Origin of the sequence: Caminicella sporogenes DSM 14501 (assembly GCF_900142285.1) — a bacterium.
GTDB classification, from domain to species: Bacteria; Bacillota; Clostridia; order Peptostreptococcales; family Caminicellaceae; genus Caminicella; species Caminicella sporogenes.
The window spans coordinates 1-115,343 of record NZ_FRAJ01000007.1; the positions used below are offsets into that span (position 1 = coordinate 1).

104 protein-coding genes and 5 tRNA genes (1 of these 109 running past the window's edge) are annotated in these 115,343 nt (G+C 28.4%); 91 read left to right on the plus strand and 18 right to left on the minus strand.

Annotated features, from left to right (window positions below; genetic code table 11):
• From BUA90_RS04795 to BUA90_RS04950, 31 genes are all read left to right on the plus strand, one after another.
• Nucleotides 1-284 (plus strand): integrase core domain-containing protein (locus tag BUA90_RS04795; RefSeq protein WP_143146268.1); only part of this gene is annotated, 284 nt, incomplete at its 5' end.
• A 250-nt stretch (nucleotides 285-534) separates the two neighbouring features.
• Nucleotides 535-2,628, plus strand: coding sequence for an N-acetylmuramoyl-L-alanine amidase family protein (locus BUA90_RS04800; protein ID WP_072966265.1), 2,094 nt, complete (start codon nucleotides 535-537; stop codon nucleotides 2,626-2,628).
• A 148-nt stretch (nucleotides 2,629-2,776) separates the two neighbouring features.
• Nucleotides 2,777-3,295: a DUF2179 domain-containing protein gene (locus tag BUA90_RS04805; protein WP_072966266.1), complete on the plus strand. Its 519-nt coding sequence runs from the start codon at nucleotides 2,777-2,779 to the stop codon at nucleotides 3,293-3,295.
• Between the two features lie 67 nt (nucleotides 3,296-3,362).
• Nucleotides 3,363-4,379, plus strand: a complete 1,017-nt coding sequence (locus tag BUA90_RS04810) for a GerMN domain-containing protein (RefSeq protein ID WP_072966267.1) — start codon at nucleotides 3,363-3,365, stop codon at nucleotides 4,377-4,379.
• A gap of 321 nt (nucleotides 4,380-4,700) precedes the next feature.
• Nucleotides 4,701-5,966, plus strand: coding sequence for a DUF401 family protein (locus BUA90_RS04815; RefSeq protein WP_072966268.1), 1,266 nt, complete (start codon nucleotides 4,701-4,703; stop codon nucleotides 5,964-5,966).
• 207 nt (nucleotides 5,967-6,173) lie between these two features.
• Nucleotides 6,174-6,899 (plus strand): ribonuclease PH, encoded by a 726-nt coding sequence (gene rph / locus BUA90_RS04820; RefSeq protein WP_072966269.1) that lies wholly within the window; start codon nucleotides 6,174-6,176, stop codon nucleotides 6,897-6,899.
• Between the two features lie 13 nt (nucleotides 6,900-6,912).
• Nucleotides 6,913-7,521 (plus strand): XTP/dITP diphosphatase, encoded by a 609-nt coding sequence (locus tag BUA90_RS04825; RefSeq protein WP_072966270.1) that lies wholly within the window; start codon nucleotides 6,913-6,915, stop codon nucleotides 7,519-7,521.
• Nucleotides 7,518-7,994: a metallophosphoesterase gene (locus BUA90_RS04830; RefSeq protein WP_072966271.1), complete on the plus strand. Its 477-nt coding sequence runs from the start codon at nucleotides 7,518-7,520 to the stop codon at nucleotides 7,992-7,994. The genes BUA90_RS04825 and BUA90_RS04830 overlap by 4 nt, the downstream gene beginning before the upstream one ends.
• Nucleotides 7,995-8,783: 789 nt before the next feature.
• Nucleotides 8,784-8,860: transfer RNA gene (locus BUA90_RS04840), tRNA-Pro, on the plus strand.
• Nucleotides 8,861-8,864: 4 nt separating this feature from the next.
• A tRNA-Gly gene (locus tag BUA90_RS04845) sits at nucleotides 8,865-8,938 on the plus strand.
• 86 nt (nucleotides 8,939-9,024) lie between these two features.
• Nucleotides 9,025-9,100 (plus strand) — tRNA-His (locus BUA90_RS04850).
• Between the two features lie 54 nt (nucleotides 9,101-9,154).
• Nucleotides 9,155-9,238, plus strand: a tRNA-Leu gene (locus BUA90_RS04855).
• 473 nt (nucleotides 9,239-9,711) lie between these two features.
• On the plus strand, nucleotides 9,712-11,244 hold the full coding sequence (locus BUA90_RS04860; RefSeq protein WP_072966273.1) for a glutathione ABC transporter substrate-binding protein: 1,533 nt from the start codon (nucleotides 9,712-9,714) through the stop codon (nucleotides 11,242-11,244).
• Between the two features lie 123 nt (nucleotides 11,245-11,367).
• Complete coding sequence (gene nikB / locus BUA90_RS04865; RefSeq protein ID WP_072966274.1) at nucleotides 11,368-12,297, plus strand: nickel ABC transporter permease; 930 nt, start codon at nucleotides 11,368-11,370, stop codon at nucleotides 12,295-12,297.
• Between the two features lie 25 nt (nucleotides 12,298-12,322).
• A complete protein-coding gene (locus BUA90_RS04870) occupies nucleotides 12,323-13,228 on the plus strand; it encodes an ABC transporter permease (RefSeq protein WP_072966275.1) in 906 nt (301 codons plus the stop codon).
• Between the two features lie 20 nt (nucleotides 13,229-13,248).
• Complete coding sequence (locus BUA90_RS04875) at nucleotides 13,249-14,238, plus strand: ABC transporter ATP-binding protein (protein ID WP_072966276.1); 990 nt, start codon at nucleotides 13,249-13,251, stop codon at nucleotides 14,236-14,238.
• Nucleotides 14,238-15,203, plus strand: coding sequence for an ABC transporter ATP-binding protein (locus BUA90_RS04880; protein WP_072966277.1), 966 nt, complete (start codon nucleotides 14,238-14,240; stop codon nucleotides 15,201-15,203). The genes BUA90_RS04875 and BUA90_RS04880 overlap by 1 nt, the downstream gene beginning before the upstream one ends.
• Before the next feature lie 167 nt (nucleotides 15,204-15,370).
• A tRNA-Arg gene (locus tag BUA90_RS04885) sits at nucleotides 15,371-15,446 on the plus strand.
• A gap of 275 nt (nucleotides 15,447-15,721) precedes the next feature.
• On the plus strand, nucleotides 15,722-16,195 hold the full coding sequence (locus BUA90_RS04890) for a spore coat protein (RefSeq protein WP_072966278.1): 474 nt from the start codon (nucleotides 15,722-15,724) through the stop codon (nucleotides 16,193-16,195).
• Between the two features lie 372 nt (nucleotides 16,196-16,567).
• Nucleotides 16,568-17,410, plus strand: coding sequence for a fumarate hydratase (locus tag BUA90_RS04895; RefSeq protein WP_072966279.1), 843 nt, complete (start codon nucleotides 16,568-16,570; stop codon nucleotides 17,408-17,410).
• Nucleotides 17,411-17,480: 70 nt separating this feature from the next.
• Nucleotides 17,481-18,029, plus strand: a complete 549-nt coding sequence (locus BUA90_RS04900) for a Fe-S-containing hydro-lyase (RefSeq protein WP_334292690.1) — start codon at nucleotides 17,481-17,483, stop codon at nucleotides 18,027-18,029.
• A gap of 12 nt (nucleotides 18,030-18,041) precedes the next feature.
• Nucleotides 18,042-19,217 (plus strand): NAD(P)-dependent malic enzyme, encoded by a 1,176-nt coding sequence (locus tag BUA90_RS04905; RefSeq protein ID WP_094756739.1) that lies wholly within the window; start codon nucleotides 18,042-18,044, stop codon nucleotides 19,215-19,217.
• Nucleotides 19,218-19,409: 192 nt separating this feature from the next.
• Nucleotides 19,410-21,353, plus strand: a complete 1,944-nt coding sequence (locus BUA90_RS04910; protein WP_072966281.1) for a transporter substrate-binding domain-containing protein — start codon at nucleotides 19,410-19,412, stop codon at nucleotides 21,351-21,353.
• 30 nt (nucleotides 21,354-21,383) lie between these two features.
• On the plus strand, nucleotides 21,384-22,748 hold the full coding sequence (locus BUA90_RS04915; RefSeq protein WP_072966282.1) for a sigma-54-dependent transcriptional regulator: 1,365 nt from the start codon (nucleotides 21,384-21,386) through the stop codon (nucleotides 22,746-22,748).
• Nucleotides 22,749-22,968: 220 nt separating this feature from the next.
• Nucleotides 22,969-23,988 carry a TAXI family TRAP transporter solute-binding subunit gene (locus BUA90_RS04920; protein ID WP_072966283.1) on the plus strand — a complete coding sequence of 340 codons (1,020 nt, stop codon included), beginning with the start codon at nucleotides 22,969-22,971 and terminating at the stop codon, nucleotides 23,986-23,988.
• A gap of 62 nt (nucleotides 23,989-24,050) precedes the next feature.
• The gene (locus BUA90_RS04925) at nucleotides 24,051-25,976 is read left to right on the plus strand and encodes a TRAP transporter permease (RefSeq protein WP_200793489.1); all 1,926 of its coding nucleotides are present in this window, start codon (nucleotides 24,051-24,053) and stop codon (nucleotides 25,974-25,976) included.
• Between the two features lie 171 nt (nucleotides 25,977-26,147).
• Nucleotides 26,148-28,151, plus strand: coding sequence for a sigma-54 interaction domain-containing protein (locus BUA90_RS04930; protein ID WP_072966284.1), 2,004 nt, complete (start codon nucleotides 26,148-26,150; stop codon nucleotides 28,149-28,151).
• A 238-nt stretch (nucleotides 28,152-28,389) separates the two neighbouring features.
• Nucleotides 28,390-29,823: a Na+/H+ antiporter NhaC gene (gene nhaC, locus BUA90_RS04935; protein WP_072966285.1), complete on the plus strand. Its 1,434-nt coding sequence runs from the start codon at nucleotides 28,390-28,392 to the stop codon at nucleotides 29,821-29,823.
• Nucleotides 29,824-29,840: 17 nt separating this feature from the next.
• Nucleotides 29,841-30,983 (plus strand): beta-aspartyl-peptidase, encoded by a 1,143-nt coding sequence (gene iadA / locus BUA90_RS04940; protein WP_072966286.1) that lies wholly within the window; start codon nucleotides 29,841-29,843, stop codon nucleotides 30,981-30,983.
• A 56-nt stretch (nucleotides 30,984-31,039) separates the two neighbouring features.
• Nucleotides 31,040-31,117 (plus strand): hypothetical protein, encoded by a 78-nt coding sequence (locus BUA90_RS12820; protein WP_072966446.1) that lies wholly within the window; start codon nucleotides 31,040-31,042, stop codon nucleotides 31,115-31,117.
• A complete protein-coding gene (locus tag BUA90_RS04950; RefSeq protein ID WP_072966287.1) occupies nucleotides 31,114-31,371 on the plus strand; it encodes a hypothetical protein in 258 nt (85 codons plus the stop codon). Before BUA90_RS12820 ends, BUA90_RS04950 begins: the two co-directional genes overlap by 4 nt.
• 95 nt (nucleotides 31,372-31,466) lie before the next feature.
• Here BUA90_RS04950 and BUA90_RS04955 read toward each other — a convergent pair whose 3' ends face one another.
• Genes BUA90_RS04955 through yedE form a run of 3 tightly spaced genes read right to left on the minus strand, consistent with a single transcriptional unit; the run spans nucleotide 31,467 to nucleotide 33,017 of the window.
• On the minus strand, nucleotides 31,467-31,715 hold the full coding sequence (locus BUA90_RS04955; protein WP_072966288.1) for a putative Se/S carrier protein: 249 nt from the start codon (nucleotides 31,713-31,715) through the stop codon (nucleotides 31,467-31,469).
• Nucleotides 31,716-31,729: 14 nt separating this feature from the next.
• Nucleotides 31,730-31,936, minus strand: a complete 207-nt coding sequence (locus tag BUA90_RS04960; protein ID WP_072966289.1) for a sulfurtransferase TusA family protein — start codon at nucleotides 31,934-31,936, stop codon at nucleotides 31,730-31,732.
• Nucleotides 31,929-33,017: a YedE family putative selenium transporter gene (yedE, locus tag BUA90_RS04965; protein WP_072966290.1), complete on the minus strand. Its 1,089-nt coding sequence runs from the start codon at nucleotides 33,015-33,017 to the stop codon at nucleotides 31,929-31,931. The genes BUA90_RS04960 and yedE overlap by 8 nt, the downstream gene beginning before the upstream one ends.
• Before the next feature lie 228 nt (nucleotides 33,018-33,245).
• Here yedE and BUA90_RS04970 point away from each other — a divergent pair, with 228 nt between their 5' ends.
• Both BUA90_RS04970 and BUA90_RS04975 read left to right on the plus strand, forming a co-directional pair.
• On the plus strand, nucleotides 33,246-34,394 hold the full coding sequence (locus BUA90_RS04970) for an aminotransferase class V-fold PLP-dependent enzyme (protein WP_072966291.1): 1,149 nt from the start codon (nucleotides 33,246-33,248) through the stop codon (nucleotides 34,392-34,394).
• A 94-nt stretch (nucleotides 34,395-34,488) separates the two neighbouring features.
• On the plus strand, nucleotides 34,489-35,190 hold the full coding sequence (locus BUA90_RS04975; protein ID WP_072966292.1) for a hypothetical protein: 702 nt from the start codon (nucleotides 34,489-34,491) through the stop codon (nucleotides 35,188-35,190).
• Nucleotides 35,191-35,266: 76 nt separating this feature from the next.
• Here the strand turns inward: BUA90_RS04975 and BUA90_RS04980 are convergent, their stop codons facing one another.
• Nucleotides 35,267-35,971: an arginase gene (locus BUA90_RS04980; RefSeq protein WP_072966293.1), complete on the minus strand. Its 705-nt coding sequence runs from the start codon at nucleotides 35,969-35,971 to the stop codon at nucleotides 35,267-35,269.
• Nucleotides 35,972-36,340: 369 nt separating this feature from the next.
• Between BUA90_RS04980 and BUA90_RS04985 the strand changes: the two genes are divergently transcribed.
• Together BUA90_RS04985 and BUA90_RS04990 are read left to right on the plus strand one after the other, a co-directional pair.
• Complete coding sequence (locus BUA90_RS04985) at nucleotides 36,341-39,778, plus strand: pyruvate carboxylase (protein WP_094756740.1); 3,438 nt, start codon at nucleotides 36,341-36,343, stop codon at nucleotides 39,776-39,778.
• Between the two features lie 145 nt (nucleotides 39,779-39,923).
• Complete coding sequence (locus tag BUA90_RS04990; protein ID WP_072966295.1) at nucleotides 39,924-42,026, plus strand: ATP-dependent helicase; 2,103 nt, start codon at nucleotides 39,924-39,926, stop codon at nucleotides 42,024-42,026.
• Between the two features lie 22 nt (nucleotides 42,027-42,048).
• Here BUA90_RS04990 and BUA90_RS04995 read toward each other — a convergent pair whose 3' ends face one another.
• A complete protein-coding gene (locus tag BUA90_RS04995) occupies nucleotides 42,049-43,191 on the minus strand; it encodes an HD-GYP domain-containing protein (protein WP_072966296.1) in 1,143 nt (380 codons plus the stop codon).
• Nucleotides 43,192-43,400: 209 nt separating this feature from the next.
• Between BUA90_RS04995 and BUA90_RS05000 the strand changes: the two genes are divergently transcribed.
• From BUA90_RS05000 to bioA, 11 genes are all read left to right on the plus strand, one after another.
• Nucleotides 43,401-43,676: a hypothetical protein gene (locus tag BUA90_RS05000; protein WP_072966297.1), complete on the plus strand. Its 276-nt coding sequence runs from the start codon at nucleotides 43,401-43,403 to the stop codon at nucleotides 43,674-43,676.
• Between the two features lie 502 nt (nucleotides 43,677-44,178).
• Nucleotides 44,179-44,751, plus strand: coding sequence for an HD domain-containing protein (locus BUA90_RS05010; RefSeq protein ID WP_094756741.1), 573 nt, complete (start codon nucleotides 44,179-44,181; stop codon nucleotides 44,749-44,751).
• 27 nt (nucleotides 44,752-44,778) lie between these two features.
• On the plus strand, nucleotides 44,779-45,408 hold the full coding sequence (locus BUA90_RS05015) for a regulatory protein RecX (protein WP_072966299.1): 630 nt from the start codon (nucleotides 44,779-44,781) through the stop codon (nucleotides 45,406-45,408).
• A 40-nt stretch (nucleotides 45,409-45,448) separates the two neighbouring features.
• Nucleotides 45,449-45,817 (plus strand): hypothetical protein, encoded by a 369-nt coding sequence (locus tag BUA90_RS05020; RefSeq protein ID WP_072966300.1) that lies wholly within the window; start codon nucleotides 45,449-45,451, stop codon nucleotides 45,815-45,817.
• 222 nt (nucleotides 45,818-46,039) lie between these two features.
• Nucleotides 46,040-47,326 carry a trigger factor gene (tig, locus tag BUA90_RS05025; protein ID WP_072966301.1) on the plus strand — a complete coding sequence of 429 codons (1,287 nt, stop codon included), beginning with the start codon at nucleotides 46,040-46,042 and terminating at the stop codon, nucleotides 47,324-47,326.
• A gap of 23 nt (nucleotides 47,327-47,349) precedes the next feature.
• The gene (gene clpP, locus BUA90_RS05030) at nucleotides 47,350-47,934 is read left to right on the plus strand and encodes an ATP-dependent Clp endopeptidase proteolytic subunit ClpP (RefSeq protein ID WP_072966302.1); all 585 of its coding nucleotides are present in this window, start codon (nucleotides 47,350-47,352) and stop codon (nucleotides 47,932-47,934) included.
• Between the two features lie 16 nt (nucleotides 47,935-47,950).
• Complete coding sequence (gene clpX / locus BUA90_RS05035; RefSeq protein WP_072966303.1) at nucleotides 47,951-49,228, plus strand: ATP-dependent Clp protease ATP-binding subunit ClpX; 1,278 nt, start codon at nucleotides 47,951-47,953, stop codon at nucleotides 49,226-49,228.
• A 180-nt stretch (nucleotides 49,229-49,408) separates the two neighbouring features.
• Nucleotides 49,409-51,754 carry an endopeptidase La gene (gene lon / locus BUA90_RS05040; protein ID WP_072966304.1) on the plus strand — a complete coding sequence of 782 codons (2,346 nt, stop codon included), beginning with the start codon at nucleotides 49,409-49,411 and terminating at the stop codon, nucleotides 51,752-51,754.
• Nucleotides 51,744-52,370 carry a ribosome biogenesis GTP-binding protein YihA/YsxC gene (gene yihA / locus BUA90_RS05045; RefSeq protein ID WP_072966305.1) on the plus strand — a complete coding sequence of 209 codons (627 nt, stop codon included), beginning with the start codon at nucleotides 51,744-51,746 and terminating at the stop codon, nucleotides 52,368-52,370. Before lon ends, yihA begins: the two co-directional genes overlap by 11 nt.
• Before the next feature lie 191 nt (nucleotides 52,371-52,561).
• Nucleotides 52,562-53,272, plus strand: coding sequence for a dethiobiotin synthase (gene bioD / locus BUA90_RS05050; protein ID WP_072966306.1), 711 nt, complete (start codon nucleotides 52,562-52,564; stop codon nucleotides 53,270-53,272).
• Between the two features lie 37 nt (nucleotides 53,273-53,309).
• On the plus strand, nucleotides 53,310-54,662 hold the full coding sequence (bioA, locus tag BUA90_RS05055) for an adenosylmethionine--8-amino-7-oxononanoate transaminase (RefSeq protein WP_330390665.1): 1,353 nt from the start codon (nucleotides 53,310-53,312) through the stop codon (nucleotides 54,660-54,662).
• Between the two features lie 75 nt (nucleotides 54,663-54,737).
• Here the strand turns inward: bioA and BUA90_RS05060 are convergent, their stop codons facing one another.
• Together BUA90_RS05060 and rd are read right to left on the minus strand one after the other, a co-directional pair.
• Complete coding sequence (locus BUA90_RS05060) at nucleotides 54,738-55,622, minus strand: DMT family transporter (RefSeq protein WP_072966307.1); 885 nt, start codon at nucleotides 55,620-55,622, stop codon at nucleotides 54,738-54,740.
• Between the two features lie 122 nt (nucleotides 55,623-55,744).
• Nucleotides 55,745-55,906, minus strand: a complete 162-nt coding sequence (gene rd / locus BUA90_RS05065; protein WP_072966308.1) for a rubredoxin — start codon at nucleotides 55,904-55,906, stop codon at nucleotides 55,745-55,747.
• Nucleotides 55,907-56,093: 187 nt separating this feature from the next.
• On the opposite strand from rd, the gene BUA90_RS05070 reads away from it, so the two are divergent.
• The 5 genes from BUA90_RS05070 (at nucleotide 56,094) to BUA90_RS05090 (ending at nucleotide 61,439) form a co-directional block, all read left to right on the plus strand.
• Entirely contained in the window at nucleotides 56,094-57,209 is a 1,116-nt protein-coding gene (locus tag BUA90_RS05070) for an aminopeptidase (protein WP_072966309.1), read from the plus strand.
• Between the two features lie 140 nt (nucleotides 57,210-57,349).
• Nucleotides 57,350-57,901: a chromate transporter gene (locus tag BUA90_RS05075; RefSeq protein WP_072966310.1), complete on the plus strand. Its 552-nt coding sequence runs from the start codon at nucleotides 57,350-57,352 to the stop codon at nucleotides 57,899-57,901.
• Nucleotides 57,885-58,406 carry a chromate transporter gene (locus BUA90_RS05080; protein WP_072966311.1) on the plus strand — a complete coding sequence of 174 codons (522 nt, stop codon included), beginning with the start codon at nucleotides 57,885-57,887 and terminating at the stop codon, nucleotides 58,404-58,406. The genes BUA90_RS05075 and BUA90_RS05080 overlap by 17 nt, the downstream gene beginning before the upstream one ends.
• Nucleotides 58,407-58,535: 129 nt before the next feature.
• Complete coding sequence (locus tag BUA90_RS05085) at nucleotides 58,536-60,206, plus strand: glycosyl hydrolase family 18 protein (protein WP_072966313.1); 1,671 nt, start codon at nucleotides 58,536-58,538, stop codon at nucleotides 60,204-60,206.
• A 156-nt stretch (nucleotides 60,207-60,362) separates the two neighbouring features.
• Complete coding sequence (locus BUA90_RS05090) at nucleotides 60,363-61,439, plus strand: NAD(P)H-dependent flavin oxidoreductase (protein WP_072966316.1); 1,077 nt, start codon at nucleotides 60,363-60,365, stop codon at nucleotides 61,437-61,439.
• 187 nt (nucleotides 61,440-61,626) lie between these two features.
• Here the strand turns inward: BUA90_RS05090 and BUA90_RS05095 are convergent, their stop codons facing one another.
• Nucleotides 61,627-63,435: a heme NO-binding domain-containing protein gene (locus BUA90_RS05095; protein WP_072966319.1), complete on the minus strand. Its 1,809-nt coding sequence runs from the start codon at nucleotides 63,433-63,435 to the stop codon at nucleotides 61,627-61,629.
• Between the two features lie 342 nt (nucleotides 63,436-63,777).
• Here BUA90_RS05095 and BUA90_RS05100 point away from each other — a divergent pair, with 342 nt between their 5' ends.
• The 13 genes from BUA90_RS05100 (at nucleotide 63,778) to panD (ending at nucleotide 78,084) form a co-directional block, all read left to right on the plus strand.
• Nucleotides 63,778-65,448, plus strand: a complete 1,671-nt coding sequence (locus tag BUA90_RS05100; protein ID WP_072966322.1) for a formate--tetrahydrofolate ligase — start codon at nucleotides 63,778-63,780, stop codon at nucleotides 65,446-65,448.
• 312 nt (nucleotides 65,449-65,760) lie between these two features.
• On the plus strand, nucleotides 65,761-66,675 hold the full coding sequence (murQ, locus tag BUA90_RS05105; protein WP_242945048.1) for an N-acetylmuramic acid 6-phosphate etherase: 915 nt from the start codon (nucleotides 65,761-65,763) through the stop codon (nucleotides 66,673-66,675).
• An 83-nt stretch (nucleotides 66,676-66,758) separates the two neighbouring features.
• On the plus strand, nucleotides 66,759-67,490 hold the full coding sequence (locus tag BUA90_RS05110; protein ID WP_072966325.1) for a GntR family transcriptional regulator: 732 nt from the start codon (nucleotides 66,759-66,761) through the stop codon (nucleotides 67,488-67,490).
• Between the two features lie 56 nt (nucleotides 67,491-67,546).
• The gene (nagE, locus tag BUA90_RS05115; protein WP_094756742.1) at nucleotides 67,547-68,938 is read left to right on the plus strand and encodes an N-acetylglucosamine-specific PTS transporter subunit IIBC; all 1,392 of its coding nucleotides are present in this window, start codon (nucleotides 67,547-67,549) and stop codon (nucleotides 68,936-68,938) included.
• Between the two features lie 66 nt (nucleotides 68,939-69,004).
• A complete protein-coding gene (gene nagA / locus BUA90_RS05120) occupies nucleotides 69,005-70,159 on the plus strand; it encodes an N-acetylglucosamine-6-phosphate deacetylase (RefSeq protein WP_072966327.1) in 1,155 nt (384 codons plus the stop codon).
• 18 nt (nucleotides 70,160-70,177) lie between these two features.
• Entirely contained in the window at nucleotides 70,178-70,903 is a 726-nt protein-coding gene (gene nagB, locus BUA90_RS05125; protein WP_072966329.1) for a glucosamine-6-phosphate deaminase, read from the plus strand.
• A gap of 158 nt (nucleotides 70,904-71,061) precedes the next feature.
• Nucleotides 71,062-72,375: an ATP-binding protein gene (locus BUA90_RS05130; protein WP_072966330.1), complete on the plus strand. Its 1,314-nt coding sequence runs from the start codon at nucleotides 71,062-71,064 to the stop codon at nucleotides 72,373-72,375.
• On the plus strand, nucleotides 72,372-73,262 hold the full coding sequence (locus BUA90_RS05135; protein ID WP_072966332.1) for a response regulator: 891 nt from the start codon (nucleotides 72,372-72,374) through the stop codon (nucleotides 73,260-73,262). The genes BUA90_RS05130 and BUA90_RS05135 overlap by 4 nt, the downstream gene beginning before the upstream one ends.
• Before the next feature lie 131 nt (nucleotides 73,263-73,393).
• Nucleotides 73,394-74,662 carry a dicarboxylate/amino acid:cation symporter gene (locus tag BUA90_RS05140; RefSeq protein ID WP_072966335.1) on the plus strand — a complete coding sequence of 423 codons (1,269 nt, stop codon included), beginning with the start codon at nucleotides 73,394-73,396 and terminating at the stop codon, nucleotides 74,660-74,662.
• 452 nt (nucleotides 74,663-75,114) lie between these two features.
• Nucleotides 75,115-75,981: a Rossmann-like and DUF2520 domain-containing protein gene (locus BUA90_RS05145; RefSeq protein WP_159429999.1), complete on the plus strand. Its 867-nt coding sequence runs from the start codon at nucleotides 75,115-75,117 to the stop codon at nucleotides 75,979-75,981.
• Nucleotides 75,982-75,984: 3 nt separating this feature from the next.
• Nucleotides 75,985-76,821: a 3-methyl-2-oxobutanoate hydroxymethyltransferase gene (gene panB, locus BUA90_RS05150; RefSeq protein ID WP_072966337.1), complete on the plus strand. Its 837-nt coding sequence runs from the start codon at nucleotides 75,985-75,987 to the stop codon at nucleotides 76,819-76,821.
• Nucleotides 76,822-76,848: 27 nt separating this feature from the next.
• Nucleotides 76,849-77,700, plus strand: a complete 852-nt coding sequence (panC, locus tag BUA90_RS05155; RefSeq protein ID WP_072966339.1) for a pantoate--beta-alanine ligase — start codon at nucleotides 76,849-76,851, stop codon at nucleotides 77,698-77,700.
• A complete protein-coding gene (gene panD / locus BUA90_RS05160; RefSeq protein WP_072966340.1) occupies nucleotides 77,701-78,084 on the plus strand; it encodes an aspartate 1-decarboxylase in 384 nt (127 codons plus the stop codon). It abuts the gene before it with no gap.
• A 51-nt stretch (nucleotides 78,085-78,135) separates the two neighbouring features.
• Here panD and feoB read toward each other — a convergent pair whose 3' ends face one another.
• The 3 genes from feoB to BUA90_RS05175 all read right to left on the minus strand — a co-directional run bounded on the left by feoB (nucleotide 78,136) and on the right by BUA90_RS05175 (nucleotide 81,548).
• Entirely contained in the window at nucleotides 78,136-79,995 is a 1,860-nt protein-coding gene (feoB, locus tag BUA90_RS05165; protein WP_072966341.1) for a ferrous iron transport protein B, read from the minus strand.
• 26 nt (nucleotides 79,996-80,021) lie between these two features.
• Nucleotides 80,022-80,240, minus strand: a complete 219-nt coding sequence (locus BUA90_RS05170) for a FeoA family protein (protein WP_072966342.1) — start codon at nucleotides 80,238-80,240, stop codon at nucleotides 80,022-80,024.
• 582 nt (nucleotides 80,241-80,822) lie between these two features.
• A complete protein-coding gene (locus BUA90_RS05175) occupies nucleotides 80,823-81,548 on the minus strand; it encodes an HAD family hydrolase (protein ID WP_094756744.1) in 726 nt (241 codons plus the stop codon).
• A gap of 234 nt (nucleotides 81,549-81,782) precedes the next feature.
• Between BUA90_RS05175 and BUA90_RS05180 the strand changes: the two genes are divergently transcribed.
• Nucleotides 81,783-82,145 (plus strand): hypothetical protein, encoded by a 363-nt coding sequence (locus BUA90_RS05180; protein ID WP_072966344.1) that lies wholly within the window; start codon nucleotides 81,783-81,785, stop codon nucleotides 82,143-82,145.
• A gap of 99 nt (nucleotides 82,146-82,244) precedes the next feature.
• Here the strand turns inward: BUA90_RS05180 and BUA90_RS05185 are convergent, their stop codons facing one another.
• Nucleotides 82,245-82,865 carry an NUDIX hydrolase gene (locus tag BUA90_RS05185; RefSeq protein ID WP_072966345.1) on the minus strand — a complete coding sequence of 207 codons (621 nt, stop codon included), beginning with the start codon at nucleotides 82,863-82,865 and terminating at the stop codon, nucleotides 82,245-82,247.
• Between the two features lie 116 nt (nucleotides 82,866-82,981).
• On the opposite strand from BUA90_RS05185, the gene BUA90_RS05190 reads away from it, so the two are divergent.
• From BUA90_RS05190 to BUA90_RS05200, 3 genes are all read left to right on the plus strand, one after another.
• Complete coding sequence (locus tag BUA90_RS05190; protein ID WP_072966346.1) at nucleotides 82,982-83,224, plus strand: hypothetical protein; 243 nt, start codon at nucleotides 82,982-82,984, stop codon at nucleotides 83,222-83,224.
• Between the two features lie 210 nt (nucleotides 83,225-83,434).
• Nucleotides 83,435-83,983: a Holliday junction resolvase RecU gene (locus BUA90_RS05195; protein ID WP_072966347.1), complete on the plus strand. Its 549-nt coding sequence runs from the start codon at nucleotides 83,435-83,437 to the stop codon at nucleotides 83,981-83,983.
• A 69-nt stretch (nucleotides 83,984-84,052) separates the two neighbouring features.
• Entirely contained in the window at nucleotides 84,053-84,469 is a 417-nt protein-coding gene (locus tag BUA90_RS05200; protein WP_072966456.1) for an EamA family transporter, read from the plus strand.
• A 59-nt stretch (nucleotides 84,470-84,528) separates the two neighbouring features.
• Here the strand turns inward: BUA90_RS05200 and BUA90_RS05205 are convergent, their stop codons facing one another.
• On the minus strand, nucleotides 84,529-85,590 hold the full coding sequence (locus BUA90_RS05205) for an FAD:protein FMN transferase (RefSeq protein WP_072966348.1): 1,062 nt from the start codon (nucleotides 85,588-85,590) through the stop codon (nucleotides 84,529-84,531).
• A 153-nt stretch (nucleotides 85,591-85,743) separates the two neighbouring features.
• Here BUA90_RS05205 and BUA90_RS05210 point away from each other — a divergent pair, with 153 nt between their 5' ends.
• Nucleotides 85,744-86,127, plus strand: a complete 384-nt coding sequence (locus BUA90_RS05210) for a NusG domain II-containing protein (RefSeq protein ID WP_072966349.1) — start codon at nucleotides 85,744-85,746, stop codon at nucleotides 86,125-86,127.
• 125 nt (nucleotides 86,128-86,252) lie between these two features.
• On the opposite strand, the gene BUA90_RS05215 is transcribed toward BUA90_RS05210, so the two are convergent.
• Nucleotides 86,253-87,092, minus strand: coding sequence for a TIM barrel protein (locus tag BUA90_RS05215; protein ID WP_072966350.1), 840 nt, complete (start codon nucleotides 87,090-87,092; stop codon nucleotides 86,253-86,255).
• Nucleotides 87,093-87,428: 336 nt separating this feature from the next.
• Between BUA90_RS05215 and BUA90_RS05220 the strand changes: the two genes are divergently transcribed.
• The 14 genes from BUA90_RS05220 to BUA90_RS05285 all read left to right on the plus strand — a co-directional run bounded on the left by BUA90_RS05220 (nucleotide 87,429) and on the right by BUA90_RS05285 (nucleotide 99,566).
• Nucleotides 87,429-88,016: an anthranilate synthase component II gene (locus BUA90_RS05220; RefSeq protein WP_072966352.1), complete on the plus strand. Its 588-nt coding sequence runs from the start codon at nucleotides 87,429-87,431 to the stop codon at nucleotides 88,014-88,016.
• A gap of 7 nt (nucleotides 88,017-88,023) precedes the next feature.
• Nucleotides 88,024-89,394, plus strand: coding sequence for an aminodeoxychorismate synthase component I (gene pabB / locus BUA90_RS05225; protein WP_072966354.1), 1,371 nt, complete (start codon nucleotides 88,024-88,026; stop codon nucleotides 89,392-89,394).
• A gap of 12 nt (nucleotides 89,395-89,406) precedes the next feature.
• Nucleotides 89,407-90,216, plus strand: a complete 810-nt coding sequence (locus tag BUA90_RS05230; RefSeq protein WP_094756745.1) for an aminotransferase class IV — start codon at nucleotides 89,407-89,409, stop codon at nucleotides 90,214-90,216.
• Nucleotides 90,217-90,221: 5 nt separating this feature from the next.
• Nucleotides 90,222-90,938, plus strand: coding sequence for a hypothetical protein (locus tag BUA90_RS05235; protein ID WP_072966356.1), 717 nt, complete (start codon nucleotides 90,222-90,224; stop codon nucleotides 90,936-90,938).
• A 25-nt stretch (nucleotides 90,939-90,963) separates the two neighbouring features.
• Nucleotides 90,964-91,530, plus strand: coding sequence for a GTP cyclohydrolase I FolE (gene folE, locus BUA90_RS05240; RefSeq protein WP_072966357.1), 567 nt, complete (start codon nucleotides 90,964-90,966; stop codon nucleotides 91,528-91,530).
• A 100-nt stretch (nucleotides 91,531-91,630) separates the two neighbouring features.
• Nucleotides 91,631-92,395 (plus strand): dihydropteroate synthase, encoded by a 765-nt coding sequence (folP, locus tag BUA90_RS05245; RefSeq protein ID WP_072966459.1) that lies wholly within the window; start codon nucleotides 91,631-91,633, stop codon nucleotides 92,393-92,395.
• A gap of 3 nt (nucleotides 92,396-92,398) precedes the next feature.
• Nucleotides 92,399-92,764 carry a dihydroneopterin aldolase gene (gene folB / locus BUA90_RS05250; RefSeq protein ID WP_072966359.1) on the plus strand — a complete coding sequence of 122 codons (366 nt, stop codon included), beginning with the start codon at nucleotides 92,399-92,401 and terminating at the stop codon, nucleotides 92,762-92,764.
• Nucleotides 92,757-93,242, plus strand: coding sequence for a 2-amino-4-hydroxy-6-hydroxymethyldihydropteridine diphosphokinase (folK, locus tag BUA90_RS05255; protein ID WP_072966361.1), 486 nt, complete (start codon nucleotides 92,757-92,759; stop codon nucleotides 93,240-93,242). Before folB ends, folK begins: the two co-directional genes overlap by 8 nt.
• A complete protein-coding gene (aroF, locus tag BUA90_RS05260; protein ID WP_072966363.1) occupies nucleotides 93,232-94,023 on the plus strand; it encodes a 3-deoxy-7-phosphoheptulonate synthase in 792 nt (263 codons plus the stop codon). Before folK ends, aroF begins: the two co-directional genes overlap by 11 nt.
• A 247-nt stretch (nucleotides 94,024-94,270) precedes the next feature.
• Entirely contained in the window at nucleotides 94,271-94,975 is a 705-nt protein-coding gene (locus tag BUA90_RS05265) for a response regulator transcription factor (RefSeq protein ID WP_072966365.1), read from the plus strand.
• A gap of 115 nt (nucleotides 94,976-95,090) precedes the next feature.
• Nucleotides 95,091-95,924, plus strand: coding sequence for a YihY/virulence factor BrkB family protein (locus BUA90_RS05270; RefSeq protein ID WP_072966366.1), 834 nt, complete (start codon nucleotides 95,091-95,093; stop codon nucleotides 95,922-95,924).
• 129 nt (nucleotides 95,925-96,053) lie between these two features.
• Entirely contained in the window at nucleotides 96,054-97,406 is a 1,353-nt protein-coding gene (locus tag BUA90_RS05275) for a VCBS repeat-containing protein (RefSeq protein ID WP_072966368.1), read from the plus strand.
• Between the two features lie 74 nt (nucleotides 97,407-97,480).
• Nucleotides 97,481-98,185: a response regulator transcription factor gene (locus BUA90_RS05280; protein WP_072966370.1), complete on the plus strand. Its 705-nt coding sequence runs from the start codon at nucleotides 97,481-97,483 to the stop codon at nucleotides 98,183-98,185.
• On the plus strand, nucleotides 98,163-99,566 hold the full coding sequence (locus tag BUA90_RS05285) for a sensor histidine kinase (RefSeq protein WP_200793490.1): 1,404 nt from the start codon (nucleotides 98,163-98,165) through the stop codon (nucleotides 99,564-99,566). Before BUA90_RS05280 ends, BUA90_RS05285 begins: the two co-directional genes overlap by 23 nt.
• Before the next feature lie 59 nt (nucleotides 99,567-99,625).
• Here BUA90_RS05285 and BUA90_RS05290 read toward each other — a convergent pair whose 3' ends face one another.
• From BUA90_RS05290 to BUA90_RS05300, 3 genes are all read right to left on the minus strand, one after another.
• Entirely contained in the window at nucleotides 99,626-100,267 is a 642-nt protein-coding gene (locus BUA90_RS05290) for a lactate utilization protein (protein WP_072966371.1), read from the minus strand.
• Between the two features lie 46 nt (nucleotides 100,268-100,313).
• Nucleotides 100,314-102,020, minus strand: a complete 1,707-nt coding sequence (locus tag BUA90_RS05295; RefSeq protein WP_072966373.1) for an ABC-ATPase domain-containing protein — start codon at nucleotides 102,018-102,020, stop codon at nucleotides 100,314-100,316.
• A gap of 139 nt (nucleotides 102,021-102,159) precedes the next feature.
• Nucleotides 102,160-102,549: a hypothetical protein gene (locus BUA90_RS05300; protein ID WP_072966375.1), complete on the minus strand. Its 390-nt coding sequence runs from the start codon at nucleotides 102,547-102,549 to the stop codon at nucleotides 102,160-102,162.
• 154 nt (nucleotides 102,550-102,703) lie between these two features.
• On the opposite strand from BUA90_RS05300, the gene BUA90_RS05305 reads away from it, so the two are divergent.
• The 6 genes from BUA90_RS05305 to BUA90_RS05330 all read left to right on the plus strand — a co-directional run bounded on the left by BUA90_RS05305 (nucleotide 102,704) and on the right by BUA90_RS05330 (nucleotide 113,686).
• Entirely contained in the window at nucleotides 102,704-103,939 is a 1,236-nt protein-coding gene (locus tag BUA90_RS05305; protein WP_072966377.1) for a sensor histidine kinase, read from the plus strand.
• 5 nt (nucleotides 103,940-103,944) lie between these two features.
• Nucleotides 103,945-104,826: a response regulator gene (locus tag BUA90_RS05310; protein WP_072966378.1), complete on the plus strand. Its 882-nt coding sequence runs from the start codon at nucleotides 103,945-103,947 to the stop codon at nucleotides 104,824-104,826.
• Between the two features lie 184 nt (nucleotides 104,827-105,010).
• A complete protein-coding gene (gene gltS, locus BUA90_RS05315) occupies nucleotides 105,011-106,210 on the plus strand; it encodes a sodium/glutamate symporter (protein WP_072966380.1) in 1,200 nt (399 codons plus the stop codon).
• A 189-nt stretch (nucleotides 106,211-106,399) separates the two neighbouring features.
• On the plus strand, nucleotides 106,400-111,304 hold the full coding sequence (locus BUA90_RS05320) for a nicotinate-nicotinamide nucleotide adenylyltransferase (RefSeq protein ID WP_072966382.1): 4,905 nt from the start codon (nucleotides 106,400-106,402) through the stop codon (nucleotides 111,302-111,304).
• A gap of 91 nt (nucleotides 111,305-111,395) precedes the next feature.
• A complete protein-coding gene (locus BUA90_RS05325; protein WP_330390672.1) occupies nucleotides 111,396-112,640 on the plus strand; it encodes a Rossmann-fold NAD(P)-binding domain-containing protein in 1,245 nt (414 codons plus the stop codon).
• Nucleotides 112,640-113,686 (plus strand): flavodoxin family protein, encoded by a 1,047-nt coding sequence (locus BUA90_RS05330; protein WP_330390674.1) that lies wholly within the window; start codon nucleotides 112,640-112,642, stop codon nucleotides 113,684-113,686. Before BUA90_RS05325 ends, BUA90_RS05330 begins: the two co-directional genes overlap by 1 nt.
• A 4-nt stretch (nucleotides 113,687-113,690) precedes the next feature.
• Here BUA90_RS05330 and BUA90_RS05335 read toward each other — a convergent pair whose 3' ends face one another.
• Nucleotides 113,691-114,338, minus strand: a complete 648-nt coding sequence (locus BUA90_RS05335; RefSeq protein WP_072966386.1) for a hypothetical protein — start codon at nucleotides 114,336-114,338, stop codon at nucleotides 113,691-113,693.
• Between the two features lie 188 nt (nucleotides 114,339-114,526).
• Between BUA90_RS05335 and BUA90_RS05340 the strand changes: the two genes are divergently transcribed.
• Together BUA90_RS05340 and BUA90_RS05345 are read left to right on the plus strand one after the other, a co-directional pair.
• Nucleotides 114,527-114,877: a DUF2680 domain-containing protein gene (locus tag BUA90_RS05340; RefSeq protein ID WP_072966389.1), complete on the plus strand. Its 351-nt coding sequence runs from the start codon at nucleotides 114,527-114,529 to the stop codon at nucleotides 114,875-114,877.
• 198 nt (nucleotides 114,878-115,075) lie between these two features.
• Nucleotides 115,076-115,343, plus strand: partial view of a 5'-methylthioadenosine/S-adenosylhomocysteine nucleosidase family protein gene (locus tag BUA90_RS05345; RefSeq protein WP_072966390.1) — the 5' portion only. The gene runs 560 nt beyond the window's last position; only the first 268 of its 828 coding nucleotides appear in the window; it begins with the start codon at nucleotides 115,076-115,078; the stop codon falls past the right edge of the window.

The following is a 115,343-nucleotide window of genomic DNA, read 5'->3' on the forward strand; positions in this document are numbered from 1 at the left end:
TATTCAAATATACTTGTGAAAAACTTAATATGCATCATGAGCAAATTCCTGTTAAGACACCAAATAAGAATGCTCATATTGAATCTTTTCATAACCTGCTTCAGAATGAATGCTTAAAATATTTTAGTTTTACAAGTTTCAAAGAAGCTTATAAAGAAGTTGTGAAATATATTGATTACTATAATAATACAAGAATTCATTCAGCTATTGGTTATATGACACCTATGGAATTTTATAGAGAAAACTCAAGCAATATTAAGAAAAAGTTAGTTGTTAGAGTTTAATTGTCCAAATTTAAGGGGTCAAACCGAAAATTAAGAATTAGAGTTAGAATAAAAAAAGACTTTAAAAGAAAGGCATTAAACTGAGAGCTGACAGCTGAGAACCGAGAGCTAATCTGTTACTTATAACCTGTTATATTAAATCTTAATTACAAAAGTTCTTCTTGAGTTGACCTGATGTTACATTAAATGATATAAATTAAATTAGAAAATATGTATTTTGTTGAAAAACAGCATTTTAGGGGGGCAGAAGATGAGAAGGTATTTGTCTTTATTTTTAATATTTTTTATTTTTTTTGGAATGACATGTGATGTATCTGCACTTAAAAAATATGAAAGAGAAACTGTACATATTATTGATGGTTCTAATGGCAGAGAATATGATGTGAAAGTTGTAAATATTTTAATGGGTGGAAATGATGTTATATCAGATGTCCCTGGAATGCTGTTTAATGACAGAACATTAGTTCCTGTAAGGTTTATAAGTGAAAATTTAGGAGCTAAGGTTACATGGAATCAAGATAGAAAAGAAGCTGTTATAAAAACAAATGAAAAGGAAATAATTCTTAAAATAGATAGTCCTATTGTTTTAGTAAATGGAGAAAAATATACTTTGCCATCTGGCGTTCCAGCAAAGCTTCTTGGTTATGAGGGAAATTATAGGACAATGGTTCCTTTAAGGTTTGTTTCAGAACAGCTTGGTATGGAAGTTGGTTGGATAGGAGAAACGATGACAGCCACTATTGATAAACCGCTACAATACATAAAAGATATTTATTATGATGGTTCTACAAAGTTTCCTGAAATAGTAATAAAAACTACAGGAGAAGTAGAAACTTCATCATTTTTCTTAGAGGGAAGTGAAGTTGGTGGAGAAGATAGATTAGTAGTAGATATTCCAAATACTATATTGGATATAGGAGATAAATCTAAAGTTGATTTAAATGGATTACTACATATAGATATTTATGAAAAAGATATAAAAGCAGTAAGAGCTTCTCAGTTTGAAGTAAATCCATATAAAACTAGAATTGTTGTAGATGTGAGTGTTAAAAAAGGATATAAGATAGTATATGATAAAGAAAAAAAAGAAGTTAGAATTAAATTTATAAACTTAGTAAACGATATAAAAATTGATAAGATATACAATGTAGATACAGTTATTATAAAAACAGAAGAAGAACCTGCTTATAATATAATGTTTTTAGATGGAAAAATTGTAGTAGACGTTTTAAATTCTCTACTTAATTATAAAGGTAAGCCAATAGAAGTTAATAAAGGTGGTATAAAAGGTGTAAGATTTTCACAATTTAAACCAGATCAAAACTATGAACCAGATGATAAGATTTCGAGGATTGTAGTAGATTTGGAGAAGAATGTAAGAGCAGAAGATGTATATATTGAACATATAAAAAATGATATATATGTATATGTAGCAGGTAAGCCGTTAGATGGATTTGACTATTATAAGGAAAATGTAAATACTGCTAAATTAGTTATAAATACTGATGGAGAGACTGAGTATACTGCAAAGTATATTAAAGCTGATAAAGAAGTAGTATTAAAAATAGAAAAGACTAAAATAAACTTGGATAGCATGAAACTTGATATAGAAGATAAAATTGTTAAAAATATCAGAATTGATAGTGATAGAAGTGAAGAATACTATTATATATATATTGAACTTGCTGATGGAACAGTATTTGTAGATAATTCATCTAGCAAATTGACGGATAAAATAATATTGAGCTTTATAAATAAAAGTCTTACTGTATCAAAATTTAAAGATAAATTAGTTGTTATTGACCCGGGACATGGGGGCAAAGACCCTGGAGCAATGAGTCCTAATTTAAGAATAAAGGAAAAAGACGTAGTTTTAGATGTTTCTTTAAAACTTAAGAAATTGTTAGAAACAGAAGGATTTAAAGTTTATATGACAAGGCAAGATGATAATTACATTGGTTTGTATGATAGAGCAACTATAGCAAATGAACTTGGTGCAGATGTTTTTGTAAGTATTCATGCAAATGCTCATTCAAAACGAAGTATTGAAGGAGTTCAAGTTCTATATTATCCATATGATGAACATAGAGATAATAAGACATTTGCAAAAATAATGAGGGATTCACTTGTAAAAGGTTTAGGAGCACTTGATAGAGGAATTATACAAAGACCAAAATTAGTTGTTCCTAGAGAAACAAAGATGCCTGCAGTATTAGTTGAGTTAGGTTTTTTAACAAATCCGAAGGAAGAAAAATTATTGAGTACAAGTGAATATAGAATGAAGTGTGCTAAGGCAACTTTTAATGGTATAGTTAAATATTTTGAAAAAGTGTTAATGAAATAAGCTGAGCAGGTGCTCAGCTTATTTCACTTTTTATAAGATAAAAAAACGTAAAATTTTTGTAAATAGTATACACTTTTGGGTAATAAGAATATATAATGAGTGAGTAAATAAAAAATTTAAAGAAGTTATGGTTTAGGAGGAATTATAAATGATTCTTAACTATTTTTTTATTTTTTCTGCGAGAGTATTAGATATGACTTCGTCAACTTTGAGAATGCTTATGTTAGTTAGAGGTAAAAGACTTTATGCTGCAATACTTGGTTTTTTTGAGGTGATTATATATGTAACTGCACTTGGTAAAGTTGTAAATGGTTTATCTGATTATAGGAATTTACTGTCTTATGCATTGGGGTTTGCATGTGGGAATTTTGTAGGAAGCTACATTGAAGAAAAAATTGCAATAGGGCAAATAACAGCTCAGATAATTTGTTCTAATAAGAATGGTAATTATTTAGCAAGATTGTTAAGAACTAATGGTTTTGGAGTGACAGCTGTTGAAGGTGAGGGAAAAGAAGGTAAAAGATATGTTTTAAATGTTATGCTGGATAGAAAGAATATTAAAAAATTATATGATATAGTTGATGAAATGGAAGAAAAACCATTTGTTACAGTTTTTGATATAAAGAGTATGCGTGGAGGATATTTTACTAAGACGAAAAGGAAATAAAATAGACATAGTATAAAGATACCCCTAATATAAATAAAATATATAGTTAAAATAGGGGGGCTAAGATATGAGACGTAAAGGTGCTTTGGCATTAATATTAACTATTTGTCTACTATTTAGTGTTGCAGTATGGAAAGGTGCATATATTATAAAAGAATTTTTAAGTCATGAAAAGTCAGCATCAAATATTATTGAAAGTTCAGAGGAAGATAGTAATTTAAGAAATACTGTTTTATATTATAAAGATGATAAAGGATATTTAGTTCCTGTTATGAGAAAAATACCTTGGCCAGAAGGAAGAGGTATAGCAAGAGCAGCTTTAAGAGCTCTTATAGATAATCCAGCTAATAGAAGTGATATAGAAAGTTTGGGATTAACTCCTATTTTGCCTGCTAATACAGAAATACGAGGAATTAGTATACATGATGGAATATGTAAAGTTGATTTTACTAGAGATTTTCTTAATTATAACGATGCAAAAGAAGAGGCTTGTATAGTAAAAGGTATAGTATATACTTTGACAGAATTTCCAACGATTAGTAAAGTTAAAATAATGATTGACGGTAAAGAGGTAAATAGTCTTACATATGGATTAAAAATTGATAAACCTCTTGCAAGAAAAGATATTAATTATATTGGAAGTGGAAGAAATAAAAATAAAGTAATAGTTTATTATCAAGGAACAGTTAATGGTTTGGAAAGTTATTTTATTCCTGTTACTAAAGAAATTGATGTTGCTGATAATGAATCAGTAACAGCTATTAGAGTTTTAGAGTCTTTAATAGAAGGACCTCCAGAAGATTCAGGATTATTTACAGTAATACCTAAAAATATTCAGGTTAGAAATGTAGATGTTGTAGATGGAGTTGCTTATGTTGATTTTTCAAAAGAAATTAAAGATATAAAAGATAGTAAACTGGCAAGTGATATAGTAAAAACAATAGCACTTACTTTAAAAGAGTATTATAAAAAAGATGTAGCTTTAGAAAAAGTTAGTATATTGGCTGAAGGAGAAGAAATAAATTTTGGAGATATAAGTAAAGAAGAACCAGCGTCTATACCAACATTTGCTAATGAATATTAAATCCAGGTCATCCTGGGTTTTATTTTTTTTATTTTAAATTAAAAAAACAACTGTAAAATAAAAATATTATGTTATAATACAAGCAAATGATTTGATTTTTTGTCGATTATTATGGTATAATGTCAAAAAATTTTTACAAGAAATTAAAATATGTGAAATAAAGTAATATTAGTCAGGTTATAAGTTAGGTTATGAATTAAGAGTTAGAAGCTAAGAGTTGAAAAATTTTTAAAGATTTCAAAGGATTGATTTAAGGACTTAGAGTTTATACTTTGGAATTATAAAATACATTAAAGATGTATTTGTTTTTGAGGTGGTTGAATGCTTTTATTTACTTTAATATTATCTTTAACTTTGGTTATATATTTGGCAAATAAAAAGGTTAATATTGGATTATCCTTAGTATTAGGAGCATTTTTAATAGGGATTTTAAATGGATTAAAAATTTTATCTATTATTAATGTGTTTTTGAAAGCTGTTTTAGACCCAATTACAATTGAATTAGCTGTATCTATAATATTGATATGTATATTAGGACAGCTTATGGAAGAATTTAAAATACTTGATAGAATGGTTTTTTCTTTAGAAAAAGTATTAATGAGTGCTAAAGCAACTATTTTAGTAGTTCCAGCGATAATGGGGACTATGCTTGTAACGGGAGGAGCTTTGCTTTCAGCACCGATTGTAGATAGTTTAGGCAAGAGATTAAATCTTTCACCAGAAAAAAAAGCATCAATAAATTTAATATTTAGACATGCTTTGTATTTTATTTATCCATTTTCACCTACAATTATTTTAGCTGCAAAGGTAGGAAATTTAAATCTTTGGGATTTTATTAAATTACAATTTCCACTATCAATACTTATGTATATTATAGGTTATTTTATTTATCTTCATGGAGTTGAGGAGCCTGTAAGAGATAATATTACTTTTACAGAATACTTAAAAAATATTAAAGACTTACTTATATATTTATCCCCTATATATATAGGTATAGTTGCTTCTTTAGCATATAATATTCCATTTTATTTGTCGCTAATAATGGGAATAATAGTATGTATATTGATTAATTATTTATCTTGTAAAGGAATATTAAGAGGAATTGAAAAAACAGTTTTAAGTAATGAAAATAAAAAGTCAAATTTATTAAAAATTATGATAAAGGGAATAAAACCTTCAATGGTATATGCAGTTTTGGGAATTATGTGTTTTAAAGGTATAATACAAGAAATAAATGAAATCAATATTTTGCTCAATCAATATATTAATAAAGGTGTGCCTTTAGAAGTTATAATAGTATTATTTGGAGTAGTTGCGTCTTTTGCAACAGCTTCTACACAAACTGCTATTGCACTTTTATATCCAATAATACTGCCGTTAGCAGAAACTGAACATATAAAATTATTATATGCTATGATGATTTATACAACTGGATTTATGGCTTATTTTATTTCTCCACTGCATTTATGTCAAGTTTTAACACTTGAATATTATAAAGTTGGAACTAAAGAGCTTTATAGAAATTATAAGTTTCTACTTCCTGCTGTGTATTTGACGATGTTAATAATTTATTACGTGTATAAATAAATTAAAAATTAAGAATTAAAAAAGTTTTAAAGGAATGACATTAAGCTGAGAGCTGGCAGCTGAGAACTGATAACAGTTGATAACTGAGAGTTAATCTATGACCTGTAACCTAAAAAGAATTAACCTAAAGACCTACAGCTTCTAACTTAAAACTTAAGATTTTATGTTATAATACTAATTAGTAGTACTTAGGAAAGGAAGATATTAATGGAAAGATTTGATGGAAGAAGAGTAGACGAATTGAGACCGGTTAAGATTACAAAAGATTATTTAATTCATCCAGAGGGTTCAGTATTGATAGAGATGGGAAATACAAAAGTAATTTGTACAGCTTCGATAGAAGATAGAGTTCCACCATTTTTAAAGGGTACGGGAACGGGATGGATAACAGCTGAGTATTCAATGCTTCCAAGAGCAACTGCAGTAAGAAAGATTAGGGAAGCTGCAAGAGGAAAATTAGAAGGAAGAACTCAGGAAATTAACAGGTTGATAGGCAGAGCACTTCGCTCTGTAGTAGATTTAGATAAATTAGGAGAAAAAACTATATGGATTGATTGTGATGTTATACAAGCCGATGGAGGAACTAGAACGGCTTCTATTACAGGAGCTTTTATTGCTTTAGTAGATGCACTTAAGAAAATGGTAAATGAAGGACTTATAGAAAGTTTACCAGTTAAGAGGTATGTTGCAGCAATTAGTGTGGGAATAATAGATAATACACCTGTATTAGATTTATGTTATGAAGAAGATTCAAAAGCTAAGGTAGACATGAATATAGTGATGAGCGATAATGGAGAATTTATTGAAATACAAGGGACAGGAGAAGAATCACCTTTTAGCAGAGAAGAACTCAACACTCTTTTAGCATATGGAGAAAAGGGAATAAAAAAGCTTATTAATTTGCAAAAAGAAGTATTAGGAATAGAATTATAGGGGTGAAATATTTATGGTAAAAATCGTACTAGCTTCAAAGAATAAACACAAACTTCAAGAAATTAAAGAAATTCTTAAAGAATTGAATATTGAACTTGTTTCTATGGATGATGTTGGACTTGAAAGTTTAGAAATAATTGAAGATGGAAATACATTTGAAGAGAATTCTATGAAAAAAGCAGTAACTGTTATGGAAAAAACGAACTTAATAGCTTTGGCAGATGATTCGGGATTAGAAGTTGACTATTTAGATGGCAGACCGGGAGTTTATTCTTCTCGTTTTGCTGGAGAAAATGCAACTGATGATGAAAATAATAAAAAACTTCTTGAAAGTCTTAAAGATGTAGATTTTAATAAAAGAACAGCAAGATTTGTTTCAGTAATTTCAGTAGTAAGACCTGATGGAAAAAAACTCGTTGTAAGAGGAGAATGTGAAGGTATAATAGGATTTGAAAAAAAGGGAACGAATGGATTTGGATATGACCCATTATTTATAGTTCCAGAGTACAATAAGACTTTTGCACAGTTAGGACCAGAAATAAAAAACAAGATTAGTCATAGAGCAAAAGCACTTGAAAAACTTAGAAGAGAATTAAATAGTTTTTTAGGTGATGTAATATGAAAATAGGTATTATTAGTGATACACATGGGGATTATAAGAGCATATATCGTGCAATTGAAGATATGGGAAGTGTAGACTTTATTATTCATGCAGGAGATACATATGAGGATGCAATGATGATTAAGGAAAAATTTGGGCTTAAGGTAATTGCAGTAAGAGGAAATACAGATTATAAGAAAGATTTTCCAAGTGAAATGTTTTTTACAATTAAAAATAAAAAAATATTTTTGACTCATGGACATAAATACGATGTAAAATATAATTTGACTCGATTGTATTATAAAGCACAAGAACTTGGAGCTGATATAGTTATTTTTGGACATAGTCATATTCCGCAGTATATATGGGAGTCGGGTATTTTATTTATTAATCCTGGAAGTGTTTCAAGACCTAGGATGGGAAATAAGGCTACTTATGGATTATTAGAACTAAAAAAAGATGATATAGATGTGCAATTAATAACTCTCATATAATAAGTTGCGTTCATAAAGATAAAATAAGAAAGGGGCTGTCGCATTAGCAATTAAAAATTGCTAATGCGACAGCCCCATTTTGCATTTTTACATTTATTCTTCATTTAAATATTTTATACTAAGAAAATTCAATGAAAGCAATATTGTTAGTATAGTAGCTATATGTTTCAATATGAAATTAAATCTAGGAAAAAATAAATATATAAACAATATCATTGCATAAAAAATAACCATTGTTTTATGAACAAACTCTTGACCAATAAATCTTTTAAGAGCATTGTTTATAACAATATCTAATTTTAAGTAAAAAATAATTATAGCAGCTATTGTGTTTACAGTTATTGTACAGTATACATAAGATAAGTTAATTAAGCTTGAATTATCATTAATTTTCATTGAGCCTATTATTAATAAAAAAAATATAGATATTAGGTGTGATTTACTTAATATATTAAAAAACTTATTTTTTTCTATGTTACTCATACTGTAAAAACGAGGAATGAAGAAAAAATATAAAAATATAAGTAAGTATAAATATTTACTTGGATTATTTAAAAAAAGGCTCATATAAAAGCCACATCCTTTCTTTATGAGTATTTAGTGATAGGGTTGAGCTCCCCATATTATTAACTTGTGTTAAAAATTAGTCTATATCAATTATACCATAATATCATTTCATATATATTAACAAATAGATGATATTCTTTTATAAATTAAATAATCGCAAAAATATAAATAAATTATTGACAAAGATAATTTTATACTGTATAATTACTTACGTAAGTTGTTCGGGGTGTAGCGCAGTTTGGTAGCGCATCTGGTTTGGGACCAGAGGGTCGCGGGTTCAAATCCTGCCACCCCGACCATTAAGCGGGTGTAGCTCAGTGGTAGAGCCCCGGCCTTCCAAGCCGGTTGCGAGGGTTCGATTCCCTTCACCCGCTCCATTTTATTTTTGTATGTGATAAATTTAATATATATTGTAAGTCGTGTGTTAATAGATAGTTTTGTACACACGCTATTACTTTTTGTGGCGGCTGTCGTCAAGTGGTTAAGACACAGGATTGTGGCTCCTGCATGCGTGGGTTCGAATCCCATCAGCCGCCCCAATAAAATTACCAATAAAATTATAAGTTTTTTAATTTGATAAAGATTTATCATATGCGGGTGTGGCGGAATTGGCAGACGCGCTAGACTTAGGATCTAGTGCCTTGTGCGTGGGGGTTCAAGTCCCTCCACCCGCACCATGTGAAAACAGCACTCAAAGAATAGTATTACTTTGGGTGTTGTTTTTGTTTTTTAGCATTTTTAAGATTAGGAATTATAAAAAATCCTAGAGATTTGACTCTTAAAATTGGAATTTGTAATAAGTAATTTATATTAAATATTACAATTTAGACATTTGTATTAAAAAATGTTAAGAAACGTTGAAATTAAGTTGTTTCAAGCAGTTATAGAATTATTAAAAAATAGAAATATAAATTTTATTGAAATTGTTTTTAAAATCATTTAGCATATATGTATATCGATTATATTTGATGAATGAGGCTTTAGTAGATGGTGAATTGTTTGAAAATTCATGTCATTTAAAACAATTCAATAAATTACTAAAGTCTTACAAAAGGTACTTATAAGTTTTGATATTGCAATTTTAATACTGATTGCAATATTATTGGGGCCCCTTAAAAACTTATTACGACAATCAAGGGAGGAAAACATGATGTTTAAAAACAAAAAGTTTTTAATGATACTTTCTGCAGTTATGATTTTTGCAGTAGCACTGACAGGCTGCGGACAAAAAGCTGCAAATGAAGGAAAGGTTGAAAAGGATACATTAGTAGTTGCACAAGGTGCTGATGCAAAATCTCTTGACCCACATGCAACTAATGACCAACCATCTTCTAGAGTTATGAAGCAAATTTACGATACGCTTGTTAAAGCTACTGTTGATATGGAATTAGTTCCAGGACTTGCTGAAAGCTGGAAGCAATTAGATGAAACTACTTGGCAATTTAATATAAGAAAAGGTGTTAAGTTCCATAATGGTGAAGAATTAAAGGCTAGTGATGTTAAATTTACTTTAGAGAGAATGTTGAAATCTCAAAAAGTTGCACATATAGTAGAGGCAATTGATAGTGTAGAGGTTAAAGATGATTACACAGTTATAATTAAAACTAAAGAACCATTTGGTCCACTTTTAGCACATCTTTCACATACTGCAGCTTCAATATTAAATGAAAAAGCTGTAAAAGAAGCTGGAGATAATTATGGACAACATCCAATAGGAACTGGTCCATATAAATTTGTAAGCTGGGAAGCTGGAGATAGAATAACACTTGAAAGATTTGATGATTATTATCAAGGACCAGCTAAGATTAAAAATGTAGTATTTAGAAATATTACTGAAGGGACTAATAGAACAATTGGACTTGAAACTGGTGAAGTTGATATAGCTTATGATATTGAACCAATTGATAAAGATAGAGTTGCTAATCATGAAAAGTTACAATTAATTGAAGGACCATCACTTTCATATGCATATATTGGTATGAACATGAAAAAAGCACCTTTCGATAATCCAAAGGTGAGAAAAGCTATAAATTATGCAATAAATGTTGATGATATAATCACAGCTGTATTAAATGGAGCTGGACAAAAAGCTAATTCGCCAATAGGACCAAGAGTATTTGGATATAATGGGGAAATCAAACCATATGATTATAATCCAGAATTAGCAAAGAAATTGTTAAAAGAAGCAGGATATGAAAATGGATTTGATACTACTATTTGGACTAATGATAATCCTATTAGAATGCAAATAGCACAAATAGTTCAGGCTCAATTAAAAGAAGTTGGAATAAATGTAACTATTGAACCACTTGAGTGGGGTAGCTATTTAGAGAGAACTGCTAAAGGTGAACACGATATGTTTATCCTTGGTTGGACAACAGTTACAGCAGATGCTGATTACGGTTTATATGCTTTATATCACAGTTCACAGCATGGTGGAGCTGGTAACAGAACATTCTATACAAATGAAGAAGTAGACAAGCTTTTAGAAAAAGGTAGAACTTCAATAGATCCAAAGGTAAGAGAAGAAGCTTATAAAAAAGCTCAAGAAATCATAGTAAATGATGCTCCAGATGTAATGCTTTATTATGGAACTCAAAATGCAGGTATTCAAAAATCTGTAAAAGGATTTAAACTACATCCAGCAGGACATCACAGTATATATGGAGTATACTTTGAGTAAAAAGTAAATAAAAAAGTAGGACCTTGAAAGGTCCTACTTTTACTTTGGAATAAAAAATTTACAAAAAATTAAAAAGAACGACATAATCTTAATAATTTTTATAAATGTGAAGGGAGGATTATAATGCATAAGTATATATTAAAAAGATTATTGCTACTTATTCCAGTACTTTTAGGGGTTACATTTATAGTGTTTTCAATTATGTCATTTACACCAGGTGACCCAGCTCAGTTGATTTTAGGTGAGAATGCTCCAGCTGAAGCGGTACAGCAGCTTAGAGCAGAAATGGGACTTGATGATCCATTTTTAGTTCAGTATTTTAGATTTTTGGGAAATGCAATAAAAGGTGATTTTGGACGTTCTTATACAACAAAGAGAGAAGTTTTTGCTGAAATATTTGCTAGATTTCCGAATACTTTAGTTTTAGCAGTAGTAGGAGTTGCAATTGCAATTGCTATAGGTATTCCTGTAGGAATTATATCGGCTACTAAACAGTATTCATTAATTGATAGTATCAGTATGGTAGCAGCACTTTTAGGAGTATCCATGCCGAACTTTTGGCTTGGACTTATGCTCATATTAGTATTTTCAGTTTCTTTGGGAATTTTACCATCTGGCGGATATGATGGATTTACAAGTATAATACTACCTGCTATAACTCTTGGAACAGGTGCAGCAGCAATTATTACTCGTATGACTCGTTCATCGATGTTAGAAGTTATTAGACAGGATTATATAAGAACTGCAAGAGCTAAAGGTGTTGCAGAAAAGAAAGTTGTAAATAAACATGCACTAAAAAATGCATTAATACCTGTTATAACAGTTGTAGGATTACAGTTTGGTTATTTACTAGGTGGTGCAGTATTAACTGAAACAGTATTTTCATGGCCGGGAGTAGGAAGACTTTTAGTTGAAGCTATAAGACAAAAAGATACACCTACAGTTTTAGCATCAGTTGTATTCTTGGCTACAACTTTTAGTATTGTTAACTTGATGGTTGATATATTATATGCATATGTGGATCCAAGAATTAAATCGCAATACAGCAAGTAGAATTAACTGAAAGGGAGGTATAAATATGGCTTCAAATGTAGTGCTAAAAAAAGAGTCAGTAAGTCACAAGAAAAAAAATAAAAAGAGAAGTCAGTGGGCTGAAGTTTGGAGAAGATTGAAAAAGAATAAAATGGCTATGTTGGGATTAGCTATACTTACTGTATTAGTTTTATTAGCAATTTTTGCAGATTTTATAGCAAATTATGATGAAGTAGTTGTAAAAATAGATTTAGCTAATAAATTAAAAGGACCAAGTGCAGAGCATTGGCTTGGAACAGATGAATTTGGAAGAGATATATTTGCAAGAATGGTACATGGAGCAAGAGTCTCACTTTATGTCGGAATAATTGCTGTTGGTATTTCTATAATTATAGGAGGAACTTTAGGAGCAATAGCAGGTTATTATGGTGGAAAATTAGATAATGTAATAATGAGAGCAATGGATATATTTTTAGCAATTCCAAGTATATTATTGGCTATTGCAATAGTTTCAGCATTAGGACCATCTCTATTTAACTTAATGCTAGCAATTGGCGTATCTTCGGTTCCTTCATATGCAAGAATAGTTAGAGCTTCAGTTTTATCTATAAGAGATCAAGAATTTATAGAAGCGGCTAAAGCAATAGGGGCTAGTGATGCGAGAATAATTTTAAAACATATAATACCTAATGCATTAGCACCTGTTATAGTTCAAGGGACTTTAGGTGTTGCAGGAGCAATTCTTTCTACAGCAGGACTTAGTTTTATCGGACTTGGTATTCAACCACCAGCACCGGAATGGGGTTCAATGCTAGCTGGAGGTAGACAGTATTTAAGATATGCATGGCATGTAACGACTTTCCCGGGACTTGCAATTATGATTACAATTCTTGCACTTAACCTAGTAGGTGACGGTTTAAGAGATGCACTAGATCCAAGATTAAAGCAATAATCTAGAAGGGAGTGTAGATGATGGCAAAAGAGCTGCTAAATATAAATAATTTAACTATACATTATATAACTGATGATGGAACAGTTAAAGCTGTTAACGGTATAGATATTAAGCTTAATGAAGGAGAGACGTTAGGATTAGTTGGAGAAACAGGAGCAGGTAAGACTACTACTGCGTTGGGTATTATGAGATTGGTACCTAATCCTCCGGGTAAAATTATAAATGGGTCAATTGAATTTGAAGGGAGAAATTTATTAGATATTTCTGAAGAAGAAATGAGAATGATTAGGGGAAATAAAATATCTATGATATTCCAAGACCCTATGACTTCATTAAACCCTGTTATGACTGTAGGGGAACAGATAGCTGAAGTTATTGAAATACATCAAAATGTGTCAAAACAAGAAGCTATGAAAAAAGCAGAGGAAATGCTTGAACTTGTTGGTATTCCAGCGACAAGGGTAAATGATTATCCGCATCAGTTTTCAGGAGGCATGAAACAGAGAGTTATAATAGCTATAGCACTTGCTTGTAATCCAAAGCTTTTAATAGCTGATGAACCTACAACAGCTCTTGATGTTACAATACAAGCACAAGTACTTGATTTAATGAATAATTTGAAGGAAGAATTTAAGACAGCGATGATTTTAATTACTCATGATTTAGGTGTGGTTGCAGAAGTATGTGATAAAGTTGCTATTATGTATGCTGGTGAAATAGTAGAAACTGCATCACTTGAGCAGTTATTTGAAAATCCAAGACATCCTTATACTGTAGGTTTATTTGGTTCAATACCAAATTTAGAAGAAGAAGTTGACAGATTGAAGCCTATTAAAGGTTTGATGCCAGACCCAACAAACCTTCCAAAAGGATGTAAATTCCATCCAAGATGTCCGTACGCTAAGGATATTTGCAGTAAACAAGAACCTAAAATTACTGAAATAGAAAATGGACATAAGGTTAAGTGCTTAATTTATGAAGGTCTTGTTGATGCGGAGGTGAAAAGATAATGGCAGATAAAATACTTGAAGTTAGAAATCTTAAAAAGTACTTTAAAACACCTAAAGGAATGTTACATGCCGTTGATGATGTAACTTTTTCAATAGAAAGAGGTAAAACTCTTGGTGTAGTTGGTGAATCAGGTTGTGGTAAATCAACTACTGGTAGAGCGATTTTAAGACTTCATGAACCAACTGATGGGGAAATAATATTTGAAGGTAAAAATATAAGAATGTTCAATAAACAGCAGTTAAGAGAACTTAGAAAAGAGATGCAGATAATATTTCAAGACCCATTTGCTTCACTTAATCCAAGAATGACAGTCAGTGAAATAATAGCTGAGCCTTTAATAATTCACAAATTAGTTAAGAATAAAGCTGAACTTAATAAGAGAGTTTCAGAGCTTATGGATACAGTTGGATTAGCAGAGAGACTTGTAAATGCTTATCCGCATGAGCTTGATGGTGGTAGAAGACAGAGAATTGGTATAGCAAGGGCTTTATCATTAAATCCTAAGTTTATAGTATGTGATGAGCCAGTATCTGCTCTTGATGTTTCTATTCAAGCACAGGTATTAAACCTTATGCAAGACCTTCAAGAAGAATTTGGACTTACTTATATGTTTATTACTCACGATTTATCAGTTGTTAAACATTTCTCTGATGAGATAGCAGTTATGTATCTTGGACAAATGGTTGAAAAAGCACCTGCTAAAGAACTTTTTAAAAATCCTATTCATCCTTATACGAAGGCACTTTTATCAGCTATTCCAGTTCCAAGTATACATCGCAAAAAAGAAAGAATAGTTTTAAAAGGAGAGATTAGTTCTCCAATAAATCCAGAACCGGGATGTAGATTTGCTAAAAGATGTCCTTATGCTGACAGCTGTAAAATGGCTACTTCTAAACAGCCTGAATTAAAAGATATAGGAAATGAACATTTTGTTGCATGTCATATGGTAGACAAGCTAAAATAATATTTTCATATAAATGTGTAGACCTCTCTCTATATTTATATAGCTCTAAAGGTTATACTGCCTTTAGAGTTATTTTTTACAAATAGCTGTGAGTTTTACAGAGTATACTGTACTTGATTAATATACATCTATATGCTAATATTAATAAAGTAATATAAGAAATAAATGCACCCATAGCTCAATGGATAGAGTGCCAGACTTCGAATCTGGGCGTTGGGGGTTCGAGTCCCTCTGGGTGCACCAATTATATCTGTTAAAATACCAGCTATTAAAATTTTAGCTGGTATTTTTTATTAATAAGTAATAATGAATAATTAATAAGTATTTAAGTTAATTTTATAGGATTTTAAAGATTTATTATCTATTTATGAAATTTATAATTAATAAAAATATTAAAAATATATTTGTTATTAAAATAATATTTTGAAGTATAAAATTTGAAAAGTTACGATAATAGTAGTAGAAAATATGAATAACAATTTATTTGATTGTAAAGAATAATTCAAGGAGGTGGTTTAATGCAAATTAGTCAAAAAGAAAGAATGCTTTTAGAAGAACAGAGAAATCAAGAAGAAATATGTGTTAAAAAATATCAAAATTATGCAAATCAAGCACAAGACCCGCAATTAAAACAGTTATTTAATAAAATTGCAACTGAAGAACAGCATCATTATGATATTATTAATCAAATACTTAATGGGCAACAACCTAATTTAAGTCATGCACAGATAAATCAGCAAGTTATGTTTCAACAAGCTCAGGTACAGCAAATGAATTCAGAAAATGTTATGAGCAATCAAAAAGACAAAGTTTTATGTAACGATTTGCTATCTACTGAAAAATATGTATCAGGAACATATGATACTGTAATATTCGAATGTGTAAATCCAACTATTAGACAAGCACTTCAACATATACAGCAAGATGAACAACAGCATGGAAAAGAACTTTTTGATTATATGAATAGCCATGGAATGTATAATGTTAAATAAATTTCTAGCAATTGATTTGATTTTATAGTTAAGTTTTTAAAATATCATCCTATAGATAGATTAAAGTAAATCTTTCTATAGGATATTTTATTGTTAATGTTTTTTATTCAAAATAGGTAAAAAGAGTGTGTTTAAAAATAAATTTATAGTAAATAGTTTTAAAAATAATCTTAGAGATTGAAAAGTGTCTGAATATTTTATATAATTAAAATGCAAGGGTTGTGAAAGATATAATGCCTTGTTTCTAAGTGAGTGATTTATCCATTACTTATTTCTTAGAAACATTTCGGCATGGGGATGTGCACTTTGCAAAGGTGTATGCTTACCTATGTCGATTTATTTTTGAAAAAAATAAATTGGACGGTGTGAAAAGTGAGAGAAATACATGTATTTAAAATAAGAGATGTTGTCAAAGAAATGTGTATGAGTTCAAATTATAATTTGGGTGTTGATGTAATTAATGCTTTAAAAAAAGCTAAAGAATTGGAAGAATCACCTGTAGGTAAAGACATATTAGAAAATCTAATAAAAAATGCAGAAATAGCTAAAAATGATAAAGTGCCTATGTGTCAAGATACTGGAATGGCTGTTATTTTTGTTGAAATAGGTCAAGATGTCAAATTAATAGGTGGTAATATAACAGATGCCATAAATGAAGGAGTAAGGCAGGGGTATAAGGAAGGTTATTTAAGAAAATCTGTTGTTAAAGACCCTTTGATAAGAAAGAATACAGGGGATAATACTCCAGCGATAATTTATTATGATATTGTAGCTGGAGATAGGGTGAAGATTACTGTAGCACCTAAAGGGTTTGGTAGTGAAAATATGAGCAGAACAAAAATGCTTAAACCTTCTGATGGAATAAAAGGTGTTGAAGATTTTGTAATTAAAACTGTATCTGAAGCAGGACCTAATCCTTGTCCTCCAATAGTAGTAGGTGTAGGTATAGGAGGGACTTTGGATAAGGCTGCTTATATGGCAAAGAAAGCTCTGCTTAGACCAGTTGGAGAACATAATAAATTAGAACATATAAGAAAAATGGAAGAAAATTTATTGAAAAAAATAAATGATTTAGGAATTGGACCTCAAGGATTAGGAGGAAGGACGACTGCTTTAGCTGTAAATATTGAAGTGTTTGCTACTCATATAGCAGGATTGCCAGTTGCAGTAAATATTAACTGTCATGCTTCAAGGCATGAAGAAAGGATTATTTGAAAAGAATTTTAATTCAAAAAAGATTTTGATTTATTAGAGGAAAGGAAGATAATTTCAAATGTCTGATAAAATAAAAAGGATTACTACTCCTTTGACAAAAGAAAAAGTAGAAAGTTTAAAAGCCGGAGATACTGTTTATCTCAGTGGAATAATATATACAGGTAGAGATGCAGCACATCAAAGACTTGTAGATGCAATAGAAAATGGAAATAGACTTCCTTTTGATTTAAAGGATCAAGTGATATATTATGTAGGACCTGCTCCAGCTAGACCCGGAAAAGTGATAGGTTCAGCTGGTCCTACTACCAGCTATAGAATGGACGATTTGACAGTACCGTTACTTAATTTAGGACTTAGTGGGATGATTGGAAAAGGCAGCAGAAGCAAAAAAGTTATAGATGGAATGATAAAAAATAAAGCAGTTTACTTTGCAGCTATTGGGGGAGCAGGAGCTTTAATAGCTGATTGTATTAAAGAAAGTGAGATTATAGCATATGAAGATTTAGGACCGGAGGCTATAAGAAGACTTAAAGTAGAAAATTTTCCGGTTGTAGTAGTAATAGATAGTAAAGGAAATAATTTATATGAAACTGAAAGAAAAAAATATGAAAGAAAGTAAAGGTGATAGTTAATGATTGATTATAATAAACTGGCTTTAGAGTTACATAAAGAGAAAAAAGGAAAAATATCGGTAGTGAGCAAAGTAAAGGTTGAAAATAAAGAACAATTGTCAACTGCATATACTCCAGGGGTTGCAGAACCATGTAGAGTAATTAGTAAAGATAAAAATGCAGTATATGATTATACTTCAAAATCAAATTTGGTAGCAGTTGTAAGTGATGGTACAGCAGTCCTTGGATTAGGTGATATAGGAGCTACTGCATCAATACCTGTCATGGAAGGTAAAGCTGTACTCTTTAAAAGCTTTGCAGATATAGATGCTTTTCCAATTTGTCTTGATACAAGGGATGTAGATGAAATAGTAAGAACAGTAAAACTTTTGGAACCTGTATTTGGAGGTATAAATCTTGAGGATATAGCATCTCCAAGATGTTTTGAAATAGAAGAAAAACTTAAGAAAATATTAGATATACCTGTATTTCATGATGACCAGCATGGTACAGCTATTGTTGTAGCAGCAGGACTTATAAATTCATTAAAACTTACTAATAAGAAAATAGAAGAAATAGAGATAGTTGTTAATGGAGCAGGAGCTGCTGGGATAGCAATAACAAAGCTTTTATTAAAACTTGGAGTAGGAAATATAGTTTTATGTGATAAAAAAGGAGTAATTAATGAAGATTATGAAGAAGCAAATTGGGCTAAAAGAGAAATGGCAAAAATAACTAATAAAAATAAAGAAAGAGGAACATTGAAAGATGTAATAAAAGGAAAGGATGTATTTATTGGAGTATCTGCTCCTAATATAGTTACTAGAGAAATGATAGAAAGCATGGCAGATAAGGCTATTGTATTTGCTATGGCAAATCCTATACCAGAAATAATGCCAGATGAAGCAAAACTTGGTGGAGCTTTTATTGTTGGAACTGGAAGGTCAGATTTTCCAAATCAAGTTAATAACGTATTAGCTTTTCCGGGAATATTTAGAGGTGCTTTAGATGTCCGAGCTTCAGATATAAATGAAGAAATGAAGATTGCAGCTGCCTATGCAATAGCTAATACTATTTCAGATGATGAATTGACAGTAGATAATATTTTACCAAAACCATTTGATAAGAGAGTAGTAAAAAATGTTGCTGAAGCTGTAAAAAACGCAGCAAAAAAAACAGGTGTTAGTAGAATATAATAAAAAATAAAGATATAAATTGCACAATAAAACGCAAATTTTAATATTAAAATGGTGTTTTATTGTGCATTTTTTTAAATATAAATTTGCTAAACTTATATAAAAAATAAGTTATTAGATTAAGATTTATAATACGATATATAAATTATTAAAATAGAATTATTTTTTATAAAAAAGAGAGATGATAGGCATATGAAAAAATTTTTTTTTATTATAATTTTGATAAATTTATTAATTAAACCATATAATGCCTTTGCTGATATAAATGAAACAATAGTTATAGGAGGAGATAATTATTTTCCTCCATTTGAATATGTAGATGAAAATGGAGTTTATAAAGGATTTAATGTAGATATAATGAGGGCTATAGCTATTGAAATGGGTATAGATGTAGAATTAAAACCAATGCCTTGGTTTCAAGTAATACTTGCACTCAATGAAAAAAAGATAGATGCAATACAAGGTATGAAATATTCAAAGATAAGAAATTATATTTATGATTTTTCAGAACCTTATATAGTTACTTCTCAAGCTATATTTGTTCATATTGACAATAAGTGTATTGTAGATTTACAAGACCTTTATGGGAAAAAAGTTGCTGTACAGAAAAATGATATTGCATTAGATATGCTTAAGAATATTCAAAATATAGATATTATAGAAACTGAAAATCAAGAAAATGCTTTAGATAGATTATTAAAAGGCAAAGTAGATGCATATGTAGGTAATAAACTAACTGGATTATATATAATACAAAAGAAAGGATATGCAAAGAATATAAAAATAGTGGGAGAAGAAATTAATCCTCAAAAATATTGTTTTGCAGTAAATAAAGGTGATAAAAAGATACTTGAAATATTTAATGAAGGTTTACACAGAATAAAGAAAAATGGGACTTATGATAAAATATATAAAAAGTGGTTTGGGGAAATGGTATATCCTACTTATAGATATATTAGAAAAATTATTTGTATATCTATAGCAGTTTTTTTAGTACTAATACTTTTTATGTTATTATTTTACAGATGGAATTATATTTTAAAAAAGGAAGTAGAAAAAAGAACTCAGCAAATAAGAGAAAAGTCAGTATTTATGGAACAAATAATAAATAGCATTTTTAGTGGATTGATTACTATTAATAAAGAAGGGGTTATTTTATCGGCTAATATAAAAGCACTACTGTACTTAGATTGTTCTAAGGAAGCATTAGTAAATAAGTATTTTTATGAAACTAAAATAAAAGAATATTTTCATCAAGATGATTTTTATGAGGTGCTGAAAACGGGAGAAGAAAAAATTAATATTGAAAAAGAATTAAATATTAAAGGAAAAAAGAGGATATTTGAATATAATGTGTATCCTATTATAAATACTAAAAAAGAGATTTGCAGTATAACTCTTACTTTTAAAGATGTTACAAATGAAAAAATTATGCAAGAGAAGATAATAATGAAAGATAAGTTAGAATCTTTAGGAAGATTGGTGGCGGGTATAGCTCATGAGATAAGAAATCCTTTAACAGCTATAAAAACTTATATACAGCTTATCCCATATAAATATAATAATCCTGATTTTAGACAGAAGATTTCAGAAGATGTTCCTACGGAAATAGAAAGATTAGATTCAATAATTGCAAATTTGTTAGAGTATGCAAAGCCCAAAAAGCCAAATAAAGAGTTAATAAATGTCAAAGATACAATAGATAGTATATTGAGGATTTTTGAAAAACATATAGAGGATAAAGGTATAAAGTTATATGTTGATATTAAGGAAAACGTTTTTATAAATACGGATAAACAGCATTTTAAACAAATAATTATTAATCTTTTATTAAATTCTATACAAGCATTAGAAAATAGGAAAAATGCTGTTATTGAGATATATGCAAAGAATGGAGATTTATTTTCAGAAATATTTATTAAAGATAATGGATGTGGAATATCTAAAGAAGATATGAAAAGGATTTTTGAACCATTTTTTACTACAAAGAACAAAGGTAGTGGTCTTGGTTTAGCATTATGTTATCAGCTTATTAAGGAAAATGGTGGAGATGTTTTTATTGATAGCGAGATAGGAGAGGGTACGGAAATAAAAATATCATTGCCAAAAGCCTTTTTATTCACCCAAAAAAATTGATTTTACTTTACAACAAATGAGGTGTATAGTATGAATAAGTTATTAATAATAGATGATGAAAACTCTATATGTTCATCTTTAAAATTTGTATTTGAAGATGATTATGATGTCTACACTGCTACAAATATTTTTGAAGTAAAAAAATGTATAGAAAAAATAAATTTTGATTTAGTTTTATTAGATTTGAAATTTGGAGATATAGATGGAATAGATATATTAAATATGATAAAAAACATACAAAATGAAGCTGTTGTAATAATAATGACAGCATATGGAACAATTGAATCTTCAATCAAGGCTATAAAAACAGGTGCTTATGATTATATATCGAAACCTTTAGATTTGGAAAAATTAAAGGTTTTGTTAAAAAAGGCACTTGAAAATAAAATTTTAAATGATAGGATAAGATATTTGGAAGAAGAAATAGAAAATATTTATGGAAAGAATGGAATAATAGGAAAATCTAAAGTTATGAAAGATATATTTCATTTAATAGATAAAATTAAAGATATAGATGTTAACATATTGATAGAAGGGTCAAGTGGAACAGGAAAAGAGCTTATTGCAAGAGCTATTCATTTTCGAGGTATAAGAAAATGTGGGAGATTTGAAGTAATCAATTGTGGAGCAATACCTGCTAACTTAATTGAGAGTGAATTGTTTGGTTATGAAAAAGGAGCTTTTACAGGAGCTAATCAAAGGAGAAAAGGGAGATTTGAACTTGCACATGAAGGAACTATCTTTTTAGATGAAATAGGCGAGTTAGATATTAATCTTCAAGTAAAACTTCTTAGAGCTATTCAGGAAAAAGAAATTTTTCCATTAGGTGCTGAAAGTAGTAAGAAAATAGATGTTAGAATTATATCAGCTACAAATAAAGAGCTTAAAGAAGAAGTTAAAAAAGGAAAATTTAGAGAAGATTTATATTTTAGATTAAATGTGGTATCTATTAAATTACCCGATTTAAAAGATAGAAAAGAAGATATTCCGCTGTTAATAGAACATTTTATTAAAAAATATGCAAAAAAAATTGGAAAGAAAATTAAAGGAGTTACAAGAGATGTTTTAGAAATACTAGAAAATTATGATTATCCAGGAAATATAAGAGAGTTGGAAAATATAATTGAGAGAGCAATAGCCCTTACGGATAATGAATACATTGATACTGTTGATCTTCCAGTTGATTTGATAAAACAATGTAGGGTTTATGATTATTTTAATAATTTTAATATTATTCCTGTAAAGATAGGACAAAAGTTGGAAAATATAGAAAAAGAGGTTATATTAAGGACATTAAGAGCTATGGAAAATAATAAGAAGAAAACAGCTGAAGTATTAGGCATAAGTGAAAGAAGTCTTAGATATAAATTGAAAAAATATAATGAATACAATTAGGAAAAAAATGCAGCCCCTGCAAAATTTGCAGGGTATTTTTTGTATAAAAATACGTAAAAAATGTTTTTTATATAAATAAAATTTTTAAAATATATGCTGAAAATAAAGTAATTTAGAGATTTACAAAAAAATATTTGAAAATTCAATAAATTTGGAATGATATTTGCAATTTATAAAATTAAGTTTTGAAAATTATTTATGACAATAGGAGGGGAAAAAAGTGTTTAAGAAAATATTTGTTTTGATTATTACTTTAATACTTATAGTTTTTTCTTTTGCAGGATGTGCTAAGGAAGCAGATAATCAGAGTGGAAATAATTCAGGGAAAAAATTTGTTACTATTGTTACAGGTTCTACAGGTGGAACTTATTATCCTGTAGGAACTATACTTGCAACGTTGTGGAATGAAAAATTAGCAGATATGGGTATTGCAGCATCAGCACAATCATCTGGTGGTTCTGTTGAAAATCTTAATATGCTTAAGAATGGGGAAGCTGAATTAGGTATAGCGATGGCAAATTTAACATTATTTGCATATAAAGGTGAACAGAGATTTAAAGATAATAAGTTTGAAAAAGTTAGATTCGTTACTGCATTGTGGCCAGATGTAACCCAATTTGTAGTTACAGAGGCATCAGGAATTAATTCTATTAAAGATATAAAAGGTAAGAGATTTAATGTGGGAGGAGCAGGTTCTGGAACAGAATATAGTACAAAAATGATTCTCGAAAATGTAGGAGGAATAACTTTTAATGATATTAAACCTGAACATTTAGGATATTTTGAAGCTTCAAGTGCTATGCAAAATGGACAGTTAGATGGTATGAATGCAGAAGGTGGACTACCTACTTCAGCAGTTTCAGAAATATTTGCAAGTAAAACAGCAGTAAAATTGTTGGAATTTAGTGATGAAGATTATAAAAAGCTTCATGAAGCTGCACCATATTATGGGCAGTTCAAAGTACCTGCAGGTCTTTATTCTAATCAGAATAAAGAGATAAAGACAGTAGGTGTAAAATCAGCTTTGATTTGTAGTGCCGATTTAGATGAAGAATTAGTTTATAATTTAGTAAAGACAATGTATGAAAATTATGAGGAAATTGTTGGTTCTCATAAGGCTTTAGAATTTGTAAGTTTAGATGAAGCTGTTAAAGGTTTACCACCTGTGCCAATTCATCCGGGAGCAGTAAAATTTTATAAAGAAAAGGGAATAGAAATTCCTGAGGAATTGTTGCCATAAAAAAACCCGATCAATATACTGATCGGGTTAAAATAAATTTTTTAAATTGGTGGTGATGGAGATTGATAAAAAATAAAGAAAAGAATAAATCAAAAACTAATTCAAGTGTTGAAAGGAAATTTTACGGTAAAGTTGCAATATATGTTACTTTTTTAGCAGTATTTACTTCACTACTCCATATATGGATGAATAGTATGAGTTTGATGATAGCAATAAAGAGAAATGCAATACATCTAGGATTTATGTTATCACTAACTTTTTTAATGTATCCAGCTTCAAAGAAATCTCCAAAAGATAAACCTTCAGTATTTGATTGGATTTTGAGCATTGCAGGTTTATCAGTTGGATTATATATTTTTTTAACATATGATAATTTAGTTGAACGTTCATTGATACCTAACAGATTAGATTATATATTTTCTGTATTGGCAATTATATTAATACTTGAAGCAGCAAGGAGAGCTGTTGGAATTATATTGCCGATTTTATCAATATGTTTTATTATTTATGCTAAATTTGGATATCTTTTTCCGGGTATGTTTGCTCATAGAGGTTTTTCTTGGGCAAGAATACTTACTAGAATGTATTTGACAGATGAAGGAATATTTGGAGTTACTCTTATGGTTTCAGCATCTTATGTGTTTATGTTTATACTTTTTGGTTCTTTTTTAAATAAGTCTGGAACTGCTAAATTTTTTAATGATTTTGCACTTGCTTTAGCAGGTAGATTAAGAGGAGGACCTGCACAAGTTGCAGTTATGGCGAGTGGACTTATGGGAACTATAAGTGGAAGTGCGCAGGCAAATGTTGCAACTACAGGAAGTTTTACAATACCTCTTATGAAAGAAGTAGGATATGAACCAAAATTTGCAGGAGCAGTTGAAGCCGCTGCATCAACTGGCGGAATATTAATGCCTCCAATCATGGGAGCTGCTTCATTTATGATGGCATCTTTTCTTGGAATACCTTATATAAAAGTAATGTATGCTGGAATTATTCCTGCACTTTTCTATTATTTTGCAATATTTATTATGGTAGATTTTGAGGCAAAGAAAATTGGGCTTAGGGGTATGAAGGCAGACGAATTGCCAAATCTTAAGTCGGTATTGAAAAAAGAAGGTCATTTGGTAATACCTATAATAGTTATATTAATATTATTGATAAAAGGATTAACACCTCTTTTTGCAGCATTTTTTGGTTTGATAGCTGTAATTTTGACAAGTTCTTTGAGAAAATCTACTAGAATGAATTTGAAAAAATTCATTGAAGCTCTTGAGGAAGGAGCTAAAACAGCTGTTTCAGTAGCGATTGCATGTGCTGTTGTAGGATTTATAGTTGGTGTTGTTGCTATGACAGGACTTGGACAGGTAGTAGCTTTAAATATTATAAAACTTTCATTAGGTAAGTTATGGTTAGCGTTGTTATTGGTAATGATTGCATCTATCTTTTTAGGGATGGGACTCCCAGCAACTGCTTGTTATATAATAACTGCTAGCATTGCAGCACCTGCTTTAATCAGAATGGGAGTTAAGCCTTTGGCAGCACATTTTTTTGCGTTTTATTATGGAACTTTATCGGCTGTAGTGCCTCCAGTAGCATTGACATCATATACGGCAGCAGGAATAGCGGGTGCAAAGCCTATAGAAGTTGCAGTAACTGGTTTTAAACTAGCTTTTGCAGGGATAATAATTCCTTTTATGTTTGTTTATTCTCCTATGCTGCTTATGATAGATATTTCATTGGGAAAATTGATACTAGCTATTATAACTGGAATATTAGGTATAATTTGTCTTGGCTCTGCAGCAGAAAATTACTTTATACTTAAGTTAAATATTCTTGAAAGAGTTTTTGCTTTTTCAGCAGCAATATTATTAGTAAAACCGGGAAGTATTACGGATGGAATAGGATTATTATTAATGATTATATTTATTTTATGTAATGTTATTAGGAATAAAAAATACAATAAGATAGCAGAAGGAAGTAATTAATTATTTAAAAAAACGATTTAACCACTAGTAGCGATAATATATAACAAATATAAATTGCACAATAAAACGCAAATTTTAACGTTAAAATGGTGTTTTATTGTGCATTTTTATTTTAGTAAATTAAATGAGGTATAATGAATAAAAATAATATAGTTTGTTTGGGGGTGTGGCATGAAAAGGCTTGTAATTGTTTGTTTAGGTAGTAATACAGGTTATGAAATTAAAAGTCAGATAAATAAAATAATTGGTGATAAGGTAACTATTAATGTGGTACTTATTTCTGAATTGACTAAAGCAGATATAAAATGTGATTTAGTTATATTTACAAGTGAGTATGTAGCTGAGTTAGGATTAAAGTATATCAAAGAAAATATATCGTATTTGATAGCAAAAAGGGTAATTAATCATAAAAATATAGAGAAATTAATTTCTTTGAAAAATGGAACAGAAGTTTTACTTGTTAATGATGGAGAAATTTCAGCTTTAGAGGCTATTGAACAATTAAGAAGTATTGGACTTGATCATGTGAAATATTTTCCTTATTATCCAGGGTGTTCAGAGTATCCTAGATTAGAAATAGCAGTTACTCCTGGAGAAGTTTTACATATTCCTAAATTTATAAGAACTACAATAAATATTGGTTCTAGAATACTTGATATAAAGACTATATATGAAATTATTTCCAAACTTAAAATAAAAGATGTATTGGGACAAAGTTTAGTTACAGAGTACATAAAAGATATAGTTGAGATTTCAAGAGCTATAGAATCAAATCGCAGATCGGTGATAGAATCTCAAAAACTTTTAGAAACGATTTTAAACAGTGTAGAATCTGGAATTGCTTATACTGATAAAGATGGAAGAATTATAAGTGTTAATTTAAAGTTTGAATCTATTTTTGGAAAAAAGAGAAAAGATTTATTGAATAAAAAAATTACATTTTTTTTAAATTCAATAGATATTTTTTCTGATGAAAATAAATCGATTATCTTAGAAGTATCTGGTAAAGAAGTTTTAATTGATATTAATTTGGTAAATTATGAAGAAAAATGCGGATACCTCATAACTGTAAATTATACTGATAAAATATCAAAGCTCGATCATAAGATTAGAAGGAATTATGAAAGAAAGTTAACAAAAAAATTACATACTTTCAAAGATTATTTAACAATAAATAAAAGTGTAAAGGAAATGATAAAAAGAGCTGAAAGATTTTCAAAAACTGATTCAACTATACTTATACAAGGAGAAAATGGAACTGGTAAGGAAATATTAGCTCAAGCAATACATATGAATTCTTACAGAAGGAGAAATGTATTTATTCCAATAAATATAACAGCTATTGCACCAAGTCTTCTTGAAAGTGAACTTTTTGGTTATGAAGAAGGTGCTTTTACCGGTGCTAAAAAAGGAGGAAAACCAGGTATTTTTGAGATTGCAAGTGGAGGTACAGTATTTATAGATGAAATAGGTGATGCACCCTTAAATTTTCAGGTTAAATTACTTAGGGTTCTTGAAGAAAAGAGAATAAGAAGAGTAGGTGCTTTAGATGAAATACCTATCGATGTGCGAATAATTGCTGCTACAAATAAAAATTTGTTAAAGCTTATCAATGAGGGAAAATTTAGAGAAGATCTTTTTTTTAGACTAAATATTTTGCCATTAAAAACTATTCCTTTAAGAAATAGGAAAGAAGATATTAGATATTTACTTATACATTTTGCAAATATTAGTTTTGGAAGTGGTAAAATAAATTCACTAAAAGATATATTAGAAGATGAAACAATAGAATTTCTTGAAAATTACAGGTGGAGAGGAAATGTACGTGAACTTATAAATCTCGTTGAGTATTTATCTTTTGTTTATGAGAATAAAAAGATTAGTCTTTCGTCTTTGCCTTATTATATGTTAGAAAATGAAATAGATACTCAAAATATAACTTTAGATGAAAATGAGTTATGGGTTCTAAAAGAGATTGAAAAAAATGGGGATTTTGGTATAGGAAGAAATTCTTTGTCAAGGATTTCAAAAAAACATGGTATAGACCTTGGTGAAGGTAAAATTAGGAGTATAATAAAAAAAATGAAAGAAAGAGGTTTGATTATTCAAAAAAATGGAAAGAGAGGATGTGTTATTACCCAAAAGGGGATATGGACATTGGAATTTTATAAATAATTGGATATTATTATCCATGTTTAGGATAGAAATAGCCTATAAAAAATATTAGGCTATTTTTTATTGAAATAAATAATACTTTGAGAAAAGATTGATTATTAAGAAAATACAGAAAACATCTAGTTTTTAATTTAAAAAATATATTTTGCTTTAAATGAGAATTTTGGTATAGAATTTGCTTTCAAAATAAATTGATGTATTAAAACGAAAAATTAAATTATTAGATAGGAGGATTTATATGAATAATAAACAAAGAGAAAAGAAAAAGCCTACATTTGGACAAGCTATTACACCAATTGTTTTTATGGTGTTATCACTGGCGATTGGGTATGGATATTTCAAATTTAGAACAGAGCCACTACTTGTAATTTCAGCTTTTGTTGCTGGAATCATTGCTATGAATCTGGGATATACTTGGAATGATTTACAAGAGGCAATTATTGAAAAAATTGCTAAAGCACTTCCAGCTACGCTAATTTTATGGAGTGTAGGTTTTCTAATAGGTTCTTGGATGTTTTCTGGAACAGTACCTATGATAATATATTATGGAGTTCAGATAGTAAATCCTAGATTTCTTCTTGTTACTGCATTTATTATAACAGCTATAGTTTCAACTGTTACTGGAACATCATGGGGATCTGCTGGTACTATTGGTGTTGCTCTTATGGGTATAGCAGGAGGACTTGGAGTATCACTTCCTGCTACAGCTGGTGCAGTAGTAGCTGGTGCATATTTTGGAGATAAAATATCTCCTCTTTCAGATACAACTAATTTAGCTCCAATAGCAGCAGGTAGTGAATTATATGAACATATAAAACATATGTTTTATACAACAATTCCTGCTACAATTGTATCTCTTATAGTATATTTAATTGTGGGGTTGGGAGCTTCAGGAAACATGAATACTCCTGAAACTGTTAATACAATGTTAAGTCAACTCAATAGTATGTTTAATTGGAATATTTTACTTTTATTACCGGTAATAATTATTGTTATTGGGTCTTTAAAGAAATGGCCGACAATTCCTACAATGCTTGGAACAAGTCTATTTTCGGTATGTCTTGGTGTATTTGTTCAAGGATTTACTTTTAAGGATGGATTTATGGCTTTAATAAAAGGATTTGATGTATCTATGACAGGTTTTGATGGAGAAGTAATTTGGGAAGTTACTAGACTTATTAATAGGGGTGGTGTAGTATCTGTTACAGGAACAACAGTATTAATATTCTGTGCTATGGGATTTGCTGGTATAGTGAGTAAGTCAGGAATGCTTGATGTTGTACTTAATACTATTATGGCAAGAGTTAAGTCAACAACTGGGATAATTATATCTACTATTGCATCTTGTTTTACTGTAGCCTTTGTAACAGGAAGTTCTTATTTATCAATATTGATACCAGGAGAACTTTTTAAAGAAGTATATATAAAAAGAAATCTTCATCCTAAAAATCTTTCAAGGACATTAGAAGATTCAGGAACAGTTTTAGTTCCACTAATACCTTGGTCTGCTGCTGGAGCTTATATGACTGCTACATTAGGAGTACCTACACTTGAATATCTTCCTTGGGCAGTTTTAAACTATATGGGTATTGTATTTGCTATGATTCTTGCTTTTACTGGTATTGGAATTGCAAAGATTGATAGCAAAGAGCAGGAAAATAAAACAATTTAGTAAAGGAGAGAATTGATATGATTTTAATAAAAAATATAGAAATATATGCTCCAGAATATATGGGAATAAAAGATGTATTTATTAGCGGTTCAAAAATATGTTTCATTGAAAACAGTATTGAGATATTTAATGATAGGATTATTGTGATAGATGGAAGCAATCTAAAAATGGTTCCGGGATTTATTGATCAACATGTACATATTACTGGTGGAGGTGGAGAAGGAAGTTTTAAGACTAGAGTTCCTGAAATAACTTTATCAAAACTTATTAGTGCAGGAATTACAACAGTTGTTGGATTATTAGGAACTGATGGAATTACGAGAAGTGTTGAGAATTTAGTAGCAAAGGCCAAAGCGTTAAAAGAAGAGGGGATTACTGTTTATGTTCTTACGGGTTCTTATGAGTATCCTACAATAACTCTAACAGGTTCAGTTAAAAAAGATATTATATTTATTGAGGAAGTAATTGGTGCTAAGGTTGCTCTTTCAGATCATAGATCTGCAAGTATTACTAATGATGAGTTGGCTAGGTTAGTTTCAGATGTGAGAGTTGCTGGAATGCTTTCTGGCAAGGCTGGTATAGTTGTTGTTCATATGGGGAATGGTGAAAGAGGGTTGAAGCCTATAATAGAAGTATTAACTACAACTGATATACCTATTAGGACTATACGACCAACTCATGTTAACAGAAAGAAGAGTCTTTTAATGGAAGGTTTTGAATTTATTAAACAAGGTGGTATTATTGATTTAACATGTGGGATATATGAAAAACTCAGTCCAAAAGCGGTTATAAAAATGGCAAAAGAATCTGGATTACCTCTTGAGAATATAACTATTAGTTCTGATGGATATGGAAGCTGGTCTAATTATGATGAAAAAGGAAATATAGTAGAGATTGGAGTTTCTCAAGTTAGTAGTTTATATAATGAGTTTATTGCTATGGTAAAAGAATTTGAATTTGATATTGAGGAAGCACTTAAATTTTTTACTTCAAATATTGCTAAGGCTCTGAATATATATCCACAAAAGGGAACCGTAAAAGAGAATTCTGATGCTGATATTATTTTGATAGATGATAATCTCAAGATAAGAACTGTTATTGCAAAAGGAAAGCTTATGATACATGAGGGAAAAATATTAGTGAAAGGTACATATGAATAAAATTTTGTAATATATGAAAAATTAATTAACTTTGGTTTTGCAAAATAAAAAGTTAAATATGTCAGCAACTTCAAGTTTTAAGAGATAATAATATCATTAAATTTATTGGTAGAGGAGTATATAAAAAATTATGAAATTAAGTCATTTTATTTTTTTATCTGATGAAGGACACACATATCAGCCTAATTTTACTTCGATGCTTTTAGAGATTGAAAATTTACAAGTGATAGGTATTTCTTCGGGAATAGATGCAGAACATGCATTTAGAAATTTGTTAAAAGAAAATAATTATTTAAAAGAAACAAGTTTTGAAAATATATTTTGTTATAAGTTAGATAATGATTATGAGAATTCTAGAAGAGAGTTTTGTATATCTGAATATGTATAATTTATAAAAAAATACAAGGGAATTAAAACCCTTGCATTTTTTTATAATTTTTTATTAAAGAAAAGTTGTCTTTAAAAAATTAGAGGAGGATTTGATTAAAAATCTTCATTTTCATAAACTAAAGAGTATTCTCTGCTAGATTTACATTCATAAATTTTTTCAATATCATCATTTATAAGATTTTCAATATTTTTATCGTACTTAAATTTGGCACATATGCCACAATTAGAGCTTAACTTTCTTGGAACGGGCATTAATTCGCATTCTAGATGATTTTGATTACAAAATCTATTAAATTTAATAGCTCCAGAATGAGTATAAAAAAGTGCTATGTACTCTTTCATTTTTTTACCTCGCTTTATTTAATTCCTTTGAGTAAATAATCTTCATTAACTTCAGAAATTTCTACTTTATATCCATTATTTTTTAAAAATCGTGATACGTTTTCCTTAGCTGTATTGTTGTCAACAATTATTTCAACATAATTCGGATTATTTTTTATTGCATTTTTTGTCATAAGTACTGGCTGTGGACAAGACATTCCCCTTGCATCTACTCTATCCAACTTTTACATCTCCTTTCACTTTTTTAGCTTTAGATGTGGACATTTCAGAATTTAAATAAGCTATTAAACCTACTATAATGAAACCAATTATTACTGCTATTTGACCATTTGTAGTAGGACCTTTTGGACTTGATGCTAATCCAAAATTATGACAAATTGCTGCTCCAACTAGCATGCCTATTACACTTATAGCAGAATCTGTATTTCCTTCTCCTGCAAGTATCAATTGTCTTAATGGGCATCCACCTAATAATACAGACCCCCAACCTACTAATACCATACCTAAAAAGTTCCATATTCCATCTGAATGTGCAACCGGTTGAGAAATGAAGCCGATTTTAAAATATCCAAGAGCTATATTTCCAATGAGAGATAAAACAAATATAGCTATAAAACCAGAAAGCAGATAAGTATCTTTAAACAAGATAAAATCTCTAATACCTCCAACCATGCAAAGTCTAGTTCTTTGAGCAACTATACCTACAATTAAACCTGCTGCTAGAGAAATAAAAATAGGAGCATGCATTGAACCAGGACCTTTTTTACTGAAGAAAATAAAGGCTGGAGCAGTTATCAATAAAATAGTTAATAAAACATTCATAAAAGGAAAGATAAATCCTTCAAGTTTAGGCTGTTTATAACTTCTTTTTAAATTAAAACCTCTATTTAAGAAAAATATTCCTAAGGCAATGCCTGTTATAAAACCAATTATGCCTACAATAGCGTTGAGGTCTCCACCACCAAGTCTAAGTATCATTCTGAGTGGACAGCCTAGAAACATTAATGCACCAATCATTACGAATATTCCTAGAGTAAATCGAATAAAAGGCGAAGAACCACCTCTTGCTTCAAATTCTCTTTTAGAATATGCAATTATAAATGCACCTAAAACTAATCCCATTACTTCGGGACGTAGATATTGAACAACAGCTGCTCTATGCATACCTAGTGCACCAGAAATATCTCTAATAAAGCAGGCAATACAAAAACCCATATTTACTGGATTACCTAATTTGACAAGTAAAACAGCTATAATTCCAACTAAAGCACCTGCAAATAAAATTCCTTTTTTTTCAGCCATTTTTAAACCCCCTATAAAAAATTTTGTTATTCTATTGTCAATTTTAACAATTGCTCCTAAAAAAGTTAAATCAAAAAAAATTATAGTTCTTTTAGTTTTATAAGATTATTTTATAGTAATAATAATTATTTTCTATTGTATTCTTATAAAGAATTATTATAAAATGCAGTTAGAGTTTAGAAACAAATTTAGTATAGTAGTTTTAAAAATTAGGGGGATAAATATATTATGAAAAGTGTTTATTTAGATAATGGAGCAACATCTTTTCCAAAAGCACCGGGTGTTGCTGAAAGTATGATTTATTATATAAATAATGTTGGTTGTAATATTAATAGAGGTGCATATGATACTTCATATGAGGCAGAAAATGTTGTATTTGAAACACGTGAATTGATTTGTAAGTTGTTTAACTTTGACAAACCGGAAAACGTTATTTTTACAAAAAATATAACAGAAAGTTTAAATATTTTAATAAAGGGACTTATTAAAAAAGGAGATCATGTAATAGTTTCATCTATGGAGCATAATGCAGTTATGCGACCTATAAATTCTCTAGTTAAAAAAGGTGTAGAGTTTTCTAGAGTAATGTGTGATGAATTTGGGCGGTTAAAATCTGAGGATATAAAAAAATATATAAAAGAAAACACGAAAGCAGTTATTATGACTCATTCTTCTAATGTTTGTGGAACTGTACTTGATTTAGAAGAGGTAGGTAAAATATGTAGAGAAAGAAATATAAAATTTATTATTGATTCTGCTCAGACTGCAGGTTTTTTAGATTTAGATTATAAAAAACTTGGTGCAGATGCAGTAGCTTTTACAGGGCATAAAGGATTATTAGGTCCACAGGGGATAGGAGGATTTATTATAAATGATAATTTAGTTAGTGAAATGGAATCTCTTATAGAAGGGGGTACTGGAAGTCTTTCAGAATATGAACTACAGCCTGATTACATGCCAGATAAATTTGAAGCAGGAACTTTAAATATTCCTGGAATTTATGGATTAAATGCAGCTTTAAAGTATTTAAATAAAGAAGGTTTAGAAGCTATACGAGAAAAAGAACTATATTTAGTAAAACATTTTTTAGAAAAAATTAATAATATAGAAGGAATTAGATTGGTAGGGAAAAATGATATTAAAGATAGAACAGGTGTAGTTTCAATAGATTTTAAAAATCATGATAATGCTGAGATTTCATATAGACTTTATAAAGAATTTGGTATAAAGACTAGATGCGGACTTCACTGTGCACCTTCAGCACATAAGACTTTAAAGACTTTTCCAAATGGAACAGTAAGGTTTAGTTTTAGTCATTTCAATACGGTTGGTGAAGTTAATTATACAGTTGATAGTATAATGAGATGTTTAAAATAAGTTATGCTACTAAAATATTGTAACTTTTTTGTTACCATTTTTATTATGAGATGATTTATAATAACACGAGATAAAAATTTAAGGAGGCTGAAAAATGAATTTAAAAAAAGCAGCAATTTCTACAGTATTAATTGCTAGTATTGCTCTTAGCGGGTGTACAATGGGTTCTTCAAATGACAACAAACAGGAAACTGATGTAAAAAAACAAGAAAATTCACAAGTTGAAATGAAAGAAACAGAAAAATTAAATTATAGTATAAATAAGGAAACATTTAAAGATGAATCAAGAAATATAACAATTTATTATCCTCAGATTAAAGAATATTCTGGAGAACTTGTGATGGATAATATAAATCAGAGTTTGAGAAAAATTGTAGACACATATGGTAAAGATAAAACTTATACAGATGTATCAATTGATTATGAAATAACAAAAAGCAGTAATGATATTTTAAGCGTATTATTTAAAGGAAAAGGTAAATTAACAGATATAGGCGAAGTAAATATTATGCAAAGTGTAAATCTTGATGTACATTCTTCAAATGAAATAAATTATGAAAATTTTGTTAAAGATGATGAAGCAGTAAGAAAGATTTTAGATAAAAAAGCTAAAGAGCAAGGTCTTAAAGATGGAGTTGAAGCAGAAGGAATAAGAGTATATTTTAAAGATAGTGATGTTGTATTTTACTATATGCCTTTAGATGATAGTGCAAAGGAATTTATAGAAGTAAGTGTGCCTTATGAAGAAATAAAGGAATATGTGAATAAAGATTTTGGAGAAAAGCCAGCGAGTTAGAGATTTATTAATTTTAAAATGTATACAGTCAAAAAAAGCCTTCAAAACGAAAAGTTTTTGAAGGCTTTTTAATTTTTTAACTACATAATAGATAATTAATTTGGGAGGCCAAGTCTATATTTTTTGTATTCCATTTTCTATTAGGACAATTAATAATTTTGTATTTGAGATTTAACTCATTTATAAATTTATAAAATTTAAAATCCAGCCATGGAGGAGTCCATGCACCAGAACGGCATATATGAATTACTGATATATCAATATTTTTAGGAAGATTTTGAAATTTAATATAATTTATATTAAATTTTTTATTAAATTCTTTGAAATCTTCTTTATTTTCATATGTATATGGACTGTATATTATTGTAGCTTTTTTTACATAATTATCTTTAAGTAGTTTACCTAACCAATTAGAGCAATTGAGTTTAAAATCTAGGGAATTTATGCCACTATAGCCTAAATCTGAATGAGCATCAAAAGAAAAGACTTCACTGCAGTTATGTTTTTTAGCGATTATATAGGAAAATTTATGAGAATCAGAGATGTATACTTTTGTGGAATTATGAATTTTGAAATATTTTTTTAGTTTATTCCAAAAAAGATATGTTTCAGGACTGACATCTATTAAGTGTTCTATATTTTTTCCTTTAATTTTATTTTCGATGTATCGTTTGTACCAAAGAGAGATAATATTTTTTTTGTTTTCGATATAAGAACTACACCATTCCTTGTTAATAGGAATAAAATAATCCCAATCAATACTTAGAAGAATTTTTCCCATAAAAATCACCTCGATAAAAATTTTCAAGGTATTGTGAAATTATAGGTAAAATTCTCTAATATAGTTTTAACTTTTTAAGTAAAATTTTTTACAATATTATTATAAAAATAATGAAATAAAAAATCAATTTTTTTGAAAATCGTATTATATACAATTATACAATTTCAATATTTGAATTATTATACGGAATATTATATAATAAAATTATTAAATGTTTGTAACAAATGGTCATGTTATAAAAATCATATAAGAATTTATTTTAATATAGTTCAAAATTGTTGACATAAAAATATAGTATAAGTATCATATATAGAAAATAAATATACGAGTTTTTTAATAAATATTCTGAAATTATCAAGGAGGAAAATTATAGTGATTAAGAAATTTAATAAAGTTTTAGTAGCAAATAGAGGGGAAATAGCTATAAGAATTTTTAGAGCATGTGCTGAGCTTGGAATTCGTTCAGTAGGTATATATTCTAAAGAAGATAAATATTCATTATTTAGAACGAAAGCTGATGAGTCATATTTAATAGGTGAGAAGAAAAAACCGATAGAAGTTTATTTGAGTATGGATGAAATTATAGACCTTGCTATTAAAAAAGGTGTAGATGCTATACATCCCGGGTATGGCTTTTTATCTGAAAATCCTGAGTTTGCCAGAAAATGCAGGAAAGCAGGTATTGAATTTATTGGACCTACAAGTGAAACCATTGAAAGTTTAGGTGATAAGATAAAGTCAAAAATATTAGCAAAAAGTGTAGGAGTTCCAACTATACCTGGAATAGATAAGCCTATTACAGATGTTGATGAAGCAATAGCATTTGCAAATGAATTTGGATATCCTGTTATTTTAAAAGCTGCTGCCGGTGGTGGCGGTAGAGGTATGAGGGTAGTTTATAATGATGAGGATTTGATTTTACAATTTAATAATGCAAAAAATGAAGCAAAAAAAGCTTTTGGTATAGATGATATATTCATAGAAAAATATTTGGAAGAACCAAAACATATAGAGGTTCAAATACTTGGGGATAAATATGGAAATATTGTCCATTTATATGAAAGAGATTGTTCAATTCAGAGAAGACATCAAAAGCTCATAGAATTTACTCCAGCAATAGCAATAAGTGAAAAGTTAAGACAGAAAATATGTAGTGATGCTTTAAAGATTGGTAGAGCAGTAAATTATATTAGTGCAGGTACAGTAGAGTTTTTAGTAGATAAGCATGGAAATTATTATTTTATTGAGATGAATCCTAGAATACAAGTAGAACATACTGTTACTGAAATGGTAACAGGTATAGACATTGTACAAAGTCAAATTCTCATTGCACAGGGTTATCCGTTAAATTCAGATAAAATAGGTATATATTCGCAAGATATGATTAAACCGAGAGGATATTCTATACAGTGCAGGATAACTACTGAAGACCCATCAAATAATTTTGCACCTGATACCGGAAAACTTGATGTGTATAGAACAGGCTCAGGATTTGGTATTAGGCTTGATGGTGGTAATGGCTATACAGGTTCTATTATTTCACCTTATTATGATAGTTTGTTAGTGAAAGTTATTTCATGGTCTAGAACATTTGAAGATGCAGTAAGAAAGGCAATACGTTCTATAAAGGAAACAAATGTAAAAGGTGTAAAGACTAATGAAGCATTTTTAATAAATGTTTTAAATCATGAGAAGTTTTTAAAAGGTCAGTGTGATACACATTTTATAGATGATACTCCAGAGCTTTTCGATATAAGACCTAAAAAAGATTATGAAACTAAGATACTGAGATTTATTGGAGAAAAGGTAGTAAATGAAACAGGTGGAAATAAGATGGATTATGATATACCACCAATACCTAAAAATGTTGATGTAGAAGGTTTAAATGGAACTAAACAATTGTTAGAAGAAAAAGGTGTAGAAGGAGTTATTGAATGGATAAAAAGTCAGAAAAAACTTCTTCTAACAGATACGACTTTTAGAGATGCTCATCAATCATTACTTGCAACTAGAGTGAGAACTAAAGATATGGTAAAAATTGCTGAGGCAACTGCTGCATTTGCAAAAGATTTGTTTTCATTAGAGATGTGGGGAGGAGCAACTTTCGATGTTGCATATAGATTTTTAAGAGAATCTCCATGGAGAAGATTACAAGACCTTAGAAAAAAAATTCCTAATATACTATTTCAAATGTTATTAAGAGGGTCTAATGCAGTCGGATATACAAATTATCCAGATAATGTAATAAGAACATTTGTTAGAGAAGCTGCATCTCAAGGAATAGATGTATTTAGAATATTTGACAGTTTAAATTGGTTAAAGGGAATGGAAGTAGCTTTAGATGAGGTTTTAAAAACTGGAAAAATAGCAGAAGTTTGTGTATGTTATACTGGAGATATTTTAGATACTAGAAGAGATAAATACTCATTGAAGTATTATATAAATAAGGCTAAAGAAATAGAAAAAATGGGTGCACATATATTGGGAATAAAAGATATGGCAGGACTTTTAAAGCCATATGCAGCAGAAAAATTAATAAAGGCTTTGAAAGAAGAAATTAGTATACCAATTCATCTTCATACACATGATACAAGTGGGAATGGAGTAGCTACACTACTGATGGCTGCTGAGGCAGGTGTAGATATAGTTGATACAGCTTTTAATGCAATGGCAGGATTGACAAGTCAACCAGCACTTAATTCTATAGTGGCAGCTCTTGAAAATACTAATTATGATACAGGGTTTGACCTAAATAAAATACAGAAGATTTCAGATTATTGGGGTGAAGTAAGAAAAGTTTATGAAACATTTGAGTCTGGTTTAAAATCAGGTACAGCTGAAATATACAGATATGAGATACCTGGTGGACAGTATTCAAATTTGAGACCTCAGGTAGAAAGTTTTGGACTAGGGCATAAATTTAATGAAGTTAAAGAAAAATATAAGGAAGTTAATGAGTTATTAGGCGATATAGTTAAAGTAACACCTTCATCTAAAGTTGTAGGCGATTTAGCAATTTTTATGATTCAAAATGATTTAACTAAAGATAATATATTGGAAAAGGGAAAAAATTTAACTTTTCCTGATTCTGTAATTTCATATTTTAAGGGTATGATGGGACAGCCTGAAGGCGGTTTTCCAGAAGAACTTCAGAAAGTAGTATTAAAAGGAGAAAAACCTATAACTTGCAGACCGGGAGAAATATTAGAACCTGTTGATTTTAGTAAGATAAAAGCTAAGCTTGAAGAAGAATTTAATATGAAAGATGTGAATATTAGAAATATATTAAGCTATGCTTTGTATCCAAAAGTATACAGCGATTATTTAAAATCTTTAAATGAATATGGACATTTATATAATTTAGAAAGTCATGTATTCTTTTATGGGTTAAAAGAAGGAGAAACTAGCGAGATAGAGCTAGATGAAGGTAAGATAATGATAGTTAAATTAGTTGAAGTAGGAAAACTTGATAAAGAGGGTTATAGAACGGTCGCTTTTGAAGTTAATGGTAATAGACGTGAAATTAAGATATTTGATAAAGGATTTGGAGAGAAAGAAAAAGTAGATGTAGTAGTAATGGCTGATCCAAATAATCAAAAGGAAATAGGAGCATCAATACCGGGAATGATTTCTAAAATATTAGTAAAAGAAGGAGAAAAAGTAGAAGAAAAACAGAGTATAGCTATAATAGAAGCTATGAAAATGGAAACAAATATTTTAGCACCTGTAAATGGTCAAGTTGAAAATATACTTGTTTCTGAAGGTCAACAAGTTAAGGCAGGACAATTGATTATTAAATTAAAATAAGGGTCGAAATCGACCCTTATTTTAATTTGCGTTTTTATAAAAAATTTTTATGTAATATACTGTATTTGCTGTAAATATATATAATTCTTGCAACTTTAAAATAGTAGCTTTATAATTGGTAGTGTAAAATATAGGAGGATAAAATATGGGTGTTAATTTTTTTAATTTTTTGAGTAAAAAGTTTAATTTAGATTTAAATGAAAAACAAAAAGAAGCAGTAACTCATAAAGACGGTCCTGTTTTAGTTTTAGCTAGTCCGGGTTCTGGAAAGACAACTGTATTAAATGCACGTATAGCATATTTAATACTAAATTGTAGGATAAATCCTAGAAATATTTTAGCTATTACATTTAGTAAAGCTGCTGCAAGAGATATGAATGACAGATTTTATAGTACATATGGAAATTTAATTCCTAATGGTATTAAATTTGCTACTATTCATAGTTTTGCTTATAAAATTGTTAGAGAATATTTTTATAAAAATAATATAAATTATGACATAATCGAAGGTAAAAGTATAAAAAAATCTTTATTAAAGACGATTTATAATAAAATAAACAGTTCAAATATAAATGATGATAAATTAGAAGAACTTTCAAATGCAATAGGGTTTGTTAAAAATTTGATGATTAATCCAAATGATATAAAAAGCTTTAATTTTCAAATTAAAAATTTTGAAAAGATATTTAAGTTGTATGAAATATATAAAAGAGAAAATGAATTTAATAAGATATTATTGGATTTTGATGATATGTTAGTTCAGGCAAATAATATATTAAAAAAAGATAGAAATATTCTTAATAAATATCAAAGATTATTTAAGTATATATTAGTAGATGAGGCACAAGATACATCTCTTATTCAAAATAAAATAATTGAAAAAGTAGCACTTCCTGAAAACAATTTATTTATGGTATGTGATGATGATCAATCGATTTTTCGGTTTAGAGGAGCTGACCCTGATTATTTATTGGATTTTAGAAAGAGATATAAAGAGGCTAGAATTATTTTTATGCAGCAGAATTATCGTTCAACAAAAAATATAGTGGATGTAAGTAATAAGTTTATTCAGAATAATTTTAAACGCTATCCTAAAAATATGTTTACGGCTAATAGTAGAAAAAGTCCTATAAGAATAATGAGGTTTTTATCAGATAAGGAGCAGATAAATTATATTGTTAATTCAATAAAAAAAGAAGAAGATTTAAGAGAAATAGCTATTTTATATAGAAATAATATATCTTCAATGAGACTAGCTCAAAGACTTTATGAAGAAAATATACTTTTTTATATGAAAGATTATTACAGAAATTTTTTTAATCATTGGGTTCTTAATGATATATTAAATTTTATTAGATTTTCTTATGATGATACAAATGTTAATTTATTAGAGTCAATATATACTAAATTTAATTCATATATATCAAAAAAAGAATTAGAATATCTAAAATATCAAGATAAAAGTAAATCTGTATTTGACAATTTAATAAATAATCCTGAAGTTAAGAGTTTTAAAAAGAGGAATTTAGCAAAATTTAAAAGAGATTTTGAAATTCTTAAAACTTTAAAACCAGTTCAGGCAATAAGATTTATTAGAAATGATTTAAAATATGATAAAAGATTGCAGGAATATTGTGAAATCATGGGATATTCATATGATTATATTAAAAATATATTAGAAATACTTGAAGAATTTTCTGTAAAGGCTGTAACGATGCAAGAATATGTTGACAATTTAAATAATTTAAGAAAAATTATGCATGAATCTAAAAATAATAAATATAAAAATGCAGTTACACTTTCAACATTACATTCATCAAAGGGATTAGAATTTAAAAAAGTTTATATGATTGACCTTATAGAAGGACAAATTCCTACTTTAGAGAGTATAAGACTTAGTGAGTTAGGAAATATGGATGCACTTGAAGAGGAGAGAAGATTATGGTATGTTGGTATGACAAGAGCTAAAGAGCATTTAGAACTACTTACTGTAGAATATAAATATAACGAATCTGTAATGCCTTCAAGATTTATAGGGGAAGTAGCAGAGCATGTAGAAAAAGGTAATAGTTTACCGTATAGAGTAAACTCTATTGTTAGACATAAAAAGTTAGGTCTTGGACTTGTTAAAAGTATAAATGGAGAAATAATAACAATAGATTTTGATGATAAAGGTGAAAAGAATTTATCTATAGATATGTGTATTAAAAGAAATTTATTAGAAGTTATAAATTATAAGGTAAATTAATGAGGAGCCTATTCAGGCTCTTTTATTTATTTTTTAAATAGTGTTGTACTGAAGGATTTGGAATTTCATATTGAACTCCTTCTATTACTATATTAGGTTCTTTTAATAAATCTATCAGTTTCATATCTACTGTTGTTGCTAATTGTTTAATAACTTTGATTTTAGGTCTAAGAGGAAAATTACTATTAATTTCTTCTATAACACCAATTTCACCATTGCTTAATTTAACTAATGTTCCTATTGGATAAGGGATTACCCTTTTTACAAATGCTCTAGCAATATCAAAGTCAAAATATCTTCCGGCAGCTCCCATTATATATTCGATAGCTTCATTTGGGGATTTAGCTTTTTTATAAGGTCTATCTGAAGTCATGGCATCATAAACATCAGCTACAGCGACTATTTTAGCTAATTTATTAATTTTATCACCAGTAAGACCGTAAGGATAACCAGAACCATCTATTCTTTCATGGTGTTGAAGAGCAATAGCTTTAGCAAATGCTGTTAATTGATAATTTTCTTTTAAATATTCATATCCTTTAAGTGGATGTTCTCTTATAAGTCTATATTCTTCATCAGTTAAAGTTCCTTCTTTGTTTAATATTTCTTTAGGAATAAAGGCATTGCCTATATCGTGCAAAAGAGCACCTATACATAGATTATAAAGTTCATTTTTATTTAGTCCGAGTTCTATACCAATGACTAAAGATAAAATAGATACACTTAAAGAATGTTCATAAGTGTAATTGTCCATATTTTTTATGTCTATTAAATTAATTAAAACATCTTTAGTTTTAGAAATATCATCTACTAAATTTTTAGATATTTCATTGAGAGAATTTAAGTGCTTTTCTTGTATAAGATTCTTTTTTTGTTTTAAAAGATTAATATTTTTTGATGAATGTTCTTTTTCTATACATTTAAATGTTTCTTTTAATGTATTGATAGTTTTTAATTTAAGTTCTGGTTTAATTATATCTTCTATTTCGTTACTGCTATATTCATCATTTATGTATATGGTATAAAAACCACTTTGTCTTATTTTTTCAATTAAACTGCTATTTAGTTTTGTTCCTTTCCTTAGAAGAATTCTTCCGTTACTGTCATATAGATTTTTGCCTAAATGAGAGCCTACTTTAACACAATTGATTGGAACAAATCTCATTTTACATTCTTCCTTTCTAGATTAATTTAATATATAAAAATATATGAAAAGTTTTTTCATAATATAATATCGGAATTTGTCGAAAAATGATTAATTGTGAAATAAGAATTTATATGGGTAAATAAGATATATGAATTAAAAATAAATATTAAACATATAATTTATTTAGTGGTACAACTTGTTTTATATAATTAGATAGGGGGATTATGATGGGTTTGACTGTACAGCAATTATTTGATTATATTGATAGATTAACAGAAAACAAATCTGGTTTGATATTGAAAGGAAATAAAGATAAGGAAAGTGTTCTATTTAAAATATATTTTGCCAATGATAAATATTATATTGATAAGTTGAAATGTGTAGAAAATAAAGAAAATGTAGAAGGGAGAGTTATTGCTGATAAGGAAGAACTGCAGAAATTTAAAGTTAAGGTTATACGTTTGTTAAATGAAATAAATGTTGAAGATATATTTATTGAATAACAGAAAATATTTAGTTGATAAAAATTAATGATTTTAATAAAATTTAGATAGGAATGGAATTTAATTATTTTAAAATAAGAGGTGTTTTAAATATGAAATATAAGACTAAAAAACTTATAGCAATAGCTGTAGTTACTATGATGGTTTTAGGAACATTTGCTAGTTTGGTATCTGCATTTGCATGGATACAATATAAATAATTTATATATAAAAATTTAAAGTTTACTAGAAAAGAAGGCTAGAGTTTTAGCCTTTATTTTTTTTAGGATAAAATGCATAGCATTTTTTACCTGAACTCTTGTAAACAATAACTGAAGGCAGCTGTTTACTTTTAAAGCCGAAATATGAGCAGCCTCTAGGATTATTTATATCCCAAGTAATAAAAAAATATTTACATTTAAAGCAGTTTATATTTGTATTTTCTGTCATAAATAAACTCCTTTTATAAAATAATTATTATATAATATAGTATAATATATTTTAGGTTAAAGGAGGTAAAAAAATGGGGGTAGATGATAAGTTTTATTATGATTATTTGATTAATGAAGCTATTAAAGTTGCTGCAAAAGCTCATGATGGGCATAGAAGAAAAGCAAGTGATATTCCATATATAGTACATCCATTTGAAGTAGCTTTAATATTACAAAAAAATGGTGCTAGTGATGAAGTAATTGCTGCAGGGATATTACATGATACTTTAGAGGATACAGATTTAACTGAAGATGATATAAAGAATATATTTGGAGAAAAAATACTTAATCTTGTGTTAAGAGCTTCAGAGGAACTTTATAATAGAGAGAACAGACCATGGGAAGACAGGAAAAAACATACTATTGATTATTCAAAAAAGGCACCACTTGAAGTAAAACTTCTTATATGTGCTGATAAACTTAGTAATATAAGAAGTATGATAAAGGATTATAAAAAAATGGGAGAAAAATTGTGGGACAAGTTTAATGCACCGTATGATAAACAGAAATGGTATTATAAAAGCTTAGTTAAAAGTTTAAAGGAACTAGATGGGTATGAAATGTATGAAGAATTTAAAGAAGCAGTAGAAGAGCTTTTTGGTTAATTTTTAAAGAAATTAGGTGGAAAATTTATGGATGGGAACATTTGCAAAATTACTAAAATAGAAATACAAAAGAAAAATAAAGATAGAGTATCTATATATATAAATGGGCAATATGGATTTGGAATACATAAAGAGATATTTTTTAAGTATGATTTTGAAGAAGGAAAAATTTTAGATAAAAAATTTATTGAAGAAATTATAAAGGAAGAAGAACAAAAGAGGGCAAATTCTTATGCATTAAAATTGTTATCATATCGTTTAAGAAGTGAAAAAGAAATCAAGGATAAAATGAATTTAAAAGGCTATGATGCAGAAGTAATAGATAAAACTGTAAAATATCTTAAAGAATATAATTATATTAATGATTTTGAATTTACAAATGAATTTGTTAGAGAAAAATTAAATAAGTTTGGGAAAAAACGTATAAAATTAGAATTGATTAACAAAGGTATAAATGAAGATATTATAGATAGTGTTTTAAATAAAGAAATAGATGATGATTTAGAATATGAAAAAGCACTTGAACTGGCTAAAAAAAAGTTAAAAGTCTATGGACAAGATGATAAAAACGGTGTATATAGGAAATTAGGTTTGTATTTGCAGAGAAAAGGATATAATTATAGAATAATTACAAAGATTTTAAAAGAAATATTATAAAAGCAAAATGGTTACTAAAGTATTGGGGGAGTTAAATAATATGAATAAAATAAAAATATTAATAGGAATGTTAATATTATTTTTAGGATTTTTTATTATGTATTTTGCCTTAGAAAGTGGGACAAAATTTATATTTTTTTTCGGGATATTATTCGGGATATTAATGTCTGTTATTGGAGCTGTAATTATATTTACATATAGATATAAGGAAAATATGAAAATTGTATATAATTATAGAAAAGCTATTGAAGAATTGAAAAAAGACCCTAATAATGAAGAGTTAATACAAAAGGCATATAAGTATGGTAAAGAGCTTTATTGCTCTAGAAGAAGTGATGGAATTTTTACAAAGAAAGATAAGAAAATATTAGAAATGGATATAGATTATGCTAGAGGCAAATTAAAATAGGGATATAAAAAACTATTTACAATCTATTTTATAATGATATAATATGTATGATGAAAAACTTACTGGACCAATGGGTAATCCATTGGTTTTTTAAATAGGAAAATGTTTAAGTTTATTTAACAAGAGAATATTTATGTTATAATTAAATAGTTAAAAAGTTTAAACTAATTTAAAATAGTTAATAATGGAAATATTAAAATAGAATAGAGGAGGACAAAGTAAATGAACTCAAAAATACTAAAAAAAGAAAATAATAGAGTTACTTTAGAAATTAAAGTAAGTGCGGAAGATTTTGAAAAGGCTATTCAGGAGTCATATATGAAGAACAGAAAAAGATTTAATATACCTGGTTTTAGAAAAGGTAAAGCTCCAAGAAAGATTATTGAAATGCAGTATGGAGAAGGTATCTTCTATGAAGATGCGATAAATATTGTACTTCCAAAGGAATACGATAAAGCTATTAAACAGCATAATTTAGAGCCAGTTGATAGACCGGATGTAGATATAGAAGAAATAAAAAAAGGTGAAGATTTAATATTTACAGCTACTGTTACTGTAAAACCTGAAGTAAATCTTGGAGAATATAAAGGTATAGAAGTTGAAAAAATTGAGTATAATGTAACTGATGAAGATGTAGAAAAAGAATTAGAAAGAATGAGAGATTTAAATGCAAGATTAGTAAATGTAGAAGATAGACCAGTTCAAAAAAATGATACTGTAATTATAGATTATAAAGGTTTTGTAGATGGAGTTCAGTTTGAAGGAGGTACTGCAGAAAATCAAAGTTTAGTAATAGGTTCAGGAAAATTTATACCGGGATTTGAAGAACAATTAATTGGTGCTAATAGAGGAGATGAAATTGAAGTTAAGGTAAAATTTCCAGAAGAATATCATGCTGATAAGTTAGCTGGCAAGGATGCAGTGTTTAAAGTAACTATTAAGGAAATCAAATTTAAAGAACTTCCTGATTTAGATGATGAGTTTGCTAAAGATGTAAGTGAATTTGATACGTTGGAAGAATTAAAAGCTGATATTAGAAAGAGATTAGAAGAAAATGCACAAAAAAGAGCTGAAAGAGAGTTAAGAGAAAAAGTTTTAGATAAAGTAGTAGAAAATGCTCAGATAGATATTCCAGAGGTTATGGTAGAAACTGAAATAGATAATATGCTTACAGATTTTGACTTTCAGTTAAGATATCAAGGATTAGATTTAGAAAAATATCTTCAATTTACAAATACAAAAATTGAAGATTTAAGAAATCAAATGAAAGATGATGCATACAATAGAGTAAAAACTTCTTTAGTATTAGAAGCTATAAAGGAAAAAGAAAATATTGAAGTTACAGATGAAGATGTAGAAAAAGAAATAGAAAAAATTGCAGAGCAAAATAAAGTATCAGTTGAAAAAATGAAAGAAACTTTTAGAGATGGAAATTATGGGTATATAAGAAATACTATTAAAGTGAGAAAAACTATAGACTTTTTAGTAGAAAATGCTAAAATAGCATAAATGAATCTGGGGGGAAGATGACTATGCCATTAGTTCCGGTGGTTGTAGAACAAACTAATAGAGGAGAAAGGTCTTACGACATATACTCTAGGCTACTTAAAGAAAGAATAATATTTTTAGGTGAAGAAATAAATGATTATACTGCAAGTTTAGTTGTTGCTCAACTTCTTTTCCTTGAAGCTGAAGATCCAGATAAAGATATTCATCTTTACATAAATAGTCCTGGTGGTTCTATAACAGCAGGAATGGCTATTTATGATACAATGCAGTATATAAAGCCTGATGTATCAACTATTTGTATTGGAATGGCTGCTAGTATGGGAGCATTTCTTCTAGCAGCAGGTGCAAAAGGAAAAAGATATGCTCTTCCTAATGCTGAAATTATGATTCATCAGCCATTGGGAGGAACAAGAGGTCAAGCAGAAGATATTAAAATACATGCAGAGAGAATTCTTAAAATGAGAGATAAACTTAATAAAATATTAAGTGAAAATACAGGTCAGCCATTAGAAAAAATTGAAAAAGATACAGATAGAGATAACTTTATGGATCCTGATGAAGCTTTAGAATATGGTTTAATCGATAAAGTTATCACTTCTAGGAAATAACAAGAGAGGTGTAATGATGTCAAGATTTGATGACAGAAAACAGTTAAAGTGCTCTTTTTGTGGAAAATCTCAAGATCAAGTTAAAAGGCTTATTGCAGGACCAAACGTATATATATGTGATGAATGTATAGAACTTTGTCAGGAAATAATCCAAGAAGAATTTGAGGAAAATTTTGATTTAGCTACTTCAGATATTCCAAAACCTACAGAAATTAAAGAAATATTAGATCAATATGTAATAGGTCAAGAAAAAGCTAAAAGAGCCTTAGCTGTTGCAGTTTATAATCATTACAAGAGAATAAATAGAGAAGTAAAATCAGATGATGTTGAGCTTCAAAAAAGTAATATACTTTTAATTGGACCTACTGGTTCAGGTAAAACTCTGCTTGCACAAACATTGGCAAAAATATTAAATGTACCTTTTGCAATAGCAGATGCTACTTCTTTAACTGAAGCAGGTTATGTAGGAGAAGATGTTGAAAATATCATTTTAAAACTAATTCAGGCAGCTGATTTTGATATCGAAAGAGCTGAAAAAGGTATCATTTATATAGATGAAATAGACAAAATAGCAAGAAAGTCTGATAATCCGTCTATAACAAGGGATGTAAGTGGAGAAGGTGTTCAACAGGCTCTTTTAAAAATTTTAGAAGGAACTGTTGCCAGTGTTCCACCTCAAGGTGGTAGAAAACATCCTCATCAAGAGTTTATTCAGATAGATACAAGTAATATACTATTTATTTGTGGTGGAGCTTTTGATGGCATAGAAAAAATAATTCAAAGTAGAATTGGTCAAAAATCTATGGGATTTGGAGCTGAGGTTCACAGTAAAAAAGAAATGGAAATAGGAAAGTTACTTGAAAGAATAGAAACTGAAGATTTATTAAAATATGGTTTAATTCCTGAGTTTGTAGGTAGAGTTCCTGTAATAGCATCTTTACATGAATTAGATGAGGAAGCATTAGTTAGAATACTTGTAGAGCCTAAAAATGCCCTTGTTAAACAATACAAAAAATTATTTGAAATGGATGGAGTAGAATTAGAATTTGAAGATGAAGCATTAAAAGCTATTGCAAAACTTGCTATAGATAGAAAAACTGGAGCTAGAGGGCTTAGGAGTATACTTGAAAGTATAATGCTCGATGTTATGTATGAAGTTCCTTCAAGGAAAGATATTGAAAAATGTATAGTTACTAAGGATACTGTGGAGAAAAAGATGACTCCTACATTAGTTATTTCTACTAACAAGAAAAAAGGTTCAAGAAAGAAGAAAAAAGAAGAAAATGTTTCATAATAGAAGATGCGAGTCTATATTGACTCGCTTTCTTAATTAATGAATATGTTGATTAAAGCTTTATATTTGTGTATAATTTGTTTTGATACTTTTATGTTATAAAAAAACTATTAATAGGTAAATATAGAATAATAAGTTATTCATTTAGTAGTAAAATCCTCAAGCAAGGGAGTTGATTAGATGGAGGATAATAAAAACAAAGTAATAAAACTGCCCCTGATACCATTAAGAGGACTTTCAATTTTTCCATATATGGTACTTCATTTTGATGTTGGAAGGGAAAAGTCTATAAAGGCTTTAGAAGAAGCTATAGTTAAAGATCAATTGATATTTTTGACTACACAAAAGGAGATAGATGTTGATTTACCTACACCAGAAGATTTTTATGAAGTAGGTACTATTTCAAAAATTAAACAAATGCTTAAATTGCCGGGGGATACAATTAGGGTTTTAGTAGAAGGAATAAGCAGAGGGAAAATAAAGAAGGTTATAGATGAAGAACCATTTTTTAGCGTAGAAGTAGAAGAATATAAGGTTAAAGAATATAAGGAAGATAAAGAGCTTGAGGCTTTTATGAGAGCAGTATTAAATAGCTTTGAAGACTACATAAGTGTGAGTAATAAAATATCACCTGAAGTATTAATAACTGTTTCTACTATAGAAGAAGCAGGGAGACTAGCAGATGTGATAGCTTCTCATATGCTTTTAAAGACAGAACAAAAACAAGAAATATTAGAAGCATTTGATCCAAAGGATAGATTAGAAGTATTATATAAACTTCTTTTAAAAGAAATTGAAATATTGGAAGTTGAAAAGGAAATAAATACAAAAGTAAGAAAACAGATAAATAGATTGCAAAAAGAATATTATTTAAAAGAACAATTAAAAGCTATAAGAGAAGAACTTGGAGAAGATGGAGAATATGACAGTGAGATAGAAGAATTTTATGAGAGAATTGAAAAGGCTAAACTTCCTAAAGAAGTAGAAAAGAAGGTGTATAAGGAAATTGATAGACTTTCTAAGTTAGCTCCGGGTTCAGCTGAAGGTGGAGTGATAAGAACTTATGTCAATTGGATATTAGATTTGCCTTGGAATAAAAAAACAAAAGATAATATAGACATAAAAAGAGCAAAAAAAATACTTGATGAAGACCATTATGGTTTACATTTTGTAAAAGAAAGAATATTAGAGTATTTGGCAATAAGAAAACTTGCAAAAAATATGAAAGGACCTATCATATGTTTAGTAGGACCACCTGGAGTTGGAAAAACTTCAATAGCGAGGTCTATTGCGAGGTCATTGAACAGAAAATTTGTAAGAATGTCATTAGGTGGAGTAAGAGATGAAGCAGAAATAAGAGGTCATAGGAGAACTTATGTAGGAGCTATTCCGGGAAGAATTATTTCTGCTATTAAAGATGCAGGATTTAAGAATCCAGTATTTTTATTTGATGAAATAGATAAATTAAATAGTGATTTTAGAGGAGACCCTGCTTCAGCACTTCTTGAAGTACTTGACCCAGAACAAAATAAGGAGTTTACAGATCGCTATTTAGAAGTACCTTTTGACCTTTCAAATGTAATGTTTATTACGACAGCAAATAGTTTAGGGACAATACCTAGACCGCTTCTTGATAGAATGGAAGTAATAGAAGTTTCTGGTTATACAGAAGAAGAAAAAATTGTTATAGCTGAAAAGTATCTTGTTCCAAAACAAATAAAAGAACATGGTATGAAAAAAAATAATTTACAAATTTCAAAAAGTACATTAAGAGATATAGTCAATTATTATACTAGAGAATCTGGAGTAAGAGAGCTTGAAAGACAAATAGCTACAATTTGTCGTAAAGCTGCTAGGCAAATAGTTGAAAATAATAAAAAAGTAATAAGAGTTACTAAATCAAATCTTAAAAATTATTTAGGTATTCCTAAGTATAGATATGAAAAAGTGAGAAATGAACATGAAGTTGGTATAGCTACAGGTCTTGCTTGGACAAGGGTAGGTGGAGATACATTATTTATAGAAGTAACTCCTATGAAAGGGACAGGAAAATTAGTTCTAACAGGTCAGCTTGGAGATGTAATGAAAGAATCTGCAAGAGCAGGTCTTAGCTATATTCGTTCAAAAGCAGGTGAGCTAAATATTGATGAAGAATTTTATAAGAATTTAGATATTCACATACATATACCTGAAGGTGCTATACCTAAAGATGGTCCATCAGCAGGTATAACTATGGCTACTGCTGTAATATCAGCTCTATCAGGTATTCCAATTAACAAATATGTAGCTATGACAGGTGAAATTACTTTAAGAGGAAGAGTTTTACCTGTAGGTGGAATAAAAGAAAAAGTACTTGCTGCTAATAGAGCAGGTATAAAGAAAGTATTGTTGCCAATTGAAAATAAAAAAGATTTATCAGAAATACCTGAATCAGTAAAGAAAAAATTAGAATTTGTATTTGTAAGTCATATGGATCAAGTTTTAGAACATGCACTTGTAAAGGGAGATAGGAAAGATGAAAATTAAGAGTTCAGAGTTTATTATTAGTGCTGTTAAACCTAGTCAGTATCCGCAAACTCATATGCCAGAGATAGCTTTAGCTGGCAGGTCAAATGTAGGCAAATCTTCTTTAATAAACATGCTTGTTAACAGAAAAAAGTTAGCTAAAACTAGTTCAGTACCCGGAAAGACACAAACCATAAATTTTTATTTAATAAACAATGAATTTCATTTAGTAGATTTACCGGGATACGGTTATGCCAAAGTTTCTAAAAGAAGTCAAGAAGAGTGGGGGAAGATTATAGAAACTTATCTTACTTCTAGAGAAAATTTGGTTGAAGTTTTACAATTAGTCGATATAAGACATAAACCTACTGTTCAGGATAAACAAATGTATGAATGGATAAAACATTTTGGATTTAAAGGAATAGTAGTTGCAACAAAGCTTGATAAGATAAAAAGAAGTCAAAGACAGAAACAAATAAGTATTATAAGAAAAGAATTAGGTATGGATAAAGATGATGTGCTCATTCCTGTTTCGTCTTTGAATAGAGAGGGAAAAGAAGAACTTTGGGAAGTAATTTGCAGTATATTTATAGATAAAGGATTAAATATAACTATAGAAAAAGCAGCTGAGCTTTAAGCTCAGCTGTTTTTTTAATACTATTGTTAACTCGTTCAATAATAAAAGTTGACAATTTTAAGTTGTTTAGTTTACAATTATTTTGAATAATGTAAATACTATAAAAAATAGGGGGGATAACAAAGAGGAATTTTATTAAATGAAAAGTACGAGCTATTTGGAATAGCGATAAGGAGTAAGGAGTGAAGGTTTTGGCAAAAGGGCTATTTGTCATAGGGACAGATACAGACGTGGGCAAGACATTTATTACGGCTGGAATTGTTTATATTTTAAGAAAAAATAATTATAATGCAGTAAGTTTTAAACCTGTACAAAGTGGTGGAATAATATGTAATTCAAAATTAGTATCAGGTGATATTGAATTTATAAAAAGAGTAGCGGGATTAAAAGAAGAATATTGTAGTATGAATTCTTATTGTCTAAAAGAGGCAGTATCACCTCACATAGCAGCTGAAAGAGAAAATATTAATATAGATGTATATAGAATAATTGACGATTATCAAAAATTAAAAGATAAGTATGACTTTATTATTGTAGAAGGGGCTGGAGGAGTTATTGTTCCTCTTATTCGAAATAAATATTATATTTATGATTTAATAAAGGATTTAAATATACCTGTTGTTATAGTAGCAAGAGCAGGAGTTGGTACAATTAATCATACTGTTTTGACAGTAAATTATATTAAGAGTTTAGGAATAAATGTAAAAGGGATAATTATTAACAATTATAGTGGGAATTTTTATGAGGATGACAATATTGAAGTAATTAAGAAAATAACAAAAGTAGATGTAGTTGGTGTAGTGAATAAATTAGATTTAAAAGGAAATGAAGACGATATTTCAAAGATAAGGCAGGAATTTGAAAAGAGTTTAAAAATACAAGATATTTTAAATATGTTTTAAAATTTTTTACAGGTATTAATATAAAGGGGAGATTATAATGAATAAAATGAAAAATCTTCAGCAGAAAGATTTAAAATATATTTGGCATCCATGTTCACAAATGAAAGATTATGAAGATTTTCCGCCTATTATTATAAAAAAAGGAAAAGGAGTATTTTTAGAGGATATAAATGGTAAGAAATATTTAGATGCGGTATCTTCATGGTGGGTAAATTTATTTGGACATTCAAATCAGAGAATAAATGATGCACTGTATAGACAAGCAAATAAAATAGAACACGTTATATTTGCTAATTTTTCTCATGAAGCTGCAATTGAGTTAGCAGAGAGGATTGTAAAAATTACTCCAGCGGGTTTAAATAAAGTCTTTTTTGGAGATAACGGTTCTTCGGCAATAGAAATTGCACTAAAGCTTAGTTTTCAATATCATCAGCAGTTGGGAAAAACTAAAAAAACTAAATTTGTGGCTTTAAGTAATGCATATCATGGAGAAACTATAGGAGCACTTTCAGTTGGAGGTGTCGATTTATATAGTAAAATATATAAACCGTTGTTATTGGAAGTGATAAGACCTAAGGGACCAGATTGTTATAGATGTAGATATGGTTTAGATAGAAAGAGCTGCATGGCAGAGTGCTTTGAGGATTTAGAAAAGGAAGTAATTGACAAGCATGAAGAAATAACAGCTATTATAATTGAACCGATGGTTCAAGCTGCAGCTGGAATGAAAATATATTCGGAAAAATATCTTAAAAAGTTGAGAAAATTGTGTGATGACTATGATATTAATCTAATAGCCGATGAAATTGCAGTAGGGTTTGGAAGAACAGGTGAAATGTTTGCCTGCAATCATGCAGATATATCACCAGATATTATGTGCGTTTCAAAAGGGTTAACAGCAGGATATTTACCATTATCATTAGCTATAATGACAGATAAGATTTATGATGTTTTTTATGATGATTATTCTTCTATGAAGGCATTTTTGCATAGTCATAGCTATTCAGGAAATCCTCTTGGATGTGCTGTTGCAGTAGAAACTTTGAAAATTTTTAAGGAAGATAATATCATAGAGAAAAATAAGATTAAAGCTCAGATATTAAGGAAGAAAGTTGAAGAAAAAATTGATGATGTTCCTCATGTAGGAGAATATAGACAAATTGGAATGATAGGAGCAATAGAACTTGTAAAAGATAAGAAAACGAAGGAGAGCTTTGATTGGAGAGAAAGAGTTGGTTATCAAATTTACAAAAGAGCAGTTGAAAAAGGTGTTTTATTAAGACCTCTTGGAAATATAATTTATTTTATGCCACCTTATATTATAAGTGAAGAAGAAATAGACTTTATGGTTCAGACTGCAATAGATTCTATATTAGAATATTTTAAGTAGACTAATATATTAGTAAATATGAATTATATGAGCTTAAAAATTGGTACTGATGATTTCAGTACCAATTTTTAAGCATTATTGATTTACACTTTTTTTCTTTTTTAATAATGACATAAAGTCTATTTCAGCAACTAACATTCCCATAAGAATTAGTGCTGCTCCAACAAATCCTTTGAAACTTAACACTTCACCAGCAACAAAATAGGCAAATATAGCTGCAAAAACTGGTTCGCCTGTATAAATTAGAGCTGTATGTGTTGGAGTAGTAAATTTTTGAGCAGCATTTTGTACAATAAAAGCTCCAGAAGTACATATTACGCTTAATACTAAAATATTAAACCAGACCATACTTATAGGTGGGAGTATAGGTTTTTCTATTGCTAAAGAAGTAAATAAACTTAATATTCCAACAACACCTATTTGTATAATTGCTAGAGCTATAGAATCTACTTTTACTGTATATTTGCCAACTGTAATTATGTGCATTGCAAATGCAAATGTTGAAATAAATGTATATAAATCTCCAATATTAAGAGATATACTTTCATTTAAAGTAAGTAGTGCAAGACCTATGAGAGCTACTATTGCTCCTAAAATAGCAGATTTTTCAGGTGATTTATTTAAAAAAATTGATGAAAGACTTGGAACTAATACTACAGAAATTCCAGTAATAAATGCAGATTTAGAAGCAGTAGTATAATTAAGACCTACTGTTTGAAATGCATAGCCACTAAATAATATAAAACCAATGAGTATTCCATATTTTAAAGTATCTTTATCAATTTTTTTCATATTTTTATAAAAGATTAATGAAGAAATAGTAAATGCTAATATAAATCTTATAGCCAAAAAATTATAAGTTCCTAATGAGTTAAGAGAGTTTTTAGTTAATATAAAAGAAGCACCCCAGCTTATTGTTATAATGAGAAGTGCTAAATCAGCTTTTGACTGTTTAGTCATTTTTTCATTCCTCCTAAGCATAGATTTATTTATAAAATTTAGTTTCAAATAACTATACTATATTTTATCATTAATAGCAGATATTTTTAATAAAAAATAAAGAGACTAGAAAAACTAGCCTCTTATTCAATAGGTTCAAACATATCTTTTCCAACGCCACAAATTGGACAAACCCAATCATCTGGAATATCTTCAAAAGCAGTTCCCGGAGCTATGCCTCCGTCAGGGTCACCTACTGCTGGGTCATATTCATATCCACATGGTATACATCTATATTTTTTCATTTAAAAAACTCCCTTCTGTTAATGATAAAAATATCTTTTGTTGTGATACATAAAAGATTATACCCATTCATGCATATACTAAACATAAAAAATATTTTTTTGGAAAAATTAAAAATATGGTTTTAAAATGATATAATTAATATAAGAAAAATTATATATATAAAAAAGTTATGAAGGGGTGAATAAAATGGATTTAAGAATACAAAAACTTGCGGAAAATCTTATCAACTATTCATGTGAACTAAAAAAAGGAGAAAGAGTCCTAATAGAAAGTTATGGACAAGCTACAATGCCTTTAGTTAAAGCTCTTGTAAAGGAAGCGTATAAAGTAGGAGCTGTACCATTTGTAGAATTAAAAGATAATTCCATTTTAAGACAGATATTGCTAGAAGCAACTGAACAGCAGATAAAATTTATGGCTGAATATGAACTTTTGCGTATGAAGGGAATGGATGCATACATAGGAATTAGAGGAAATGATAATGTAAGCGAAATGGGAGATGTTCCTTCTGATAAAATGGCAATTTATATGGAACATTTTTCAAAACCTGTACATTCTGAAGAGAGAGTGAACAATACTAAATGGGTAGTTTTAAGATATCCAAATAATTCTATGGCACAGCTTGCAAATATGAGTTTAGAAGCCTTTGAAGATTTTTATTTTAACGTTTGCAATCTCGACTATAAAAAGATGTCAAAAGCTATGGATAATTTAGTTAAACTCATGGAAAAGACAGATAAAGTACATATAAAAGGTAAAGGTACAGATTTAACTTTTTCTATTAAGGGAATACCGGTAATTAAATGTGATGGCAAATTAAATATACCAGATGGAGAAGTATTTACTGCTCCTGTAAGAGATTCTGTGAATGGATATTTAACTTACAATTGTCCGGCAGTTTATCAAGGCGTTACATATGAAAATATAAGACTTGAATTTGAAAATGGAAAAATAGTTAAGGCTACATCAAATGATACAGAGAGAATAAATAAAGTATTTGATACTGATGAAGGAGCAAGATATATAGGAGAATTTGCTATAGGTGTAAATCCGTATATAACTACTCCTATGAAAGATACTTTATTTGATGAAAAAATAATGGGAAGTTTTCATTTTACTCCCGGAAAATCTTATGATGATGCTCCAAATGGAAATAAATCTGCTATACATTGGGATTTAGTTTGTATTCAAACTCCTGAGTATGGTGGAGGAGAAATATATTTTGATGATGTTTTAATTAGAAAAGATGGAAGATTTGTTTTGCCAGAGCTTGAAGCATTAAATCCTGAAAATTTAAAATAGGAAAGAAGTATGAGCCAAAAAGCCTTTTTATAAACAGGTTTTTTGGCTTTTTACTTTTTATTTGACTATAGAAAAATAATGTTTTAGAATTTAATAGTATTTATAATTAAATTAAATATTAGTGCTATTTGGAGGAAAAAATGAAAGAATTATTTAAGTTATTTGGTATTTTTTTTAAAATAGGAGCTTTTACTTTTGGTGGCGGTTATGCTATGATACCGCTTATAGAAGAAGAAATAGTTAATAAAAATAAGTGGATTGATGAAGATGAATTTTTAGATATTATAGCAGTTGCTCAATCTATACCCGGGGCACTAGCAGTCAATACATCTACTTATATTGGTTATAAAATTTTTGGTCTTAAGGGAGCAATTATATCCTGTTTAGGAGTTGTACTTCCATCTTTTATAATAATTTTAACTATTGCAAAATTTTTAATACTCTTTTTAAACAAAGGATGTGTGGAAAAATTTTTTGCAGGAGTAAGACCAGCAGTAGTTTCATTAATACTTGTAGCAGTATTTAAACTTAAAAAGGGAATAAAAAAAAGTTTGTTTAGTTTTGTGATAATAATTACAACTATTATACTTATTTTAATATTCAAAGTTCATCCTATATTGATTATAATAATTTCAGGTCTTTTAGGTTATTATTTTTATAAAGGAGTAAATGTAGATGAGTCAAATTCTTAAAATTTTTATGACATTTTTGAAGATAGGGGCATTTAGTTTTGGTGGAGGATATGCGATGATTCCTTTTATAGAGAAAGAAATAGTGGAAAAAAATAGTTGGCTTTCTCTTAAAGAATTTATTGATATTATTGCAATATCTCAAATGACCCCCGGACCAATAGCAATAAATTCATCTACTTTTGTAGGATTTAAGATTTCAAAATTTTGGGGGGCAGTAGCAGGAACTATAGGGGTAATATTGGTTTCATTTATATTGATGACTATACTTGCTAGTTATTTAAAAAATTTTAGTAATTCTAAAGCAGTTAAAAGTATTTTTATGGGAATTAGACCAGCTGTACTTGGATTGATATTTAGTGCGGCAGTATCTGTTGGAAAGACGGCTATAGTAGATTTTAAAAGTTTAATTATTGCTTTTATAGTTTTATTTTCAATATTAAAGCTTAAGTTGCATCCTATTTTATGTATTGCAATATCGGGAATAATAGGATTGATTGTATTTTAAAGGGTTTATAACTAGCAATTACCGTAGAGATTAAAAGTTGTTTTATTATATAATGAAAAGTAGGTTTCTTTTAAAAGTAGTTGATAGTTTAGTTATTGAGGAAGTTTAAAAAAAAAGGGGGATTTGGGTATGAAAAGACAAGCACTATTAACTTTTATTGTGCTGATTTTTATTATATCAGGGGGAATTATATGTTATTTTCAAAAGCAAAAAGAAGTACAAAATAGAGTAGAGAAAGTAGCTAAGTTAGTATTTGAAAATATAGTTGTTAAAGATTATGGAAAGGCAATAGTAGAGGAAAATGAAATTTATATTCCTGTAGAGCTTATAAGAAATTATATAGATTCAGATTTAGAATTGAGTGATGATAAGAAAAGGGTCTATATAAATATATCAGATAAAAATTTAGAACTTGAAGATAAGAGTTTAACTAAATTTGTTGTGGAAAATGGAGTAAAAATAAATCTATTAACAAAAATAGAGGATAATATAGTCTATATTCCGGGAAAATTAACTAGCAAGATTTTTAATATTGATATAAATTATATTGAAACAACAAAAGTAGTTACAGTTGATAGGTTTACAGAAGAAATTAAATTTGGAAAGATAAAGGAAGATACTGTATTAAAGTTAAAAAATAATAAATTTAGTTTTACGATAGATAAGCTGTTTAAAAATGAAAAAGTAAGAGTTTTTAAAGAATATAAAGATTGGTATGAAGTTAGAAATAAAGTTGGACATTTGGGTTTTGTTCAAAGAAAATATATTGATGAGTTTACTAAAAAAATCAGTTTTAATAATAAATTAAATACTAAGAGAGAAGATTTTGATAAAAGTAAAAAGATAAATATTACTTGGGAGTATGTCTATGAAAGAACGCCTGATATAAAAAATGAGGATAAAATAGACGGTCTTGATGTAGTATCTCCTACTTGGTTTAAAATATCTAAAAATGGAGTAGTTATAAATAATGCAGATATAAATTATGTAAAAGAAGCTCATAAAAAAGGATATAAAATATGGGGTGTTGTCAATAATGGATTTGACCCTAACATAACAACTAATATATTGAATAATGAAAAGCTGAAAAATAAAGTCATAGCACAGATAGCTTTTTATGCTTCTTTATATGATTTAAACGGTATAAATATAGATTTTGAAAATATCTATTATGAAGATAAAAGTGCATTTGTGAAGTTTGTTGAAGATTTGACTAGAATATTAAAAAAACAAAATTTAATTGTATCTATAGATATTACAGTTCCGGGTGGCAGTAAGAGATGGTCTAAAGTTTATGACAGAGAAAAATTGGCTAAAATAGTAGATTATATTGCATTAATGGCATATGATGAACATTGGGCAACTAGTCCTAAAAGTGGTTCAGTAGCTTCAATAGGATGGGTTGAAAGAGGTATAGTTAAAACTCTTGAAAGTGTACCTAAAGAAAAACTTTTATTAGGGGTACCATTTTATACTAGGATATGGAAGGAAACTGTAGATGAAAATGGCAAGATAAAAGTAACTTCTAAAGCTATACCTATAAAAAATGTAAAAAAAATAATAGAAGAAAATGATGCTGTAGTTGTCTGGGATAGTAAAGCAGGACAATATTTTGCTACTTATAAAAAGGATAGTGCAGTATATAAAATTTGGATTGAAGATGCTGAATCTATTAAATTAAAACTTAAATTGGCTCATAAATACGGGCTAAAGGGTATAGCATCATGGAGAAAAGGATATGAATATGAAGAAATTTGGGAAGTTATAAAAATGATAAAAGATGATAAAAAGCTTCTTTAAAATAAATGCATAGGCATATATGCCTATGCATTTATTTTAAAGAAATTATGATTATTCATCAAAAGAAAATAGAAAAAGTTTTTAATTAATGTTGACATGGTTTATAATATTTCATATACTTTGAATATTAATAACATTTAAAGGAGAGAATTTTTTATGAATTTACCATCTTTAAAAATAGGTGATTTAATTGCTAAAGTTCCAATTATACAAGGAGGTATGGGTATAGGTGTTTCTCTTTCAAAATTAGCTTCAGCTGTAGCAAATGAAGGGGGAATAGGGGTTATTTCAGGAGTTCAAATAGGTTTTAGAGAAAAAGATTTTAAGATAAATAATGATATTGCAAATATAAGAGGTCTTATTAAAGAAATCAGAAAAGCAAGAGAATTAAGTCCTAATGGGATTTTAGGAGTAAATATACTGTCAGCTGTTAATAATTACAAAGATATGGTTAAGACAGCAGTAAAAGAAAAAATTGATTTGATAATTTCAGGAGCAGGACTTCCAAAACAGTTGCCTGAGTTAGTTAAAGGTTCTAATACAAAAATTGCTCCAATAGTTTCGTCATCTAAAGCAATATCTGTTATAGCAAAAATATGGGATAAAAGATATAAGTATATTCCAGACGCAGTAATAGTAGAAGGTCCTTATGCTGGAGGACATTTAGGTTTTTCTGTTCAGCAGTTAAAATCTTTAAAATTACCGAAATTAAGTGATATAGTAAAAGAAGTAATAGAGACATTAAAACCTTTTGAGGAAAAATATAAAAAGAAAGTACCTGTTATTGCGGCAGGAGGAATTTATACAGGTCGTGATATTGCTAAATTTTTAAAAATTGGTGCAGCTGGAGTTCAGATGGCTACAAGATTTGTTGCTACAGAGGAATGTGATGCACATATTAATTTTAAAAATGCATATATATCTGCTAAAGAGGAGGATATTCAAATTGTAGTAAGTCCTTTAGGTATGCCCGGACGAGCAATTCGTAATGAATTTATAAAATCTGTTGAGAAGGGAAAGCAGCCAATAAATAAGTGTTATAGATGTTTAAAACATTGTAGCCCTGCGTCTGCTCCATACTGCATATCAGATGCATTAATAAATTCTGTTCAAGGCGATATTGAAAGAGGGTTAGTTTTTGTAGGAACTACTGCTTATAGATTGAAAGAAATTACTACTGTAAAAAAATTAATAAATGAATTAGTCAGTGAAGCAGAAGAAAGTTTAGGTTAAATAAAAATTGCAATTAAGTTATATGTAAATCGTTAAAAATATTATTTTCTTTTTATAAAAAAATTAGTACTAATTATTAGTTTGATGTTTTAAGTTATAAATTTTTGAATTGAATTTTTTTAAATTTTAAATTTAAGTAAGCAATGAAAAAGCGTGGATTTATCCACGCTTTGACAAAAAAGTTTAATTAAATTTTATATTTTTTAAGTTCATTTTTTAAGTTATTTGTTAATTCTTCTAACATATTAACATAATCCATAAGTTCTGTAATTTTATCTGAATATTCCATAACACTTGCACTCATTTCTTCTGCTGAAGCAGAATTTTGCTGTGCGATAGCTGCTAGGGAATGTATATTTTCAAAAACTTTGGATATTTTTTTAGTTTCAGTACTTAATTTGTCAACTAATTCAACAATACCATTTGATACATCAGTAATTTCGTTAGTTGCAGTTTGGTTATCTGTGGCGACATTTTGCAGTGTTTTACTACTTTCTTCTAATTGAAGGAATTGGTTGGTTACTTGTTTAATCATATCATTGACTTCCATTGTGAAAGTATTAAGATTATCGTTTATTATTTTAACTGCATTTTTTGAATCCTCAGCTAATTTTCTTATTTCATCTGCTACAACTGTAAAGCCTCTGCCCATTTCTCCAGCTCTAGCTGCTTCGATAGCTGCATTAAGTGCCAAAAGATTTGTTTGTTCTGATATTTGTTCAACAGTTATTACGATATTAATTATATCTTGGACTTTATTTGCTAGTTCTTCTCCTTTTGAATTTACTTTTGCAAAGTTATCTTTTACTTCTAAGAGCATATTTGAAACAGCTTGAAGTTCTTGAAATGATTTTTCAATATTTGATACAGCATTTTCAAGTTGTTTTTTTCTAATATTTTCTTCTTCTGCAAGGTTATTTAAAATTTCAATATTTTCATTTAGAATGTAAACAGATTTTTCTGTTTCTTCAGCTTGATGAACAGCTCCATTAGCTACTTCTTGAACAGCACTAGAAATTCCTTCAGAAACTTCTTTCATGCTACTGGCTATATTTGAAAATGTTATAGTGAAATTGTGAACATCATCCATACCACCTTTAAGGTATATAAAATCTTTCTTTATATTATTTTTTATTTTATTTATTTCATTAATATGTTTTTCAAATTCATCTCCAGATTTTATTTTTGTATCTCCAACAAAATTTAGATTTTCAAGTTTAGAAAGTTCATCTTGAACAACTTTTAAAGGTGATATAGCTGTTTTGGCAATTAAATATGTAACTATAAATACAGCGGCTGTAAATAAGCTGCTTTTTATTATATTTTGATTGCTTAAAAAGAAAAAAATGAATGATATTATTGTAGTTGGCAGTGCTATTTTTAAAGATATATCTTTAATAAAACCAAAAGATAAAAATTTAGAAAGTGTGTAGTTTTTAATAACTGATGGGTCTTTTTCAAGTTTTATTTTTACTTTCATAAAATGTCTTCCATCGTTATATTTCCCACTGTCAAGTATATTGTATTCCATTTTTTCATTAAAAAATTTGGCACTACCTTCTAAAAGACCTAAAAAATAGTCAAACATGCCTCTTTTAGATTCATATAAAATTTCTATTTCTTTAGGGGCAGTTTCTGTAGCTATTAATCTAGGTGGTTTTGCTCCTTTTATCATCTTTGTAAGTTGAGTATGTACGTCATCCATCATCATGAGAAAACCTTTTAGGCTAAATCTTTCGAAATAAGAAGGAAACCATTTGCTAAATGTTTCTATATTTTTTCTTCCTATTTCTCTCCAGACTTCTCCGGGTGTTTTGTTTGTAAGATTAGCAACTTCTTCTACTATAACCATAGGTTCATTATCGTGAATGTCTTCAAGTGGCGTAATGACCCTATTTTTTTGCCATCCTACTTTTGAAATGGCTTTGTCGACAATTTCTTTACCATATAAATTTTCTAAAGTATTTATCCAAGTTGAAACTACAGTACCTTTCAAATCCAATACCTCCTTTAGCTAAAAACATATCTCTATATCATTATAATATGAATATTTGAATTTGTATTTAATATGTGAAAATTTTTTTCTACAAGCTATATATATCCAAATTGAGACTATGATAAACAGAAGTAAAAAAATAAAAAAAGTGCTGTTTAAATAAAATAGTATAGTATATAATTATAAGTAATATTGACTTTAAAACTTATATTTAAGAAAAAGAGTTTTTTTAAAGAAAGTTAAACTTTGGAGTTGGAGATTTAGTTTATTTGACGCTTTAGAGACGAATAGATATTATAATTTAATTATAAATTTCAGAATAATTAATATGGAGGGAATATTATGAAAACAGATGTCCAAATAGCCCAAGAGGCCAAAATGCTTCCTATAGTAGAAATAGCAAAAAAGTTGGATTTAACTGAAGATGAATTAGAGCTTTATGGAAAATATAAAGCAAAAATTTCATTAGACGTATATAAGAGACTTGAAGACAAAGAAGACGGAAAACTAGTGTTAGTTACGGCAATCAATCCTACATCTGCTGGAGAAGGTAAAACTACTACGAATGTTGGTTTAAGTATGGGGCTTAATAAAATAGGAAAAAAGGCAATAACAACATTGAGAGAGCCTTCCCTTGGACCTTGCTTTGGTATTAAAGGTGGAGCAGCTGGTGGAGGATATGCTCAGGTAGTTCCTATGGAAGATATTAACCTTCATTTTACAGGTGATATACATGCTATAACTACTGCTCATAATTTACTTTCAGCTCTTTTAGATAATCACATTCATCAAGGAAATAAGCTTAATATAGACCCAAGACGAATTACATGGAAAAGAGTTCTTGATATGAACGACAGAGCTCTTAGAAAGATAGTAATAGGACTTGGCGGAAGGGGAAACGGAGTACCAAGAGAAGATGGTTTTGATATAACTGTAGCATCTGAAATCATGGCTATATTATGTTTAGCTACAAGCATAGAGGACCTTAAAGAAAGACTTTCAAAGATGATAGTTGGATATACTTATGATAACGAACCTGTAACTGCTGGACAGCTTGATGCAACTGGTTCTTTGACACTACTCTTAAAAGACGCAATAAAACCAAATCTTGTTCAGACGTTAGAAAATACACCAGCTATTATACATGGAGGTCCTTTTGCAAATATAGCACATGGTTGTAATTCTGTAATGGCAACAAAAATTGCATTGAAACTTGCTGATTATGTTGTTACAGAAGCTGGATTTGGTGCAGATTTGGGAGCAGAAAAGTTTTTTAATATAAAATGTAGATATGCAAATCTTAAACCAGATGTAACTGTGATAGTTGCAACTGTAAGAGCATTAAAAAATCATGGTGGAGTAGCAAAGGCAGATTTAGGTAAAGAAAATATGGAAGCATTGGCAAAGGGATTTGAAAATCTTGAAAAGCAGATAGAAAATGTTCAAAAATTTGGAGTACCTGCAGTTGTTGCTATAAATAGATTCCCAACTGATACGGAAGATGAGTTGAAATATATAGAAGATAAATGTAAAGAACTTGGTGTTGATGTAGTATTATCAGAAGTTTGGGCAAAAGGTGGAGAAGGTGGAGTACAGCTTGCTAAAAAAGTTGTAGAGCTTTCAGAGAGCGGAAAATCAAATTATAGACCTCTTTATGATTTAGATATGTCTATAAGAGAAAAAATAGAAACTATAGCAAAAGAAATATATGGAGCGGATGGAGTAGAATTTTCATCAAAGGCGTTAAAAGAAATTGAAAAATATGAAAGAATAGGGCTTGATAAACTTCCAATATGTATGGCTAAAACTCAATATTCATTATCTGATAATCCAAAACTTTTAGGAAGACCAAGAGGGTTTACTATTACAGTAAAAGAAATTAGAGCTTCTGCTGGTGCAGGTTTCTTAGTAGCTTTAACTGGAGATATTATGACTATGCCCGGACTACCAAAAGTTCCAGCAGCAAATAAAATAGATTTACTGCCTAATGGAGAAATCGTAGGATTATTTTAATATAGATAAATTTTATAATTTACTAAAGGTCAATGGAGTAAAATACTCTGTTGACTTTTTTTATTGATTACAGTTTTAAGCAAAATAAAATTAAGCAGAAATTAGAATTATAAATAATTTAAAATTAGAATTATAAAAAACTTAGAGATTTAATTTGAAACTTACAACATGAAACTTGCAATTTATATTTTGCAATAATTTTAAAATAAAGGATTGACAAAAGATTTTTTAAAGTTTATAATTAAATTACAAAATTGGTATATACAACATAACATTATTACAACAAATTAAATTTAGGAAGGTTGAAGTGTATTGAAATATAAGATGGTTGAAGGGAGAAATGAAAATACATTAGATATTGATATACTTCCTACTATTGATATAGTGAGAAAAATAAATGAAGAAGACAAAAAAGTAGCATATGCAGTTGAAAAGGAAATAGAAAGTATTGCAAAAGCTGTAGATTATATAGTTGAAAGTTTTAATAATGGAGGGAGGTTATTTTATTTAGGAAGTGGAACTAGCGGAAAGATTGGTGTAGTAGATGCATCTGAATGTCCTCCGACATTTGGTGTAGATGATGATATGGTGCAAGGTATTATTTCGGGGGGAAAAGAAGCTGTATGGGGATGGCTTGAACATACTGAAGATGATGAAAAATTAGCTATTAGAGATTTAAAAGATAAAGGAGTTAGCAATAAAGATGTTATAGTTGGCATAACAGCAAGTGGAAATACTCCTTATGTATTAAAAGGGATAGAATATGCAAATGAATTAGGAGCTAAAACTATAGGACTTATATGTAATAAAAGTGGAAAGTTAAAGTACATGAGCGATATATGTATTTGCATAGACGTTGGACCAGAAGTTATTATGGGTTCTACTAGAATGAAGGCAGGAACGGCACAGAAAATGGTTTTAAATATATTAAGTACAGCATCAATGATTAAAATAGGTAAAGTTTATAGTAATCTTATGATAAATGTCAGACCTATAAATCAAAAGTTGAAAAAACGTGTAGAGACTATTGTATATCTGGCAACAGGAGAAAATAAAGAAATTATTAAAAAAGTACTAGATAAATGTAATTATGATGCTAAATTGGCTATAGTAATGATTAGTAAAAAAATGGATTTAGATAGTGCAAAGAAGTTTATAAAAGATAATAACGGAATTATTAATCAGTTAATTATAGAAAGTGATTTGCAAAGAAAGATAAAAAAATAAAGTGATTTTTTTTTATAAAGACATGGAAAACGTTTTATAAAAATTGAAGAAGATGATATTTAAAAAAGGTTGGAGGGTTAAAAGTGAGAAAAGTTTCTAAAAATAATCCATTACCTTTGTATTATCAATTGAAAGAAATAATACAGGAAATGATTGAAAATGAAGAGCTAAAACCGGGCGATCCAGTTCCACCAGAAAGGGAATTATGCGAAATACACGGTGTAAGTAGAATGACAGCTAGGAAAGCAATAATGGATTTAGTAAATGAGGGATTACTGTATAGAGAACAGGGAAAAGGGACTTTTGTTTCAGCTCCAAAAATAAAGCAACAATTATCGCAGTTAAAGGGTTTTACAGAAGATATGGAGGAAAAAGGGCTAAAGACTGATACAAAATTGTTATCATTTGAAATAAAAAAAGCTACAAAGAAGATAAGAGAGCATTTGAATTTAACTCAAGAAGATAGTTTAATTATAGAAATAAAGAGATTGAGAAAAATAGAAAATGAACCTATTGCAGTAGAAACTGCTTGGATACCTTTAAATATGTGTCCGGATTTTACTAGAGAAACTCTTGAAGGTAATTCGCTCTATAGTATTATAAGAAAAAAATATAACTATAATTTGGATTATGCAAAGCAGACTATAGAACCTATAAAAATAAATGAATATGAAAGCAGTTTATTAAATGTAAAGCCGGAATCTTTAGCGCTTTTATTTAGAAGAAAAACTTATTTAGACGATGGTAGAGTTATAGAATATACAAAAGCTATTTATAGAAGTGATAAATACAAGTATGAAGTAATACTTAGATAATGTTTAATAAATTATTTATATAAATTTAAAATAATTTTAAAGGGAGGATTTTAAAAGTGAAAAAGTCGTTTGGCAAAATTCAAAAAATTGGTAAGGCTTTAATGCTTCCAGTAGCAGTTTTACCAGCAGCTGGTTTACTGCTTAGGTTAGGAGCTCCTGATGTATTTAATATTCCATTTATTATGAAAGCTGGAGATGCTATATTTTCAAATCTTGCATTATTATTTGCAATAGGTGTAGCAGTAGGTTTGGCATTTGATAATGCCGGAGCGGCAGGTTTAGCTGGAGCAGTTGGATATTTAGTTCTTACAAATGCAGTTGTAACAATAAACAAAGATATAAATATGAGTGTTCTTGCAGGAATTATATCGGGTATTGTAGCTGGAGTCATGTATAATAAGTTTCATGATATTAAACTACCAGATTGGTTAGGCTTTTTTGGAGGAAAGAGATTTGTACCAATTATTACGGCTACTATAAGTGTTTTATTAGCACTAATATTTGGTTATATTTGGCCGCCTATTCAAAGCGGAATTCATGCAACAGGTGAATGGATTATAAAAGCTGGAGTTTTAGGAGTATTTGCATTTGGATTTTTAAATAGATTGTTAATACCGGTTGGATTACACCATGTCATGAATAGTTTTGTTTGGTTTGTATTTGGGGAATATAATGGTAAGACGGGAGATTTAAGCAGATTTTTTGCTGGTGACCCAACAGCAGGTTCATTTATGGCAGGATTTTTCCCGATATTTATGTTTGCTCTTCCAGCAGCAGCTTTTGCTATGATTAAGATGGCTAAAAAGGAAAATAGAAAGGCAATAGCTGGAGCAATGATAAGTGTTGCACTTACATCTTTCTTAACAGGTATTACTGAACCAGTAGAGTTTATCTTTATGTTTCTTGCACCAGTACTTTATATAACACATGCTATTTTAACAGGTGTATCTATGGCTGTAGTTTATATGTTGGGAATTAAGCATGGATTTACATTTTCAGCTGGAGCTATTGACTACTTTTTAAATATGGGGTTATCTACAAAAGGTTGGTTGATTATACCTATTGGTATTGTATTTGGAATAATATATTATATAGTTTTCGTATATGCAATAAAAAAATTAGATTTACCTACACCCGGTAGAATGGATGATGAAGGAGATTTAACAGCTGGAAATATGGAAAATAAAGAATTATCTAATATTGCAGTGGCTTATATAGAAAAGTTAGGCGGTATAGATAATTTAGAGGAAATAGATGCCTGTATAACTAGGTTGAGATTAACACTTAAAGATAATTCAATAGTAGATGATAATGAATTGAAGAAATTGGGAGCTTCTGGTGTAATTAGACCGAACAGTAAAAATATACAGGTAGTAGTAGGTACAAAAGCTGAAATAATAGCTGATGCGATGAAAAAACATATTAAAAAAATAAAAAATGAGGCTTAATAGTAAAAAATGGCATGGTGACTGATGGTGAGTCATCATGCCATTTTATAAGGAAGGGATGGAAGTATGAATACAGTATATGGTTTGACTAATGGAAAAATAATACTTGGAGAAAATGTTTTAGAGGATAAAGTGTTGATATTTAAAGACAAAATATTAAAAATAGCAGATAAAGAAGATTTAATAGAGTATGAGTCTATCCATCTGATAGATGTTAATGGTAATTATATATCTCCGGGATTTATAGATATTCATATTCATGGAGCAGGTGGTAGTGATACGATGGATGGGACTTTAAATTCAATAGAGAATATAAGTAGAACACTTGTAAAGACAGGTGTTACGAGTTTTTTAGCTACTACTATGACTATGAGTAAAAAAGTTATATATGGTGTGCTTGATACTGTAAGAAAAGCTGTGAATACAGATTTTAAAGGAGCAAAAGTGTTAGGTGCTCATTTAGAAGGTCCTTTTATAAGTGAAAAATATAAAGGAGCACAAAATGCTAAGTATATAGTAAGGCCAGGTTATGATTTTGTTAAGGGTTATACAGATATTATAAAAATAATTACTTTAGCACCAGAAATGGATATAGAATTTAAGTTTATAAAAAAGATAAAGGAAACTGGAGAGAATATAGTACTGTCTGTAGGACATTCAAATGCCACATATGAAGAATGTATAAATTCAATAAAAGAAGGAATTTCACATGGTACACATATATTTAATGCGATGTCTCCTATGCATCATAGGATGCCCGGTGTAGTAGGAGCTGTATTAAATAGTGATGTTACTTGTGAAATTATAGCAGATAAAATTCATGTTCATCCTGCTATTTTCCAATTGTTATTAAAAACAAAAGGTATAGATAAAATAATTCTTATAACAGATTCTATGAGGGCAGGAGCTATGAAAGAGGGTATATATGAATTAGGAGGACAAAAAGTAATTGTAAAGGATGGACAGGCGAGGCTTGAAAATAATACTTTAGCTGGTAGTGTACTTACAATGAATAGTGCAGTCAAAAATTTTATGGAGCACACAGATATAAATATACAAAATGTAATAAAATTGGCAACTATAAATCCAGCTAGAGTAATAGGTATAGATGATAAAAAGGGAAGTCTACATGAAGGTAAAGATGCTGATATAGTAGTTTTTGATAAGAATTTTGACATATATCTTACAGTAGTAGAAGGAAATATATTATATAAAAAATAATATGCGGAGGGTTTTACAATGAAAATATTAATTGTAAAAGATTATGATGAAATGAGTAAGAAGGCAGCAAATATGGTAGCAAGTCAAATAATATTAAAGCCAGAAAGTGTAATAGGACTAGCTACAGGGGATACTCCAAAGGGAATGTATAGACAGCTTGTAAAGTTATATAAAGATGGATATGTAGATTTTAAAAATGTTAAAACATTTAATTTAGATGAATATTATGGATTGGAAAAGGATAATCCACAGAGTTATAATTATTATATGATGGAAAATTTATTTAAACATGTAAATATAAAAAGAGAAAATATAAATATACCAAATGGTATGGCAGAAGATTTAGAAATTGAGTGTGAAGAATACGAGAAAAAAATAGAAGAGTTAGGTGGTATAGATTTACAAGTTCTTGGAATAGGTAGAAATGGACATATCGGTTTTAATGAACCAGATTTAAAATTTGAAGCTAAGACGCATTTGGTAAGATTAGATGAAGATACAATAAAAGCAAATTCAAGATTTTTTAATTCAATAGAAGAAGTACCTACAATGGCTATAAGTATGGGTATAAAGACTATAATGAATGCAAGGAAAATAATACTTTTAGCGTCTGGAAAGGAAAAAGCTGAGGCAATTTACAAAACAGTAAATGGTAAAATAACTCCAAAAGTACCAGCTTCAGTATTACAACTGCATCCAGATGTAACGTTAATAATAGATAAAGAAGCTGCTTCGTTGTTATAAATTAGAGCAGAGTTTATGATAAAAAGCACTGATAAAAAATGTCAGTGCTTTTTATATTGTAAATTAAAAAAAGAAAAAAGGATTAATCCGATAAATGAAGAATAGACAGATAAATATATATGTTTGTGAATGTACATGCTTGAAAGGAAGTGTAGTAATTGAAAGATAAATATAGGGTTAAAAAGATACTGATAGTTGCTGTAACTACTGCTTTAATGGGACAAGTTTATTTAAATCCTTTTAATTCTGATTTTAGATTATCAATTGGTATAGCAATTCTCACTTTTTTATTGATTAAATTTGATGATATATCAATAATACTAACTACACTTTGTACATCTATATCAGTATTTATATTTAGATTTTTTATAGATGTTTTTCAATTGACTTGTTTAACTTCAGCAGAAATAACAAATATTTTTTCAAAGCATTTTCCATCAGCAATATTTTATATAGCTTTTGGAATTGCTTTATTTGAACTTCATATAAGAGATTATAAGAAACGACCTGTATTTTTTATTTTTTTAGTAGGTATTTCAGATATTGTTTCAAATATTCTTGAGGCTGCGGTAAGGCAGGAATTTACCAAAACATCTATAGAAATTATACTGACGAGTTTATTTATAGCTGGTTTTACAAGAGCTACTATTTCTTTAGTGTTATTTTCAGGAGCTAAAGCCTACAATATGCTTATTCTTAAAGAAGAGCATGAAATGAGATATAGGAGTCTTTTACTTTTAACTGCAAATATGAAAGCAGAACTTTTTCTTTTAAGAAAAACAATGAAGGATATAGAACAAGCTATGGAAAAAAGTTATTTAATTTATACTGAATTAAAAAAAGCAAATGAAGATGTAGATAAAGATTATTTTGAAAAATTAAAAAGGAGAATACTTAATTTAACAAAGGATATACATGAAATAAAAAAAGATAATCAGAGAGTATTATTGGGAATAGAAAGATTACTGCCTAATGCTGAAGAAAATAATTCAATTAGGTTATCTACCATATTTAAAATACTCTATGATAATACTATTAGAGTGATAAGGTCACTAGGGAAAAATATATACGTTTTTATTGATTATTCAGATGATTTTATGATATATGAATATTATCCGTTAATAACTATACTTAATAACTTAATTAATAATTCGATAGATGCAATAAAAGGAGAAGGATTTATTAAAATCATTCAAAAAGTTGAAGAGGATTATGTACTTTTTCAATTAATAGATAATGGTGAAGGTATAGATGAAAAGGACATTGATGTTATTTTTGAACCCGGGTTTTCTACAAAGTTTGATATAAAAACAGGTCGTATGTCTACAGGGTTGGGACTTGCTCATGTCAAACATATTTTGGAAAATCATTATAAAGGGAAAATAAAGGTTGAATCTGAAAAAGGTAAAGGAACACAATTTTTTATTTATATTCCTAAAAAGAATTTGATAATGGAGGGGGATAAGAGTTGAAACCGGCTTTCTATATAGTAGATGATGACCTTAGTATAAGGAGGATATTAACAAATATTATAGATGATTATAATCTCGGATATGTGATTGGAGAGTCTTCTGATGGAGATACTGCAATAGAAGAAATAATAGATATTGTTCCAGATGTAGTTTTAGTTGATTTGTTATTGCCATCTATAGATGGAATAGAAATAGTGAAAAAAATTAAAGAGAAGAAATCAAATATACAATTTATTATGATTTCACAAGTTGCATCGAAGGATATGATAGCTGAGGCGTATAAAAGTGGTATAGAGTATTACATAAATAAGCCAATAAATGTAATAGAAGTTATTTCGGTTATTGAAAAAGTAGTGGAAAATTTGAAATTGAGGCAGGTTCTTTCGATGATAGGAAAGACTCTTGAGAGAGAAAAATTAAATTTTATTTTTGAAAACAAAGAAACCAATAAAGAATATAAAGCCGAAATAGTCAAGATATTTTCAGATTTGGGGATTTTAGGAGAAGCAGGAAGTAATGATTTATTGTATATTATAGAAATGATTATAGAAGAAAGAAGAGAATTATCTACATCAATACATAATTATAAAATTAGTGATATGTATAAGAGATTAAATAAAAAATATATGGAAGAAAAAAAAGAATTTGTTTCTATAAAAGCTTTAGAACAGAGGATAAGGAGAATAATTCAATCTGCCTTAGAAAATATAGCAAGTATTGGTATAGAAGATTATGGTAATATGAAATTTGAAAAGTATTCAACTTCATTATTTGACTTTAAAGAAGTAAAGAATGAAATGGATTATATAAGAGAAAAATCAAAAAATAGAGGAAAAATAAATGTTAAAAAGTTTATAGAAGGTATCATCAGTCATTTGAATAATTAAGTTAAGAAAATATCAATTGAACAAATTTTCAAATATTTCTGTGTAGGTTTAGGTAGATAAACGTAGTAAAATGTAGTGAGGTGAATATAATAATGTTATATTAAAAATTAATTAAGGGGGTTGTTAGTATTATGAAAAAGAAAATGGGGCTTACTAGTAAGATATTTATTGGACTTATTACAGGTATAATTTTAGGTTTAATTCTTCATCCAATAAAAGAAAATACATTTATTAGTAATTATATTGTTGGATTTTTATTTCATTTAGTAGGTAAAGTATTTATCAATTCGATTAAAATGATGGTTGTACCGTTAGTATTTGTTTCAATAACTGTAGGAGCTGCTTCAGTTGGAGACATTAAAAAACTTGGTAGGATAGGTTCAAAAACTCTCGGATTTTATTTAGTTACAACTGCTGTAGCTATTACTATTGCAATTACATTGGCTACTGTTGTAAAACCAGGTGTTGGATTTGATTTGCCAAATGATGCACAGTTTACTGCAAAAGAAGCTCCAAAACTTGTTGATGTATTAATAGACATGGTACCTAAAAATCCAATTAGCGCTTTAGCAAATGGTAAAATGCTTCAAATTATAGTATTTTCAGTTCTTTTAGGTACATCAATGACAGCTCTTGGAGACAAAGCTACAAAAGTTAGAGAAGGTTTTGAAGCATTCAATGAAGTTATACTTAAACTCGTTATGATGATAATGAAACTTGCTCCATATGGAGTATTTGCTTTAGTTGCTAAGACATTTACAGAACTTGGATATGGTGCTATGAAGCCATTAGCTGCATATATGTTATGTGTTCTTGGTGCTCTGCTTATTCATGCTCTTGTAACATATCAAGGTTTATTAGTTGCCTTTACAAAGTTAAACCCAATAAAATTCTTCAAAAATTTCTCACCTGCTATGATGGTAGCATTTTCAACTGCAAGTTCTTCTTCAACACTTCCTGTTACATTGGAAACAGCAGAAGAAAGACTTGGAGTTCCAAAATCAATAGCTTCTTTTACACTACCTCTTGGTGCTACTATTAACATGGATGGAACGGCTATAATGCAAGGTGTTGCCACTGTATTCCTCGCTCAAGCATATGGTATAGACCTTACTTTACAAAACTTTTTAACTGTTATTTTAACTGCTACACTTGCATCAATAGGAACTGCAGGTGTGCCCGGAGTTGGACTTATAATGCTTTCAATGGTACTTACTCAAGTAGGTATTCCAGTTGAAGGTATAGCTATTATAATGGGTATAGACAGAATTTTAGATATGTGTAGAACTGCTATTAATATTACAGGTGATGCTGCTTGTACAGTAATAATAGCTAAGCAAGAAGGAGAATTAAATGAGGATATTTATAATGCAGAAAATGTTGATAAATCAATAGTGTAGTTTGAAATATTAAAGCGGCTGAAAAGCCGCTTTAATATTTTGCAAAAAAAGTTTGTGTATCAATATAGGTTATGTTAAAATGAACTTGGATAGTATCCTTTGGGAACTATACCAGAAAAATTTTATATAAAAAAATTTAATATTATTTTTTAATCTGCTCTGAGCCTTTGCTATGGACCGAGACAGAAGGTATGTTAAAATACCCCTTCTTAGCCTTGTGCTCTGAAGGGTTTTTTGGTATGGTCCTTTCTATGCTTATTTTAAGGCTTAGAAAGGATATTTTATTTTGCTAAATAATCAATATTTTCTGTGAGAAATTATAGGTTTTAAACAAAGTAAAATCATGCAAGCTGAAGAATTACAAATTAAGAGTTTGAAAGCTGAAGTTTCGGACTTATAACTTATAACATGTAATTTAGAACAAATAAAATTTATATTTGGGATGTGAAATTGTGAGAATAGGGTTTATAGGGGCAGGTAAAGTGGGAAAAGCTTTTGGAGCTTATTTATACAAAAAAGGCTTTAATGTAGTAGGATATTTCAGCAAAACATTTAACTCATCTTTAAAAGGAGCTAGTTTAACTAATAGTAAAGCTTTTAAAAATTTAGAGGATTTGACTAAAGAATCAGAAATAGTATTTATAACGACTAATGATGATGAAATTCAAAGAGTATGTAAATTATTAGTAGAAAAAGATATACTGCATAATGGTCAAATTTTAGTGCACATGAGTGGAGCATCTTCTTCGACTATTTTAGGCAGAGCAAAGGCAAAAGGATGTTTTATATATTCAATGCATCCGCTTCAGGCTTTTGCAGATGTTGATAAAGCAGTAAGAGATTTAGAAAATACAGTTTTTAGTATTGAAGGAGATGCTGAAAAAATATGTGTGTTAGAGAATATGTTAAAAATAACAGGTAATAATTATTTTAAAATAAACTCAGAGCAGAAAAGTATCTATCATGCAGCAGCTTGTGTTGTATCAAATTATTTAGTTGCATTGATTGATTATGGACTTTCACTTATGAAGAGTATAGGAATTGAAGAAAAGGAGGGGTATAAAGCTCTATATCCATTAATAGAAGGTACTATCAAGAATATTTATGATTTGGGAACAGAAAAGGCACTTACTGGACCTATAGCAAGAGGAGATATAGATACAGTAAATAAACATTTAGAATCTTTTAGAAAAATTATTCCAGATAAACTTAAAGTCTACAAAACTCTTGGTTTAATGACTTTAGATTTAGCCAAAAGAGAAAAATTAAGAGATGATGAAAAGGTAAAAATTTTACAAAATATTTTAAAAGAGGTGTAAGATATGGCAAATAAGAAATTTACAGTTAGTTCTTTTTTAAAGGCTAAACAAAAAGGTGAAAAAATTTCTATGCTTACAGCTTATGATTATTCAACTGCAAAACTTTTGGATGAAGCGGGAGTAGACAGTTTACTTGTTGGCGATTCGTTGGGAATGGTTATGCTTGGATATGAAAATACTCTTCAAGTAACTGTTGATGATATAATACATCATTGTAGAGCTGTTGCAAGGGGAGCAAAAAGAGCAATGGTAATTGGAGATATGCCCTTTTTATCTTATCATGTAAGTATCGAAGATACAATTAGAAATGCTGGTAGGATAATTCAAGAAGGAAATGCTCATGCAGTTAAACTTGAAGGTTGCATGGAAGTAATAGATAAGATAAAGGCAATAGTAAAAGCACAAATACCTGTAATGGGACATTTAGGTTTGACACCACAGTCTATAAATGTGTTTGGAGGTTTTAAAGTTCAGGGAAAAACTGAAAAGCAAGCTAAGAGAATAATTGAAGAAGCATTAATGCTTCAAGAAGCAGGAGTATTTGCAGTAGTTTTAGAATGTGTTCCAGAAAAATTAGCAAGGATAATAACAGAAAAACTTGATATACCTACTATTGGTATTGGAGCAGGAAAGTATTGTGATGGACAAGTTTTAGTAACACAGGATATGCTTGGAATGTATACAGATTTTACTCCAAAATTTGTTAAAAAGTATGCAAGTCTGTGCGAAGATATTAAAAATGCTACTCAAAATTATATCAAAGAAATGAAAGAAGGAATTTTTCCATCTGATGAACATACATTTGGGATAGATGAAAGTATTTTGGAAAAACTTTATTAATCAGCTGTCAATTGAGGAGGACAGATAATGAAGATTATACACACTATAAAAGAAATTAGAGAAGAAGTTAAAGCTGCCAGAAGAAGTGGCAAGTCGATTGGATTTGTTCCAACTATGGGTTTTTTACATGAAGGACATCTTTCACTGATAAAAAAGGCAAGAGAAGAAAATGATTTTGTAGTTGTAAGCATATTTGTAAATCCAACTCAATTTGGTCCAGAGGAAGACTTAGAAAGTTATCCAAGAGATTTGGAAAGAGATAGCCGACTTTCTGAAGAAGCTGGTGCAGATGTGATTTTTAATCCTACTGCTGAAGAAATGTATCCTGAAGGTTACAGTACTTATGTGGAAATAGAAGGAGAGCTTACTAAAAAACTCTGCGGAATTTCAAGACCGGGACATTTTAAAGGGGTTACAACAGTAGTATCGAAATTGTTTAATATAGTAACTCCTGATAGAGCATATTTTGGACAAAAAGATGCTCAGCAAGTAGCAGTTATAGAGCAGATGGTTAGAGACTTGAATTTTGATGTAAAAATAGTGCCCTGTCCGATAGTAAGAGAAAAAGATGGTTTAGCAATGAGTTCAAGAAATACGTATTTAAGTAAGGAAGAAAGGAAAGCTGCATTAATATTGTCAAAGACTTTATTTAAGGCAGAAGAAATGATAAAAAATGGAGAGAGAAATTCAACAAAAATTAGAGATTTTATTATTAATAACATAAAATCAGAACCGCTGGCAAATATAGATTATGTAGAGATAGTTGATGCAAAAAGTTTGAAATATTTAAATGAGATAAAAGGAGATGTACTTATTGCATTGGCTGTTAAGTTTGGAAGGGCAAGATTACTTGACAATATACGTTTGGAGGTAAAGTAAATGTTAATAAATATGTTTAAATCTAAAATTCATAGGGCAACAGTAACAGAAGCAAATTTAAATTATGTAGGAAGTATTACTATTGACAAAACTTTAATGGAAGCAGCTGGAATTTTGCCGGGTGAAAGAGTACAAATAGTAAATAATCATAATGGAGCTAGATTAGAAACATATGTAATAGAAGGACCAGCTGATAGTGGAATTATATGTTTAAATGGTGCTGCGGCAAGATTAGTTCAGCCGGGTGATAATGTGATAATCATAGCATATTGTTGGGTAAATGAAGAAGAAGCAAGAAATTTAAAACCTAAGATAGTGTTTGTAGATGAAAACAATAAAATAATTGAAAAAGCTGAAGCAGAAAAGCATGGTGATATAAAATAAATTTTCATAGTTTTAAATATATAAAAAGCACCTTTAAACAAGGTGCTTTTATTATACAATAAATTGTGCTAAAATTCCTGCTGTCAAGAATGAAATGATAAAACTTCCAAACCAAATTAAAGCTGATTCCAAAGGACTTCTTTCTTTAAATACGACCATTATAGCTGCTATACATGGAACGAATAAAGTAATTGCAACTAATGAAACTATAATTTGTCCACTGTTTAGTAATCCTTGAGATGCAAGAGCATTAAGTCCAGCAGCTCCAAAGTCTCTTCTAACTATACCCATAATAAATGCTTGTGCTACCATTGGAGGAAGTTTTAAAAATCCTTCTGTAAAAGGAGCAAGTGCATTTGCAATACCGTTTAATATTCCTGTAAACTGCATAAGAGTAACTATAACTCCGCCTAAAGCAAATAGAGGAGTAGCTTCTTTTAGAAACATTACAGATTTAGTATAAGTTTTTTTGAGTACATTTGATAATTTTGGCAATCTAAGAGGTGGTAAATCAATTAGAAGGTCAGTTGATTCACCGGGCATAAATTTATTGAGCAGTGTACCTGTTAATACAAATACGGTAAATATTGTAAGAGAATAGATTAAAAATGCTTTGATACCTAGTGGTGCTATAAGTCCCATTATAATTCCAAGTTGTGCTGAACATGGAATGGCTAGTCCCAAAAGCATGGTAGCAATAAATTTTTCCCTTTTTGAACCTAAAAGTCTAGTAGTTATAGTAGCCATTGTAACGCATCCAAATCCTAATATCATAGGTATAATAGCTCTGCCATTTAGACCTAATGAAGTTAACAGCCTGTCAACTAATGCAGCTATTCTAGGTAAATAACCTGAATCTTCCATAAGAGATAAAAAGAAATAAAAACCAACAACTAAAGGTAGTAAAAGTCCAAGAATATATATAGGAACCATAGTAATAAGTCCGAAATCACCAATTAATAATTGGCCTATCAGAGTAGAACTGTTTATAAATTTACCGATAGAATTCATTATGAAGTTATAATAATATCCACCCATAATTATTTCTTCAGTTACACCTACTACAGTTTGAGCTATAAAAACCCCTATAGCTTGATACATCAAGTACAAAGTCAGTAGAAGTATAGGTATTCCAGTAATAGGTCTTAGCATAAGCCTTCCAAGTTTAATTCTAAAAGAAGCATTTTCATTAGTTTCAGATATTACTTTTTCAACTATTTCATCTACTCTATTTCTTCTAAGTTTATATATATATTCTCTATAATTTTCATATTCTTTTATGTTATGTCTAGATATGATATTTTCATCTTCTTCTGCTAAAAGTAAAGCTTCAGATTCAGTATCAACTTTATCTATTACTTTATCTATGATATCTTTGACTTCTTTTATTCTATTTCCAACTTTTGCTCTTTTTAAAGCATCTTTAACTTTGTCTAAACCTTCACCTTTGATGGCTGTTGTTGGAATAACTTCAACACCTAATTCTTTAGATAATAAATCTATATCTATTTTTATACCATTGCGTTTTACATCATCCATCATATTAAGAGCTACTACAACAGGTTTTCCCATATCTATGATTTGTTGAGTTAGAAATAAATCTCTGTCTAAATGAACTGCATCGACAACATTTAAAACAACATCAGCATAAAGGATAATATCACGAGCAACTTTTTCTTCATCATTAAAAGAGGATACGCCATATACACCCGGTGTATCCATGACAATGTCTTCACCTAATTTTCCGGTACTAATATCTATGGTAGTGCCGGGGAAATTTGAAACGTCTACATAAAGACCAGTTAAGTAATTAAAAAATACAGATTTACCGACATTTGGATTTCCTGCCAAAGCAATTTTTTTTGAGTTTTTTGGTACATTCATTATTGCAGCTGGATTATGGCTGTTCATATTTTAGCCTCCCTTAAATTATATAATTAGATTAGTTTTATTTTGATTTTTTTGGCAAGATTTCTTCCTATTGCAATTTCCTGCATTCTATTTTGCAGTATAATTGGTCCAGCAGGTATTTTTTCAGAACAAATTAATTTAGAACCTTCATAAATTCCTAATCTTATAGCTTGAACCCTTATATTTGGATCAGGTATATTTACAATTTCTATTTTTTGACCTCTATTTGCAAGATCTAAAGTCATATTAAAAACCTCCTCATTAGCATCAATGATAATCATTATCAGTAAAGGGTAAAAAATATTAAACTAAGAATAGAATACACTAAATGATAATGAATGTCAATGTTAGAAAGAAAAATATCCTATTTAAGTAGTTTAAATAGGATATTTTATGAATAGTTTTATTATTTTGTTTGTAATTGATAACTAAAGTTTTATTTGAATTTTGAATAAATGATTTAATTGGAATAATAGGTAGAACTAGAGATAAACATAAAACAAATATTAATATTTTTTTATAGATTTTCATTTTAATTCCTCCAATTTATATAAATTTTATATTTAAAGTGTTAATTTCAAATTATATTTTTATAAAGATATTTTTAAAATAGTTCTTATTAATTATAGTTTTTCATTTTTTATTTTTATTATGATATAAATAAAAGGAAAATTTGAAAGAAAAATTAAAAACATTGAAAAATTTCTAGCAAGATAAGAAGGATTTTTATTATTTAACTAGAATACATTAGTAAAGCTTAAAACTTTTACCATCCTTCATAAAAATGCTATAGGAATAAATTGCACCTTTGGGTGTTATTTTTTTATCTATAAGATTTCAACGTCGCCATTGAGTTTGTAAATTACGTCTTTTCTTTCAACAATAATTGTAATTTTTTTCATTAAATTACTGTCTTTTTTTATGCTTTGCAACAATTCTTTTGTAGGATTTATTGCTATGGGGTGTCTGGTCAATTTTAACATTGATAAATCTCCATGCGTATCTCCGTAAGCATAACTTTTATTTAAGTCTATATCGTATTTTTCTGCAAATTCTAAGATTGCTTTATGTTTGCTTTCAGAATCCCACATTTGTATAATTTCTCCGGTAAAGTTGCCATTTTCATCTACAAGGTATTCTGAACCCCTATAATCTTGTATTTCATATTTTTTAGCCATTTTTTCTACTAAATAATTTGGACTACCAGAAATAAAAAAAACTTTGTGATTTTGAGATTTATGCCAATAGATTCTTGCCCTTGTATATCTATAAACTTTATCGCCTTTTAGATTTATCACTTGTTTATTGATAAATTCAATATCATTTTTATTTAATCCCTTTAAGGTTTTTATATATATTTCAGCAAGTTCTAGCAAATAATCGTCATAATTACCTCTTCTCTTTTCCCAATCTTCATATGTATGTTTGACATGATTGTGCCATAAGGTAGGGTCAATGACTTCATATTTTAATAGTTTTTTAAAATGTTCAATCATTAAAGAATTTCTATATAATGTACCATCAATATCAAAAAAAGCTCCAATCTTTGACAAACAAACCACCTCCATTTAAGTATATTATGTCTAGATAAAGTAATTTATCAGTTTTATTTATTTTGTATAAATCGATAAAGGTTTAAATAAATGGCAAATTTGGTATAAATATAATAATATAAAATATATATTTATAATGTTATATTTGCAGTTATATATAAAGTTTTCGATAATTTATTTATCCCCTAAAAAGTTAATTATAAACTTTAAATTAAAATGAAAAGGGGTGAAATTATGTTTTATTCAATATTAATAGCTTTATTTTTTACGATGCTAATAGGTTTTATTATAGAAAACTTAATACTTAATTTTGATTTAAAAAGGGTTTCTTATATAAATGATAAAATAAAAAGCTTAATTTCAAAATTGGTAGGAGATGAAAAATATTTTGATATTTTTATGATGAATGATTTAAGACGGCGATTTAATGAAGAATTTTTAAATGCAAAAATTGTAGATGAATTTGAATTATATAAAGTAGATGATTCTAGAATAAGAATAAAATATATGACAGGGTATGTAGTAGAAGAACTTGAAGTATTGACAAATGAAAGTAATGTCGAAGTAAAAGAAATTAACAAAAAAATAGTTGATTAAAATAGTTAAATTTTACTTAATAAGAAATTTAAACATTTTTTATAAATTGTGGACTTAAGAATTTAAAAATACAATATGGAACTTACAGCTTATAATTTATTATATGTTTTTATTTAATATGTTTACAAAATTATTTACAATTCTAGCTGTTATTCCCCAGATTATATAGTTTTTATATTCGTAAAAATAAATAGGATATGTTCCAACCCTGAAATTATAAAAGCGACCATTTTGTATTTTGTGAAAAGGGAAATCTTCAAAAATTTCCAGTTTAGTTTTTATATAGTATACATCTGGAGAATTATTTAAAAAATATTGGAGTGGAACTGTAAAAATAGAGTCAACTTCATCACTATTAAAATTTATATTATCAAATTCAATATTTTTTATTTGTCCAATGAATGGAAAAATAATGAGGTTAAAAGGAGTTAATATGTAGTCTGTTTGTCCTATGATTTTTATATTTGATTTATCTATATTGAGTTCTTCGCATGTTTCTCGTATTGATGATTCTAAAGGAGTTTCATATTTTTCTATTTTACCTCCCGGAAAGCAGATTTCTCCCGGCTGAGTATTTAATTTTTTAGAGCGGATTTCAAAGAGAATATGCAGTTTATTATTTCTTTCAATAATAGGGATTAGTACAGCAGAATCAATACATCTACCTTCAGGTTTAATGTTTCTATTTTTAAATTTTTTGTATATTGAGTCAATATTCACATTATCACCTCGAATTTTAAAAAATTATATATTATTATATCATTTTATTATTTTTTGTGTATAGATAATTATAAATTAGTCTAAAATACAATGAGAAAAATACTGGAGGTGAAAATATGGATAATCTTAGTGTAATGAGTATAAGAATAGACCACAGAACAAATTCAGTTTCTAAAGTGCAGGAAATATTGACTAAAAATGGAGATATGATTTTAGGCAGATTTGGAATTCATGACCCAGAAGAAGTAAATACGGGATTAATAACTTTAAATTTGAGGGCTGATATGAAGAAAATAAATGATATGATGCAGGAACTTGATAGTTTAGAAGGTGTAAAAGTAAATCATATGCAGGTATAGACAGTTCAGATTTTCTGGACTGTTTTTATTTTATAATTAATTTTTATATAAAAGTAACAATATTAAGTTATAAAAGATTTTATTTATAATTTGGCATAAAAAATTTTTATTACTGTCTTATTGATAGTTTAAGTATAGATTAGATTGTAAAAGTTAAATAGGTGTTGTAATATAAATATGTGATATTAGAACTATTAAAAGGGTGATTTGATGACTAGTTGGAGAAGTCTTGGACATAGAGGAGATGCTACAGAAGATATAATAAATGCTACTAATAAATACTATGAGCTTCATGAAGTAGCTGTTGTAAATAAAATGCCTGTTCCTATTAAAGTGATTGAAATAGAAAGTTCTATAATAAAAAAAGCTTTTTTTGAAGAAAAATCAACGGTAGATTATTATGGTATTGTTCAAGGAATACCTATAGTTTTTGATGCAAAGGAAACGGAGAAAAAGAGTTTGCCACTGCAAAATATACATTTACATCAAATTGAATATATGAAGAAAGTAAGAAAACAAAATGGTTTAGCTTTTTTAATAGTACATTTTAAATATTATGGAGAATTTATTTTAATACCTATAGAAGTTATAGATTATTATTATGAAAAAAGTTTTAATGGCGGAAGAAAATCTATTCCATATTTAGAACTCGATAAGAATTTTATTATTGAGTTTAAAAATGGAATACTTCATTATTTAGATACTTTAAATATATATTTGGAATATATTGACAAAAATAAATTTGCTAAGTATTTGTAGTAAAATGTATTAAAAATAAATTTGAGGAGATGAAAGTACTAAATTTATTTGATAGAAAGGGAATTAAGTATGTACCATTTTTCAATGATACTAGTAATTATAGCTTCTGTTTTCTATCATATATGTCAAAAATCTATCAATGAAAATGCGAATCCAATTGTATCAATGATTGCAACTTATGGAGTTGCATTAATTTTATCTTTATTTTCAATTTTCTTTTTTCCAAGTAAAAATATTATAAATTCATTTAAAGAATTAAATTGGGCAAGTTATATATTGGGGATTTCTATTTTTGCATTAGAAATAGGATATTTATTAGTATATAGAAGTGGATGGAATATTAATGTTGCAGCTTTTTTTACAAATGTTATTACTACTATAGTTTTAATATTTATAGGAATATTGTTTTTTAAAGAGAAGTTAACTGTTACAAATGTTATAGGAATAGTACTTAGTATTTTGGGATTTATTTTAATGAAGAAATAAAAGGAGTCTGACTTTAACTATTTACTTATTTAATAGTTAAAATCAAACTCCTAATTTTTTTAATTCATTAAATTAAATTCATTATTACTTAATTTGAAGTTATTTTTTAATCCTGAAGTTATATAAATTTTAGAGTTTTTTGTAACAAATATAGCTTCTGTGTTTTTTATATGTTCAATAAAATCTAATCCTTTTTCAAGCCCCAAAGCAAAGGCAGAAGTAGATAGTGAGTCAGCGTCTATTGATTTATCTGCTATTATTGATACACTTGCAAGATTGTTTTCAACAGGGTATCCAGTTTTTGGGTCTAAAATATGATGGTATCTCTTGCCATTTTTTTCTAAAAATCTTTCATAAATTCCAGAAGTAACAACAGCTTTGTTTTTAACACTTACTATACCTATATAATTGCCTCTTGAAGAAAAAGGATTTTGAATAGCTATATTCCATTTACTTCCATCAGGTTTATTTCCATATGCAAATATGTTTCCGCCGAGGTCTATTATTGCACTTTTAATGTTATGTTTTTTTAAAATTTCTACTATGGTATCAGCTGCATAACCTTTAGCAATTCCACCGAGGTCTAAAATCATTCCTTCTTTTTTTAGCATAATGCTTTTTTTTGATTCATCGAGAATTATATCGTTGTAATTTACTAAATCTAATTTAGAATTTATTTCTGATTGAGATGGTACACGAGCATTTTCTGTACCGATATTCCAAAGTTTAACTATAGGACCTATGGATATATCAAATCTACCTTTAGAAAGCTGGGAATAAGATTTTCCTTTTTTTATGACATAAAAGGTATCATTGGATACTTTAACGAAATTTTTACCGGCAAAAGAGTTTATTTTTATTACTTCGCTATTTTCAGCATTTATAGTCATTTTCTTTTCAATTTCTTTAATTTTGTCAAATGCTAAATCGAGTATGTTTTCAGTATTTTTATTGTCATAAAGTTTAATAGTAACAACAGTTCCTAAAAAGAAACCAGTTCTTGAAGTTAGCTGTATATTTGAATTGATTTTATTTATTGTGCAAGATGAAAATATTATTAAGGTTAGGAATATAGATAATAAAATCATAAAATTTTTTTTATATTTATTATAATTTTTCATATAAAATCCTCCGTAAAAAATAAATGGTATTAAAATCATTTAAATTATACCATAAGTAAAAATAAATAAGTAGTTTATTGAAGCAAAAACTGAGCTTGTGATAAAATTTATATGAGTAGGTAATAAAAATTAATAGAAGAGAGGAAATAAGTTATGAAGCGTTTAGATGTATTTATAATAGCTTTAGTTATTATAGTTTCTCTGACTTCTTTGCAGATATTCAAAACAAGATTTAATAAAAATTTTTATGAAAAGTATGTAGAGATAAAAGTAGATGGAAAGATTTTCAAGACTATGCCATTAAATAATGATAATCAAAAAGTGTTTACAATAAAAACTGATTTAGGTACGAATGTAGTAAAAATTGAAAAGGGAAAAGTATCTATTATAGAAGCAGATTGTAGAGATAAAATATGTGTTAAGGATGGACCAATTGAAAAACCGGGTGAAATGCTTGTATGTCTTCCGCACAAATTGGTTATTGAAATAAAAGGCAAAAAAGCCTTAAAAGCGGAAGTAGATGAAATTTCATATTAAATAAATATAAATAATAAAAGCATAGGATTTGAACTGTGAATTCAGCCTATGCATTTTTGTTTTTTAAAATATTATGTTTTAAATAGCAACTTATAGCCTATACAGTATTAAAAATGTATTTAATTTTAAAGAATGTTTTGCAGATAATTTATATCGTTAAATAAGTCATCTAAATAACTTTTTCCACAAAACTTTGTAAGCAATTCTAAATTTATTATACCTTCAAATTTGTTTTGTTTTAAATGATTAATGCTTTTAGAAAAATCAATTGTACTTTTTTGTATTGATATATGAGATATTGATTTAGCTATATTTACTCCATGAATATGACAATAAAAAATATGTTTATAAAATTCATCATCAAAGGGAACTTTTCCCGGGTAATAATTTGTAGAATCATGACTTATATCCCAACATATACCAAGTAAATTGCTTTTAAATTTTTTCATTATTTCAATTACCTCTTTTCTAGTATCTCCAATAGTTCTTTCTGTATTTTTACTTAAAGTTTCTAAGGCAAGTTTTATTGATATGTTTTTCTTTTCAATAAAATTGAGTATCCAATCTAAAAAGATTAAAGTATTATACATTCCTTCATTAAATTTTTCAGGATTAATATATTTAGCTCCATGTATAACTATTATAGGAATATTACAAGTTTTATTTTGAATTTTTTCTACAATATAAAGAAATTCTTCGTATTTTTTTATTAAATCTTTTTTATATTCCTTAAAATTCATTATTTCATATAGATAATCATGTGCAAAATAAGGAATATGAAAATTTACATCTATATTTAACTTTTTACAGTAAGAGGAGATTTCGACATAAGTATCAATGGGTAAAACATTTTTATCAGGACTTAATTCAATACTCGATATATTTGTTTTTTTAGCTTTAAAAATTAAATCTTGAAATTTAATTTTATCAAGTATTTTTTCGTCAAAAGTGAAACCTAGTTTCATAGAATGCCTCCTTTATTTAGTTGAGATGAGTTATGTATATTATAAAATAATGAGTTTTTTATACCAAGAACCAACAATAAAAAGTACGAAAAAATTTTTATATGTTAAGAAGCTAAAATTTATTGTTATTAGTGTTTAATAATGGATATAAAAACTATTGATAAAATATAGATTTTTAAAATTTCAATTTAAATATAAAACAAATTTCTAGCAAATATAAAGCTAAAAATGTTAAAATAAAGCTGTAAGTGTTATATAGAAATTGTTTAAGAGTTATAAAAAATTATTTGAAATGATTAAAATCTTAAACATGTAGCTTACAAAGGGGAGATTTAATTGATTTTAATGATAGACAATTATGATTCATTTACTTATAATCTAGTACAGTATTTAGAATGTCTTAAAGAAGAAGTATTGGTATATAGAAATGATGAAATAACCTTAAAAGAGATAGAAAAAATTGCTCCAGATATGATAGTTTTATCTCCCGGTCCATGTACTCCAAATGAGGCAGGAATTTGTATAGATTTAGTTAAAAAGTTTAAAGGACAAATACCTATTTTAGGTATTTGTTTGGGACATCAGACTATTGGACAAGTTTTTGGAGCAAAAATTTTAAAAGCAGTTAGACCGGTACATGGGAAAGTTTATCCAATTATACATAATAATAAAGGAGTTTTTAGAGGACTTAAAAATCCGTTAAATGTAACTAGATACCATTCATTAATTGTAGATAAGGTTTCGCTGCCTGATTGTTTTGAAATAACAGCAGAGACATCTGAAGGAGAGATAATGGGAATAAGGCATAAAGAATATTTAATTGAGGGAGTTCAATTTCATCCAGAAGCTATATTGACTGAAATGGGTATGGAACTTTTGGAAAATTTTTTAAAGTCAGCAAAAGATTTTAAGGTAAGCAGGTGAGCGGTATATGAAGAAAGTTTTAATAAAAGAAATAAAGACAGAGCTTAATAGTTTTGATATATATTCTATCTTTAAAGATAAAAGTTATAGTTTTTTTCTTGATAGTGGTATGGATTATGAAAAGCTTGGACAGTATTCTTTTATTGGTTTTGACCCGTTTTTAGTTTTTAAAAGTAAAAGTGATGATATACAAATTATCAAAAAAGATAAGACAATTAATATAAAAGGTAATCCACTTGATAAACTTAAAGAGTTATTGGCTGAATATAAAATAGATTATAATACGGATTTACCTTTTGTAGGTGGTGCTGTAGGCTATTTTAGTTATGATTTATGTCATCATATAGAAAAATTTCCTAGGACAGCAGTAGATGATATTAAAATTCCAGATTGTTTTTTAGGTTTTTATGATGGGGTAGTAATCATTGACCATAAAAATAATAGAGTATACATTGCTTCTTTAGGAATTAAAGATGATGCAAATAAAGTTGTAGATGAAATATTTCAGAAAATTGAGAATGGAAAAGTAGTAGATTTTGAATTAAAATCTAGTAAAGAGAAAAAATTTATATCAAACTTTACAAGAGATGATTACATAAAAGCTGTAAATAAAATTAAAGATTATATAAGGGCTGGAGATATTTATCAAGCTAATTTTACTCAAAGATTTGAATGTGAGTTAGATATGACTCCTTATGAACTCTATGCAAAACTTAGAAATATCAATCCTGCTCCATTTGCAAGTTTTATTGATTTTGGAGAGGGATATATAGTGAGCAGTTCTCCTGAAAGATTTATAAAAATAAAGGATAGGATAATTGAAACAAGACCTATAAAAGGAACTAGACCGAGAGGAAAAACAACTGAGGAAGATAAAAGAAATAGAGAAGAACTTTTGTCAAGTGAGAAAGATAAAGCTGAACTGCTAATGATAGTAGACCTTGAAAGAAATGATTTGGGAAAAATATCGAAAACTGGAACTGTAAAGGTAACAGAACTTTTTCACTTAGAAGAATATGCTACAGTATATCATTTGGTTTCTACAATTATTGGAGAAATGAAGGAAGATAGTGATATTATAGATGTTTTAAAAGCTACTTTTCCCGGAGGTTCTATAACTGGAGCTCCTAAAATTCGTGCTATGGAAATAATAGATGAATTAGAACCAACTCAGAGGAATGTATATACAGGGTCAATAGGTTATATAGGTTTTAATGGAGATGCAGATTTGAATATAGTTATAAGAACTATAGTGTGTAAAGATAATAAAGCTTATTTTCAAGTAGGTGGAGGAATAGTATGGGATTCTGACCCAGAACTTGAATATGAAGAAAGTCTTCATAAAGCAAAAGCTTTAATGAGAGCATTAAATAGTTAAGGGAGTAAGTTTATGTATGTATTTTTTGATGGAAAAATTATTAATGATGAAAAAATTAATATTTCTTCAATGAGTGAGTCTATTTTATATGGATATGGTTTATTTGAAACGATAAAAGTGTGCAGAGGAAAAATGTATTTTTTTGATGAACATATAAATAGAATGAAGGCTGGATGTAAATTAATAGATTTAGATTTTATGCTGGATATTAAAAATATAAAAATGAGTTGTGAGGAAATTATAAAAGCTAACGAATTAAAGTTTGGAGCTATAAGAATATCGTATTTAAAGAATAATGAGAGCTATTATATTTTGATTACAGTAAGAAATAATATTTATACCGAGGATATCTATGATAAAGGATTTAAGCTATGTTTTTCAAATATTAAAAGAAATCCATATTCTCCGATAGTCAAAGTTAAGTCGAATAATTATATTGAAAATATATTAGCTAGAAAAAAGGCACATGATAGGGGATATAATGAAGCATTATTTTTAAATGTTTATGATAAAATTTGCGAAGGAACAGTTTCAAATATTTTTTTTATTAAGGATAAAGAGATATATACTCCTTCTTTAAAATGTGGTATTTTAGAGGGGATAGTAAGAGATAAAGTTATAGAAATAGTTCAAAATTTAAATATTAAAATTAATTTTGGTGAGTACGAAAAAGATATGTTATATGAGGCAGATGAAATCTTTTTAACTAATTCACTTATGGATATTATGCCTGTGTCAGAAATAGAAGGTAGAAAGATTAATTTGAAGAATAATAAAATTACGAGATTATTAATGAAAGAATTGCAAAATTTATATAGGTGAAAATGATGGAAGTAATTGATGTATTTAATAAAAAAGTTAAAGAAATAATTTTAAAAGAAAATGTTTATTGTGTACTGCTGATAGGTGCAGGAGCAAAAACGGAATTTGAAAATTTTTATTTGCTAAATGATATAGATTTATTTATTATAACAAAAGATAGAAATTGTTTTGAAAGAGAAGTTGTAGATATAGATGGAGTAAGTTTTGATATATCATATATGTCGCTGGATTTATTAAAAAAAAGTATATTAGAAAAGAATAGTTTAATAATAACTGCACTTAGCAATTATAAATGTATATACAATATTGGTACAAAAATCGATAAACTTTTAGATGAGATTAAAAGGATATATATATTAGGTCCTGAACCTATAAGGAGAGAAGAATTAGACTATATCAGATTTAAGCTTTTTAAAGATTATGAAGATATATTAACTAGGTTAGATGATGAAATAACTGCTTGTTTTTTAGTGAATAACTTATTTAAAAGTATTTTAATATCGTATTTTAAGTTGAATAGGATATGGATACCTAAAGATAAAAAAATTTTAAGAGAGATAGAAAAGTTAGATTTAGATTTATTTTCTGTCTGTAAAGAATTTTTACAAGAAAATAGTATAAATAAAAAAATAACTATATTACTGGAAATATTAGATTATGTATTAAAACCTTTTGGAGGATATTTAAAATATTGGAATAGAGGGAAATTTCTATTAAAATAAAGTATTTTAGAAAGGTGGATATTAAGTGGATAAAGAGAGAATAGAAAGAGCTGTAAGAGAGATACTTGAAGCAATAGGCGAAAATCCTGAAAGAGAAGGATTAAAAGATACACCTAAGAGAATAGCTAGAATGTATGAAGAAATTTTTTCAGGATTAAATGAGGATCCGGGAAAACACCTTGAAATATATTTTCAAGAAGAAAAACATGAAGAATTAGTATTGGTTAAGGACATACCATTTTATTCTATGTGTGAACACCATTTAGTGCCGTTTTTTGGGAAAGCTCACGTAGGATATTTGCCTAAAAATGGGAAATTAACAGGTTTAAGTAAATTGGCAAGGGTAGTAGAAACAGTTGCAAGAAGACCGCAATTGCAGGAGAGATTAACAGCTACTATAGCAGATATTTTAGTGGACAAGCTAGAACCTTATGGTGTAATTGTAGTTGTTGAAGCTGAACATATGTGTATGACTATGAGAGGAGTTAAAAAACCGGGTTCTAAAACTGTTACATCAGCAGTTAGAGGACTTTTCAATAAAGATGCAAAAGCTAGGGCAGAAGCTATGGCATTAATTAATTTTGGAAGATAGGGGAGGTAATTTTGTGAGAAATATAAATTACAGACTCCATAGGAAAATAAATTTAAAATGCGGTAAACATGAATTGAATTTAGGAAATAGAACTTACATCATGGGAATATTGAATGTTACTCCTGATTCTTTTTCAGATGGTGGAGAGTTTGTAGATGTAGAAAAGGCAGTTAATCATGCTAAAAAAATGGTAGAAGATGGTGCTGATATAATAGATATAGGTGGTGAATCGACTAGGCCGGGAGCTGTAGAAGTTGATGCTGATGAAGAATTGAGAAGGGTTTTACCTGTTGTAGAGAGATTAGTAAAAGAAGTAAATGTGCCTATTTCAGTGGATACTTATAAAGCTGTTGTTGCTGATAAAGTATTAAGGGCAGGTGCACATATTATCAATGATGTATGGGGGCTACAAAGGGATAAAAATATGGCTTTTGTAGTAGCAAAATATGGTGTGCCGGTAATTGTTATGCATAATAAAAATAATACAGAGTATGAAAAAGATATTATGGAAGAAATAAGTGAATTTTTAAAGACTTCAATAGATATTGCATTAAAAGCTGGAATAAAGAAAGAAAATATTATTTTAGACCCGGGTATAGGATTTGGCAAAACTCCTGAGCAAAATATGCTTGTTATGTCTAGATTGGGAGAATTAAATGATTTAGGTTATCCTATACTACTTGGAACATCTAGAAAATCTATGATTGGAAAAATACTTGATTTACCAGCAAAAGAAAGAGTAGAGGGAACTATAGCTACTACTGTTATGGGAATAATTCATGGGATAGATATTATAAGAGTTCATGATATAAAAGAAAATTTAAGAGCAGCAAAGGTTACAGATGCAATTGTTAGGGGTAGATAATATATGGATAAAATAATAATGAGAAATTTAGCATTTTATGGTTATCATGGTGTTTTAAAAGAGGAGAATATTCTTGGACAAAAATTTTTTATAGATATAGAAATATTTTGTGATTTAAAAAGAGCAGGAAAGACTGATGACGTAGCTGATACTGTAAATTATGCAGAAATATATGATAAAGTAAAAAATATAGTAACAAATAAAAAATTCAAGTTGATAGAAGCTTTAGCTGAAAATATTGCACAAAATATTTTATTGGAATATAAAAAGGTTCGAGAAGTTTCTGTTACTATAAAAAAACCTGAAGCACCTGTTAATGGGATTTATGATTACTTTGGAGTAGAGATAAGGAGAAAAAGGCATGGCTAGAGTATTTTTGAGTTTAGGAAGTAATTTGGGAAATAAGAAAGAAAACTTGGACAAAGCTATTGACCTTTTAAAAAAACATGATAATATTAATGTTATCAAAATATCATCTTATTATGAAACAGAGCCAGTAGGATATACTAATCAAGATTATTTTTTAAACATTGTAATAGAAATAGAAACTGCTCTTTTGCCTTACGACCTTTTTGAATATTGCAGTAAAATAGAGCAAATGCTAAAGAGAAAGAGAATTATAAGGTGGGGTCCGAGAACAATTGATATAGATATTTTACTTTATGATGATTTAATATCGAATGATGAAAAATTAACTATACCTCATCCAAGAATGACGGAAAGAGCATTTGTATTAGTGCCTCTTTATGAGATAGCTCCAGATATTAAAATAAGCGGACAACATATAAGTTTGATATTAAAAAGTTTAAAAAAAGAGGGAATAAGGAAGATAGAGTATGGAAGATAAGATAGTGTTGACTGGAGAAAAAATTATAGTAAAGGTTGGCAAATTGAATATAGGAGAGAATGATAGTCCTATTTTAATTGCAGGACCATGTGCTGTTGAATCAAGAGAGCAGGTTTTAGAGATTGCTTTAAGGCTTAAAGAAATTGGTGTTGATATTTTAAGAGGTGGAGTATTTAAGCCGAGAACTAGTCCTTATTCTTTTCAGGGACTTGGATTAAAGGGATTGGAATATTTAAGAGAAGCTGGAGAAAAGATAGGTGTTCCTATCATAACAGAGCTGATGGACGAAGAAAATTTAGAGGCAGTTGCAGAATATAGCGATATAATTCAAATTGGTTCAAGAAATATGTATAATTATCCTCTTCTTAAAAAAGTAGGACAGATAGATAAGCCTGTTTTATTAAAAAGGGGAATGAGTGCAACTATAAAAGAATGGGTATTAGCTGCTGAATACATAGCGTCTTGTGGGAATAAAAATATAATACTATGTGAAAGAGGTATAAGGACTTTTCAGAATTATACGAGGAATACGTTGGATTTGGCAGCAGTACCTATTATGCAAAGGGAAACAGGTCTACCTATTATAGTAGACCCGAGTCATGGTACTGGAATTAGAGAGTTAATACTTCCTATGTCAAGAGCAGCTGTAGCTTGTGGTGCTAATGGAGTAATGATAGAAGTACATAACAATCCAAAGAATGCTTTAAGTGATGGTTTTCAGTCATTAACGCCAGACCAATATAAAGAAGTCGTTGAGGCATTAAAGGAAATTACAAACTAGCTCCATTAAAATTTTGATAAGGCTAGTAGATAATAGGTTTTTCAAATTCAATCTGAACATAAAGTTTGTTATAAAAGATAAATTTAACATTAAATTTAATTTTAGAGATTTACTGTAAATTAATTAGTGATGAGCAAAAATCCAGTAGTGATGATATAAAAGTAGTATTCTAAATTTTTTGTTTGTAACTTGGAATATGGAATGTATAATAAAAAAGCGTTGAAGACCGTAGTAAGCAGGTGATTTTGTGAGTGATATAAAAATTCTTTTAGTAGATGATTCTAAGGAAATATTGCTGCTTTTAAAGGAAAATTTTGAAAGAGAAGGATATAAAGTCGATACTGCTTCTGATGGACAGATTGCAATTGATTTGTTTAATAAAAATAAATATCATTTAGTAATATTAGATATTTCAATGCCTAAAATAGATGGTATAGAAGTTTGCAGAAAAATAAGAACTGAAAGTAATATTCCAATTATTTTATTAACTGCAAAGAATGAAGAAATTGATAAAGTTATTGGACTTAAAATAGGAGCAGATGATTATGTAACGAAACCATTTGGAATGAAGGAATTACTTGCTAGAGTAGATGCTCAACTTAGAAGATATTTAATACTAAATGATAAACTTTACGAAAATAAAAATACAAAGATTTTAGTTTTCGGGGATTTAAAAATTGATTTTGCAAGGTATACCGTATACAAAGGAGATAAGGAGATTAATTTAACTGCAAAAGAATTTGAGCTTTTAAAATTTTTTGCTACAAATCCAAATCAAGTATTTACAAAAGAACAGATTTTTAAGGAAGTATGGCATGATGATTATTTAAAAGATGATAATACAGTTATGGTCCATATTAGAAGGTTAAGAAAGAAAATAGAGATAGATTCTAAAAACCCTCGTTATATTCAGACTGTATGGGGAGTAGGTTATAAATTTACAGGTAAATAAAAACCTCCTGCACATTTTGTATTGTGATGTGTAGGAGGTTTAATATTGTTTTTTGTTCTTTAATTATATAAAATTTCATAAAGTTTAATATTAAAAACATTTTGGAGGATACTTTATGAAGTATAATGGATTTTTTTTGTTTTTTATACTCCAAATAAAAAATAGATTTAAGAGTCATAATATAAGTGCTTTTAGTGCTCAAATTGCATATTTTTTCTTATTATCTTTTTTTCCGTTTTTAATATTTTTAATAGCTGTTTTGAGTTATTTTTCAGTATCATTTGATGGAGCAATAGATATTTTAGCTAAAGTTGTCCCAAATGAAGTTACTATTTTAATTAAAGATTATGTTAGGGCACTTATGCCTACAAGAAGTATAAATGTTTTGTCAGTATCATTTTTTGCAACTATATGGGCTGCTTCTAGAGGAGTTGATGCTTTTATTGTATCTTTAAATAATTCTTATGAAATAAAAGAGGGTAGGAATTTTTTGTTCAAAAAGCTTCTTGCAATGATTTATACAATTTTAGTTGCTTTATCAATTTGTTTGGCTTTAGTGATACCAAATATGGGGATGGATTTTCTTTTATGGGTATCTAAATATATAGAAATAACGTATTATTTTATAAAAGTTTGGTATTATATAAGATGGATTATAATTATTTCAATTTTGATTTTAGTGTTGGGTTCGCTTTACTATATAGCTCCGAATAAAAAAATGAAATTGATTGAAATAATACCGGGAACTTTGTTTGCAACATTTGGATGGATAATAATATCTATAGGTTTTTCATTTTTTGTAAATAATTTTAAGAATTTTACTATAGTATATGGGAGTTTAGCAGCTGTAATTGTACTTATGATATGGCTTTATTTAAGTGCAATAATATTGATGTTGGGTGGAGAAATAAATTCTATTTGTAGTTTATATAAAAAATACATAAATTAACAAATGAATAGATTAAACAGATTGTTTTTATTTAGTAATTGTTTTGTAACGATTTTATGTAAAATACTAGTTATAATTGAATATGACAAAAGGGTTTATTTGTAAAATGTTTATAGGAGGGTGGATAGTATGAAAAAGAAAATAATTGGTTTGATGATTATGGCTTCACTTGCAAGTGTATTTACTGCATGTGGATTGAATAATGATGCTAAAGATTTGATGAAACCGCCAGAATTGTCTATTAATCAAGAAGAAGTTAAAGATTTAGTGAAAGAAAAACTCGGTTCAAATGCAAAACTTATAAGTCCTAAAAGAGGCGAAAATAACAGTGCAATACAATTTGTAGATTTAGATAATGATAAAAAAGATGAGGTTTTAGTTTTATACAGATTAGAAAATGATAAATATCCTCTTAGAGGACTTATACTTACACAACAGGGTGATGACTGGAAAATAGATGAAGGAATAAAAGGAATAGGATATGATTTTGACAGTATATTATTTAAAGATATAACTGGAGATGGTAATTTAGAAATAGTAGTAAGCTGGGATATAGGAGAAGAAAGAATTAATAAGGGGTTAAGTGTTTATAAATATGAAAATGGAAATTCTGTAGAGATGTTTAATGATTCTTATGAAGCTTTTGCAGTTGATGATATAGATAATGACAAAAAGGCAGAAATTTTTCTAGTAAAATTAAACAAGGATGAGATTAAATCAAAAGGGAAGCTTTATAAATATGTAGATAAAAAAATTAAATTAGTAGATGAAGTTGATATGGATGGTGGAATAGGTGTACATTATTCAGTTAAAGTAGGTATGGCTAGTAAAGATAAAAAGGGTATATTTTTAGATGCGACAGTAGGTGCACATTCATCTATTACAGAGCTTATTGTCATGGAAAATGGAAAGTTGAAAAATGTTTTTTATAATGAAGAGACGGAATCTGTTGATGCTACGTTTAGGTCTTATGGTTCTGTAAGTGAGGATATAGATAATGATGGAATTATAGAGATTCCTTTATTGAGAGAGCCAGCAACTTATGAAAATGCATCAATGGCTGAGATACCATGGATTACTTCATGGTATAAATGGGATGGAAAAGATGGATTAAAGTTTAATGGCGAAGGGTATTTTAATATATTAGGAGGATATTATTTTAGTTTTCCTGAAAAATGGGATAAAAGAATTACTTTAAAGCATATTGAATCAGATGAAAATAAGAGTGGTAGAGATGAATTGATATTTAGTTATGTAGATAAAAATGGTGAAAAATGCAAATTATTTACTATAGAAGTATTTAATAAAAAAGATTGGGAAGGAAATTTAGAAAAAGATAAATATGTTGAGATTGACAGTGAAGCAGATAAAATTTATGCGGTATCTATTGAAAAAGATATAACTAATGAACAAGCAAGAAAAATGAATTTAAATATAGATGAAATCAAAGATAATTTTAGAATTTATAAATTCAAATTTTAATATAAATAAAAACTTGTCAAAAATATCTAGAGCTTTTGCTTTAGATATTTTTGGCATGTTAAAGGAGTAGAAAAATGAAGAAGGTATTAGTGTTAGAAGATAAAGCAGAAATAAGACAGTTTATAGTTATAAATCTTAAAAGAGCAGGTTTTAATGTACTTGAGGCTGAAACGGGAGAAGAGGCTTTAGAAATTTTAAAGAATGAAGATATTGATATTGCTGTGTTAGATGTAATGCTTCCGGGTATAGATGGTTTTGAAGTTTGTAAAAAAATTCGTGAAACAGATAAGACAATGGGGATTATAATGCTTACTGCTAAAACTCAGGAAATAGACAAAATAAATGGATTAGTATTAGGTGCAGATGATTATGTTGTAAAACCATTCAGTCCTAGTGAATTAGTTGCTAGGATAGATGCATTATACCGCAGAGTAGATATGGTTAAAAATGATAAAAAGGAAGAAATTATTTGCGGACCTTTTAGATTAAATTTTGCTCAGCGCAGATTATTTAAAAACGATATGCCTATAGAAGTTACTCAAACAGAATTTTCTATAATGAAATTGTTTTTAGAAAATCAGGATAAAGCTTTAAGTAGGGATTATATATTAGATGCAGTTTGGGGGGAAGACTACTTCGGAAATGCTAAAGTAGTAGATGTAAATATTAGAAGATTAAGACAGAAAATAGAAGATAATCCTTCTAAGCCTAAATTTATAGAAACAGTATGGGGATATGGATATAGGTGGAAAAAGGATGAGCATGTTGAAGGGAATTAAAAGGCGGTGGGTTATTAACTATATATTAATAATACTGTTAGTAATGATAGTATTAGAGGGACTATTTATGTTTTTTGTTAGAAAATATTATTATGATAGTGTTAAACAAGCTTTAATGAATAGAGCTGTCGTTGTTGCTGGTTTTTATAATAAATATTTAAATACTAGTATATTTAATTTTGAAAAAGATATAAAGAGAATAATTGAAGAATACACTTTTAATGATTATGCTGAAATTCAAGCAGTAGATTTGACTGGGAATATTATTCAAAATTCAAGCGGATTTGAACGTAAAGAAAAGGTAGCAACTAGTGATTTCTATAAGGCTTTAAAAGGATTTACAGGTTATTGGGTAGGTAGAGATATAAATACAGGTGAAAAAATAATGGCTGTTTCAGTACCATTATTAAATTCAAGAGGTAAAGTTGTAGGAGTATTAAGATATGTCACTTCTATTGAAAAAGCAGATTGCATTATTAGAAGATTGTTTTTGATTTCTTTACTGGTAATGATGATGGTTTTAATATTGATACTTGTTTTAAATATTATATTTACAAGGACAATAATAAATCCAATAAAAGAAATTACAAGGGCATCTAAAGACATAGCCAGAGGTAATTTGTCAGTGAAAATTGATAAATTATATAATGATGAAATAGGAGAATTAGCAGATACTATAAATTTTATGGCAAGTGAACTTTCAAAAGTACAAAAGATGAAAAATGAATTTATATCTTCTATTTCTCATGAATTAAGAACTCCTCTAACATCAATAAAAGGTTGGAGTGAAACTATATTAACGGGAGATTTAAATGATAAAGAAGAAGCTAAAGTAGGGCTGAAAATAATAATAAATGAAGCGGAAAGACTTACAAAAATGGTAGAGGAATTATTGGACTTTTCAAGACTTGAAAGTGGAAGAATATCTTTAAAATTTGAGATTTTAAATATAAAAAAGGTATTAGATGAAGTTATTTTAATATTTGAAGGTAGAGCAAAAAAGGAAGAAATTAAATTAGATTATGTTTATAGTAGCGAAAATATATTGATTAATGGAGATAAAAATAGATTAAAACAGGTATTTATTAATATACTTGATAATTCGATAAAGTTTACTAATAGAGGAAAAAAAATTTTTGTAAATATTTATGAAGATGGAAAAAAGGTTTATATTGATTTTAAAGATGAAGGTATTGGCATATCAGAAGAAGATATATGCAGGGTAAAAGAAAAATTTTACAAAGGAAATTCAAAAAAGTCGGGAAGTGGTTTAGGACTTGCTATAAGTAATGAGATTATAAAACTGCATGGAGGCAGTTTAGATATAGAAAGTGAATTAGGTAGCGGTACAGTAGTCAAAATAACATTACCTAAAAAATAAATTGTAAGACACCCCTAAAAAATTTTTAGGGGTGTGTATTTATGTTTAGTTTATATTTTTTAATATCCTAAATCTTTATTAACGATTATTACATGAATTCTATCAGGGTCAAGCTGTTTTTTTATAAGTACATATTCATTACAAATTCTATCTTTGCTACTACAGTCCATGCAGTATCCCGTTTTGGCACAAGGTGTATTTCTGTTTAATCTTTTAGCATTTGCAGGTGCTGCTAGATTTCTGTTTCTCAGAATAGCTTCTTCTAAATTTTTTACAATTTTATTTTTACCTACTACAATTATTACTTTATCAGGACCATAAAGCATAGCTGCAACACGATTACCTCTGCCATCAACATTATAGAGCTCTCCATTTTCAGTGATGGCATTACTGCTTGTCAAATATACATTTGCAAAAAAGCTTTTTCTGTATATTTCTTTGATTTGCTGTGGAGTAAGTCCTTTTTCATATCTATCTAAAAAGATGTATTTTCCATTTCTCAAAAGATTAAATACACCTATTTCAAAAAGGGTCATAGAACCTCCAACAGAAACAGTATCACCTTCATTTAAAATTTCTTCAATTTTTTTTAATGCATCAGCTTCATTTTCAACAAAATATCCTTTCATATTATTTTTTTCTAGATTTTCAATAGTTCTTTTAATTCTTTCTACTATTACAAAATTTACATTTTTATCCATAAAAAAGACCTCCCTAATTTTTAATGTATATTTGTTTTAAGTATAATTATTTTATTTTAAGGTGTCTAAATCTGTTTAAAGCAGCTATTATTTCATATTTTCTAGGAAGAGCAAGGTTTCCGGGATGACCAGAAAAAGAAGATAACTCTTCAAGACCTTTTTTGCTGATGATTTCGTAAATTTTATTAACTATTTCTGAAATAGTCATATTATCATTGACGATATTTTTAGCTATGTATTCAAAAATGACTGCTATACAGTTGGTTTGACTTTTATCTACAAGTTGTTCTAAATATTTTAAATCTATTAAAGTTTTATTGTATAGGATGGAGTAGAGCCCTTTTGTTTTAATTTTTATGCCCTTGTTATTTTTAGGAAAACTTAAGCGCAATAAAATTCTTTTAGATTGATAGTCAAATTTATCATTAGATTTAAGAGTAGTATCTTTTTTATATTCTTTTGATATTTCTTTGGCTTTATTTGTTACATCATAGGGAATATATTCATCCATCATTATTATATTATCAGCAACTGCAAAGAAATCACCAAAACTGCCTGCAACCATAATAGTTGATATTCCTAATTTTTCATATAAAAATCTTACTCTATCAATGAAAGGAGTAATAGGTTCTTTTTCTTTTGCGACTAGTTTTTGCATTTTTTCGTCTCTTATCATAAAGTTAGTAGCACAAGTATCTTCATCGATTAAAAGCAAATCAGTTCCTATTTCAATAGATTCCATTATATTTGCAGCTTGTGAAGTACTGCCACTAGCATTTTCAGTTGAAAATTTTTCTGTATTTTTTCCGTTTGGAAGATTGTTTATAAAAAGAGATATGTTTACTTTTTCAACTTTTCTACCGTCTTCAGCTCTTATTTTAACAGCATTTTCTCTTGTTATTATATATTCTCTGCCATCACCTGATATATGATTATAAACACCTCTTTCTAATGCTTTAAGTAGAGTTGATTTCCCATGATAACCTCCACCTACTATCAAAGTAATTCCTTCTGGAATTACCATACCTTTGATAGGACCTTTGTGTGGTAAGTTAAATTCTACTTCAAGACTTTTTGGACTTTTAAATGGAATAGCACCATTTTGTAAAGGTTTATCAGAGATACCACTTTCCCTAGGAAGTATTGAACCATTAGCAATAAATGCTATGTATCCTTTTTTCTTTAATTCATTTCTTAGATAATGCTGATCAACTGCAAGTTCAACTTGGTTTATCAGTTTTGATTTGTCAATATTTTCAAAATACAGAGTATTTTTTACTATTTTAGGAAGAGCATTGAAAAATATCGTGATAGCAGATTTACCTAAAATTTTCCTTCCAATTGCAGGAAGTCCTACTTCAAATCTTGCTTCTAGTTTATTGTTATCAATTATTATAGATGTTCTCTCAAGTATTTCTTGTCCCGGCATATCTATAGTTAATAATCCACTTTTTCCAGAGCCGTTTACTTTGTTGTAGTATTTATTTATATTTTTGGCGAAAAGTCTTGTTAGAAAATCACATACAGCTATATTTTTATGTTTTTCATTATATAAATTTACAGGAAATTTGGCTATATCTTGGGAAATTATAATTCTTGCTTTAGAGGGTGATGCAAATGGGTCGCCTTGAACAGAATCTATAGATAATATATAGTCACCGAAGTTATATTGTCCTTTTATGTCTTTATATGCTTTATAACCTTTTCCATCTATTTGATTTAATACAAACTGCAGGTCTTTTTGCGTTTTCAATTTACAACCTCCTTGAATTGATATGTTTTGCTTTGATTTGTAATATTATCTTTATTATACCCATTACTTGCGAAAAAGACAAAATGCTGTAAATTAAAAAAAGCCCGCTAATTGTATTATTACGGGCTCTTAAGTGATATTAATAGAAAAATCCAGGATGGCCGTAACCATGGAAGAATCTGCGTCTACGTCTTCTTCTGCGTCTTCTTCTGCCAAGTAATTCACCAAGTAATAATATTGTAATAATGTCTCTTATACCATGGTGTCTATCTCTAAAAAATTCATCAATCGATTCATCATTTTCATCTCTGTATCCATTTTTATAGTTTTTATAAACTTTTTCAACCATTTTTTCAATTTTTTCTTCATTTGGGAAGGGTTCCATCATTGGATTATTTGGAGAATCTTCCATTTCGCATACTCTTTTAATATGAGGCATTAATTCATGGTAAATTTTAGGATACATTCTATGTGCTTGTATTTCACAGTAGCGAATGTATTCATAATCATCATGGTAATACATATACATAAAGTTTCCCTCCAATATATGTTAGTAAAGGTTTAACAGTATATAATATGAGATATATGAAAAAAAGTTTCGCAATTTTATGTGAATTTTTGAAAAGATATACGAGGATTGATATAATATATTTGTTCGGTGTAAGTATAGGAGATGAAGAATTATGCATCTAATAAAAAAATATGGACGTTTTGTTTTGGCAATAGCATTATTAGGCGAAATATATTTTTCTTATTTTAGTATTCATTTAAGATTTTCAGCTGGTATAATAGCTTTAAGTGTTATTATACTTATATCTGATGAGATTTCAGAATTAAAATTATCTTTTTTGTCAGCTATAGCTGTTTTTGTGCTTAGAACGATTTTAGGTATATTGTTTTCAAGTTTTAAGATTAAGGAAATTATACTTTTAAATATGCCTTCTGCTATTTATTATTTAAGTTTTGGGTTTCTTGCTTTTATAACAAATGTAAAAAGGGAAAAAGACAATCTATTTAAAACTGTTATTATATTATCTCTAGTAGATTCTATAAGCAATGTTATAGAAATTACGATAAGAGGCAATATGTCTTCTAATATTATAAGACTTATTTTTCTCGTAGGTATTTTAAGGAGTTTAATAGCATACTATATATATTCTTTTTATAAAAAACAGGAGTTATTTATTTTAAATAGAGAACATCAAAAGAGATATAGTCAGTTAAATTCGTTAGTATCAAATATTCAGGCAGAGATGTTTTATCTTAAAAAATCTATGAAAGATATAGAAAATGTAATGGCAAAAAGTTATGATTTATATGAGAAATATAAAAGTGATAATAGACTTAATGAAAAATTATTGGATATTTCAAGAGAAGTACATGAAATAAAAAAAGATTATTATAGAGTTTTAAAAGGATTTGAAAATTTCATAAAGAAATTAGAAAAGGAAGATGAAATGAAACTTTCCGATATATTTAATATAATAAGAGAAAATACGGAAAGATTTTTAGCAGAAAATAATAAAAAAATAAAACTTACATTCAGATATGATGAAAATTTTAGTTTGAAAAATTATTGCAATTTATTTACTATACTTAATAATTTAATCATAAATAGTATAGATGCCTGTAGAGATGGAGATAAAATAAAAGTTATAGCTTTAAATAATGGTGATAATATAGTATTTAAAGTAATTGATACGGGAGAAGGTATTGAAGAAGATGTTATTCCTTATATATTTAATCCGGGTTTTACGACTAAATACGATGATAAAACAGGTGTTTCATCTACAGGTATAGGACTTTCTCATGTGAAAAATATTGTAGAAGATTTTAAAGGAAACATAGAAATAGAATCAATAGTAAATGAAGGAACTAAATTTAAAATAACTATACCGAAAAATTCTTTAATAGGGTGATAAGAATGACTAATACTTTTTTAATAATAGATGACGATATAAATATGAGAAAAATGCTTGAGGTGTTAATTAGAAAGAACAATTTGGGGAAAATTGTGGCTCAGCTTGATAGTGGAGAGTATGCAGTAGAAGAAATACTTTTTTATAATCCAGATATAGTGCTTATAGATCTTTTGCTTCCTATAAAAGATGGAATTGAAATAATAAACATGGTGAGAAAAGAAGGATATGAAGGAAAATTTATAATGATTTCTCAAGTTGAAGATGAAGAAATGGTATCCAAGGCTTATGAAAGTGGTATTATATTTTTTATAACTAAGCCTTTGAATATGATAGAAGCAGTAAATGTTATTAAAGGAGTATGTAGAAATATAGAATTAGAAAAATCTTTTGCACTTATAAAAAATGCAGTTTTTAATGTGGATAGTCAAAGTAAGGACAGCAAGTCTTCAAAACTCAGTTTGGATGAGCAGATAACAGCTATTTTTGCAGATATAGGTATTGTTGGCGGTACAGGTGGGGATGCACTCAGAAAGGTAATACATAAAATAATAAACTTTAAAAAACATAATTCATCGTCTATATATCAGTTGCAGGAAATATATGATGAAATTGCAAAAGAAGAAAATCAAAATGGATATAAGAAAGTCAATAGGAGGGCAATAGAGCAAAGAGTACGAAGAACTATACAGAAATCACTTCAAACTATTGCTGAAATAGGCTGTGATGATTACTATAATGGAAAATTCACTGAATATAGTACATTGCTATTTGATTTTAGTCAGGTAAAACAAGAAATGAGATTTGTAGATGGAGATACTAATGAACGTGGAAAGATAAATATAAAAAAATTTATAGAAGGGATAATATCTAAATTGGACATATAAAAATTTGCAAAACAACTTTCGTTTTTTATTAATGGACTGCAAAATATGAAAGATTTATTTCATATGAAATTAATTATTAGAAAAATCAAAATTAATTTGTAACATGATGTAGGATTTTAAAACAAATAGTTGGACCTCTGTATAATTATTTTAGAACATAAATAATTATATGGGGGTGCGTTAAATGGTTTTTAAATTAAACATGGTGCAAACGTTATCACTAGCTGTAATAGTTTTATTTTTAGGGCAGGGTCTTAAAAAGAGAATAAGCTTACTAGAAAAATTTTGTATACCTGCTCCTGTTATTGGAGGACTTGTATTTGCTATAATGACTTTAATTTTTAGACAAACAGGTATTTTGACATTTGAAATGGATACTACTCTTCAAAAATTATTTATGACGGCTTTTTTCACTACAGTTGGTTTTACTGCAAGTTTTAAGTTGTTAAAAAAAGGTGGAATTCAAGTTTTTATATTTTTAGGATTAGCAATAGTTCTTGTTACTTTGCAAAATGTTGTAGGGGTAGGACTGGCAAAATTATTTAAACTAAATCCACTTATAGGACTATGTACGGGTTCAGTTCCTATGACAGGAGGACATGGAACTTCAGGGGCTTTTGCTCCACTATTTGAAAAGGCAGGAGCTACAGCGGCTACTACTGTTGCGATGGCAGCAGCTACATTTGGATTGATAATGGGAAGTATGATAGGAGGTCCTATAGGAAAACGTTTAATAGAAAAGCATAATCTTTTAGAAAAGAAAGATAAAGGTTTAGCTATGGAAGAAGTAGCAGTAACTATGAGTGTGCAGGCAAAAGAATTAATTCCTAACAATTTTATGATTGCAGCATCTCAAATAATCTTAGCAATGGGATTTGGTACAATACTTTCATATTTTCTACAAAAGACAGGATTAACATTTCCGCCATATATAGGTGCTATGTTTGCAGCTGCAATTATTAGAAATATTTCTGATTTGACTAATTTTTATAGAGTATGTTTAGAAGAAATAGAGATTATAGGTAATATTTCATTATCATTATTTTTATCAATGGCATTAATGGGATTAAAGTTATGGCAGTTAGCTGATTTAGCAGTACCACTTGTTGTGATGCTATTAGCTCAAGCAGTGCTTATGGGATTATTTGCTTACTTTATAACATTTAATATTATGGGTAGAGATTATGAGGCTGCCGTTATGGCTTGTGGTCATTGTGGATTTGGTATGGGAGCTACTCCAAATGCAATGGCAAATATGAGTGCACTATCAGAAAAATATGGTCCAGCACCAAGAGCATTTTTTATACTGCCACTTATAGGAAGTTTATTTATAGATTTCTTTAATGCAGGAATAATAACATTTTTCATGAATTTGTTCAAATAATGAATTTACAAATGTTTTTTAAAACTTAAAATAGAAAGTTTATCTAGTCAAATAGCAAAGTTTCTATGAAATTTTTTGAAGAAACTTTGCTATTTTTTTACTAATGTGAGGAATAATACTTTAAATAGAGGAAATTAAAAAAATAGATAGAAATAATATACTATAACTACTTCGCAAGGAGGAGCAAAAATGTATAACTCTATTACTATAGAACTACATAAAAAAATAATTAATTCAATTTCAGATTTTAATTTCTTAGAGAAGATTTCAATTCCTTTAAAAATTATAAGGAGTTTTATAAATAGTCCTTCTTTTATTGATAAATTAGATATTATTGTAGAAGAAAAAGATTATACATGCAGGGCAGCATTAGAATTATGTACTGAAATGATAGATGAATTAGTATATGAAGAAAAGCCTAAAGATTTACTTAAATATTTTTATCAGTTTGCTCTGAGTTTATCTTTTCCTGATGCAGTGAGCATTAAATTAAATGAAAATTTAAATGATATTTCCTACATATATCTTCAAGTTTTAAGGGTGTTGTGTGAATATCAAAGGTTATATGATGATAAAAGCTGGGAGAGTAAATATCCTTTGATATTATTAAGTGAGGAAGAAGAAAAGACATTAGAAAGTAAGGATGAATATATAAAGTTTAAAAATGCATTTTATGATGAGTATATATATGAAATGATGAAGCTCAATCAAGAAGTTTTAGGATATAGTTCTCTTGAGCATATATGCGGAGTACATTATTTAGCTCTTTATATAGGGCGTCAATTAAAAAAATTAGGTTTACCTATAGATTTAGGAAGAATTTCAGGTGCTGCAGCAGGTCATGATATAGGAAAATTTGGCTGTAAGGGAAAAGAGTTAAAAAGGGTACCTTATCTTCATTATTATTATACAGGTTTGTGGTTTGATAAACATGATATAGTTAATATTCGAAACATAGCTGTAAATCATTCAACTTGGGATTTAGAGCTTGAGAATTTATCTCTTGAATCATTAGTTCTCATATATTGCGATTTTAGAGTTAAGAAAAAGATTTTTAGTGATGGCAAAGGACGTATGCACATTTATAGTTTAAGAGAGTCTTTTGATGTAATATTAAATAAATTGGATAATGTAGATAAGGCAAAAGAAATGAGGTATCAGAGAGTTTATTCAAAACTTAAAGATTTTGAAGATTATATGATTGATTTGGGAATAAATGTAGAAATTGAAAAAGATAAGGATTTTACATTAGATGAAAATAAGCAAAAGAAGTTTTATTCATTAATGCAGGGAGATGAATTGATACAAAATTTAAAATACATTGCAATAAATCACAATATAAATCTTATGTACAAATTTAGGGATGAAGATTCATTAGGTTCTATACTTGAAATTGCCAGAAGTGAGAGAAATCCAAATAATCTGAGAGAATATCTAAATATATTTGAAGAATATTCAACATATCTTACTCAAAAGCAAAAGCTGATTACTATTAAATTTTTATATGATAAGCTTATACATCCTGAAGAAGATATTAGAAAACAGTGTGCAGAATTAATAGGAGGGCTTATTGCACTATTTGATGAAGTATATAGAAAAGAAGTTCCAGCTGATGTGATATTGGAAAAACCAGAAGTAACTAGTTGTGAGCTCCTTGATAAGTATATCATGCTGTTTATTAAACCAAGTCAAAATATTATTCCACTTCATAGGATGTGGATAGGAAATAATTTGAGTACGCTAATTTGTTCATTGTTTAAAAATGCAAGAGAACATCAGATTGAAGATTATATAAAAATACTATTAAAGTATTATGATATAGAAACTTATTTTGAAAAAGATATTAAATTACATCTTTTAAATTCAATTAATTATATTCCCGTATTAAAATGTGATGAAGAAGCTAAAGAAGTTTTGTCTAGCTATATAAAAGTTAATTTGGATGAAGAAAATGTTGACATTAGACTTACAGCATTAGAATTAGTAAAAAAATTAATTCCAAAACTTGATGAAAATTCAAAATTTCTTATGTATATTAGAGAAAAATATTCTACTAATGTTTATTGTTCAGATATTTTGGTTGAAAACTTCTTAAAATATAAAATTGCAAGGGCGTTAAAGTTAGATGATGAAATTGTAAATCAATATAGAAACTTTTTCATAGAAGATAAAACAAAATTGCAGAATATTTATTTGAGCAATCTTAAAACAGCTACTGACTGGGTTATAAAGAAAATTCAGATGGACCTTTTAGTAGAGCATACTCTTATGAATAAGGATTCGACAGTTATTCATACGGCAATGCATTTTTGCAACTTGTTGAAGGTGAGTGCAAGTGAAAGTGTAAGAAATCATGGTGGAGCTGGATTAATAAAGATTATGTCATGCTTATCATATGGACAAAGAAATGATATAGCTATAGAATTGTTGCGTTCTCTTGAAATAGAAGGACATCAGTTTACAAAGTATATTCCAAACTATTTAGGACAAATAATACTTTATTTACAGCCTGTTGAATTAGATGAGTTAATTGACGATTTAATTAGAAAAATAAAATGTTCAAGTCCTCATGTTATATCATTGATACTTCAAACAGTGGGAATAGCTATTGTTAACTATCATCAGTATAAAGAAAGATTTGAAGAAAATGAAGATGTTTCAAAGAGAAGACTTGTGAAACTACTTAGTATATTACTAAATGGTCTTGTAAATTATAATTTGCAAGTTAAACAGATGGCATTTACTGTAATTGGAAAGGGAATTTTTGGTTCAGAAAATATAGATTTAGAAAGAAAAAAAGAAATATTTCAGCTAACTGCTAAAAAGATACTTACTTTAATTGGAGATATATCAGGAAATGAAAGAATGTTCTTTACTAATGCTGCAGGATTAAATCATATATACAGATTTATTGCAGATTATAAATTTTATAAAGGAGATTTAAATATTGAAATTCCAAATAAGATAGCATTTTTCCCCGGTTCTTTTGACCCATTTTCTTTAAGTCATAAAGAAATTGCAAAAAGTATAAGAGATATGGGATTTGAAGTGTATTTATCTATTGATGAATTTTCGTGGTCAAAGAGAACTCAACCAAATTTAATAAGAAGAAGTATTGTAGAAATGTCTATAGCTGATGAATTAGGTATTTATTTATTTCCAAAAGATATACAGATAAATATAGCAAATCCAAATGATTTATATATGCTTAAAAAGAAATATTTAGGAAACAATGTTCATATAGTTGTAGGAAGTGATGTGCTTTTAAATGCTACAGCATATTTAAAGAGTAAAAATGAAAATTCTATACATACAGTTTCACATATTATTATTGAAAGGAAAAGTTTACATCAATTTGAAGAAGATGATAAAAAGCTTTCTGAAATTATTGATAAAATAGAAGGAAATGTTATAAGGCTGTCATTACCGTCAAAGCTTGAAGATATAAGTTCGACTCAAATAAGAGATTATATAGATCAGAATAGAGATATTTCAAGACTTGTTGACCCACTTGTACAAAAATATATATACGATAATGGATTATATAGAAAAGAACCACAATTTAAGAGAATACTTAAAACTAAGTCTATAACTATTGAAGTAGAAGATACTTTAAATTCTAGTGCAATAAGAGAACTTGCAGCTTTTATACCAGTAGATTATAGGCTTGCATATGAAAAGCTAAAGGAAATTTCAGAAAAATTAAATCCGAGAGTATTAATAATGAGAGATTTAAAGAGAAATGGAGAGATAATGGGATTTTCGATATTCCATTGGATGAGAGCAAGTATGATAATGAAGGAGTTTAAAGACAGCGCTATTTCAGAATATATTCGAAATAATTATGTTGGAAGAACAATAGTTATAGATGGGATTTTTATAGATAGAGATTTGGAGTTTGATAATCTTGAAGAGATGATTCTTACAGAGACATTAGCATTTTGTCTTAAAAAGGATTATACATATGGAATATTTAAAAATATGATAAAAGAATATAAATCAGAAAGTTTGTATGAAATTCTCAAATTGTATGGATTTGAAGAAGTTCCAAATAGTTTGAAGGAAGAGCCTGTTTTTGTAGTTGATATGACTGCTCCATGTACACTTAGTTTTGACGTTGAGACGATTATTAAAGGCATATTTAATGAAAATCCAAATGTATTAAAGGCTATTAAAAGGACAAGGAAGAGACTTCAACAGTCAATTGTAAATCTTTATCCGGGAAATTTGGTGTTGTCCTTTGATAGATATATGTTGTATGAAAATATGGTTAAAAAGATATGTGATGAAAATGGCGTATCAACACTGCCAAAGGAGTCTAAAGTTTTGGGAGAAGCTATGTGTGTACCTTTTGGTGCTTTATTAAATGGATGTATTATACCAAATACGGTAACTAAGTCACTACATACCGAAAAATTTTTTGAACCTGATGCAAAACATTATACAATTGAAGCATATCCGAATTATCTTAGCCTTGAAAATCAAGTTAAAATGCTTCGTTCATTTGGAAGACCTATAATACTTGTTGATGACCTTTTACATAAGGGTTATAGGATAAAGGCTTTAGACCCACTTCTTAAAAAAGAGAAAATAGATGTTAAAAAGATAATAGTTGGTATACTTTCAGGAAGAGGAAAAGAATTGATGGATTTACAGGAAAGAGATGTAGATAGTGTATATTTTATACCAAAATTAAAGGTATGGTTTAATGAAAGTTTTATGTATCCATTTATTAATGGAGATACGCTTTGGAGAGGAGTTTATCCTCAAAGAAATCTTGTACCATCTATTAACCTTATACTTCCATATACTTCGCCACATTTTATAAAAGGTACTTCAAATGAAGCAATATACAACTTATCTAAAGTTTGTATTGAAAATTCTATAGACATACTTACAACATTAGAAGAAGAATATCAAAAAACATATGAAAGAAAGCTCACATTAGCACATTTAGGAGATGTATATATTTCTCCAAAATATCCAGACCATGGTGCAAATATGAATTACGATTTAAATATAAATCCTTCACATTATTTAAAAAATGATTTAGAAAAATTAATGCGTCTTGAACATATAATATGCGGTAGATAAGATAAGCTATTAAATGTTAAGTAGCAAAATCGAAAAAAGTATTATAGCTAAACAATTAAAAATTGGCATGACAAAAAGAGGTGGACAGCTGGTGTACTATTATAAGATAGAAGATAAATTGCTTTTTTCAAATGAAAAGTATGATGGATTAGAAGAAGTAAATAGCGAAGAAATAATAGAAAGTGAAGATAATATATATTTTTTGGGAAAACTTGAGATTTCAAAATCAAGAAGAAGTTTTTCAGTATCAGACCCTTCCCTTTTATTTTTAAAAGAGGAAGGGCTGAAGCTTTTAAAAAAATTAGAAATTGAAGAATATAAATTACCAAAATGGCTTATTTCAAAGATAAATTCTAGGAAGGTAACTTATATAAATACTGAATATCCTAATTGGAAAGATGTGTTGTATCATAAACATAAAAAAAAGTGGAAAGTGAATGTTATAGGTTTGGGAGATGTGGGCGGAACACTTGTTGTAGGTTTGAGGTTAGTTGGCGGGGATTGTATTTCTGAAATAGGGATATATGGAAGGAACGAATCTAAATTAAAAAGATGGGATTATGAAGTAAATCAAATACTGTCAACTTTTGATGATGTTTATTATCCACCAGTAAAAATAATAGAAGAAAATGAACTGTTTGATTGTGATATGTTTGTATTTTGTGCAAGTATAGGAGTGCCTCCTGTTGGCACAGAGGATAAAGATGTGAGGATGGTACAGTTTGAAGGAAATTCAAAATTGATAAAAAGTTATGCTAAAATGGCTCGTAGAAAAAGATTTAAAGGAATTTTTGCTGTAGTATCAGACCCTGTTGATTTACTTTGTAAGTCGGCTTTTATATGTAGTAATACTAATGAAGATGGAAAAATGGATTATAATGGATTAGCACCAGAGCAGATTAGAGGATATGGATTAGGAGTAATGCATGCTAGAGCAGTTTACTATGCTAGCAAATATAAAGAAGCAGCACATTATATGAGAGAAGGGCGAGCTTTTGGACCACATGGAGAGGGACTTGTGATAGCAGATAGTATAGAAAATTATAATGACGATATTTCGGTATATTTAACGGAAAAAACTATAAAGGCTAATATAGATGTTCGTAAGACAGGATTTAAACCTTATATAGCTCCTGCAATATCTTCGGGAAGTCTTTCGATAGTAGCAACTATAAAGCAAAAGTGGCATTATAGTGCAACTTTTATGGGAGGAGTATTTATGGGAGCAAGGAATAGACAGCTTTCTTCAGGAATAGAACTTGAAAGGTTGAATTTTCCTGAAAAATTATATAGGCGTATAGAAAATACGTATAATAAGTTGAGGAGCATATTATGATGAATGTGTATTTAATTATGCCTGGTGAAATTTCAAAGGAGCTTACAGAAATGGTAAAGTTTTTTACTAAAGATGTTGATACTATAATAATAAAAGATTCTGACAATATACCTAATCTTCAGAATAAGAAGATAATCTTTGCCGTTCAGTTGAATAATATAGGATGGAATATAAAACTATTTGAGATACTTACAAAACTGTATGAAAGAGGTACAAATGCTTTAAAAGGTTCTAGTGGATTTATACTAATACACAGTCCCTTAGAGTTTTATACAAAGAGTATGGCACAAAATATAATATTTATAGCTAATCAGATGGGTTGTAGATTTCCGGGTCATCCTGTGATTGAATGTATAGAAGATTTAAAGAATTTTAGAACTTGGGAAAAAAAATTAAAAATACCTTTGAAAAATATTTGTAACAAATTGTGTGAAAAGTTTGGAAAAACATTTTTTCAGGATAATCCTAAACTTATAAAAAAACCTAAAATACTTGCACTTCATGCAAGTTCATATGAAACATCTAATACTTTAACTTTATGGCGAATGATAAGAAGACATATTTATGATTGTGAAATAAGAGAATTTCATGTTGAAAATGGAACTATAGTTGACTGTAAAGGATGTTCTTATAAGACATGTAAACATTATAGTAAAAGAAATAGCTGTTTTTATGGAGGAGCAGTAGTAAAAGAAATACTTCCATCAATAGAAAGAGCTGATGCAGTGGTATGGATTTGTCCAAATTATAATGATGCTATTTCTGCTAAGATTATGGCTGTAATAAATAGAATGACTGTACTTTATAGGAAAACAAAGTTTTACAACAAAACTATGTTTGGTGTTATTGTATCTGGAAATTCTGGAAGTGATTCTGTAGCAAAACAGTTGATAGGAGCTTTAAATATAAATAAAAGTTTTAGACTTCCTCCATATTTTGCAGTAACGGCAATAGCAAATGATCCCGGAGAAATAATTAAAGTAAAGGGAATAGAGGAAAAGTCAAAAAAATTTGCCGAAAATATTATGAGAGAAATAAAAGCTTAAATATTTATTTTCTGTCATCAAGGATAAGTCCAATATATTCTTTATTATCATATTTTTTAGATTTAGAGTCTTTAAGAGGTACTTTTATACTTTTAAAAGCATAATAAATTTTAAGTATAAGACCTTTAGCTGGTTCAAACAGAAAATCTAATGCATTTTGTGATTTTTTAATTTTATCAATAAAAATTTTATCATCTATTTCAAGTTCTTTATCCCTTACAATATAAATACCGAGATTATTTAATTTATCTTTAAAGCTATGTATTATAGCTTTTATTTTTTTAACATTATCAGTATTAAAAGCTTTATCAAAGGATTCTAGAGATAAAATGGCAGTATTATATTTTGTTAAAAGCTCTTTCATGTTTTTTAATAATTTTTCTTTATTTTCATCAAAATTTTCTATTGTTTTTTCTAATAGTTGTTCATCATGATAAAATTTTTTATATTCTTTTTTTAATTCTCTTAAAGAATCATAATATTCATCATATGACATAAGGTGATTTCCAGATGAATAATATACGGTATTTTGAATTTTTTTAATAGGAGTTATAGAACTGATGGCATCAGCTTTGTTTACAGTATTGTTGCGGTCAATATAACTATTATGAATTCTGCTCTTTTTTATTGAAGAAGTTTTAGAAATTTTCATAAAGTACCACCACCTTTTTAATAGAAAGCTATATTTATATAATATTTCGGCAAAAGAAATATATTATTTTAAAAGATAAAAACTTTTATTACAAAGTAGAAAATTTTTTTGTCTTCATATTTTCTTCATAACTTCTTTATATAATGAAAATACAAAATAAATAAAAATAATTTAAGGAGGGATTAATAATGAAAAAAGGTATAATTTTAACACTTATAGCAGTATTTATTTTAGCGATGGGTGCTATGGTATATGCAGATAGTAAAGCTGAAGTACCTAGTTGGTTTAATGATATGATAGCTTGGAAGAAAGAACAGATTAAAAAAGCAGTAGAAGATAAAGTTATTACAGAAGAACAAGCTAAGTATTGGCAAGAAAGACTTGATTACATGCAAAAATTTCACGAAGAAAATGGATTTAACTTTCCAGGTGGATGCTTTGGTAGTGGTTTTGGAAGAGCTAGAGGTGCAAAAGGATTTGGATTTGGTCGAGGAATGATGGGTAGATATTGGCAAACACCTTCAATACAAGGAAATTAATAATGAAAAAAGATGGATAGGATTTATTTTATTCTATTCATCTTTTTTTTTTTTTTTTTTTTGCTAAATTTAAATTTTTAAAAGAGCTATTAGAAAAATATTAAAATTTACAATATGAAATAAAAATTGAAAAGATTTAATGACTAGATAAAAAGATAAGTACAATTGTATAATATTCTATAAAGAGGGGGAATTTTTATGATATATATAATAACTGCAATGTACTGGGAAGCTGAACCATTTATAAAATATTTAGGACTTAAAAGAGATGTAGATTCTACTAAATTTCAAGTTTTCAAAAATGATGAGTTTATCCTTATTATAAGTGGGGTAGGACCTATATCTTCAGCTGTGGCTACTACATATTTACTTACAATGTATAAAGCTGAAAATTCAGATTTGTTTTTCAATATTGGAGTTTGCGGGTGTAAAGATGATAAAATTGAAATTGGAAGCGTATTTTTAT

Coding starts and splice junctions, on each gene's coding strand:
- BUA90_RS04800 (WP_072966265.1), top strand. CDS start 535: ATGAGAAGGTATTTGTCTTTATTTTTAATATTTTTTATTTTTTTTGGA.
- BUA90_RS04805 (WP_072966266.1), top strand. CDS start 2,777: ATGATTCTTAACTATTTTTTTATTTTTTCTGCGAGAGTATTAGATATG.
- BUA90_RS04810 (WP_072966267.1), top strand. CDS start 3,363: ATGAGACGTAAAGGTGCTTTGGCATTAATATTAACTATTTGTCTACTA.
- BUA90_RS04815 (WP_072966268.1), top strand. CDS start 4,701: ATGCTTTTATTTACTTTAATATTATCTTTAACTTTGGTTATATATTTG.
- rph (WP_072966269.1), top strand. CDS start 6,174: ATGGAAAGATTTGATGGAAGAAGAGTAGACGAATTGAGACCGGTTAAG.
- BUA90_RS04825 (WP_072966270.1), top strand. CDS start 6,913: ATGGTAAAAATCGTACTAGCTTCAAAGAATAAACACAAACTTCAAGAA.
- BUA90_RS04830 (WP_072966271.1), top strand. CDS start 7,518: ATGAAAATAGGTATTATTAGTGATACACATGGGGATTATAAGAGCATA.
- BUA90_RS04860 (WP_072966273.1), top strand. CDS start 9,712: ATGTTTAAAAACAAAAAGTTTTTAATGATACTTTCTGCAGTTATGATT.
- nikB (WP_072966274.1), top strand. CDS start 11,368: ATGCATAAGTATATATTAAAAAGATTATTGCTACTTATTCCAGTACTT.
- BUA90_RS04870 (WP_072966275.1), top strand. CDS start 12,323: ATGGCTTCAAATGTAGTGCTAAAAAAAGAGTCAGTAAGTCACAAGAAA.
- BUA90_RS04875 (WP_072966276.1), top strand. CDS start 13,249: ATGGCAAAAGAGCTGCTAAATATAAATAATTTAACTATACATTATATA.
- BUA90_RS04880 (WP_072966277.1), top strand. CDS start 14,238: ATGGCAGATAAAATACTTGAAGTTAGAAATCTTAAAAAGTACTTTAAA.
- BUA90_RS04890 (WP_072966278.1), top strand. CDS start 15,722: ATGCAAATTAGTCAAAAAGAAAGAATGCTTTTAGAAGAACAGAGAAAT.
- BUA90_RS04905 (WP_094756739.1), top strand. CDS start 18,042: ATGATTGATTATAATAAACTGGCTTTAGAGTTACATAAAGAGAAAAAA.
- BUA90_RS04910 (WP_072966281.1), top strand. CDS start 19,410: ATGAAAAAATTTTTTTTTATTATAATTTTGATAAATTTATTAATTAAA.
- BUA90_RS04915 (WP_072966282.1), top strand. CDS start 21,384: ATGAATAAGTTATTAATAATAGATGATGAAAACTCTATATGTTCATCT.
- BUA90_RS04930 (WP_072966284.1), top strand. CDS start 26,148: ATGAAAAGGCTTGTAATTGTTTGTTTAGGTAGTAATACAGGTTATGAA.
- nhaC (WP_072966285.1), top strand. CDS start 28,390: ATGAATAATAAACAAAGAGAAAAGAAAAAGCCTACATTTGGACAAGCT.
- iadA (WP_072966286.1), top strand. CDS start 29,841: ATGATTTTAATAAAAAATATAGAAATATATGCTCCAGAATATATGGGA.
- BUA90_RS04950 (WP_072966287.1), top strand. CDS start 31,114: ATGAAATTAAGTCATTTTATTTTTTTATCTGATGAAGGACACACATAT.
- BUA90_RS04955 (WP_072966288.1), bottom strand. CDS start 31,715: ATGAAAGAGTACATAGCACTTTTTTATACTCATTCTGGAGCTATTAAA.
- yedE (WP_072966290.1), bottom strand. CDS start 33,017: ATGGCTGAAAAAAAAGGAATTTTATTTGCAGGTGCTTTAGTTGGAATT.
- BUA90_RS04970 (WP_072966291.1), top strand. CDS start 33,246: ATGAAAAGTGTTTATTTAGATAATGGAGCAACATCTTTTCCAAAAGCA.
- BUA90_RS04975 (WP_072966292.1), top strand. CDS start 34,489: ATGAATTTAAAAAAAGCAGCAATTTCTACAGTATTAATTGCTAGTATT.
- BUA90_RS04980 (WP_072966293.1), bottom strand. CDS start 35,971: ATGGGAAAAATTCTTCTAAGTATTGATTGGGATTATTTTATTCCTATT.
- BUA90_RS04990 (WP_072966295.1), top strand. CDS start 39,924: ATGGGTGTTAATTTTTTTAATTTTTTGAGTAAAAAGTTTAATTTAGAT.
- BUA90_RS04995 (WP_072966296.1), bottom strand. CDS start 43,191: ATGAGATTTGTTCCAATCAATTGTGTTAAAGTAGGCTCTCATTTAGGC.
- BUA90_RS05000 (WP_072966297.1), top strand. CDS start 43,401: ATGGGTTTGACTGTACAGCAATTATTTGATTATATTGATAGATTAACA.
- BUA90_RS05010 (WP_094756741.1), top strand. CDS start 44,179: ATGGGGGTAGATGATAAGTTTTATTATGATTATTTGATTAATGAAGCT.
- BUA90_RS05015 (WP_072966299.1), top strand. CDS start 44,779: ATGGATGGGAACATTTGCAAAATTACTAAAATAGAAATACAAAAGAAA.
- BUA90_RS05020 (WP_072966300.1), top strand. CDS start 45,449: ATGAATAAAATAAAAATATTAATAGGAATGTTAATATTATTTTTAGGA.
- tig (WP_072966301.1), top strand. CDS start 46,040: ATGAACTCAAAAATACTAAAAAAAGAAAATAATAGAGTTACTTTAGAA.
- clpP (WP_072966302.1), top strand. CDS start 47,350: ATGCCATTAGTTCCGGTGGTTGTAGAACAAACTAATAGAGGAGAAAGG.
- clpX (WP_072966303.1), top strand. CDS start 47,951: ATGTCAAGATTTGATGACAGAAAACAGTTAAAGTGCTCTTTTTGTGGA.
- lon (WP_072966304.1), top strand. CDS start 49,409: ATGGAGGATAATAAAAACAAAGTAATAAAACTGCCCCTGATACCATTA.
- yihA (WP_072966305.1), top strand. CDS start 51,744: ATGAAAATTAAGAGTTCAGAGTTTATTATTAGTGCTGTTAAACCTAGT.
- bioA (WP_330390665.1), top strand. CDS start 53,310: ATGAATAAAATGAAAAATCTTCAGCAGAAAGATTTAAAATATATTTGG.
- BUA90_RS05060 (WP_072966307.1), bottom strand. CDS start 55,622: ATGACTAAACAGTCAAAAGCTGATTTAGCACTTCTCATTATAACAATA.
- rd (WP_072966308.1), bottom strand. CDS start 55,906: ATGAAAAAATATAGATGTATACCATGTGGATATGAATATGACCCAGCA.
- BUA90_RS05070 (WP_072966309.1), top strand. CDS start 56,094: ATGGATTTAAGAATACAAAAACTTGCGGAAAATCTTATCAACTATTCA.
- BUA90_RS05075 (WP_072966310.1), top strand. CDS start 57,350: ATGAAAGAATTATTTAAGTTATTTGGTATTTTTTTTAAAATAGGAGCT.
- BUA90_RS05080 (WP_072966311.1), top strand. CDS start 57,885: ATGAGTCAAATTCTTAAAATTTTTATGACATTTTTGAAGATAGGGGCA.
- BUA90_RS05085 (WP_072966313.1), top strand. CDS start 58,536: ATGAAAAGACAAGCACTATTAACTTTTATTGTGCTGATTTTTATTATA.
- BUA90_RS05090 (WP_072966316.1), top strand. CDS start 60,363: ATGAATTTACCATCTTTAAAAATAGGTGATTTAATTGCTAAAGTTCCA.
- BUA90_RS05100 (WP_072966322.1), top strand. CDS start 63,778: ATGAAAACAGATGTCCAAATAGCCCAAGAGGCCAAAATGCTTCCTATA.
- nagA (WP_072966327.1), top strand. CDS start 69,005: ATGAATACAGTATATGGTTTGACTAATGGAAAAATAATACTTGGAGAA.
- nagB (WP_072966329.1), top strand. CDS start 70,178: ATGAAAATATTAATTGTAAAAGATTATGATGAAATGAGTAAGAAGGCA.
- BUA90_RS05140 (WP_072966335.1), top strand. CDS start 73,394: ATGAAAAAGAAAATGGGGCTTACTAGTAAGATATTTATTGGACTTATT.
- panB (WP_072966337.1), top strand. CDS start 75,985: ATGGCAAATAAGAAATTTACAGTTAGTTCTTTTTTAAAGGCTAAACAA.
- panC (WP_072966339.1), top strand. CDS start 76,849: ATGAAGATTATACACACTATAAAAGAAATTAGAGAAGAAGTTAAAGCT.
- panD (WP_072966340.1), top strand. CDS start 77,701: ATGTTAATAAATATGTTTAAATCTAAAATTCATAGGGCAACAGTAACA.
- feoB (WP_072966341.1), bottom strand. CDS start 79,995: ATGAACAGCCATAATCCAGCTGCAATAATGAATGTACCAAAAAACTCA.
- BUA90_RS05170 (WP_072966342.1), bottom strand. CDS start 80,240: ATGACTTTAGATCTTGCAAATAGAGGTCAAAAAATAGAAATTGTAAAT.
- BUA90_RS05180 (WP_072966344.1), top strand. CDS start 81,783: ATGTTTTATTCAATATTAATAGCTTTATTTTTTACGATGCTAATAGGT.
- BUA90_RS05190 (WP_072966346.1), top strand. CDS start 82,982: ATGGATAATCTTAGTGTAATGAGTATAAGAATAGACCACAGAACAAAT.
- BUA90_RS05195 (WP_072966347.1), top strand. CDS start 83,435: ATGACTAGTTGGAGAAGTCTTGGACATAGAGGAGATGCTACAGAAGAT.
- BUA90_RS05200 (WP_072966456.1), top strand. CDS start 84,053: ATGTACCATTTTTCAATGATACTAGTAATTATAGCTTCTGTTTTCTAT.
- BUA90_RS05205 (WP_072966348.1), bottom strand. CDS start 85,590: ATGAAAAATTATAATAAATATAAAAAAAATTTTATGATTTTATTATCT.
- BUA90_RS05210 (WP_072966349.1), top strand. CDS start 85,744: ATGAAGCGTTTAGATGTATTTATAATAGCTTTAGTTATTATAGTTTCT.
- BUA90_RS05215 (WP_072966350.1), bottom strand. CDS start 87,092: ATGAAACTAGGTTTCACTTTTGACGAAAAAATACTTGATAAAATTAAA.
- pabB (WP_072966354.1), top strand. CDS start 88,024: ATGAAGAAAGTTTTAATAAAAGAAATAAAGACAGAGCTTAATAGTTTT.
- BUA90_RS05230 (WP_094756745.1), top strand. CDS start 89,407: ATGTATGTATTTTTTGATGGAAAAATTATTAATGATGAAAAAATTAAT.
- BUA90_RS05235 (WP_072966356.1), top strand. CDS start 90,222: ATGGAAGTAATTGATGTATTTAATAAAAAAGTTAAAGAAATAATTTTA.
- folP (WP_072966459.1), top strand. CDS start 91,631: ATGGGAATATTGAATGTTACTCCTGATTCTTTTTCAGATGGTGGAGAG.
- folB (WP_072966359.1), top strand. CDS start 92,399: ATGGATAAAATAATAATGAGAAATTTAGCATTTTATGGTTATCATGGT.
- folK (WP_072966361.1), top strand. CDS start 92,757: ATGGCTAGAGTATTTTTGAGTTTAGGAAGTAATTTGGGAAATAAGAAA.
- aroF (WP_072966363.1), top strand. CDS start 93,232: ATGGAAGATAAGATAGTGTTGACTGGAGAAAAAATTATAGTAAAGGTT.
- BUA90_RS05270 (WP_072966366.1), top strand. CDS start 95,091: ATGAAGTATAATGGATTTTTTTTGTTTTTTATACTCCAAATAAAAAAT.
- BUA90_RS05275 (WP_072966368.1), top strand. CDS start 96,054: ATGAAAAAGAAAATAATTGGTTTGATGATTATGGCTTCACTTGCAAGT.
- BUA90_RS05280 (WP_072966370.1), top strand. CDS start 97,481: ATGAAGAAGGTATTAGTGTTAGAAGATAAAGCAGAAATAAGACAGTTT.
- BUA90_RS05285 (WP_200793490.1), top strand. CDS start 98,163: ATGAGCATGTTGAAGGGAATTAAAAGGCGGTGGGTTATTAACTATATA.
- BUA90_RS05290 (WP_072966371.1), bottom strand. CDS start 100,267: ATGGATAAAAATGTAAATTTTGTAATAGTAGAAAGAATTAAAAGAACT.
- BUA90_RS05300 (WP_072966375.1), bottom strand. CDS start 102,549: ATGTATATGTATTACCATGATGATTATGAATACATTCGCTACTGTGAA.
- BUA90_RS05305 (WP_072966377.1), top strand. CDS start 102,704: ATGCATCTAATAAAAAAATATGGACGTTTTGTTTTGGCAATAGCATTA.
- BUA90_RS05310 (WP_072966378.1), top strand. CDS start 103,945: ATGACTAATACTTTTTTAATAATAGATGACGATATAAATATGAGAAAA.
- gltS (WP_072966380.1), top strand. CDS start 105,011: ATGGTTTTTAAATTAAACATGGTGCAAACGTTATCACTAGCTGTAATA.
- BUA90_RS05320 (WP_072966382.1), top strand. CDS start 106,400: ATGTATAACTCTATTACTATAGAACTACATAAAAAAATAATTAATTCA.
- BUA90_RS05330 (WP_330390674.1), top strand. CDS start 112,640: ATGAATGTGTATTTAATTATGCCTGGTGAAATTTCAAAGGAGCTTACA.
- BUA90_RS05335 (WP_072966386.1), bottom strand. CDS start 114,338: ATGAAAATTTCTAAAACTTCTTCAATAAAAAAGAGCAGAATTCATAAT.
- BUA90_RS05340 (WP_072966389.1), top strand. CDS start 114,527: ATGAAAAAAGGTATAATTTTAACACTTATAGCAGTATTTATTTTAGCG.